The organism is Nocardiopsis nanhaiensis (assembly GCF_054778635.1).
On sequence record NZ_BAAGZJ010000023.1, the window covers coordinates 1 to 92,260 of the forward strand.

Below are 92,260 nucleotides of genomic sequence, written 5' to 3' on the forward strand. Positions count from 1 at the left end.
AGTTGGACGCGGTCGAGCGCCCGGAACGCCCCATCCCCTCGGGGGCGGTGGAACCGGGCCAGGCCCTGGGGATCGCGGCCGGGCTCACGGCGGCCGGGGTGGGCGCGGCCGCGCTTGCCGGCGGGCGCCGCTCAGCGCTGGTCGCCTCCGCCCTCGCCGCCTCCGTGTGGACCTACGACCTGGTCCTCAAACCCACCCCGCTGTCCCCGCTGGGCATGGCGGCCAACCGGGGCCTGGACGTGCTGCTCGGCGCGGGTGAGCGCCCGCGCGAGGCCGCACGACCCGCCCTGGCCATGGCCGTGCACACCTTGGGGGTCACCGCGCTGAGCCGGGGCGAGGTGCACGGAACCCGGCCCGGGACCGCCGCCGCGGCCCTCACCTGCACCCTGGCCGGGGCAGCGGTGGCCGCCTACCCGTCCCGCACAGCCCCCGGCACCGTGCGCGCCTCGGTGTCGGAGGTGGCGGCGGGCGGATTCGCGGGCGCCTTCGCCGCGACCGTCGGCCTGGCCCAGTGCCGGGCCCTGGCCGAACCGGTCGCCGAGAACGCCCGGTCCGCGACGGGCGTGGGAATCCGGGGGATGATCCCGCTCCAGGCGGCCCTGCTGTCCAGGTACGGGGCTCCGGGGACGGCCTGCGCGCTCGCGGTAGGCGCACCCGTGGCCGCGAAGGCGTCCAAGGCGGTGTCGGTGACATGAGGTTCGGTTACGGTACCAACGGCTTCTGGGACCACCGGATCGACGACGCCTTGGCGATCATCGCCGACCTCGGCTACGAGGGGGTCGGCCTGACCCTTGACCACCCGCACCTCGACCCGTTCTCACTGGACGTGAAAGCCCGGGTGAGCGCGCTCGGCCGCAGGCTGTCCGCGCTGGATCTGGCGGTGGTCGTGGAGACCGGAGCCAGGTACCTCCTGGACCCGCGCCGCAAACACGAACCCACACTCGTCTCGGAGCATGACCGCGACGTGCGGGTGGACCTGCTGCGCCGGTCGGTCCGGATCGCCGCGGAACTGGGCGCCGAAGCGGTGTCCTTCTGGTCCGGCATCCTTCCCGAGGGGACCGACTCCGAGCAGGGGTGGGACCGGCTCACCTCGGGTGTGGAGAAGGTACTGGTCACGGCGGATGAGCACGGTGTGGACCTCGCCTTCGAGCCGGAGCCCGGCATGTTCGCGGAGCGGTTGGCGGACGTGCTGGAGTTGCGGCGCAGACTCGGAGGCCCCGAGCGGCTCCGGGTGACCCTCGACGTGGGGCACGGGGTGTGCAACGAACCGGACGGCCCCGAGGGCGCGGTCGCACGCGCCGGGGCGCTCATCGCCAACGTACAACTCGACGACATGCGCCCCCGCGTGCACGAACACCTGGAGTTCGGTGAGGGCGACATCGACCTGCCCGGCGTGCTGGGGGCCTTGGACCGGGCCGGGTACACGGGCCTGGCCGCGGTCGAACTGCCACGGCACGGACACGCTGCGCCCCTCGTCGCCGAGCGCTCCAAGCGGGCGCTCGACGCGGCCTGGGAACTGGTCAGGGAGAGGGCGGCCCGCGAGGGGTCCCCGACTCGGGAGGGGACGTGACCCCGATGGACGAGAGCCGGCCCCCGGATGCTCGTGACACCTTGGGCGCCTTGGACGCCCTCGCCCCCGACGCCCGTGCGGTCCTCGCCGAACTGCGCACCGAGGTGTCCGAACGGCCCCAGCGGATCGCCGTGCTCTTCCCCGCCGCCGCCCGCCGGGTCGCCCGCGGACCCGGTCCCTCCGGCGACCCCACCGGAACCGAGGGACCCGCGATCGAGGACCTGGTGCGCGTGGAGCTGCTCCGTGCGCTGTCGGAGGTCCTGCCACCGGGCGACCTGGCCTTGGAAGTGCACGACCTCTACGAGTACGGCGACGCCGACGAACGGCGCGCGGTCCTGTACGGACTGGACTCGCTGGACGCCGGGGTACTGGAGGTGCCCGAGGCGGCCGACACCGTCCGCACACTGCTGGCGGACGCGATGCGGACCAACGACACCCGGCTGGTCGCGGCGGCGGCAGCCAGCGGGACCCAGGTCCTGCTCGACGACCACTCCTGGCGCCAGACCGTACTCAAGTGCCTGTTCGTCGGAGTCCCGCTGCGCCTGGTGGCGGGTTTGGCCGGCCGTGCCGACGCCGAGCTGGCCCGCATGTGCGCGGACTTCGCCCGCGAACGCGAACGGGCGGGCCGGGCCGTACCGGCCGATGCCCTCGCCGTCCTGGACCGCTTCCCCGAGCACCACAAGGAGGCCTCATGCGTATCTTCGACCCGCACATCCACATGACCTCGCGGACCACCGCGGACTACCAGGCGATGTACGAGGCCGGTGTACGCGCCCTGGTCGAACCGGCTTTCTGGCTGGGCCAGCCGCGCACCAGCACGGGTTCCTTCCGCGACTACTTCGACGGCCTCGTCGGATGGGAGCGCTTCCGATCCGCGCAGTTCGGTATCCGGCACCACTGCACGATCGCGCTCAACCCCAAGGAGGCCAACGACCCCCGGTTGTCCGGGGTACTCGACATCCTGCCCCGCTACCTGGCCAAGGACGGGGTGGTGGCGGTCGGCGAGGTCGGCTTCGATTCCCGGACGTCGGAAGAGGAGAAGGCCTTCCGCCACCAGCTGGAACTGGCGAAGGAGTTCGAACTCCCGGTGCTCGTGCACACACCGCACCGGGACAAGGTCGAGGGCACTCGGCACACCCTCCGCCTGGTCGAGGAGTCCGGGATCGCCCCGGAGCGGGTGCTCGTGGACCACCTCAACGAGACCACCGTGGCGATGGTGCGCGACTCGGGCTGTGCACTGGGCTTCTCCATCTATCCCGACACCAAGATGGACCCCGAGCGGATGGTACGGATCCTCTCCGAGTTCGGGCTCGACCGGACTGTCGTCAACTCCGCGGCGGACTGGGGCCACAGCGACCCGCTGACCACCCTCTACACCGGGCAGGCGATGCTCGCGGCGGGCTTCACCGAAGACCAGGTGGACCGCGTGCTCTGGCGCAACCCGGTGGAGTTCTTCGCCCAGAGCGGTCGGCTGCTTTTGGAGGGCGGTGACGGAGCCGCAGCTGGGGCCACCTTCTCCGGGAACTCGATCCTGCGCGGCGAACGGCCGGACAGCGGCGAGCGCCCGGACGGGGGTGGTGGCACGTGAGGTTCCTGCACCCCGACGGCACCGTCGTCCACCTGGCGTACTGCACCAACGTCCACCCCGCCGAGGACCTCGACGGCGTCCTCCGGCAGATCCGGACGTTCGGCGGGGGTGTGCGGGCAGCCCTGGGAACCGACCGCCTCGGCCTCGGCCTGTGGCTGCCCGCCCCCTTGGCCCGCGAACTCGCCGCAGACCCCGCCAAGACCGACCGGCTGCGGAAAGGGCTGGAACAGGCCGGTTTGGAGACCGTCACCCTCAACGCCTTCCCCTACTCCGGCTTCCACGCACCCGTGGTCAAGCACTCCGTGTACCGCCCGGACTGGACCGAACGGGCCCGGCTCGACTACACCGTGGACTGCGCCCGGGTCCTGGCCCGCCTCATGCCCGACGACGCAGCGCGGGGCAGCGTCTCCACCCTGCCGCTGGCGTGGCGCGAGCCCTGGGACCCGGAACGGTGGGAACGGGCCCGGCGCCACCTGGGCGAGCTGTCCGACGTGCTGTCCGGCCTGGCCGCCCAGGGCCGTCCGGTGCGGGTGGGGCTCGAACCGGAACCCGGGTGCGTCATCGAGACAACCCGGGACGCCGCCCGCCAGCTGGCCGCACGCCCCCCGCACATCGGCGTGTGCGTGGACACCTGCCACACCGCGACGGAGTTCGAGGATCCGAAGGCGTCCTTGGACCTGCTCTCCGACACGGGGCTCCCGGTGGTCAAGGTCCAGGCCTCGGCCGCCGTCGAAGTGACCGAACCCGCGGACTCCGACGCCCGTGCGGCGCTGGGCGCCTTCGCGGAGGACCGCTTCCTGCACCAGACGCGCGAACTCGTCGGCAGGCGCAAGGAGAGCCGCGACGACCTGCCAGAAGCGCTGTCCGGGATGAACCCTTTGGCGGGAGACGGCCCTTGGCGCACCCACTTCCACGTGCCCCTGCACACCCCCGTCGGCGCCCCGCTGCGCGGCACCACCAACCACCTCACCGAGAGCCTTGCCCAGCTGCTCGGCCCCGATGGCGCGCGCACCGACCACGTCGAGGTGGAGACCTACACCTGGTCGGTGCTGCCGGAGGACCGCAGGCCGGTGGGTGAGGAGGGTCTGATCGCCGGCATCGCCGCCGAAGTCGGCTGGGCCCGCGACCGGTTGCTCGGCCTCGGGCTGACGCCGATGTGACCGCTGACGCCCAACGTGCTGTAGACGACCGTACCGACTACGACCCTGCCGCTTACGACCGTGCTGTTCACGACCGTGTTATTCACGAAAGGGACCGCTTCCCATGGCCAAGGACCGACGCCTCCTCGTCGTCAACGCGGTCGGGCTGACCCCGCGCCTCCTCGAACACGCCCCCCGCCTGCGCGCACTCGCCGAGCGCGGCTGCCAGGCACCCCTGGACACCGTCCTGCCCGCAGTCACCTGCACCGTCCAGTCCACCTTCCTCACCGGTACCGCGCCGTCCGAGCACGGCGCCGTCGCCAACGGCTGGTTCTTCCGGGACATGGGCGAGGTCCACCTGTGGCGCCAGCACAACCGCCTGGTTCAAGGGGAGAAGGTGTGGGAGACCGCGCGCCGGCACCGGCCCGGCTTCCGCACCGCCAACATCTGCTGGTGGTACGCCATGGGCGCCACCACCGACTGGACCGTCACGCCACGGCCCGTCTACCACGCGGACGGCCGCAAATCCCCGGACTGCTACGCCCGCCCGGTCGAGCTGCACGGCGAACTCACCTCGGAGCTCGGCCCGTTCCCCCTGTTCAACTACTGGGGGCCGACCGCCTCCATCCGCTCCACCGAATGGATCGTCGCCGCCACCCGCAAGCTCCTGCCCCGGGCCGACCTCACGCTCTGCTACATCCCGCACCTGGACTACGACCTGCAGCGTTTCGGCCCCGGGTCCGAACAGGCCCGGCAGGCGGTCCGCGACATGGACACCGCGCTCACTCCGCTCCTGGACGACGCCGAGGCCGCGGGGACCCCGGTCATGGTGCTCAGCGAGTACGGCATCACCCCCGCCGAGAAACCGGTACACGTCAACCGAGCGCTGCGGAGCGCGGGCCTCCTGGAGGTCTACACCCAGGAGGGGATGGAGTACCTGGACCCGTGGACCTCCCGGGCCTTCGCCGTCGCCGACCACCAGAGCGCGCACGTCTACGTCCGGGACCCCTCCGACACACCCAAAGTCGCCGAACTCCTCTCCGGGCTGGACGGGGTCGACCTCGTCCTCGACCGGGAAGCCCAGGCCGGGTACGGGCTCGACCACGAACGCTCCGGGGAGCTCGTCCTGTTCGCCGATCCCGGCGCCTGGTTCACGTACTACTACTGGCTGCGCGACGAATCCGCCCCCGACTTCGCGCGCGGCGTCGACATCCACCGAAAGCCCGGATTCGACCCGGCCGAACTCTTCCTGAACCCGGCGGACCCGTTGGTCAAGGCGCGGGCCGTGGCCAACCTGGTCCGGAAGAAGGTCGGGCTGCGCTACACGATGAACGTCGTTCCCCTGGACCCGGGCTGTGTCCGGGGCACGCACGGGCGCCCGCACGACGACCCCGAGGACGGGCCCCTCCTGCTGTGCACCGAACCCATCGCCCGGGGCCGTGTCGCGGCCACCGAGGTCCGCGACCTCATGCTCGGCCTCGTCGGTGTGCCGGCACCGGCGGGGCCGACTCCGCACTGACGCCCTGCGCGCCAACAAACCCGATCACCATCACGGTCCCGCTCCCCAGCCACCCCGAACACCATGGAGGTAGCCCGATGACCAGACCGGTCACCCTCTTCACCGGCCAGTGGGCCGATCTGCCCTTCGAAGAAGTGTGCTCCCTCGCCTCGTCATGGGGCTACGACGGACTGGAGATCGCCTGCTGGGGCGACCACCTCGACGTCACCCGCGCCGCCGTGGACGACGACTACGTCCGGGGCCGTTTGGACATCCTCAAGCGCCACGGACTCAGTGTCTGGGCGATCTCGAACCACCTCCTCGGACAGGCGGTGTGCGACGACCCCATCGACCACCGGCACCGGGACATCCTGCCGTCCCGCATCTGGGAAGCCGGGGACGGGAAGGCCGATGGGAGCAGTGACCCGGAAGGCGTCCGCCAGCGCGCCGCCGAGGAGATGAAGACGACCGCCAAGGCCGCCGCCAAACTGGGAGTGTCCACGGTCGTGGGCTTCACGGGTTCGGCGAACTGGAAGTACGTGGCGATGTTCCCGCCCGTGGGCGACGACGTCATCCAGGCGGGCTACCAGGACTTCGCCGACCGGTGGAACCCGATCCTGGACGTGTTCGACGAGGTGGGGGTGCGGTTCGCGCACGAGGTGCACCCGTCGGAGATCGCCTACGACTACTGGTCGACCCAGGCGGCGCTCGAGGCAGTGGGGCACCGAGAGGCCTTCGGCCTGAACTGGGACCCCAGCCACATGGTGTGGCAGGACATCGACCCGGTCGGTTTCCTGTGGGACTTCCGGGACCGCATCTACCACGTGGACTGCAAGGACGCCCGAAAGCAGGTGGGAAACGGACGCAACGGACGGCTCGGCTCCCATCTGCCGTGGGGCGACCCACGACGGGGCTGGGACTTCGTGTCGACCGGACGCGGGGACGTGCCGTGGGAGGCCAGTTTCCGCGTACTCAACTCGATCGGCTACGAGGGACCGGTCTCCGTCGAGTGGGAGGACGCGGGCATGGACCGGCGCGTCGGCGCGGCCGAAGCAGTGCAGTTCGTGCGCGCCAACCTCTTCGATCCGCCCTCGGAGTCCTTCGACTCGGCCTTCGGTTCCGATTAGGGGAGAACAGGGAGGGCAGGCGATATGGGCTGGGCCGGAGCCTGGGCGGTGGAGACAAGGGCCGTTCCGGAGCCCGGGCGGGTCACATCATCGGGGCGATAACCACGCGGTAGCGGCCGCCGTCGTCGGTGTCCACGTCGTGGCGGAAGTCGTTCACCCGGTTCACCGAGCGCTGGACCGCGTCGCTGCCGAAGGCGCTCGTGTCCACGGTGGGCAGATGCTCCCGGAGGGCGAGGACCGCCTCGTCCACGGACATGGCGGTACCCCGGTGTTCCGGAGTGATGCGCCGGCCTTCGTCGGTGAGCCGACTGATCGCGATCCGGAACATTCCGGGCTCCCTGCGCGGTTGGGGGGGGTGGGCACCGGCATTCTCCCCCATCGGACTCGGGTGTGGGAAGACCGCGCCCGAGGCGGATACTAGGGCATGTTCAGCGGACACATGCCCTGCTGCGCGTCGCCCCAGCGGCACTGTCACTGCGCATCTCTCAGTCGACAGCCGAACCCGGGCGGGCCCCGCTGTGCGATGCTGCCGAGCTTGCGAGGCAGTGCACAGCAGGGGAACTCCTTCTTCGGCCTTGTGCCAGCACCACTGGACACGCCCGCCCGTCACCCGCCACCAACCCTCAACGGACGCCTACGGCGCAGCACCCCCGCCCGTCGCCCGCCACCAACCCTCAACGGACGCCTACGGCGCAGCACCTTCTCGACGGGCAGCATCCACCGAACACGCCCTACCCCCCAACCTCTCTCAGGTTTCGAGGGTCTCCTCGCTACTCATACTTCGAGGGTCTCCTCGATGCCCTTCAGCCGGTGCCGGGCCAAGGCCAGGTTGCCCCGCCCCTTGTCCAGGGCCAAGTAGAGGAAGAGCCCCTGCCCCTTGCGGCTGGTGAGCGGGCGGATCACGTGATACTGGCCGGAGAGCGTGATGAGGATGTCCTCGATCGCGTCGTTCAGGCCCAGCTGGTCCATGGTCCGCATCTTCGCCCGGACCACCTCGGTATTGCCCGCCGCGGCGACGGTGAGGTCGAGGCTGTTGGTCGAGGAGAGCGTGCCCAGCGCCATCCCGCTGCTGTAGTCGACCACGGCGGCGCCGATAGCCCCGTCCGTCTCCATCATGTCCTTGAGCCCGGCTTCGATGTTCGGCATGTCTTTCTCTCTCCTTTGGTTGAGTCGCCGCAGCGCTCTGCGGGCTCTCCGGTCGGCGAACCAGCGGCGGAGCCCCGCAGCCCAGTGGTGGGATTTCGGTAGCCGGGGGTGGTCGGAGTTCTCGGGGCGCTGGGGAGGACCAGCGGTCACACGACCACCGGTCCGGTTCTGACCCGCCCCACGCCCAGGGAGCGGAGCGCCGTCAGAACCCGTTCCAACACCGGACGGTCCACCGTCACCCGGGGGCGGGATCGGGGATGCGTCCGAGATCCGCTGTTCCGGCGAGGCGGCGCCTCGTCCTGGCTGTCCCGGCTCGGCGGATCTCCGCCCGAGGCGGGGTGCCCATCGACCCGGCGAGGCGGAAATTCGACGTCGTCGGCGAGGTCGCGGAGTTTCCGCAAAGCGAACCCGAGACTGCCCATATCCCGCCTCAGCCGCACCTGGACACAGAATTCGGAGCCCCGTAGAACGGCGAAGAGAAGGTGGTCGTGCTCCTCAGTGACAACCACGTCCTCGATCGCCTGCGCAGTTGTTCGCGAGGTGGTCGGCAGGGTGGCTTCCGCGGCTTCTTGCGCGGCGCAGAGCGGCCCACCGTTGATGGCCTGGAGAATCGCCGCCGTAGCCGGGGCCTCGTCGGTCTCGTCGATTCCTACGCAGCTGAGAGCCCGACCGCTGCACCAGTCCACGAGGCAGACACTGCGTATCCCGGGCGCCTGGAGCATCTCCCGCATCCGCTGTTCGATGGCGAGCACGGCACTCCTTCCGAGGGCGAATCATCAGGGACAGCACGAGAATAGAACCCTGAAGTCCGCCTCGCAGGCTTTTCCAGCATTTATCGCATATTGCCTGGCTAGGGCGGCGCTGGGACGGAGAAACCAGGGGAATATTTTCTACATGATGTGAACTTTTCTGCGCTCCGGAGATGAAAGTGGGCCAATGGGATGAGTGGAATCGGTATGCGGTTCTGGGTCCTTTGGTCCAGTTCGGGACCCTGGCCAAGGCCGTTCCCGTGGGTTGGAGCGCACAGCCCTCGCCGACCGGGTGGCCGGTGGTCCCTGTTCCGGTCCTCAGCACAAGGTAGATTTGGCAACCGTGTCCCGAACTTTCCCAGCCCAGGGCAGGCGACGTTCCGGTCGGCCCGGGCACGACGCCGAGTCCGTGTTGCGTGTTGCCGCTCGTGTTTTCAACGAGCGCGGGTACGACGGCACGAGCATGGAGGACCTGGCACGTGCCCTTGGCGTGACCAAGTCCGCGATCTACCACCACGTCACCGGCAAGTCGGAGCTGCTGCGGCAGTCCCTTGATCTGGCCATGGACGCCCTGTTCGAGGTCACCCGCGAGGAGGGTGCGACCGCGGGGCCCGCCATCGACCGGCTCGAACACGTGATGCGCGGCAGCGTCCGGGTGCTGGTGGAGGAATTGCCCCACGTCACGCTGCTGCTCAGGGTGCGCGGCAATACCGAGGTGGAGAAGCGCGCGCTGGAGCGGCGGCGCCAGTTCGACCACCTGATCGCGGACCTGGTGCGCGAGGGCGTTGTCGACGGGGACATCCGCAGCGATGTCGACCCCGCGGTTGCTTCGCGGCTGCTCTTCGGCATGGTCAACTCGATTGTGGAGTGGTACAAGCCGGACCGCGGCCTGGCGTGCGAGGAGATCGCCGATGCTTTGAGCCGGATCGCCTTCGAAGGGCTCCGTACCGCTCAGTCCCCCCGTACCGACACAAGGCCTGACTCGTAGGCCAGCACCACGAGCTGGGCCCGGTCCCGGGCGCCGGTCTTGACCATTGTGCGGCTCACGTGGGTCTTGGCGGTGGACGGGCTGATCACCATGTGCACGGCGATCTCGTCGTTGGTCATCCCCTTCGCCACCAAAGACAGGACCTCGCGCTCCCTGTGGGTGAGCTCAGCCAGCACGTCCGGGCTCGGCAGCCGTACAGGGCGAGCGACGAACTCCTGGATGAGTCTCCGGGTGATCGCGGGGGCGAGCAGGGCGTCGCCGCGAGCGGCGGTGCGCACGCCGTGCAGCAGGTCAGCCGGGTCGATGTCCTTGACCAGGAAACCAGCGGCCCCGGCGCGCAGGGAATCGTAGACGTGCTCGTCGAACCCGTAGTTGGTCAGCATCACCACGCGTGTGCCGTCCAAGCGGGGGTCGGCGGCGATCCTGCGGGTGGCCTCGATCCCGTCGGTGCCCGGCATCTGGATGTCGAGCAGGGCCACATCCGGTAGTTGCCGGGTCGCCGCGTCCACGGCTTCCTCCCCGCCCGCCGCCTCCGCGACGACCTCGAGGTCGTCCTCGGCGTCCAGCAGCGCACGGAACCCGGCTCTGATCAGCGGTTGGTCGTCTACCAGCAGTACTCGGATCACACCGTTCCCCCGTCCAGCGGCAGCTCCGCCCGCACCTCGAACCCGCCGCTCTCCTGGGGTCCGGCGGTGAACCATCCGCCCAAGGCAGTGACCCGTTCGCGCATCCCCAGTGTCCCGGTACCGGGTTCGGGCAGCTTGCCCGGGTGGGCTTGGCCGTCGTCGGTGATGGTCACCGCGACCGTGTCCGTTCCGTACCGCACCCGGACCCTCGCCTGGGCACCCGACCCGGCGTGCCGGGCGACGTTGGTCAGCGCCTCCTGGACGATCCGGTAGGCGGCCCGGTCGACGACCTCGGGCAGTTCCAACCGTCGGCCCACGAATTCCACGTCGACTTCCGGACCCGCCGCACCCGCGGAGCCGGCCAGTTCGTCCAGACGCGCCAAAGTCACGTGGGCACCGCCGTCCCCGGGGTCCTGGTCTCGGAGTACCTCCAGGGTGGCCCGCAGTTCCCGGGTGGCCGCCCCACTGGCCTCCTCGATGATCGTGAGCGCCTCGGGCACCTCCTCTCCGCGTTTGCGGGCCAGGTGCACCGCGACGCCTGCCTGCACTCTGATCACGGAGATCGCGTGGGTGAGGGAGTCGTGGAGTTCCCGGGCGATCCGCAGCCGCTCCTCTCCCGCGCGACGCCGAGCCGTCTCCTCCCGGGTGCGCTCGGCCTCGGCAGCCCGCGCCTCGACCTCCAGGGTGCGGGCCCGCCACTCTCGGAACACCGCGCCCATGACACCCGCGGCGACGAACCATCCGATCTGCAGGAAAGCCGTCTCCGCCGCTTCCGGGGAGCCCTCACCCTCGATCAGGACCCCCACCGTGACCAGGCCCAGAACCGGCCCCATCACCGCCACGGCGAACCTCCAGTACCCGGTCCGGACCGTGGTGAACAGGGCGATGAGCGCAGGCAGGGTCATCGCCGGCCCGAGGTTGTCGAGTCCGAGGTAGACGAAGAGCAGGACCAGCGAAGCGACCAGCACGGCCCTGGGTGTGCGGTTCCGCAGGGCCAGGACGAGGACCCCCGACGCCGGGACGAGGTCGACGGGGGTGATCCCGCCTTGGTTGAGCAGGGTGTTGACGAGTACCAGGACGAGGACTCCGCCCGCGACCAAGATGTCGAACGCGGCACCTCGGTCCGGGATACCGACTGTCATTCCGCCACCTTAGGTCCGCCCCGCTGAACCCGCATCCCGCGTGAGGCGGGCTTTCGGCTACTCCCCTCGCGGTACTCCCAGGTGCGGGTCACCCGGAGGGCCGACGACGAAGTGTCACCCCCGGCATGACGCGCCGGAGGGCCCGCCGGAAGCAGGATCGCGGTCAGAATCCTCGAACAAGGAGCACCATGCGCAAGATCCTCGCAGCCTTCGCCGCCGTACTGGCGGGCTGGCATGTCGTCCAGCTCTTTCTCGCTGGTTCGGGTGCGGTCGCCCCAGGGCCGGTCTCAGAGTCCTTCGCCGACCACCAGGTGTCCGGGCACATGATGATCGCCCTCGCCATCGTGGTCGTCGCGGTTTCCGCACTGGCCCGTGTACCGGGCCGGGTGACCGGGCTCGCCGCCTTGATCCTCCTGCTGCTCCTGACCCAGCTGCTGCTCAGCACCGTCAGTGACGCGGTCGGCGGCGGTACGGAGAGTCCGCTGGTGTTCGGCGTCCACGCGATCGTCGGGGTCGTGTCGGCCGGTCTTTCCACGCTGTTCCTCGTGCTCTCGGTGCGCCACGCCCGGACACCGGTCGAAGCCCAGGAGACGATCTCCCCATGAGCACCCTCGCCGTGCTCACCGCCGGCCTGGCCACCGGTGTCCTGGCCGCGGCCGGTTGGCTGGCTACGGGCCTGACGGGGCGCTGGCTGAAGGCGGGGATCTCCCTGGCGCTGACGGCGACGGTCGGCCACGTTGTCGCGGTGGCGGTGCTCAGTACCCGCGGCTGGTGGTTCGTCCAGGGCTGGCACCTGGTCGTCCTGCCCCTGCTGGGTGTGGCCGTCGCCGCCGCGACCGTGCTGGCCGGTCCCGCACTGGTCCGGGCGGCTCGGGACCCCGAGGCGGATCTTCCCCCGGCGGCGTCCGCGTGGCTCTGCGCGGTCGGGTACGCGGTCGCGGCCGGACCGGTTCTGTACCTGGTCGGCGGGTATCCGCTGACTTGGGGCCCGGCGCTGATCACCGTGGCTCTGGCAGCGGGCGCGGCCACGGTGACAGCGGTGGGCCTGATCCGCGCCGAGCGGTCCGGGCCGAGCGGTCCGGGCAAGGACGGCGGCCGAGATCCGGCACGGCGGTGGTTCCTCGGCGCGGCTGGCCTCTCCGTGGCGGCGGGGGCGAGCGGGGTCGGGCTGTCGTTCGTCTCCCGGGACCGACCGGACCTCGGCGGCGGACCGGCCGGGGAACACCTCCCACCGGACGGTCTGGACGTCACCACCCTGCGCGGGCCTGAGCGGCCCCGGTCCGGTGGAACGGTCCGCCGACACGTGCTGACCGCGCATGTCCGGACCGCGACCCTGCCCTCGGGCCACCGGTTCGAGACCTGGTCCTTCGGGGACGAGCTGGGCGGCCCCCTCATCACCGCGGAGGAGGGCGACCTTGTCGAGACGACCCTGCGCAACGAGGACGTGGAAGAGGGTGTCACTCTGCACTGGCACGGCTACGACGTCGCCTGCGGGGAGGACGGCGCACCGGGCGTGACTCAGGAGGCCGTGGTGCCCGGCGGAGAGTTCACCCAGCGGTTCCTCGCCGACCAGGTGGGCACGTACTGGTACCACACGCACCAGACCTCGCACGTGGGCGTGCGCCGTGGACTGTACGGCTGCTTGGTCGTGTACCCGCCCGACGGCGACCGCGCCGATCTGGACCTGGTCCTGCCGGTGCACACCTTCGACGGGGTACTGGTGGTCGGCGAGAGCGACGAGCCGGTCGAGCACCCGGTCCAACCAGGACAGAGTGTCCGTCTGAGGCTGGCCAACACCGACGACTCCCCCCACTGGCTGTCACCGGTCGGAGCGCCGTTCACCCTCGTGTCCGTGGACGGGCGAGACCTCCACGAACCCGCACCCGTCACCGACCACTCGCTGCGCATCCCCGCCGGATCCCGGTACGACCTCCTCTTGGAGGCCCCGGGCACCCCCGTGGCCCTGCTGGTGGACCACTCCGAGGTCGGCCCCCGGCTGGCCCCCGAGGGAGCGACGGGCGATCCCGAAGGCATGGACCGCACCGCGGACTGGCCCGAACTCGACCCCCTCTCCCAGGGCGCCCCCGACCCGGACCGCCCACTACCGGACGGCCCCTTCGACCGTTCCTTCGACCTGGTCCTGGACCGCAACGCCGCCCTCCTCGACGGCGTGCCCTCCTACGCCCAGACCGTCAACGGCCTCGCCCACCCACGGGTCCCGGAGCAGCTGGTGGAAGAGGGCGACCTCGTGCAGTTCACCGTGGCCAATCGGAGCTTCGAGACCCACCCCTGGCACCTGCACGGGCACACGGTCCGCGTCCTCTCCCGGGACGGCCGCCCGCCCTCGGGCGGGCCGCTCCTCCTCGACACCTTCGACGTCCGGCCGGGCGAAGTATGGCGGGTCGCCTTCCTCGCCGACAACCCCGGCCTGTGGATGAACCACTGCCACAACCTGCCGCACGCGGACGAGGGAATGATGACCCGGTTGGACTACGGCGGAATCACGACGCCGTTCGGCGACGGCCACGGGGGCGGGCACTGAACGCCCGACAAAGCCGGGACGGCTGTGCCCAACCTCACCGCGCAGCTGGAGCGGATTCGCTTACCGGACGTCACGTTCCTTCAGTTCGGGGTCTCCTGAACAGAAAAATGATCCTATGGTCGGATTGCCGCACTATTCCTTCAGGAGACCCGATGATCGACCACTTCGCCCATGGTTGGTGGACACCCGCCCTTGCCTACGCCCTGTCTGTCGTGGGCTCGTTCATCGGCCTGCGGTTCGCCCGCTTGGCCAGGGACTCGCCCGCCCGCTGGCGGTGGCTGGCCATGAGCTCGGTCTGTCTCGGCGGCACGGCGATCTGGTCAATGCACTTCGTGGCCATGCTCGGATTCCAGGTCGAGGGCTCACCGATTCGCTACGACACCGGCCTCACTGTGGCCAGCGGGATCGTCGCGATCGCCGTGATGGGCGTCGCTCTCACACTTGCTACCGTTCGCGGGACGACGCCGTGGCTGCTGGCGAGCGGGGCGATCGCCGGCGCCGGGGTGGTGGGCATGCACTACATGGGCATGGCCTCGATGAACGTCCACGGCCACCTGCACCATGACCCCGTGTACGTGGGGATCGCTTCCGTGATCGCGGTGACCGCCGCTACGGCAGCTCTCTGGTTCGCGCTCAACCTGCGACGGACCTCCGCTTCCCTGCTCGCCGCCCTCCTGATGGGTGTCGCGGTATCGGCCATGCACTACACGGGGATGTTCGGCATGAGCTTCACCGCCGCCGACGGGGATCTGACGGCCCCTCTTCCCGGCGCCGACTCCTCGGAACTGGTCCTTCCCCTGGTCACCGGGATGTTCGTCTTCCTCATGGTGTGCAGCCTCTTCCTGCTGCTGAACGTGGGCGACGAGAAGCGGCCCGCGGCTGAGCCGCAGCCCGAGGCGCCCGAAGCACCCGAGCCGGGCAACTTCACCCCGCGCCGACGTTAGGGCGTGTTCGGCGGAAACGCCCTAACCCGAATCCTGCGACCACAAACCCAAAGAGGACACTTGGCCACATCAGGCCAAGGGAGCCCTCTGGTGATTGATAAAGGGCGCCCCTACGATTCATAAACGGAAGCCACATATGTGACTTGCGTCATGGAAAGTAGAGACTTGGGACAGTGGCCGACCTCTTCTCACAGGACTGGATAACCCCCGCGATCGCCTACGTGGTGTCGGTGATCGGATCCTTCCTCGGACTCACCTTCGCCGCCCGGGCCCGTCAGGCTACGGGGTTCTTCCGATGGCAGTGGCTGAGTCTGGCAGCGCTCTCCCTCGGCGGCATGGCCGTGTGGTCGATGCACTTCATCGCCATGCTCGGGTACAGCGTCAGCGGCATCGCGATCCGGTACGACACTCTTCTTACCGTGGTCAGCGGTATCGTGCCGATCCTGGTCATGGGCGTCGCCCTCCATTTCGCTGTGCGGACCTCCACGCTCGGTTGGCTCCTGTTCAGCGGCTTCCTCCTCGGGGTGGGCGTGATCGCCATGCACTACATGGGCATGGCCTCCATGAACCTGCACGGCGACATGCACCACGCACCCGGGTACGTCGTCCTTGCCTGTGTGATCGCCGTGGTCGCCGCCACCGTGGCGCTGTGGTTCGCCCGGTACCTGCGCGGCATGGGCAGCATCGCGCTGGCCTCCCTGGTCATGGCGATCGCGGTCACCTCCATGCACTACACGGGCATGGCCGGGGTCCACGTCACCCCGCCCGACTCCGTCCGGCACGGACCGCCCGAGGGAACACCTGCGCCCGACCTGCTGCTGCCGCTGATCATGAGCCTGTTCGTCTTCCTGCTGATCTGCAGCCTCTTCCTGCTGCTGGGCGGCGAGGACTACGAGTACCGGGACTACTCCCGTCCGTCCCACCGGTCAGAGGAACACACGACCCAGAGCACGGACGCCTTCTACGTGCCCAAGCACGGCGTCCCGGAGAGCACTCCTCCGGCGGCCCGGCGGCCCGGCGGCGACATCTGGACGCGGCCCCCGCGTTGAGGACCCCGGAAAACCACTGGCACCGCACTGAAGGGCTGTCCTAGGCTCGGTCCGTATCGATCGCTGACGAGAGAGGGGTGCGCCATGCCTGCCGCCGTTTCCGACCTTCCTGTCGTCAGCGAGCCCTGAGCGGCCCCACAGGCCCGGCTCGCGCCCTCGTAGAGAGATCACCGTGAGTCACCACAGCAAGCCCCTCGACGGACTGGGCTGGAACGCCCGCGTCGAGGCAGCGTTCGACACCGTCGCCAACGACAACGACCACCTCCTGCTGCTGCCCGCGCGGGTCAGCGACGCCCGCCGCGGCTCCGTCGGTATCCGCATACCGCGGGAGGAGACCGCCGCACTCGCCCCAGCGGTCCGCAGGGCCGCGGAGAGCGACCCCGCCGCCGCACCGACGAGCGGCGACTGGGTCGCCGTCCGCCGTTCCGGGGACGCCTGGCTCGTCGAAGCCGTCCTGGAACGGGCCGGAACCCTCGTCCGCCAAGGCGTGGCCAAGGACTCGCACGACCAGATCCTGGCCGCCAACATCGACGCGGTCCTCGTCTGCGAGGCCGCCGACCAAGGGCCCAACGTGGGCCGTTTGGAGCGTTTCCTCAGCCTCGCCTGGGCCAGCGGCGCCGTCCCGGTCGTCGCCGTCACCAAGGCCGAACTCGCCGGAGACCGCCTGCCCGAGGTGACCGAACTGGTCGAGTCCGTCACTACGGGGACCGAGGTACACACCGTCAGCGCGCACACCGGCCTCGGGCTCGAAGGCCTGGCCGAACGGCTGCGCCCCGGCGCCACCTGGGTCCTGCTCGGAACCTCCGGCGCGGGCAAGTCCAGCCTGCTCAACGCCCTCGCCGGAGACACGGTGATGGACACCGGGGAAATCCGCGACGACCGGCGCGGCCGCCACACCACCACCCACCGCCAGCTGATCGCCATGCCCGGGGGCGCGCTCTTCCTGGACATCCCCGGTGTGCGCCGCATCGACGTGCCAGGGGACGAGAACGGTGTCGACCGCACCTTCGCCGACATCAAGGAGCTCGCCGAACAGTGCCGCTTCCGGGACTGCGCGCACGGCAACGAGCCCGGGTGCGCGGTCAACGCCGCCGTGGACGAGGGCGAGCTGGACACGAAACGCCTCGAACGCTGGTACAAGCTGCGCCGCGAGGCCGAGTGGAACCGGAGCCGAGGCGACGCCCGCATGCGTGCGGAACGCCGCAAGGAGTGGAAGCGCAAGGACCGGCAGGGCCGTGAGGCCGCACGCCTCAAGCGCGGCTACTGACGGGACAGCAGCCGGGCCTGCTCGCGGAGGCGCTTCATCCGGCGGGAGAGTGCGGGGTGGGTGGAGAACCACCCGCCGCCGTCCTTGCCGTCCACCGGGAAGATCGCCAACGCCGAAACGTTGGCCGCGCGCAGGTCCCGTGCGGGCCTGCGTTCACGGTGGACCCGCAGCAGGTCCAGGGCCGAAGCCAGCGTGGACGGCGCCCCGGTCAGCTCAGCGGCGGCCCGGTCCGCCGCCAGCTCCCGCTGCCGGTTCAGCACGAAGGCCGCGGGCAGCCCGGGCAGCGCGATCAGCGCCCCGAGGACAAGGAACGCGAGCTTGAACAGCGCCCCGTACAGGAAGGCCACCAGGCGGAGAAGCTGGACGGCCCACAGCACGGGACGAGCCAGCCGTCGCAGCACCGGGTTGCTGATCTCCCCGATCGGTTGGTCCTGTTCCGCCGAGGCCTCATCGATGCCCAGCGGCTCCCAGTCCATACCGCAGCGGCGGCCGAACGCGACCACCTTTCCGTCCACCCACTGCAAGAACGGCAAAACCAGCAACGGCAGGTGCAGCGGCCACCGGGTCATCGCGGTGGCGAACTGCAGCAGCCGCTGGTCCCGGTGGGCGATGTGCGCCATCTCGTGCGCCAATACGGCCTGCAGCTCGGGCAGCTCCAGCTCGGTGATCAGCCGAGGGCTCACGTAGATCACGGAACCGCCGTTCCCGTCGTCCAGGGTGAGCGCGTTGGCGTGCCTGAGGTTGATGAGCCGCAGCTCCGGCCTGGACCTCCCGCTGAGTGCGCACAACCGGTCGAGTGCCTCGTGCGCACGCGGATCCAGTTCCCGGGTCAACAGGCGGTACTCGCGCCCGCCCAGCGGGTCTCCCCTGGTCATGAGGAACACGGCCTCACCGAACACCAGCATGGCCCCTGTGGGGAGCAGGCCCCACCACCAGGCCAGTCCGAACTCGAGGGCGAACCAGCAGCCTACGAGCGCGTAAAGGACGAGCACGGCGAGGATCACCGCCCAGGCCCGGATCATGGCCGCGTGTACGGACAGGCGGAAACGCATGGCCAGCATCCTAGGTCTAGACCATGGACGCGCGCGTGGCCGTATCCGGCCAGCTCCTGCCCACTTCCCGGTCAGTAGCCGAAGGCCCGCCGGGCGTTGTCCGCGACGATCCCGGCCAGCTCGTCCTCGTCCATGCCCTTGGTCTCGGCGAGCGCGCGCAGGGTGAGCGGAACGAGGTACGGGGCGTTGGGGCGCCCCCGGTACGGCTTGGGGGTGAGGAAGGGCGCGTCGGTCTCCACCAGGACCAGGTCGGCCGGGGCCACCCGGGCGGCTTCCCGCAGTGACTCGGCGGTGGCGAAGGTGACGTTGCCCGCGAAACTCATGAAGTAGCCGTTCTCAGCGCACACCTTGGCCATGGCGGCGTCGCCTGAGAAGCAGTGGAAGACCACGCGCTCCGGCGCCCCCTCCTCGTCGAGGACCCGCAGAACGTCGTCATGGGCCTCGCGGTCGTGGATCATGAGCGCCTTGCCATGGCGCTTGGCCATGGCGATGTGGCGGCGGAAGGACTCCTCCTGGGCGAGGGCGCCCTCGGGGCCGGTGCGGAAGGTGTCCATGCCGGTCTCCCCCACCGCGACGACTTCCGGCAGACCCGCCAGCCCGTCGATCTCGGCGAGTTCGGCCTCCAAGGCCTCGATTCCGCCAGCGGGGCGGGCCTTCTCGGTCCAGTCGGTGTCGTCGGCCTCCACGCCCTCAGCACCGTCGCCGTGGACGATGCGCGGGGCCTCGTTGGGGTGCAGGGCCACCGCGGCCCACACCTTCCCGGGGTACTCGCGTGCGGTCTCGACCGCCCAGCGCGACGAGGGGAGGTCCACGCCCACCTGCACCAGCGGGGTCACACCGACCGACTCCGCCGCCGCGACGATCTCCGCCACCTCGGGTGTCTGCATGTCCATGTGGGTGTGGCTGTCCGCCACCGGCACACGCAGACCCTCGGGTACCGGAGGCGGCGTCTGCGCGTTGCGCTCCTTGACCGCCTTACCGCTGCGCTTGCCCATGGTGACTCTTCCTCCGTGCGGAAACCGCCGACGGGCAGGTGAGCCCGTCGGCGGGACGATTCGTGTTCTGCGGTGCTATTCGGCGTCGCCCGCCAGGCGGGCCAGCTCCTCGTCGACCACCGACGGGTCGAGCTTGGTGAACAACGGCTGCGGACGGCTCAGCGGCGTGCCCGGGACGATCGGCGCCGACTCCCAGCGGGCCGCGTTGCCGGCGTAGTCACCGGTGATGACCGGGTAGTCCACCGGCTCACCGGAACCGCCGATGGTGTCGTGGCCGGACTCGATGCGGGGCATGCCCGTCCAGGTCCCGGTGCCGCCGAGCATCGCGTGAACCTTGTTGGCCGACTCCGGAAGGAACGGCGTCAGGAGGCAGTTGGCGTCGCTGACCAGCTGCAGGGACACGTGCAGGACGGTCGCCATCCGCTCGGGGTCGGTCTTCTTGAGCGCCCACGGTTCCTGGTCGGAGATGTACTTGTTGGCCTCGGCGACCGTGCGCATGGCCTCCTGGAGCGCCGCCTTGAACTGCGACCTCTCCAGCCGGGCGCCGACGGTGCCGAAGGCCTCCCGCGACGCCTCCAGGACCGCGCGGTCCACCTCGGTCAGGTCGCCGGCGGCGGGGATCTCGCCGAGGTTCTTGGCCGCCATGGAGATGGAGCGGTTGACCAGGTTGCCCCAGGCCGCCACCAGCTCGTCGTTGTTGCGGCGTACGAACTCGGACCAGGTGAAGTCGGTGTCCTGGTTCTCCGGCCCCGCGGCCATAATGTAGTACCGCAGCGCGTCCGCCGAGTAGCGCTCCAGGAAGTCGCGCACGTAGATCACTACGCGGCGCGAGGAGGAGAACTTCTGCCCCTCCATGGTGAGGAACTCGCTGGAGACGACCTCGGTGGGCACCTCGAGCTCGCCGAGCGGGCCGGGGTCGCCGCCCCGGTCGCCCCTACCGCTCGCACCCAGCAGGATCGAGGGCCAGATGACCGAGTGGAAGACGATGTTGTCCTTGCCCATGAAGTAGAAGGACTCGGTCTCGTCCCCCTGCCACCAGCGCCGCCACGCCTCGGGCTCGCCGATCCGCTTGGCCCATTCGATGGACGCGGACAGGTAACCGATCACCGCGTCGAACCACACGTAGATGCGCTTGGCGTCGTTGTCGTTCCACCCGTCCAGCGGGATCGGGACACCCCAGTTGAGGTCGCGGGTGACCGCGCGCGGCTGCAAGTCCTCCACGAGGTTCAGCGAGAACTTGAGGACGTTCGGGCGCCACGCCCCCTCTTTGCCCTTGAGCCACTCGGTGAGGACGTCGGCGAAGGCGGGCAGGTCGAGCATGAAGTGCTCGGTGTCCACGAACTCCGGTGCCTCGCCGTTGATCCGGGAGCGGGGCGCGAGCAGGTCGACCGGGTCGAGCTGGTTGCCGCAGTTGTCGCACTGGTCGCCGCGCGCGCCGTCGTATCCGCAGATGGGGCAGGTGCCCTCGATGTAGCGGTCCGGGAGGGTGCGGCCGGTGGAGGGCGAGCGCGCGCCCTTGGTGGTGCGGGTGAAGACGTAGCCGTTGTCGTAGAGCGTCGTGAAGAGCTGCTGGACGACGGAGTAGTGGTTGCCGGTGGTGGTCCGGGTGAACAGGTCGTAGGAGAGGCCGAGGGCGACCAGGTCCTCGGCGATGATCCGGTTGTAGCGGTCGGCCAGCTCGCGGGCGGTGACGCCCTCTTGGTCGGCCAGCACCTGGATCGGGGTGCCGTGTTCGTCGGTGCCGCTGACCATCAGCACGTTGTTCCCCGACATTCGCTGGAAGCGCGAGAAGACGTCGGAGGGGACCCCGAAGCCGGAGACGTGTCCGATGTGGCGCGGGCCGTTGGTGTAGGGCCAAGCGACCGCGGTCAGGATGTGGCGATTCGACGACATGACTCAAGACTAAAGGTGGCCGGGGGGCGCCGAGCACCCGCTTTCCCGTGCCCGATCCCCGAGCACCGCGGAAACCGCCCTGAACGGGCCCGTTCCCACCCCGCAGGCGCCGGTCGCGGAACCGTTATCCACGGGCGTAGTCGGCGTGATTCCCTGAGGCCGCCGTGTGCCCTTATGCTCGGCTGGAGCAACGCCGTGTGTCACCGGGGCACCGGCCGAAGCGAGCACGACCTTCGAACCCGGTCCTGAGGCGGTGGTCACCACGGTTACCCGTGCCGCACCCCGTCCTGCCCTGCGGACCAGCTCGTTGATCACCAGCGTGGTCCTGCTGGTCATCCTGTCCTTGCCCGTGGCCCCGAACCTGGCCGGGGAGCGGGAGACCGCACCCCTGCCTTCTGAGGGTGTGGTCAACGGCCCTGAGGACAGCGCCGACGGTGAACGCGAGGACTCCGAAGCCCACGAGGCCACGGAGGAAGTGCGTCCCTACCTCGGCTCCCAGACGGTCGCCCTCGGGCCGCCCGCCTCCACCTGCGACCAGCGATCGGTGTTGCGGGACCTGCCCGACGCCGTCCCCTCCTGCGCACTGCGCCTGGCGGTGTGGGACCAACCCTGGTGGCCGCTGCCCCTCCCGCACCACGAACCCGCCGTCGAGCAGGCCGACGCGGAAGGGCTGCCACCCACCCGGGGGCCGCCTCTCACCGCGCTCACCATCGTCTGACCGCACCGGTCGGGCCGCGCCCCGTGCCGCCTTCGGCGCAGGGGCCCGTCCTTCACGCAACCCGCCCGCGACAGCCGGGCGCGCGACCGGCACCCACTATCCGCAGTGAGAGGTTCACCCCTTGTCCAGTCAAACGGGAGCTGGGGCGCGCTGGACACGCGCGCTCATCTCCCTTCTCGTTATCCTCGTCGCGTTCGGCGCGGCGTGGTTTATCCCACCGCGGCTGGGGCTCGACCTCAGCGGCGGTACGCAGATCGTCCTGGAGACACAGGACGGTACCGACGGCACCGAGGCCAACGCGGAGAACACCGACATGGTCGTCGAGGTGCTGCGCCAGCGCATCGACCGCCTGGGTGTCGCCGAAGCCAACATGTCGCGCTCCGGTGAGAACCGGATCGTCGTCGAGCTCCCCGGTGTGCAGGACCCGGCCGAGGCCGCCGAGATCGTCGGCCAGACCGCCCAGTTGTCCTTCCACCCCGTGCTCGGTGTGGGGGATGCGGGCGGTCAGGGCGTCGAAGCGCCCCCCGCCGATTTCGCGGAAGCCCCGCAGGAGGCCGACGAGGCCCGTGCCCCCGCCGACGGCGAGGGCGAGCCGGAACTCCCCGAGGACATGGAGCTCCCCGAAGACGGGGAAGCGCCCGAGATGTCCGAGGAGGAGCTCCAGGAGCTCATGGAGGGCCTTGAGGGCGGCGAACCGGGGATGCCCGGCGAGGAACCGGGGATGCCGGGCGGCGAACCGGGCATGCCGGGCGAGGCTCCGGCCGGGCCTCCGGCGGAGAACCCCGAAGACGTCGCGCTGACGCTGCCCGACGAGGACGGCACGCCCCTCCAGCTGGGAGAGAGCGAGATCCAGGGGGACCGCGTCTCCAGCGCTGAATCCGCGCTGGACAGCGCCACCGGCGCCGGGTGGGTCGTCAACGTCAGTTTCCAGGGCGAAGGCAGTGACCAGTGGCAGGAGCTGACCGGTCAGGCCGCCTGTTACGAGGAGAACGACCCGCGCCGCCGCGTGGCGATCGTCCTGGACGAGCAGATCATCTCCGCTCCTCAGGTGACACCGGAGACCGCGTGCGAGGTCGGTATGGCCGGTGGCCAGACGACCATCAGCGGCCAGGACTTCACCGCGGAGAGCTCCGAGGAACTGGCCGTGCTGATCGAGGGCGGTTCGCTGCCGCTTCCGGTAACCGAGGTGCAGCGCCAGACGGTCGGACCGACCCTCGGTGCCGCCGCCATCCAGGCCAGCGCCATCGCGGCTATCCTGGGTATCGCGTTCACCGCGCTCTACATCACGCTGGTCTACCGCCTCGTCGGTTTCCTGGCCTCGCTCGCGCTGGGCTTCTACACGCTGATCGCCTACGGGGCGCTGGTCGCCTTGGGGGCCACACTCACCCTGCCAGGCCTGGCAGGTTTCGTACTGGCGATCGGTATGGCCATCGATGCCAACGTGCTGATCTTCGAACGAGCGCGTGAGGAATACCAACGACAACAACAGGCCTACGAGGCCAACAAGTCCGCCGGGTTGAAGGACGCGGCCGACGGCGCCGAAGGCGTGTCCGAAACCGGGGCTCTGGCCCGCCGCCGACGGCGGGCGGTGCCACCGAACCTGGAGAAGGGCTTCGTCCAGGGAACCCAGAAGGCCTGGAGCGCGGTTCTCGACACCAACGTCACCACGTTCCTCGCCGCCGGTCTGCTGTTCTTCTTCGCCTCCGGGCAGGTTCAGGGCTTCGGTGTCACGCTGAGCATCGGCACCATCGCCTCGATGCTCTCCGCGCTCATCATCGCCCGCGTGTTCGTCGAGTGGTCCGTGCGCCGCGCGATCATCAAGAAGCACCCCTCTGTCACGGGTATCGACAGGATCGGCCGGGTCCGCGCCTGGCTGGTGAAGAAGGACCCGGACGTCATGCAGTACCGCCGCGTCGGCCTGATGGTCGCCGCCCTGGTGGTGCTCACCGCCATCGCCGCGCCGTTCATCCGGGACACCAACCTGGGCGTCGAGTTCACGGGCGGTCGGGTGATCGAGTACGAGATCACCGGCGAGCAGGACCTGTCGGTGGACGAGGCACGCGACGTCATCTCACAGCTGGACTTCGCGGGGGCGGACACCGCCGTGGTCCAGGAAGCCGGTGACGCCGACATCGCCGTGCGCACCGGTGAGCTCTCGGACCCCGAGGCCGCTACCATCACCGAGGCCCTCGCCGAGGAGACCGGCGGCGTCGAGATGATCAGCGACGAGCTGATCGGGCCGAGCATGGGCGACGAGTTGCGCGACCGGGCACTGATCGCCCTAGGCGCCGCCCTCGCCCTGCAGATGGCGTATCTGGCCTGGCGTTTCCGATGGTCCTTCGGTGTCTCCACCATGCTGTCGCTGGCCTTCAACATGGTGCTCGTCATCGGACTGTTCATCTGGTTGGGCAAGCCCATCGACGGGGTCTTCCTCGCCGCCATCCTGAGTGTCATCGGCTTCACGGTGAACGACACGGTGGTGGTATTCGACAGGGTCCGGGACGAGTGGGCGAGGGATGAGAAATCCTCGTTCACCAAGATCGCCAACCGCGCAGTGATCAACACGCTCCCGCGTACGGTCAACACGACCGTCGGCGCGTGGATCATCCTGGGCTTCCTCACCTTCTTCGGTGGGTCCTCGCTCCAGGACTTCTCGATCGCGATGCTGGTCGGTCTGACCACGGGTGTGGTCTCCACCGTCTTCGTGGCGGTACCGCTCGCCATCTGGTTGCAGAGGTGGGACAAGACGCCCGCCCCGCACGTGATCAGGGAGCGCAAGGCGAAGCAGAAGGTGGCCGCGAAGGCCGCCCGCGACAACGACGACGGGGCCGTGGTCTAAGGACCGTTCCCGCCAGAGCAGGAAAAGGGGCCCCGGTCCGCGCCGCATGCGCGGACCGGGGCCCTCTCCTTCTCACCGGTGGCTCACCGGTGTCAGCCGTACTGGCCCATCGCCGAGGCGCCCTCGGAAGGCTGGACGAGCACGAACCCCTGGCCTTCCAAGGCCAGCTGGAAGGCCTCTCCGCTGCCGCGCCCGATGATGGCCCCGGCCTTGAACGTGCTGCGGATACCCGCGCTCAGGGAGCTGCTCCAGGCGACGGCCGCCTTGGTGTCGACGAAGGTGGGCTGGTCCACCCGGAGGAGAGCGGGCGCACCGTGGCACACGATGGCCACCCGCCCCTGACCGCTGAACACGGTGTTGAACAGCCCGCCCGACACCATCCCACCGATTCCCTGCACCCGTCGGATGTCCCAGTCCAGCGTCGACTCGAAGGCAAGGATGTTTTCACCGTTGACGGTCAGGGAGTCCTCCTCCAGGTCGATCAGGTGCACGTCCCAGGCATTGTGCGCTAGGTAGACGTCACCCTGACCGGAAACCCGCATCAGCGGCAGGCCCTCACCGGTGAAGGACTTCTTGAGGAACCGGCCCACGCTCCCAGAGCCTTGGAAGGAGAAGTCGACATCGCCCTGGTAGGCGGCCATCGAGCCCCGGCGGGCGAAGAACTCCCCGTCCAGGCCCACCCGCAGCATCTTCCGGTTCTGCTGGTGCATCCCCGGTTCCCGGGTCTCCTGCGCCTCCTCGAAAAGCTCACTGCGCATGGTTCGTGTCCTCTCGGTGTGGGGGCAGTGCGGCACCGGGTGTGACCGCTCCGCTGCCGCTTCGGTTCTATGCTTCGGGGGTCACGATCCCGTGAACCAGGTCGTAGACGCGGCGCTTGGGCACACCTGTCTCCTTGGCCACCCGGGTGATCGCCTCCTTGCGGCGCGCGCCCTCGGCCTCGAGCTCGGCCACCGCGGCGACGAGGTCGCTGTCCGTGGTGCGCTCCGCCTTGGGGCCCGCGCCCTCCACGACCACGGAGATCTCACCGCGTACCCCGTCCGCTGCCCACTCGGCGAGCTCGCCGAGACCGCCCCGGCGCACTTCCTCGTAGGTCTTGGTGAGCTCACGGCACACCGCCGCGCGCCGCTCGGCACCGAAGGCCGCGGCCATCGCGTCCAGGGTCGCCGCAATCCGGTGCGGACTCTCGAAGAAGACCATTGTGCGGCGCTCGTCGGCCAGTGCCGCCAGATACCCCTTGAGCCCCTTGCGCGGAGGGAACCCCTCGAAGCAGAATCGGTCGGTGGGTAGTCCGGACACGACCAAGGCGGTGGTCACCGCCGACGGCCCCGGGATCGCCGTCACCGGGATTCCCTCGTCGGCGCAGGCCGCCGCAAGGCGGTAGCCGGGGTCGGAGACCCCGGGCATCCCCGCGTCGGTGACGACCAGGACCTCGTCGCCTAGCCTGAGGTCGGTGAGGAGTTCGTCGCGCCGACGGGTCTCGTTCGCGTCGTAGTAGGAGACGACACGGGCACCGGATTCCCCGCCCAGCCGGATCCCCGCGCGGGAGGCGAACTGCCTCACCCTGCGGGTGTCCTCCGCAGCGATCACGCGCGCGCCCTCCAAAGCGTGCAGCAACCGGGGCGGAGCGTCCTCCAGGTTCCCGATGGGCAACCCGGCCAGGACGAGCTTCCCGACTCGCCGTGTCCCGCCAGCACCCTCAACCACTGTGACCCCCGCCCTGTCGCGCTACGGTTGGCAGTATTACGCCATCCGAAACCTTCGCGGCCCGTCCGATACGGACCTCCATCTCTGACCCCAACCTACGAGCCGAGATGACCAGCACCGCACTTCGCAGCGAGGCAGAGCCCTCGAACCCCCCGGGCACGGCCCAGCCGCCCACCCTCAGAGAACGCTTCGCCCCCCGTCTGCCCAGCCCCTGGTGGCTGGGTTGGCTGGGGGCGTCCGTCGTCGCGCTGTTCGCCGGCGCCCTGAGGTTCTTCAACCTCGGTGAGCCCGCGCGCATCTACTTCGACGAGACCTACTACGCCACGGACGCGCACGCGCTCTGGAACTTCGGGTACGAGCACGAGACGTTGGAGGACTCCGACGACCTGCTGGCCCAGGGCGACCCGAACATCTTCACCGGCGCGGGCGACTTCATCGTGCACCCGCCGGTCGGCAAGTGGATGATCGCGCTCGGCGACTGGCTCTACACGGTCATGCCGTTCGGGTCGGCTATTACCCCGGAGGGCTGGCGGGTGGCCTCCGCCCTGGCCGGTGTGGTCTCGGTCTTCATCCTGGTACGCCTGGCGACACGGATGACCCGGTCGCTCCTGCTCGGCTGCACCGCGGGGCTCCTCCTGGCGCTGGACGGCCTGCACTTCACACTGAGCCGCATCGCCATGGTGGACATCTTCCTCACCTTGTGGCTCCTCGCCGGGTTCGCGTGCCTGGTGGTCGACCGCGACAAGACACGGGAACGGCTGGTCCGGCTCGGGGAGGCCGGGGCCGACCTCACCGCCGTGGGCTGGCTCGGGATGCGCTGGTGGCGCCTGGCCGCGGGGCTGTGCTTCGGGCTGGCGATCGGCACCAAGTGGTCGGCCCTGTTCTTCGTGGCCGCCTTCGGACTGCTCACCGTCGCCTGGGACTACGGAGCCCGGCGCAGCGTCGGGCAGCAGCGCACCTTCGGCCGCTGGCTGGGGTTCGACGCCATCCCGGCCTTCGTGCAGACCGTGGTGGTGGCAGGGGCCGTATACGCGGTCTCGTGGGCGGGCTGGCTCTTCACCCGGGGTGGCTACAACCGGGATTACGCGGACGGTCTGGCGCCCGACTGGCTGCCGAACTTCCTCGCGGCGCCGGTGGAGGCCGTCTGGAGCCTGGTCGACTACCACAGCCGGATGATGACCTTCCACAGCGACCTGACCAGCGACCACTCCTATATCTCAGCCCCCTGGGAGTGGCTGGTCATGCGCACGCCGGTGATGTTCCACTACGACGGCCAGGCCGTCGGGTGCGACACCGGCAACTGCGTCACCTCGGTGGTGTCCATCGGCACCCCGATCGTGTGGTGGGTCAGCATCCTCGCCATCATCGTGATGTTCGGCTGGTGGATCACCTTCCGTGACTGGCGCGCGGGCGCGGTCCTGCTCGCGGTGGCGGCGGGGTGGCTGCCCTGGTTCGCCTACCCCGAGCGCCCGATGTTCCTGTTCTACGCGCTGCCGTTCCTTCCCTTCCTGATCCTGGCGATCGTGCTCATGCTGGGCCTCCTGATGGGCGCGGGCGAGGACAGTCCGCGCTTCGCCCCCTATACGCGAGCGCTGGGCGGCGTTGTCTTCGGCGTGGTGGTCCTGCTGACCATCGCCCACTTCGCCTACCTCTACCCGGTGCTGTCGGCCTATCCGCTGCCGGAGGACATCTGGGGCGACCGGCTCTGGTTCGAGGTGTGGATCTACGGCCGCGACGCCTCCTGAGGTGTTCCGGGGAACGGGCGAAAACCGTTCCCCGGAACTGCTCTCCATTAGTGGGAAAACGGCGGGAACGCAATACTTTGGAGTAGCCGAAACAGGACACTTACGATACACGGATTCCTCGCGGAAAAGCCTCGGCAGGGCAGCACCCTCCCTGGTACTGTCAGCAACTGGTTGCTGTTGTTGTTTCCATGGATGCCCGAGGCGCCCCGCGGAACTTCACGTGGGCGCTCGTCGATTCGGGATTACCCTTCGTCGGTCTGGCGCCCGGCGACCCGGGACCAGCAGGGTGCGGTCCCGCCGTAGTCCCCAAGGGAGAGCACATGGCTCAGGGCACCGTGAAGTGGTTCAACTCTGAGAAGGGTTTCGGGTTCATCGCCGTCGAGGGTGGTCAGCCCGACGTGTTCGTGCACTACTCGGCGATCGCGGGTACCGGCTTCCGGAACCTGGAAGAGGACCAGAAGGTCGAGTTCGACATCATCCAGGGCCCGAAGGGCCCGCAGGCGGCGGACGTTCGCACGGTCTGACCGTCACACGTGCGTTTCCCCAGCCCTCCACTCCCTCCGAGTGGAGGGCTGGTTCTCGTTCGGCGTCGATTCGGCAGCGGACAGGGACACGGTTACCCAACCCGGGCGATACCGGTTAACCTGCTTGAAGCTGGTCAGCACACCAAGAGCGAGGATGGCACATGTTCGGCGTCAGTGGAGCAGAGTTCGTTCTCCTTCTGCTGCTCGCGTTGCTGATCTTCGGCCCCGACCAGCTCCCCAAGGCCGTCCAGCAGGTCGGACGGGTCGTGCGCCAGCTCCGCACCATGGCCAACTCCGCCTCCAACGACATCAAGGAGGGGCTCGGTCCGGAGTACAAGGACTTCGACGTACAAGACCTCAACCCGAAGCGCTTCATCCAGAAGCACTTCTGGGAGGAAGAGGAGACGGAGAAGAAGCCTGCGTCCCGGCTGAACGGCAAGCGCCCTCCCTTCGACGACGAGGCCACCTGAACCGGTCGGGCCGCACCGGACCCGCGGATTCCGGCCCTTCGCGGCGCGGTCAGCCGACGAGCATGAGGAAGAACACCCCCAGGACCAGCAGGATGACCGACCCGATGATGATCGCGGGTGATCCCACGGCCAGGATGAGCAGTTCTACCGACACCGCTCCGCCGAGCGCCGCGGCCAGCCAGGGCCATCGTTGTCTCGGAGCCCAGTCATGGCGGCGCTCGCGCGCCACCGCGATCACGAAGCCCGCCCCGATCAGCACCCAGAACCCCAGGTGGGCGAGGACGCGGACGCCGGGATCGACGTAGTCGGCCATGCCGCCGACGATCATGACATAGAAGACCGTCGCCGTGGCCAGGCGCCAGAACCCCCTGCCCCGCTCGACCCGGATCGCCTTACTCCTGGCCCTGGTCGTACGGCGGAAGCGTTCCGCGGCGAGCGGTGTGGGATCGTCCTCCCCCGGACCGGTACGGCCTTCGGTCGGCCGCTCGTCCAGTTCGGGTGGCGGGGCCGGTGGTTTCGGCAGCGGCGGGCGGGTGTAGCCGCCCTCCGGTTCTGGCTCCTCCGAGTGCTGGTAACCGCCTGGGTACTGAGCGGAGTCGGACACGGATGTTCTGCCCCTTCGCGGGTCGGTCCGGACCCGGAGCGGGCCGGATTCGTACCCGGCCCATACCCGGTGGGGTGATCGGTCAAATCCCGATCCCCCGCGCTGTGCGCCTTTCCGAACGGACCCGTGGATCCCTCCGGCCCCACGGGAAAGGGGTCCGCCCGACGGTGTCGGACGGACCCCATGGACGCCTGAGTTCCCGGAGGAAGCGTCAGGGCTCGCTTGTTACAGCCAGCTCCAGCCGCTGCGCTTTCGCGTGGCCTGCTTGTGCATGGTCATGGCATCTACCCTTCTTTCTGCTTCCAGCCCATCCCGGAACCAAGATGGCCTATCCCAGCGGACTCCACAAGACCCTTCACTGAACATTCGTCATTGCCGGCCCGACGAACATCCAAAGATTGCAGACACGCCACCCGAATAGCCACCGAACTCACTGTCTTCGCAGTTCAGGCAAGCTTCTATTGCTTGACCCAGAACTCACCCTCCCCGATGACCTGCAACAACAAGACCCCCTGAGAGTAAAACCCAAGACTGCCCACATTACCCAGGGTGATAGTTCAGCTATTCTGCACTCACCCTTCGATAACCCCACCGGCGCCGGAGCCCCCGTCGAACTCGGAACGTGTTCCGACGTCACTGACGAGCTACACATAGCCGACACACCGTGAACAACCACCACAGAGGCGACCTTTCATGACCTACCGCCATGAGCGTCGCATTACCCTGCGTAGCTTCACGGAGACTCGGTTTCGCTTGGAAGTCAGCACCAGCGTCCACAGACGAACCAGTTTCGGGCACACACTAAAAGGAGTATGCACCGCGGCCATTCACCTGGGTGCCCCATCCGCGGAACACGCCCCGGGGCCGGGCGGCTTCGGGCCTGAGATCAGGCCGGCTTCGGAGCGGCTATCGGCGGGGCCGAAGAGGAGCCCCGCGCTCCGCCGGGTGATGGTCAGCAGATCGTCGTCCCCGAGCAGGGACCTGACCCCGGAGCTGTCCAGGTTTCCGGTGAGCGCCAGAGTGGCGATGCCGTGCACGATCGACCACCCTGCCACCGTCGCGGCGCCCACGTCGTCCACAGGGCGCCCCTCCACGGCGGCGGACGACGCCCCGGACCGCAGTTCGGCGAAGGCTGCCGCGCGCGCCTCCGAGAGTTCTGTGTCTTCCTCGTCGAGCAGGGTGGGCGCGAACATCACTTGAAAGTGCGCCGGGTAATCAGTGGCGAATCGCACGTACTCGACACCGGACTCCAGGAAGCTGCCGTGCGCCTCCCGGTTGGCCCGCAGACGGTCGGCGAGCTCCCTGAAGCCCTCCGTCGCCAGTGCGTTGAGCACGCCCTCCCGGCCCCCGAAGTGATACCTAGGGGCCGCATGGCTCACGCCGAGGTCCGCCGCGAGCGACCTCAGACTGAAGGCGTAGGGACCTTCACTCTCGATGACCTCCGCGGCTCGCACCAGAACGGCGGCCCGCAGGTTCCCGTGGTGGTATCCGTCTGCCATGACCAGGACTGTACATCGGAGGGTTCCCCGGGCGGCCTCTACCGGTCGCACCAAGAGAAGCCCCGCGGGACCGGACTTCCGCGGCTTTCGACGGTAGGCTGTAGTCCGTGCCGGCCCACCCCGACACAGGGGATAGACGCTTCGCCGGTGACACTCGAGGCTCCGGTCCGGACGACCGCCCGCACCAGGGAACAGCGTCACCCGTCCGACCCGACCAGAGCACACCGAAGGGCCCGCTCGACCGGGCCCTTCGTCTTGCCCCTGGAGACTGTGCTCCTGAAGACAGAAAGCGGCCCGTGCTGATCGGTGAACACGGTTCACCGACCGACACGGGCCGCCGACTTCGGTGGAGCTATGGGGATTTGAACCCCAGACCCCCTCGATGCGAACGAGGTGCGCTACCGGACTGCGCCATAGCCCCGAAGACGAGATAAAGACTAGCAGGAAAGTTGGTGTGGGCCGAACTCGTTTCCCTCGTCCGGCCCCGGTCAGTCTCCCGCTGCCCGCAGGCGGGCGTCGGCGTACTGGTCGTAGACCTGGCTGCGACGCTCGATGAAGGCGATGACCTGAGCTTCGCGCTCCGCCTCCCGCTCGGCTTCCCGGGCTTCCTCCTCTTCCGCCCTGCGGGCACGCAGGGCCGCCTGGCGGCGTGCTCGGAAGTAGGCCTCCCGGCGCTCAGCATCGGCCTTGGCGGCCTCACGGAGCAGGGCCAGATGCCCGGCGAGCAGGAGAACCGGCGGGGCGATCACCCACCAAGGGCCGAGACCGATGGAGACCGCCGCGATCGTGGCGATGTTCAACAGGGTGAGCGCACTGGTGCGGCGGCGCCTACGGGCGATGACCCGGGCCCTGGGCTCGCGGGCCGGAGGGCCTCGTCGCTCAGCGGGGCGGCCGACCTGAACTGGCGCCTCGTCGACGTCCGGGTCGTCGCCCCTGCCGCCAGGGCGGGTGATGACCTGGGTCTCGTTGAGGCCAGGGTCCTCCTCGCCGCCTGACAGGCCCTCCGCGCCGTGCTCGGCCTCCTCCTCGGCCTCCGGGGCGCCCGCGTCCTCGTCCTCACGGCGGGTGTCCTCGTGGACGGTGTCCACGGAGTCCTTCCGCAACAGCATCGGGACGAGGACGATGAGCCAGACCACAACGATGGCCAGGTACAGAGGAGAGCTGCTCATCACCCCTCCTCACGATGACGGCCACTGAACGTTGATCGACACTTCGTCGACACCGCTCCGCGTGTGGCTGGACCTGCTTCTGGGAGTAGAGACGTCTCCCGGCGGGACATCGTTCCTGGCCCGGGTTGGGCTGGGATCGGTTCCCGACCGCCATATCCACGCGTTGCCCGCATCGTCAATGCGTCTATGTTCCGCACGGTACGACCCCGTGTCCATAAATGCGCCACATTCCGACCGGAGTGTCGCAAGATTGTGGACTATCAGTTTCGGACGTCACGCCCCTGCCGACGTAAGACCAGGTCAGACGCTGACTGCGGATGGTAGCGCCAATTCAACGCAAAGTAATGAATGGTTGTGCTTAAAGGGAGGTTTAGGCTCCGGACACATCCGTGATGTTGCCATGTTCAGTTCGACCCCGGGTACGGACTCGCCGGATCTCGCGGATCACCGCCACCGTTCGGGCCCTGTGGCCCCAATACGGAACCCGGGCCGGAACCCCCCTCTTCGGACGGGCCGGAAGACGCACCGTCGTACCAGCGCCGCAGAACGCCGTGGGGTACCTCCTCGGAGGTGAGCGCATAACAGATGTGGTCCCGCCAGGCCCCATCGATGTGGAGCTGGCGTCTGCGCACTCCCTCGTCGCGGAATCCCAGTTTGGCCACCACCCGTCGGCTGGCACGGTTCTCGGGTCGGATATTGGCCTCGATCCGGTGGAGTCCGACACGGAAGAATGAGTGGTCGACCGCCATAGCCACCGCAGTCGGGGTGATGCCGCGCCCCGCGTACGCGCTGTCGACCCAGTATCCGACCTGCGCTGACCTGGCTGATCCCCACACGATGGCCCCTACCGTGAGCTGCCCCACGAAGCGGTCCTCGTAGAGGATCGCCCACGGCATCGCGAGCCCCTGTCTGGCCTCTCGGCGGATCGACTGCACCATCGCGACATAGGACCCGAGGCCGGTGGTGCGCAGCGGCATCTCCGGATACGTGGGCTCCCAAGGCCGCAGCCACTGGGCGTTCCGGGCCCTCGTGTCACGCAGTGCCGGGGCGTCGCGAAGGCGAAGCGGACGCAGCCCGATCGGTCCCTCCTCAAGGGTGACGGGCCACCTCTGTCTGCGATTCACTTCCGTCCCTCCGAGGCACTCGGCACCGTCTTGCTCGGATGCGGCACCGGCCTTGTGGACGCGTGGAGCGCCCGTTGTCAGTGCCGCCTCCCAGTATTCCACTCCGCGGGTGTGGGGTGGCGGGCGTCACCCTCACCTCACCAGAATCGGATGACTCGAAACTCCATTCGAACTTGCACCGAAAGTCGACACAAGGTCAAGGAATTCCCAGGCACCGGAATGCCTGAGATGTGATTCCGGTCATTGTTCGGTGTCATTCGGGTCGTGGGTGGTCTCCCCCGCGGAGCTGATCTATCGCGTGCCCAAGAACCGGCTCCAACACCTGCATCCCGTCGCGTACACCGCCTCTGGACCCGGGCAGGTTGACCACGAGCACACGGTGACCGGCCCGCTCGACGACCCCGGCCAGCCCGCGGGAGAGGATCGCCGTCGGCACACCCTTCTCCCTGCCCGCCGCGCGCAGCGCCTCCGCGATCCCGGGGACCTCGAAGCTGAGCAGCGCGCGTGTTGCCTCCGGGGTGTGGTCCTGAGGGGTGAGGCCCGTGCCGCCGGTCGTCAGCACGGCGTCCACCCGCTCCTGCACGGCCTGCTCGATGGCCTCGGTGACCGGTGCTCCGTCGGGCACCACCCGAGGGCCGACGACAGTGCACCCCATGGCCCGGAGCCGCTCCGCGACCACCGGACCGGAGTGGTCCGGGTAGACACCCGCGGACGCCCTGTTGGACGCCGTCACCACCGCGACGCGGTGGACGGAGTCACTCACCGCGCCTCCAGTGGCCCTTCTTACCGCCGGTCTTCTCCTCCACGCGCACCCGGGTGACCTCGGCTTCGGGGTCGAGTGCCTTGACCATGTCGACCAGGCCGAGAGCGGCCGTCATGACACAGGTGAGCGCCTCCATCTCGACCCCGGTGCGGTCCGCGGTGCGGACCGTGGCGCTGATGTCCACCCCGTCGTCCGCGACGGCCAGGTCCACGTCGACACCGTGCACCGCAATCGGATGGCACAGCGGAACGAGGTCGGGGGTGCGCTTCGCACCCTGGATCCCGGCGATCCTGGCGACCGCGAGGGCATCGCCTTTGGGTACTTCCCCGTCGCGCAGGGCGGCAACGGTCCCCGGGGCCAGCAAGACCCGGCCGGTAGCCGTCGCCGTGCGGGCGCTGACGTCCTTGCGGGAGACGTCGACCATGCGCGCGGAGCCGGACTCGTCGAGGTGCGTGAGGCCGGAGGAGTGCGCCTCCGGCTGTGGGGTGTCGGTCATCGCTGTGGAGCCACCCGTTGTCTTGGCGTTGAACACACGGCCCACCGGTGTGGCCGACCGCGGGGACGCACGGTGACGCGTCCCACGAAGACGGTACTCCTCCGCGACGACAAGAGGTCCCTGGGTCAGCGGTCGGGCAGGACCAGGACCTCCGCCACCGCACCCGCCTCGAGTTCGGAGACGTCCTCGGGGACGATCAGGAGTCCGTTCGCGTCGGCCAGAGCGGAGAGCTGGTGCGAACCCTGCCGAACCGCCGGGGAGACCGTGTGTTCCGCTTCCGTGGGTTCCGCGTCGGCGCCCGCCAACACGGCGCGCAGGTACGAACGGCGCCCCTTCGGTGAGCTGACCGGAGACGTCAACCGAGCGCGCACGGACGGGAGGGGGTCCGTGGAAAGGCCGCGCAGCTTGCGCAGGAGCGGCCGTGCGAACAGCTGGAACGACACGAACGCGCTCACCGGGTTTCCCGGAAGTGTGAGGATGGGCGTCTCGTCCGGGCCGATGGTCCCGAACCCCTGGGGCTTGCCGGGCTGCATGGCCACCTGCGGGAACTCCACGGTGCCCTGCCGGGTCAGTACTTCCTTGACCACGTCGTAGGCGCCCATGCTGACCCCGCCGGTGGTGATGACCACGTCCGCGCGGATCAGGAGGTCTTCGAGGGTATTCCGAACAGTGGTCGGGTCGTCGCCGACGGAACCGTGCCGGTGGACCTCGCAGCCGGCGTCCTTGGCCGCCGCGGCGATCATGTAGCTGTTGGACTCGTAGATCTGCCCCGGGGCGAGCGGGCGTCCCGGTTCGACCAGCTCCTCGCCGGTGGACAGCACCACCACACGGGGCCGGGGGTAGACCGGAACCGTACGGCGCCCCACCGCGGCCAGGACCCCCATCTCGCCAGCCCCGACCAAGGCGCCCGAACGCAGTACCGTCGCGCCCTCCTCGACGTCCTCTCCCCTGCGCCGGATGAAGCTGCCCGACCTGGTCGGGCGGTCGATCAGGACCTCGACCGTCCCGCCGTCGGTCCACTCCACCGGGACGACCGCGTCAGCGCCGGTCGGCATGGGTGCCCCGGTCATGATGCGGGCGCACAGGCCGGGGCGGATCGTGTTCGGGTTCGGGTCGCCCGCCGGTATGTCGGCCACCACTCGCAGGCGCGCCGGGTCCTGGGCCGTGGCGCCCTCCAGGTCCGCCGCGTGGACGGCGTAACCGTCCATCGAGGAGTTGTCGAAGCCCGGCAGGGACACCGGAGAGGTCACGGGCTCCGCGAGAACGGTCCCGTGTGCCTTCAGCAGGTCCAGCTCCGTAGCTTCTGGGTCCGCGACCAACCCGAGCAGGTCGGAGATGTGCTGTTCGACGCTCTTCAACGGTTTCCTCCGGGCAGAAGCTGCTCCTGGCGGTCCAGGAACTCGCGCAGCCAGGGTAGGAGTTCCTCGGCCAGCTCGGGGCGGCGACAGGCGAAGTCGACCACGGTGCGGATGTAGTCGGCCTTGTTCCCGGTGTCGTAGCGGCGCCCGCGCAGCAGGACCCCGCGCACCCCTCCGCCGTCTTCGGGCGCCATACGGGCCAAGTCCTTCAGGGCGTCGGTCAGCTGGATCTCCCCGCCGCGGCCGGGAGGGGTGTCGTGCAGGACCGGGAACACCGCCGGGTCGCACACGTAACGGCCGATGATCGCCCAGCGGCTGGGGGCCTGCTCAGGCGCGGGCTTCTCGACGAGGTCGGTGACGGTGACGACGTCGTCCTCACCGGTGGGCTCTACGGCCGCACACCCGTAGAGGGAGACCTGCTCGGGCTCCACCTCCATGAGCGCCACGACACTGCCGCCGTGGGCCTGGCGGACCTCGATCATTCTCCGGAGCAGGTCCGCCGACTCGATGAGGTCGTCTCCGAGGAGCACCGCGAAAGGGTTGTCGCCCACGTGCGGCTCAGCGCACAGGACCGCGTGTCCCAGGCCCCGGGGCTCTCCCTGGCGGACGTAGTGGACCTGGGCGAGTTCGCTGGACTCGCGGACCGACCGGAGCTTGCCGTCCTCGCCTTTCGCGGCCAGGGCCCCCTCGAGCTCGTACGCCCGGTCGAAGTGGTCCTCGATGGAGCGCTTGTTGCGGCCCGTGATCATCAGTACGTCGTGGAGCCGGGCCGCCGCGGCCTCCTCCACGACGTACTGGATCGCGGGCTTGTCCACGATCGGCAGCATCTCCTTGGGCGTGGCCTTGGTCGCGGGCAGAAAACGGGTGCCCAAACCCGCCGCGGGCAGGACAGCCTTGGTGACGCGGGCTGCCTCGGGACGTGGGCGTGTCTGGTCGCTGTCGGCGTTCATGCAGGGCACTTTAGGACAGGAACCAGGCGTTCTGTCGCCCGGTGGCGGATCGGTGGCCGAGAAGTGCCCCCTGTTTCGGATGACGGCACCGAAATGGCAACCGGCCGTTCACTCCGCTGGGAAGCCGCTCCGGGCCGGGTGCCACACTGGGCCCATGGACGACCCGAACGACCCGAGCCGGTTCGACAAGCGGAAGCTACGCGCCCACATCCTGGCCGAGCGTCGGGCCCGAGGGTCCGAAGAGCGCGCCCGGGTGGGTTCAGTGGTCCGGGACACCCTGATGGAGATCCCCTGGCTGGCCATGGGCGGCACGGTGGCCTGCTACTACTCCGTGGGGGACGAACCCGACACCCGCAAGCTGGTGAACGCGCTGTGGAAGCGGGGCGCCTACGTCCTCCTCCCGGTCTTCCTCCCGGACGGCACCCTCGACTGGGCGTCCTTCGACGGGCCGGACAGCGTGGAACCCGCCGGACACGGACTGGTCGAACCCACCGGGCATCGCTACGGCCCTGGGGTCCTGGGCCGCGCCGACGCGGTGGTCTGCCCCGCGCTGGCCGTGGACCGGCAGGGCAACCGGATGGGGCGCGGCGCGGGCTGTTACGACCGGGCGCTGGCCCACAAGGGGCCGCACGCGCCCGCGATCGCCTTGGTCCACGACGAGGAGTTCGTCGACGGCCTTCCGGTGGAACCGCACGACCGCGGGGTCGAAGCTGTGGTGACCCCGGGCGGGGGCCTCCACGTGTTCGACCCCGCCGGGGTGGCCTGGCCGGGCGGGTGACGCGGGCCGATCCGGGTGGTGCGGGCAGGCCCGGGGATTAAGGCATCCGTATCGGGCGTTGTTGGTGGCGGTCGCGTCCCGAAAGGGTCGGTTGCCGCGCGGGCCCTCCCCTGGCGCCAGCTACGGGTGAGGTGCTGTCGCGGCTGTGGTCGGCGAACGCGTACTATTTAGCAGTCAACGGGTGTGAGTGCCAGCAAGGAGGACCCGGAACAGTGCCTACGTACCAGTACGCGTGCACCGCGTGTGACGCCCAGATGGAGGTCGTGCAGAGCTTCAGCGACGATTCGCTGACCGTCTGCCCCGAGTGCGAGGGGCGCCTCCGCAAGGTGTACTCCGCCGTCGGCATCGTCTTCAAGGGATCGGGCTTCTACCGCACCGACAGCGGCACGAGCACCACGAACAGCTCCGCGATGACCGGCTCCAACGAGAACACCGCCGAGAGCAAGGACAGCGGCTCCACCGACTCTGCTAAGTCCACCGGCGACTCCGGCGCTGCCCCCGCCACGAGTGGCGGCGGTGACAGTTCGAGCAGCAGCAAGAGCTCCAGCGCCAGCACGCCCGCAAGCAGCAGCTGAGCCACCGTTCCGTTGACCGTGGCCGCGCCGTCGAGACCTCTCGGCGGCGCTTTCCCCTTGTCCGGCCCATATCCGCGATTCCCGGAGAACAGGGCTGTGGACAACCCGTTGGGGCGGGTCGGCCCGGCCTAACGTTGGAAGCATGACCAACGCCCCTCCCCCCTACCGGCACCGGCGCGCGGTCATCCGCCTGCTCGACCGGTACCGGCGCGTCCTCGCGGCGGCGCTGACCGCGCTGGCCGCGATCAGCGCCGTCCTCGTCGTCCGTCCGCCCCCGGAACCCAGCACAGAGGTCCTCGTCGCCGCACAGGACCTCGACGCGACCGCGCCCCTGGACGGGGACGACCTCACCACCCGCACCCTGCCGGAGCACGCCGTGCCCGGCGGGGCCCTTGCACCGGAGGACCAGGCCTCCGGGCTCCCGTTGAACGCACCGGTCCGCAAAGGCGAGGTGCTCACCGACGCACGCCTGAGCGAGTCACCGGCCGCTCCCTACGGACCAGACCTGGTGGCGGTACCGGTACGGGTGGCCGACCCTGGCGCGGTCGACCTGCTCTCTCCCGGGAGCCGGGTGGACGTGCTGGCCGCCGCCGGGCAGGACGAACTCACCGGACCGCCCTCCCGCGCGGGCCCGGCGCTGGAGGTGGTCGAGGACCGGCCCGTGCTCGCCCTGCCAGAGGAAGGCGAACGCGGCGGAGAGGGCGGAGCGCTCCTCCTCATCGCCGCCACCGCCGATGAGGCAAGGGCTCTCGCGGGGCACGCGGCAGCTTCACGACTGTCCGTGACTATTCGCGGTTGACCCATGACCAGTGGTGGTGAAAGCTATCCGGGCGCCCATTCGGGCACGTCAGTCACTCACGAACACGTAGGGCAGTTCCATGGAAGGCTTCAAGAAGTTCCTGCTTCAGGGAAACCTGGTGCAGCTGGCCGTCGCGGTTGTCATCGGCTCCGTCTTCGCCTCACTCATCACCGCCTTCACCGAGGGGTTCATCACCCCACTGCTCGGTATCTTCGGCGGCGTCCCCACCTTCGGGGACCTGTACTTCGAGATCAACGACAGCCAGTTCATGTACGGCGCCTTCGTGGACTCCCTGATCTCCTTCCTGCTCACCGCCGCGATCCTCTACTTCTTCGTGGTGATGCCCCTCGGCAAGCTGATGGAGAAGTTCATCAAGGCGGAGGAAGCCACCACGCGCGAGTGCCCCTACTGCTTCAGCGACATCAGCAAGCAGGCCAGCAAGTGCCCCAACTGCACCAGTGAGGTCACGCCCGAGGTCGCGAGCACGGAAGGAGCCGAGAGCTCCGAAAGCTCCGAGAACAAGGCATAGCGAAACCGGTCTCGGAGAACAGGGCACCAGAGGGACAGCCGGACCGAGGGGCCCGGACACGCCGGAGGGCGGCCCACCGGGCCGCCCTCCGGCGTTCACGCACGAGGTTCGGTTTACGGCTCGTACTCCCAGTGCCAGGGCTCGAACGGGCTGGACTTGGCCCAGGCCGGGTGAATCCAGTCGTACCTCGCGCCGTTCTCCTCCATCCAGTTCCACCGCTCCGAGCGGAAGTTCTGAATGCCGCAGCCAAGGTCGATCGCCTGGCCCAGACCGTGGTTACTGGTGCCCGGGACCGCAGCGAATCCCGGCGCGACCTCGCCGTACACGCGGTGCTGGTTCGGCAGGTCACGGTAGGCGCTGGTGATGCACATGTTCTCGCCGAACTCCTCGACGTACTCCACGTTGAGTTCGAGGAAGGCCACCGCCGCGTCGGCGCGGAGGAAGTGGTCGTCGTACAGCTCGCAGAGCGCTTCCTCCGGCAGCAGGCCGTTCGGGTAGCCGTCCGATGCGTTGGCCGCGCTGTCATCGCAGTCGGCCGCGGCCATGTAGGTGTCGGGGTCTAGGCCCTGAGCCTCCAGCTCCTCGGTGAGCTGGTTCGTGCTCTCCTCGGACTGCTCGTGCAGCGAGTCCACCTCCGCGGCCAGTTCGGCCTGCTCCAGCTGGGTGAAGGTCTGCAGTTCCTGCGCCTCACCGGCCAGATCCACCTGCTCCGCGCGCAGGTCGGTGGCGTCCTGGAGGAGTGCCTGGTTGTCCTCGGACAGTTTGGCCGCGTAGGCCTGCGTCTGCAGGTCGTCGTCGAGGTCACCCGTCGCCAGGGTGCCGATCTCGCCAGCCTCTGGCTGTTGGTACATGGTGCTGGCCAACTGCGCGAGCGGTTCGCGCATGTCACTAAGGTCACCCTCGATCTGTTGGAGCTCGTGGAGGGTATCGACCAGGTCTTCCTGGGCCTCCTCAAGGGCGTCCTGGCGCTCCACGTACTCGTCGGTCGCCTCTTCCAGGGCTTCCGCTGAGCTCTCAGCGTTGTTGCGCAGGTCTTCCAGGCTCGCTTCGGCCGAGGCGGGGGTCACCGCCGCTTCGGTCACGGGCATGACCAACAGGCCTGTGGCCAGCACGAGCGTCAGCGCCTGCGCCATCCGGACCCGAGGGAGCCCACCCAGGGCGGTCAGCACCCCGCTACCCGGTACGCGGGACCTCCGCCGCGCCGACTCAGAAGTGAACGGCACGAATGATCCTCCGGCTGCATTTTCCTCGAACACCTACTCGTGGCCGCAAGGCAAACTACTACATGTCCACATGCGGACACACTGGACTCTACGGCCCGGCGGCCGAGCCTCGGGGCGGCTGAACGCCGCCCCCATGATCGTCTCGTCGGCCCTTCGATGGAACGCCTGGTCAACGGGGCACCGCTATCTGTCGTACCCATGCACCAACAGTGACCGAAGTGCGTATGTGGCCATAATCGCGACACGCGACATGAACAACATCACACCACAACCAAGACAACCAATCGTAGGCCAGCGTACTGCGCCACGCACGCAGAGTGTCTCGCGCATGGCCCGCCAACACCAATTCGCACCCCATGCACACCCATCCTGGGTTAGGCTGGACCCCGCAACCGGGTAACAATCGGTTCAGCACCGCACATGGCTCCGTAGCTCAGGGGATAGAGCACTGCTCTCCTAAAGCAGGTGTCGCAGGTTCGAATCCTGCCGGGGCCGCGCCTGTACGGAAGGGTGCCCCTCTCGGTCGAGAGGGGCACCCTTCCGTGTTTACTTCCCCAAAAATCCCCGCAACCCGGTCAAGTCGCCGTAAACGACCGGCGAGGCCGCCCCTGCCTCCCCGCGATGCCGACACCTACCGGGTGGCGCCGACGCACCGGGCAAGGCGTCCTCTCCGCACACGGGGAACCGCACGCGGGTTCGGGCGACCCGAAGCGCGGATTCTCGGGTGAGTTGGCCCCCGGGATCGTGTCGGTCTGGGTTTCGGACACCCTCCACCCCGATCATGGGGACCAGGCTGACCAGGGGGGAGACCACATGTCGGGAGGAAAGCGCGGTCCCGAGCAAGAAGGGGACCGCAGGATGGGGCAGCAGCGCGGCGGTTCGCCGTCAGCGATCTCCGGGGCGCTCAAACGGGATCCGCACCCGGGCCCCCAGCACTGGGGCGGGCCCCGGCCACGCAGAGTCGACCGGGACCCGTTCCTCTCCAGCGCACTCCGCCCTCCGCCCGGAAGACGGAAGGCCTGATCTCACTCGGGGGACACTCCGGTGAACCCGCGCTCCAGGTAGACGGCGGGCCTTCCCCTGCCCTCCGTCGAAACCCTCTCCACACGACCGACGAGGATCATGTGATCCCCCGCCTCGTGCCTGCTGTCGACCACGCACTCGACTGAGGCGAGCGCGTCAGCCACGACCAGGGAATCCAGGGGGGTCAGGGTGAACCCTCCTCCAACGAACTTGTCCGCCCGCTTGCTGGCGAACTTCAGCGCCAGGTCGACACGGGACTCGGGCAGAATGCTGACGGCTATTCTCGAACTGGTCGCGAACACCGGGTAACAGCTGGCGTTCCTGGCCAAGCAGACCAGGACCAGCGCGGGGTCGCGGGAGACGGAGCAGAAGGAACTCGCGGTGAATCCGTACGCCTCTCCCCCAGCGTCACGTGTAGTCACGATGGTGACCCCGGAAGGGAAGCGGGACATCGCTTCAAGGAACGCTTCCGGGTCCAGATCCGGAGCGGTCCTTCTCCACGCAGACACGATCCAGCCTCCTCAGGCCAGGCAGGACGGCAGTCGACCGCCGTTGAACGACACCATCTCCTCGAAAACGTGCGCCACGTCGAGGGCGGCCCCGGGCGCCGTCCCGCCGAGTTCGGTGTAGGCGCGATGCAGGTTGCCCACCAGCCGTTCGGGTTCGGTCAGGTGGCCGTACCGGTCCATGTCGGCCCGGCCCGCCATCTCCAACGGGCTCAGGCCCCTGGCCCGGCCCTCCAGTGCCATCCACTCCACCCACTGCAGGTAGGACACCGTCTCGTCGATCAGCGCGGGACCGGCGACCTCCCCGTGCCCGCAGACGATCAAGCTCGGACCGAGCCTGCCGATCGTCTCCAGCGCGCTGAACGAGCCCGACAGCGACCCCATGAGGACGAAAGGGGCGGCCCCCGAGAAGAGGACGTCCCCGGCGAAGAGGACGCGCTCCTCCGGCAGCCACACCACGACGTCACAGGTCGTGTGAGCCGGCCCGACATGGATCAGCTCGACCCTGCGGGATCCCAGGTCGAGGGCCATCCTGTCCGTGAAGGTGATGTCCGGGAGAGTGACCCGCACGTCCCCCCAGGGAACGTCGGGCCACATCCCGGTGAGGACCAGTCCGGCCTCCGCCATCTCCCGGCGGGCCTCTTCGTGGGCGACAACCGTCGTGTCCGGACCGAACAGATGGTTTCCGAAGACATGGTCCCCGTGATGGTGGGTGTTGACCACGATGCGGCGGCCCCCGCTGGCGAGCGCGTCGACCTCCTCACGCAGACGCAGGGTCCTCTGTTCGGTGGCCAGGGAATCGACGACCACGGTCAGGTCATCGCCGACGATGACCCCGGAGTTGCTGACACACCAGCCGCCGGGAGGTTGGAGGTAAGCGTGCACCCCCGGGGCCAACTCCTCCAGGTGGGCGGCGGACCTGCTGTGCTCCGCCACGACGTGGGCGGTCATGTCGGCCCCCGATCCGTCCCGGTCAGCTCCTGTCCCTCCGCCGCGGCCACAGCGTGGGAGAGGGTGACCCGGCTGTTGGCTCCCAGGGCCTCACGCAGGTAGCTCCTGGCGTCGTGGACCCCCGCCTCCGGCCCGAGCACCTGGCTGACGGCATCGGGGTTGATCGCGACGGTGTGCCGGGCCGTGATCAGGCCGCCCGCACCGAACCCCCACGCCCCGCCGTGCCCGAACACCAGCCGGGGCGGGCGCGTCTGCTTGTAGACGATCTCCTGTTCGCCCAGACACAGGCGGATGGAGCGGGTGGTGTGGATGTCCCCGTCCCGGGTCACGGTGTCCATCTCCAGGTCCTGGACCCCGGGCTTCGGTTCGACCAGCGCGACCCTGCCCACATGCGGCAACAGGTCAGGCCAGGCGTCCGCCCGTTCGACGAACCGGTACGCCGCACGGGGGTCTCCGGCGATCCGCGCGGTGTCCTCGAAGCTGAGGACGAGGTCGTCCAGGGAGTGGGGCAGTTCGGCGATCCTCGCCAGGGCGTCCAGCTCACGTTCACTGTTGCCGTCCAGGGCCCGGTTGATCCACTCCACCGCCTCGTCGCCGTCCGCGGAGAACACGTGAACCAGGGAGACCTCTGTGCGACCGCCAGGCAGCGGAACGAAGCGCCACTCACCCCGCATCGAGGTCAGCGGCGGTCTGCTGTGCTCCTGTTGGAAGGTGATGACGCCGGTGCGCGGGTCGAGGCGCCTACGGGAGGTCCAGTCCGCGACCTCTCCGTTGACCGTCGCCCAGATCCGAAACCGTTCGGACCCCGACCCGCGCTCGAGAAGGTGCACGTGGATCGTCGGTTCGAAGACCACCGGCCAGTTCTCCACCCGCTCCACCAGCTGGTAGAGAGTCTCGGGCCGGGCCGCGAACACTCTGCTGTGCAGTGCCCGATGCTCGCGCGCGCCGCTCATACACCCTCGCTGACGCCGTTGTTGACCGTGTCCACGAAGGACCGCGGGGTGCGGAGCTCCGCGACGACGTCGTCCGAGATGTCCACGCCGTACTCGTCCTTGATCCGGGCGGCGGTCTCCATGAGGGCGAGGGAGTCGTAACCGAGCGCCTCAAACTCGATGTCGCCGATGTCCGAGCCGGGGTCAATGCCCTCGGTCTCGCCCGCGCACTCGACCAGGATGCGGGTCAGGTCCGCAACGGTGATCTGCTTGCTCATATTCACTCCTCGTGGGTTATTGGTGGTCAGGGTGGAGTTTTCGATGGTCGATGCCGTGCCTGCGATGGTCAGGCCGACGTGACCACGACGGCCGAGTTGAAGCCCCAGCGGCCGCGGGCCAGGATGAGAGCGGTGCCGACTCCGGCCTCGCGCGGCACACCCCTGACCAGGTCGACCCCGTACTCGTCGGGAACCTCCCGGACGTTGTGGGTCGCGGGGATCACGCCGTCGCGGATGGCGAAGAGCGCTGTGGCGACGTCGAGGGGGCCGCCGCCCGACAGGAGCCGCCCGTGGAGGGTCTTGGGAACCGTCACGGGGACCCCCAGGGGACCGAAGACGTCCTGCAGGGCGTCGGCCTCGGCCCGGTCCCGCTCCGGTACGCCGGAGCCGTCCGCGAACACCACGTCCACGTCGTCTGGAGACAGCCGGGCGTCCCGGAGCGCCAGGTCGATCGCCCGCCGCAACCCGAGGGGGCGCCCGGAGCCCGGCGGCGGGTCGAAAGTGGAGGCGTATCCCGCGACCACACCGTGGGAGCGGTCCCCGACCCCCTCGTCCCCGTCCTGTTCCAGGACGAGGAGCGCTCCGCCCTCTCCCGGGACGTATCCGCTGGCGTGGGCGTCGAAGGGCAGGTAGGCCCGGTTCGGGTCAGCGGCCTCGCTGACCTGACCGCTGGACAGGTGCGACACCCACCCCCAGGGGTCGAAAGCCGAGTCGACCCCTCCGGTGACGACCAGGGGTGTGCCCCGGGCGATGGTTCTGCGGGCGTGGCCGATCGCGTCCAGCCCTCCGGCCTGGTCCGCGACCAGGGCGCTGCTGGGACCGCGCATGGCGTGGCGGATCGAGATCTGGCCGGTGTTGACCGCGTAGAACCAGGCGAAGGACTCATAGACGCTGACCGACGTGGACCCCTGCGTCCACAGTTTGTGAAACTCGCGGTGGGTGAACTCGAAACCGCCGGAGGCGTTGGCGGTGACCACGCCCATGTCGTAGTCGGCACGTTCGGCGGTGGCGCCCTTGGCGTCGGCCAGCGCCTCCTCGGCCGCGATAAGCGCCATCCGGGTCGAGACGTCGGTCTGGGGCAGGAGCCGGCTGGGCAGGTGGTCCTCGGCGGTGAACACCACCTGTCCGGCGAGCCCGGAACTGTAGTCGGAGGTGTCGAACCGGTCGAGGGGCCGGATGCCCCCTCGGCCCTCGAGCGTGGCAGACCAGTACTCCTCCAGGCCAAAGCCGTTGGGCGCCACCACGCCGATTCCCGTCACGTGTGCCCGCTTCACGCCGCCACCCCCGTCACTCGTCGCAGGGTCATCGCACTCTGGAATCCACCGAATCCGCTGCCCACCGTCAGGACCGTGTCAACGAGGTGCTCGCGCGCGGTCACTGGGACGTAGTCGAGGTCGCACTCGGGGTCGGGCTGACCCAGGTTGGCGGTGGGCGGGACCACGTTGTGCTCGATCGCCAGCAGGGAGGCGGCGATCTCCACCGACCCGATAGCACCGAGCGAGTGGCCGACCATGGACTTGATGGAACTGACCGGCACGGCCCGGGCGTGCTCGCCCAGGCTGCGCTTGAACGCGGCCGTCTCGTGCCGGTCGTTCTGCTTGGTGCCCGAGCCGTGGGCGTTCACGTAATCCACCGTGCTCGGGTCGATCCGGGACTCGTCGAGGGCGCTGCGGATCGCCTCGGCCATCTCCCGCCCGTCCTTCTTCAGACCGGTCATGTGGTACGCGTTGCACCGCGTCGCGTAGCCGGAGACCTCGGCGTACATGTGTGCCCCCCGCTTCAGGGCGCTCTCGTAGTCCTCGAGGACGAACATGGCGGCGCCCTCGGCGAGGACGAACCCGTTGCGTGAGCCGTCGAAGGGTCGGGAGGCCCGCTCGGGGTCGTCGTTGCGGTTGGTCGTGGCTTTGATGGCGTCGAAGCACGCGACGACGATCGGGGTGATCGGTGTGTCGGAGGCACCCGTGACCATCACGTCGGCGCTGCCCTCGCGGATCAGCTGGACGGCGTGGCCCACCGAGTCGAGCCCGGACGTGCAGCCGTTGGACACCATGGCGACGGGCCCCTCCGCGCCAACCGTCCACGCGACCTCGGCAGGCATGACGCTGGGCACGAGGTAGTCGTACATGTACGGCGACAGCCACTCCTGGTCGACGAGCCACCGGCGGCCGCTGTCCGACAGCACCAGGTACTCGCGTTCCAGGCTGGTGGCGGCCGCGACGGCGCTGCCCAGGCTGACCCCGACCCGGGTGGGTTCGAAGGAGCCGAAGTCCAGTCCGCTGTCGGAGACCGCCTCGCGGGTGCACACGACGGCGAACTGGGAAGCGCGGTCCATGCGGCGGACCTCGCGCTGGGTCAGGCCCTCATGGACCGGATGGAAGTCGGCCTCCGCGGCCACCTGCGACCGGTAGTCGGACGGGTCGAAGAAGGAGATCCGCCTCGTCGCGGTCCGGCCGGAGGACAGCAGGTCCCAGAACTCCTTGGTCCCCTGGCCGCCCGGTGCTCGCACCCCGATGCCGGTGACCACCACACGGCGGTTCATCGCGCTCCTCCCGGGGCCGAGAGAACTCTCTTAAGGGTCATGGTTCGCACCTCTCGCCGAACACGGTCACTACGGACGAACTTCTCGACGACAGGTTCGAAGCGGCGGCTCGAACGCCGGTCGAACCGCGGTGGTGGCTGAGTCGGCCGACGCGGGGAGAGACACGGGTTCGAGCCCGGTTCAAGCCCCGCTGCACATGCTGGCCGGGTCGGTGGGCGCCGCGACCGGAAGGCGGGGCGCCCGTCGAGACCCGCCGGATCCTGAGGAGGCGCGTATGACGCTGAACCCGCAGACCCCACCGATCGACGCCGACGACAAGAGCCTGAGGAGGCACCTGAGCGACGCGGAGGTACCCGCCCTCCTTATGACCATCGCCCACCTGACCGGGGACACCTCCTTCCTGCGCGAGGACGCACGGAGCAACGGTTGGCTGCTGCGTCCCCAGGGCGGGATGAGCCCCGAAGCCCAAGAAGAGGCACGTGCCACGGCGCTGGCCGCCCTGGCCCGCTTCAGGGACGACGGTTCCCCGGTTCCCCCGCCGCCCAGCCGCGACCTGCTGCGCCGAATCAGCGCGTGGGTCCTGGGCCGCGACGTCGAGGAGCTGCTCCCCCTGATCGCCGAGGAGATCGTCCCGTCGGGCGCCGATCCCAAGGCCCCGGACTGGCGGCTGGACACCGCCGCCCCGGACCGGGAGGTCGGTGTCGCCGTCATCGGGGCGGGGATGAGCGGGCTACTGGCGGCTCACCGGCTCTCCCAGGCCGGGGTGCCGGTGACCGTGTACGAGAAGAACACCGACGTCGGGGGCACCTGGTTCGAGAACACCTATCCGGGTTGCCGGGTGGACGTCGCCAGCCACCTGTACAACTACTCCTTCGCCCGCACGCACGACTGGCCGGACCACTTCTGCGTCCAGGAGGAGGTGTTGGAGTACTTTCGTGAGGTCGCCCGCGAGTACGGCCTGTACGAGAGCATCCGGTTCGGCACCGAGGTTGCGGCGGCCGACTGGGACGAGGCGGCGAGCGTGTGGCGACTCACCCTGCGCACCCCCGAAGGGGAGGAGACCGCGGAGTACCGGACCCTGGTGAGCGCGGTGGGGCAGCTCAACCGCCCAAGCCTGCCTGACGTCCCCGGGCTCAACAGCTTCGCCGGGGACTCCTTCCACTCGGCGACGTGGGACCACGGGGTGAAGCTGGCGGGCAAGCGGGTGGCGGTCATCGGCACCGGCGCCAGCGCCTTCCAGATCGTACCCGAGATCGCCGAGACCACCGGTGAGCTGCTGGTGTTCCAGCGCACGGCGCCATGGCTCCGCCCCACCCCGCACTACCACGACGCCGTCCCCGACGGCCTGGCGTGGTTGCTGCGGCACGTTCCCTACTACGCGCAGTGGTACCGGCTCTGGCTCTTCGCGCCGGGGTTACTGGAGGAGGGCGGCATCCTGCAGGGGTGGATCGTGGACGAGGCGTACCCGCCGACCGAACGCGCGGTGTCCGCGCTCAACGACGGGCTGCGCGCGGCGCTGACGGAGGCCATGACGGCCCAGGTCTCCGACTCCCCCGAGCTGTTGCGGCACGTGATACCGGACTACCCGGTGGGTGCCAAGCGGGTCTTCCGCGACGACGGGCGCTGGTTCGCCACGCTCAAGCGCGACGACGTCTCCCTTGTGACAGAGACGATCACCGAGATCACCCCGCGCGGGATCGTGACCGCCGACGGCACGGAGCACGACGTGGACGCCGTGGTCTACGCCACCGGGTTCGAGGCCTCCCGTTTCCTGGCACCCATGCGCGTGACCGGGCGCGGCGGACTCGACCTGCACGAGCACTGGAACGGGGAGCCCCGCGCCTACCTCGGTCTGACAATCCCGGGGTTCCCCAACCTGTTCTGCCTGTACGGACCGAACACCAACCTGGTGGGGCAGGGAGGGAGCATCTTCTACTTCTCCGAGTGCGGGGTGACCTACCTGCTCGACGCGGTCCGTCTGCTCCTCGAGGGCGGGCACCGCGCCGTCGAGGTCCGCAAGGACGTCCACGATTCCTACAACGCGTGGGTGGACGAGGCGAACGAACTGCGCTCCTGGGGTTGGACCAAGGCCAGCACCTGGTACCGGAGCGGAAACCGGTCCGCGCCGAACTGGCCCTTCTCCGCTCTGGAGTACTGGCACCGGACCCGGCGGGTCGTTCGCGAGGAGTACACGCTCGACTGAACCCTGGGCCTTCCCGAACCGGGAACCTCACACCGCTTGTGCGGAGCACGCGGAACACGAAGGGGGCCGGTGCGTCGCACCGGCCCCCGAACTTTCGTGCTCGGTTTCCGCCCGTCCGCCGTCCGACCTGTCAGCCGCCCAAGCCCCTGAGCAGCTGATCCACCTGTTCGTCCAGCATCCTCCGAGAGACGTCCGAGTCGACACCGATGGACGCATGGAAGGTGCCCGGGTAGTGGCTCACCTCGGTGCGCACCCCGGCCTGGATGAGACGGCAGGCGTAGGCCAGGCCCTCGTCCCGCAGGGGGTCGAACTCGCAGACCCCGACGAAGGCCGGGGGCAGGTCCGCCAGGACCGAGGCCCGGGCGGGGGCTGCGTAGGCGGGTACCCGGGCGCTCCCGCGTTCCAGGTCTCCCAAGTAGCAGTCCCAGCTGACCAGCAGGTTCGGCCGGTCGAGCATCGGGGTGTCGGAGAAGGAACGCGCCGAGACCGTGTCGACCCGATCATCCAGTTCGGGGAAGAGCAGGTACTGGAAACGGATCGGAGGTCCGCCCCGGTCGCGGGCCGCCAAGGTCAGCGCCGCCGCCAGGCCACCGCCCGCGCTGAGCCCGCCCACACCCAGCCGTTGAGGGTCCACCCCCAGGTCGTCAGCCTTGTTTGCGACCCACTCCAGGACGCTGTAGCAGTCGTTCAGCGGGGCGGGGTAGGGATGCTCGGGGGCCAGCCGGTAGTCGACGGAGACTACGACCGCGCCCACCAGGTCGGCGATCCTGGTCGAGGAGGAGTGGGCGGTGTCCAGGTCACCAGTGACGAACCCACCCCAGTGCGGGTAGACGAGCGCGGGGAGGGGGCCTTCAGCCTCCGAGGGACGGTAGAGGCGCACCCGGACCGGTGGATCCCCCGCGGCGCCCGGTACGAGTTCCTCCGTAGTCTCCACCGGCCGGACTGGCTGGTACATCCGCTGGCGCTCCATCACCTCGCGCAGGCGGGGGCGCGCGGTCTCCAGGTCGGAGTAGTCGAGGGGGTTCAGCCGTGGCGCCCAAGGCGCCAGTTCAGCATCGTAGGCATAGGTCACCGGAGCTCTCCTTCGCATCCGTTGTCGTTCACTCAACGTCCCGTTCGCGCTCCCAGACCAGGACGCGCCGCTGTCGGCGCTGCCCGCTGACCACGGTGCCCTGTTGGGTGAGGCGGTGCCCGTCCAGGACCGCGGTGCCCCGGAGGGTGAGGCGGTGCCCGTCCAGGACGGCGTCGCGCACCTGGTCGGTTCCGACCAGGTGACTGTGGGATGCGACCCGGACCTCGTGGACCACCCTCGTCCCGTCCAACCGCCAGGTACCCGCGTACCCCATGTAGGAGGGGTCACCGGAGCCCCGCATCATGCCCACCGAGACGTGGCCGGAGTCGGCGTATATCAGCAGCCCACGGGGATCAGGGCCGAGCGGCCCCTCACTGAGGTCGCCGTTTGCCTCGTCGACATCGTGGTAGGTGAGGAGCCGCCAGGCCCCGATCAGCTCTTCGACGGACATCCGGTCCTCTCCTTTCAGTGCGGGGCCGACCGCTCCGGTGCGGCCCCGCCGTGGTCGTGTGGGGTCATCGGCGAATAGGGGTGCTGCTGATCACCAGGGGGGTCATGCCGAAGGTGGCGCCCTGGCCCCAGACCCGGTTGCCCTCGAGGCTCTCCTCGTCGAGGAAGTTCTGCTGGTAGGGCTCACCCAGTACCGGGTCGAAGTAGTGGTCCTCGGCGGTGGACAGCTTCACGAGACCGTCTCCGTCGTGGCCGGGCTGGGCGACCGCGCCGTCGACGATGGTGAAGGAGCCCATGCCGCAGGCCAGCTGGCGGGGCTCGACCTCCTCCTCAACGCCGCCGTGGTCGAGCATCAGGTAGTCGCCGTAGTCGATGTCGTCGGTGGGATCGAGGCTCTCGCCGATGCGGTCGACCTCGAAGACCCTGCGTCCGTCGAGGTACCAGAAAACCTTCCCGTTCTCCCTGTCGTAGGAGATGCGGAAGCGGTGGCTGTCCTCGGGCTCCCGGTCCGCGACCGGGATCGTGTAAAGGAACGACCAGTAGTTGTTGTCCTCGGTCCGGTTGGCGGCCAGGCGCTCGTAGAAGACGTAGATCTGCGTGTTGGTGAAGAGGAACTCGAACAGGGTGTCGGTCTCCACGTCGTGGACGGTCAGGCCGACGGAGGCCAGGCGCAGGTCGTCCTGGGGGTCGACCACCGCGTCACCGAAGGGGTGCTCCTCGGTACCCGTGGTGTGTCCCCACATGGTGGTCTCACAGGACAGTTCCCGGCCGGGGACCGCGTCGAAGCCCATCTGGCCGGTGGAGGCCTCGTGGTTGGCGTAGCTGAGCCACTTGACGTGGTCGAGGTCGCCCCGGATACCCCCGTTCTCCTCTTCCTGCGCCAAGGTGTTGGTGAATGCGGGCTCACCGGTCTCGGGATGGGTACCGGAGGCGGCGATCTCGACCTGCCCCCTGGACGTGGTGACGATGCCGTCGTCGGCGACGTAGTCACCGTCGGCCAGGAGCCACCAATCGGCGTCCGGGCCCTCGGTGTCGAGCCCGTTGCTGTAGTCGTCCCAGACCAGCCGGTAGGGCCGTTCGGGGCCGAAGGAGGACTCGTTCTCGCTCTCGGCCGCCGCGGGGATCACCCACGGGGTAAGGAGCAGCGCGGCGGCGGAGGCTGCTACGACCGTGAGCGCCCTGCCGGGTTCTCGTCTCATCGGGATACCTCTTTTCGAAGAAGGGGTGGGGCCCGGGGCAAGCGAAACCGTCCGCGCCCCAGCGGAGCTGTCCGCGTCCCACCGGACAGCAGCAGACTCCCGGCGCCCGGTTGAAGATCCCTCGATCCGCGGTCGACACAGAAGCAGCCCTGAGACACCCCGGAGCCTTCTGCACCCCCGAGGCATTCCCTAGTCCGGTTGGACGCCCAGCACCATGACGGCCTCGTATCCCTCGTCCGGTGAACCCGTCGCCTGAATCGTCGACTCCCTGCCGCTGGACGGGTAGAACATGTCGTTGTCGTTGGTGGTCTCCCGGCCACCGCGCCCTACGTACGGGTCGACTTGGGATACCTGTTCGTTGATCTCGTCGTCGAAGTAGAGCTGCCCCGTGTGCACCACGTCCCCCTCGACATGGACCTTGACGTGGAAGTGCACGGTGCGCCGGTCGTACCAACCCGGGTAGAGCGTGGCGAACTCGACCGTGCCCTCCTCATCGGTGACCTGGATGCCCCGGAGGAAGCTCTCCCCATCGGTGCCCTCCGAGGTGATCCCGGAGTAGACACCCGTCGCGTCCGCGTGCCAGACGTCCACCTCGGCGTCACTGAGGGGTTCGCACGACACGGCGTCCACCACCGTCAGCCGCAGGGTGACCGGTACTCCTGGCCTTCCCTCGGCGATGTCCCGGCGCACCAGGTCCACGTCCACGTAGAAGGGGCCTTCGGTTCCCTCCGGTGTCAGCACACAGGTCGGTGTGGCCCCCGGGGAGGGTGCTGTCCCGGAAGTCCCGTCGGGGCTCGCCGCCGAGTCGGGGAGGTCGTCGGACGACAACGCGCCGCACGCACCCAAGCCTGTGACCGCGGCGCCCGCACTCAGCGCTGTCAGGGCGGCGCGCCGGGTGGCTACGCGATGGGACAGGACGTTCTCCGACATGGTTCCCCCGTTCGGACGGTGTTCTCGGCGGCCCGGGACGGGCCCCGGCTTCAGCTTCGCGTGCGCGCGACCCAACGTGGCCCAGCCGTTCGGCCGGGTTCACCCGCTCAGAAGGAGGGGTCGTCGGCACTAGCACCGATCGAGTCATCTTCGACCGCCGGTGCGCATCGTCGGGACGACCGTGTCTACACACAGGAGGGCACAATGTCGGACCAAGCACTGGCCTCGGCGGCCGAGAACGTCTCGACCCTGGCCGCACGGCACGCCGAAGAGATGGAAAGCGCACGCAACCTGGAACCGGACGTGGCCAAGGCGATCCTCGACGCGGGGTTCGCACGGCACTTCGTCCCCGTCCGCCACGGAGGCGCGGAGGGATCCTTCGAGGGCCTGACCCGTGCGGTGGCGACCGTCGGTGAGGGGTGCACGTCCACCGCCTGGTGTGCCTCGCTCACCGCCCACGTCGGCCGTATGGCCGCGCACCTCCCCGAGGAGGGGTGCGCGGAGCTGTGGGCGGAGGGCCCCGACCCGTTGATTGTCGCGTCCCTGACGCCCCTTGGAACGGCGGAGCGGGTGTCCGGCGGCTGGCGGCTCTCCGGGACCTGGCCGTTCATCAGCGCGGTGGACCACTGCGACTGGGCGCTTCTGGGCGCCAAGGGGATCGATGACGGTCAGGTTCGCCCGCTGATGCTGGCCGTGCCCCGGTCCTCGCTCCGGAGCGAGGACACCTGGTCCAACATGGGGATGGCCGCCACCGGGAGCAACACCGTCCACGTGGAGGACGTCCAGGTGCCCGACTCCCGGACGATGAACCGCCAGGACCTGTTCGAAGGCAAGGCGCCCGCCTCGGACTCCGACCGCCACGCCGTGCCGATGCAGGCCACGGTGACGATGTTCGCCGCGCCCGTGCTGGGTGCCGCGCGCGGCGCCATCGAGGGCTGGACCGGCCACGCCGAACGCAAGATCCGAGCGGCGGTGAACGCGCCGCCGGCGCTCCCCGGCATGCCCATCTTCAACCGCCCCAGCTACGACATGGTCCTGGCCCGCTCCTCGGGTGAGATCGACACGGCGGAGTACCTCCTCCTCAACTCGTCCCGACTCGCCGACCTGGGGCCACGGATCACCGTGGAGCAGACCATGCGCAGTTGGCGGGACGCCGCGCTGGCCACCGAGACGCTGGTGGACGTCGCCAACCGCCTCCTGCGGTCGGTGGGGACCACCGGCCAGACGACCAGCGACCCGGTCCAGCGGTTCTGGCGCGACGTGAACTCCGCCGCGGGGCACATGGCGCTCCAGTTCCAATCGGCGGCGACCGCGTGGTCCGCGCAGATCATCCAGGTGTGACTGGCGCGCACCGGCGCTCATGACCACAGCAAGGAGAAGCACGATGACCCAGACCGCCGAACAGACCACGTCCCCCGCGCACTGGGTGCTGTGCGCGGGATGCCAGCGCCCCGTCTTCGGACCGCGCCTCGACCGGGCCCTCGGTGTCTGCCCCGAATGCGAGCACCACCACCCGCTCACCGCGGATGAACGGCTGAGCTTGCTGGCCGACCCGGGAACCCTGGAGCCCCTGCACTTCCGTGTGGTCTCCGGGGACCCGCTGTCCTTCACCGACACCACGCCCTATCCGAAGCGGCTGGAGAGGGCACGGACCAGCACCGGCATGGACGAGGCGGTCCTGTGCGCCCGCGCCGAGATCGGGGGCGTCCCCGCAGTCCTGGCTGTCATGGACTTCCGGTTCCTGGGCGGGAGTCTGGGGACCGCGGTGGGTGAACTGATCACCCAGGCCGCCGAGACCTCGCTCGCCGAACGCGCGCCGCTGATCATCGTGGCCTCCTCGGGCGGGGCGCGGATGCAGGAGGGCGCGCTGTCCCTGATGCAGATGGCCAAGACAAGCGCGGCCCTGGGCCGGTTGGACGAGGAGGGAGTCCTCACCGTCTCGCTGGTCTGCGACCCGACCTACGGAGGGGTGGCAGCGTCCTTCGCGACCCTGACTGACGTCATCATGGCCGAGCCGGGCGCACGCCTGGGGTTCGCGGGACGGCGGGTGATCGAACAGACCATCCGCCAGGAGCTTCCCCCCGAGTTCCAGACGGCGGAGTTCCTGCTGGAGCGCGGTTTCATCGACATAGTCACACCCCGGCCCAGACTCCGCCGCGAGCTGGGCCGTCTGCTGCGCGCGGCCTCCTCGGGCGCGCACGGTGACCGACGACCCGTGTCGGACCCCGCCGTGCGCAACGCCGGTTCCCTACCCGAACCCCACCCGTGGGACCAGGTCGTCCGGGCTCGCTCGGTGGATCGCCCGACCCTGCTGGACTACCTCGGCATGGCCTTCGAGGACTTCCAGGAGCTGCGCGGAGACCGCGTCTCCGGGGACTGCCCGGCGATGGTCGGGGGGACGGCGTGGCTCGACGGCCGACCGGTGGTCGTGGTCGGCCAGCAGAAGGGGCACGACCTGGCGGAGCTTACCCGGCACAACTTCGGTATGGCCGCGCCCGCGGGGTACCGGAAGGCGGGCAGACTCATGCGGATGGCCGACAAGCTGGGTCTACCGGTGGTCACCCTCGTGGACACACCGGGCGCCTACCCCGGTGCGGACGCCGAGGAGCAGGGCCAGGCCGTCGCCATCGCCGAGAACCTGAAGCTGATGAGCGCCCTGCGAGTGCCCGTGATCTGCGCCATCCTCGGGGAGGGGGGCAGCGGCGGGGCGCTGGGGATCGCGGTAGCCAACCAGGTACTGGTGTTCTCCAACAGCGTCTACTCGGTCATCACACCCGAGGGCTGCGCGGCGATCGTGTGGAAGGACCCCACAGCCGCGCCGCGAGCCGCGGCGGCCCTGCGGCTGAACTCGCGTGATCTCCTGCGGTTCGGTGTGGTGGACGGGGTGATTCCCGAGCCGCCGGGCGGGACGGGCGCCGACCCGATCGCCTCCGGCGACCTCCTGCGCGACGCACTGAGCCACGAGTTGGACCGGTTGACCCGGATGGGCGGGGAGGCCCTGCGGTCCGACCGCCGGGCCCGGTTCCGCCAGTTCGGTTCGGCCGTCACCCTGGACGCGGAGATCAGCGCCTTCTCCGAGGGGGTGCGCTGATGGGCGCCCCGGCGAACGGCAGGGGACGGAGCGGGCCCCCGTTCGACAAGGTCCTCATCGCCAACCGGGGCGAGATCGCCGTACGCGTGGCCCGATCCTGCCGTGAACTGGGGATTCGGACCGCGGCCGTGCACTCCACCGCCGATCGGGACTCAATGGTGTGCCGGATCGCCGACGAGTCGGTGCAGATCGGACCGGCCGCGGCGACCCGGCCGCGGTCCTCCAAGCAGCCGCCCACACCGGGGCGGCTGCGATCCACCCCGGTTACGGCTTCCTGTCAGAGTCACCGCACTTCGCGGAGGCGTGTGAGGCGGAGGGTGTCACCCTCATCGGACCGCCCTACGAGGTCATGGAGGTTCTGGGCGACAAGACGTCGGCCCGCGCCCTTATGGACAAGGCCGGTCTGCCCCTGCTCCCGGGGAGTATCGATCCCCTGGGCGTGGACGAGGCGGCAGCGCTGGCGGACCGGATCGGCTACCCGGTCATCGTGAAGGCCTCCGCCGGGGGCGGTGGCCGGGGCATGACGGTGGTCCGCGACCCGGACCGCTTCACGGAGGAGTTCCGCCGGACACAGGCCACCGCGCAGATCCTGTTCGGCGACGCGACGGTCTACGTGGAGCGGTACCTAGACGAGGCACGGCACGTCGAGGTGCAGGTGCTCTGCGACGGGCGGGGCAACGCCGTCCACCTGGGTGAGCGCGACTGCAGTGTGCAGCGCAGACACCAGAAGCTGGTGGAGGAGACGCCCGCCCCCGCCCTGTCCGAGGGGCTGGCTGAGCGGATCTGCCGGTCCGCGGTCGAGGGGGCCCTGGCCTCCGGGTACGTGGGCGCGGGGACCTTCGAGTTCCTGGTCTCCCCCGAGGGCGAGTACTACTTCATGGAGGTCAACTGCCGTATCCAGGTCGAACACCCGGTGACCGAGATCGCCACCGGGGTCGACCTGGTGCGGGAGCAGATCCGAATCGCGGCGGGCCTGCCCATGGAGCTCACCCAGGACGACGTGACCCTTCGGGGGGCCGCGATCGAGTGCCGTGTCAACGCCGAGGACCCCACCCGGGAGTTCGTGCCCGCCCCGGGCAGGATCGAGGAGTTCCTTCCTCCCGGAGGCCCGTTCGTCCGGGTGGACACCCACGCGCACGCCGGCTACACGGTGCCGCCGTACTACGACTCGCTGTTGGCGAAGGTGGTCGTCTGGGCTCCGGACCGGGAACAGGCGGTCGGCCGGATGCGCGGGGCGCTGGGCGAGTTCGTCGTCTCGGGCCCCGGGGTCCGCACCACCGCGGAGTTCCTCGACCGGGTCCTGTCCGACGCACGCTTCCGCGGAGCCGAGCACTCCACAGCCCTCGTCGACCGCCTGCTCGACGGCGACTGAGACCACTCCCCTAGCACAGCGGCGGCCCGGACCACACGGTCCGGGCCGCCGTGCCGCCTACGGGTCGACACCTCGTTCCCCGGTTTCGGGGAACCGTTCAGTCGTGCTCGACGTGACGGGACCGGTTGAGCAGGTTCCCGTCCCCACCGCGCACCAGTACGTCGTGGACGACGCAGGTGCGCACGACCTCGGGGTGGCGTCCGGGGCGCGTGGTGGTGATGAGGGCGTAGCAGGTCGACCCGGTGGATCCGTCGTCACGCGGGTCGATGTCGATCATCGTGAAGATGTGGCGGCGCTGCTGGGGGTCGTCCTCGAACTTGCGGTGGACCGCGACGAGGTCGCGGACGATCCCCGCGCGGGTCCGCGCGGGCTCCCGGCCCGGTGTGTGGCCGAACTCGGCGTCCTCCGTGAAGGTGCCCGCGTAGTCCTCGAGTTTCCGGTCGTCCAACAGCCGCATCTGGCGCGCGTAGAACAGCTGGACCTCCGCGTAGAGGGAGGCGTGCGGATAGGTCATGTCATTCCTCCTGACGGTCGGTGGGCCCACAGTGGCCGACCCCGCTCGAACCCTGCTTGAGCGCGCGGGCGCCCTGCTTGGGCACGGACGCTCCGGGTTCCAGAGGTGTTCGACCGGTACTCAAGGCGGCGTCCGCACTCTGGTGGCACCACCTTCCACTGAGAGACCGAGGAGTGACCATGCCCGAAGCCAACCAACAGGTGGCCCTCGTTACCGGGGCGACCAGCGGTATCGGACTGGAGACCGCCGCCTTCCTGGCCCAGCGCGGCCTGAGCGTGTACATGTGCTCCAGAAACGGGGACGCGGTGGCCGAGATCGTCCGGGATCTGCGGGACAAGGGGCTGGAGGCCGACGGGCGCGCCTGCGACGTGACCTCCCCCGAGGACGGCTCGGCCCTGGTGAACGCCTGTATGGAGCGCTACGGCCAGATCGATGTCCTGGTCAACAACGCGGGCCGCCCCGGCGGCGGCGCCACGGCAGACCTCACCGACGAGCTCTGGTACGACGTCATCAACACCAATCTGAACAGCGTCTTCCTCGTGACCAAGGCGGTCCTGAACTCCTCGGGGATGCTGGACCGCGGACACGGCCGGATCATCAACATCGCTTCGACCGGCGGCAAGCAGGGGGTGGTGCACGCGGCGCCCTATTCCGCCTCCAAGCACGGTGTCGTGGGCTTCAGCAAGGCGCTGGGCCTGGAACTGGCCCGCACGGGTGTCACGGTGAACGCGGTGTGCCCCGGTTTCGTGGAGACCCCGATGGCGGAGCGGGTTCGCGAGCACTACTCCGGCATCTGGGAGGTGGACGAGGAAGAGGTCCACTCCCGGATCACCTCGCGCGTGCCCATGGGCCGCTACGTGGAGCCGTACGAGGTCGCCGAGATGGTCGGCTACCTCATCGGCGACGGGGCCGCTGCAGTCACGGCCCAGGCACTGAACGTCTGCGGCGGTCTGGGCAACTACTGAGCCGCGCACCGGCGTACCACCGGTTCCACGAGTCTGAGGAGCACCCATGACACTGGGCACGCCAGAGCGTGATCGGGCCGACGAGGCCGAGGACACCCACCCGCCGGACGGGGTCGAGGAGACCCTGGACCTGGTCCGCGGCAACGTGCTGCGGCTGTTGGAGAGCTTCCCGAAACCACCGAGCACGCTGCGGGTCCGGGCGGGCGGTGTCACGGTGGAAGCTGAGTGGTCCGTGGCCGAGCCGTTCCCGTCCGGGACGGACGCGGTCGAGAGAGTCACCGACTCGGACTGGTCCGTCGGGTCCGGGCCCCATTCGGAGGCCCCCGGTCAGCCCGTGCCCGGGCCGGACGGGTTCCCCGACGGGCGCCGGATCACCTCACCCGCCGTGGGCGTGCTGTACCGGTCGCCCGAACCGGGGGCGCCCCCCTTCGTGGAGGAGGGCGAGACCGTGGAGGAGGGCCAGCAGATAGCGATCGTGGAGGTCATGAAGCTGATGCTTCCCGTGCACTCCGACGTCGCGGGACGTGTGGTGGCGGTCCTCGTGGCGAACGCGGCGAACGTGGAGTTCGGCGAGCCGCTGCTCATCGTCGAACCGCACTGAGCCACCGAACTAGCACCGGGCCGAAGCGGAAGGGGCGGGACGGGGTTCTCCTCGTCCCGCCCCTCGTGCTGTTCGTCCTGTGCCACCGGCGGTCTCAGCACCCGTTGGCGCGGTCGGTTCTTCCGGCGGCTCAGGCGGGCGCGTGCTGAGCTCGGCGCCCGCCTTCCTTCCCTCTGGAGAAACGCTTGGCGATGAGGTGGTCCCCGCCGAACCGGCCGGAACCTGTCGCCGCGAGCAGCAGGCAGCACACCGCGACGGCCATGACGTAGCCGTACCCATCGTCCGCCATATAGATGGTGCTGCTGTTCTGCGCGAAAACGAAGGCACCGGCCATTACGAAGACCATGCCCAGGCTCGCCAAGCGTGTGGCGACCCCGGCGATGAGGAGCAGACCACCGCCGAGCTCGACGGCCCCGGCGAAGGGCGCGCTGATCATCGGCAGCGGTACGCCACCCGCTCCCATGAAGGCTGCGGTGCCTTCGACGCCCCATTCGAAGAATTTCTGCCATCCGTGGGCGACCATGGTCCACCCCATGCCGAGGCGGGCGACGAGGATGCCCAGGTCCAGGATCATCTGACGGTTCAGGTTCATGGATCTTCCCGTTTGTGGGTGGTGACCGGTGGGGTTCACCGGCACGCGGTCTTGGGTATTGAGGGGCCGGCCCGGGGTCAGGCGGCGACCCGGGCCCGGGCGAGCAGATGCGCGTGTTCGGCGACTCTGCGGCCCAGGTGGGCACCGGTGTCCAGGTCTGCCTTGTTCATGTCCTCCGCGCCCTGGTCCTTGTTGGACTGGGCGGCGGCTCCGAGCCAGACCCCGAGGCGGTTCAGGTCGTCCTCGGAGGCCGTGCTCTCGTTCCAACCGGGCATGAGGCCGAGGCTCACCCAGTGCATTCCGTGCTGGGCCGCCAGGAGGGTGAAATAGTGCAGTGTGTGCAGCTTGTCCCCGCTCTTCGACGAGGAGTTGGTGAAGCCGGCCGCGATCTTCCCCGCCCAGGCCTGCCGCGCCCAGCGGGTGCCCGACTCGTAGGCGAAGCGGTGGAAGTCCGGGCTCGCGCTTCCCATGTAGGTCGGCGAACCGAAGATGACGGCGTCGGCGGTGTCCAGGGTGTACCAACCCGCCTCGTCGATCGTGTCGACGGAAATCAGGGCGGTGTCGGTACCGGGAACCTCCGTGGTACCCTCTCGCACCTCCTGGGCGAGCCGGGCCGTGTGCCCGAAACCGCTGTGGTGGGCGACGGCGATCGATATCGAAGAAGTGGCCATGGATTCCGCCCCTTTGTATGCGCCTCGCTGGGTCTATTGGCGTTCCTGTCAGTTCGGGCACCTGACGGAGCGTGCCTCTCATCCAGCATCGCGAGCGAAACTCGCGCGGGGGAGCCGGTACTTCGGCTAGTTGGACCTAGCCGAAAGGTCAGAGGTACTCCTCAGGTGCTCCACGTACAGTGAGGTCCATGGCACTGGATGAATGGTCGAGCCCCGAGCGTTCCCTCGCGGCCGTCGTCACCCTGCTCAGGGCCCCTCTCGCGAGGAGCCTCCCGACACTTTCCGAGGTCATGGCCGACGTCCTGCCTCACCGCGCGCTGCTCGTGCTTACCGGGGACTGTTCCGAATCCGCCCTCAGGACGTACGGCAGCCCCGAGCTGACCCGGCGGACGGAGATCTCGGAACTCGTTCCCTTCGCCGAAGCGGTCGAGGCGGGCGTCCCGTGGACCGGCCACGCCAAAGTGGCCGGGGACGAGTATCCGGTGCTGGTCGTGGCCTCTTCGCCCGACGGGTCGGCGGGCACCCTGCTGACGGCGGTCCTCGAGGACGGCCAGGTCCCCTCCCCTGCCCAGTGCGAGGTCGTACAGCACCTGTGGGACCTGACGACCATCCACGTCAAGTCGCTCAACTCGTCCGCGGAGCCGGCGAAGCTTTCGCAGTCCCGGCTGGTCGCAGGTGAACGCAACCGTGCCGTCACCGAACTCACCGACACGCACGCGGCCACTCTCACGGGCATCCTGGGTGCGCTCCGCTCCAGGAACCTGGATGACCTGACGGCCCGCCGCACGGCGACGGATCTGGCCGCGTCGGCCCTAGTGAACCTGCGCACCTCCGACGACTACAAGCGCAGCCAGGGCGAGGAAAGTCTCGAAGAGGCCTTCTCCAACATGGCGAACAAGCTCCTGATCCTCATGCGCCACCGGGAAACGGCCCTGGAGCTGGGCCGTCCGAGCCGGGGCGAACACCCGCTGCCCACAGAGATGGCCACCGCGGCGCGGGCCATGGTGCGCAGTTCGGTACTCACCATGCTGGAGCAGGTCGGCGTGACCCGGATCAGAGTGGCTTGGGACATCGAGGGCGCCACGCTGGTGGTGTCAGTGCGCGACGACGGACCCGGCGGACTCACCGAGACGGACTTCGGCGTACGACGGCTCAGGACCCATTTGAACGGGCTGGACGCCGAGTTGCGCGTGGACGCGGTCTCCGGATGGGGCACCACGATCAGCGCCCGACTCCCCCTGGACCTGCCGGGAACCACGCAGGAGCGGGCGGTGGCGCACCTCAACCCGCGAGAGGTCGACGTGCTGCAGCAGTTGGTCCTGGGAAGGCGCAACCGGCACATCGCGCAGCAGCTGCACATCAGCGAGCACACGGTGAAGTACCACGTCGCCAACATCCTGGACAAGCTGAGCGTCAGCTCGCGCGGCGAGGCCGCCGCGACCGCCCGGGACCTGGGACTCATCCCGTCACACCGGGGCACGGCCTCCTAACAGCTCGGGACAGTATCGGAAAATGGCCGATTCAGGCCATTTTTTAATTTCCCTCGATCATTTTCCTGAATTCCCCGCGCCCACCTCCGGAAACACTGCGGAAAGCATGGAACCAAAGGCATGACTGCCGTTAGATACGTCACAGGACATGGTTAGAGATTCTTTAGAGTTCTCTTGAAACTCTTACCCGAATCCGCCTAGACTACCGAACAGCGGGTGGAATAAGCCGAAGATCCAGCACACATACGACCGGCGCGAGTGGATCACCCTTCATCCAACTCGACACCCTCAAGCCTGAGCCCAGCGAGTCAGCATCAACCGTTTCAGTGAACCCGGAAACGGAACGCGACACCCATGCCGAAGTGAGAATCGATCGCTTTCAGTGATCATATCATCACTTATTTTCTGGCGCTAGCGAACCCACGGGGGATACGTTGAGATTCAATGTCCTTGGCCCAATGGAAATAACCACTGACGACGGCAGATCCCTAACCCTGAACACGTCGAAAAGCGGGCAGGTGATAGCGCTGCTCCTGGCCAGACGCCACGAAATCGTGAGCGCCACCACCCTCATCGAGGAACTGTGGGGGGAGAACCCGCCACGCAGCGCGATGACCACACTGCAGACGTACGTCTACCACGCCCGGCAGCTGTTCAGCCGGGAGCGCCTCACCCCCGACGGGCGAGAACTCCTGAGTACCCGTCCCCCCGGTTACCTGATCCAGCTGCAGAGCGACCAGGTGGATGCCTGGGAGTTCGAACGCCTCGTGGAACAGGCGAAGTCCGCGACCCTCAGCGGGAAGCCGGAGATCGCGACCGCGCTCCTGTCCGAAGCACTCACTCTGTGGCGCGGCCCGGCGTTCGCCAATATCAACGTGGGTGAGGTTCTCAATGCCCACGCCACCTACCTGGCCGAACTCCGACTGCGGGCCACACACCTGCGCATCGAGGCGGAGCGGTCCATGGGACGCCACGAGGACATCATCCCCGAGCTGCGTTCCCTGGTCATCTCGCATCCGCTCAACGAGTCGTTCCACGCACAACTGATCGAGTCCCTGCACAGGTCGGGCCGCCGGGCTGACGCCCTGCACGCCTACCAGAAGCTGCGTTCGGTCCTGGACCGCGAACTGGGCATTGCCCCCTCCCCCAGGCTCCAGCTCCTCCAGCACGAGGCCCTCGAGCAGGGCCAGAACACCGCACCTGGCCCCGGCGCGGACTCTTTGATGACCGTCTCCGGCCGCTAGGAAACCCCGGCGAGTTCCGGAGTCTCCCAGCTGGGATCTCCCGAGCTCGCGCGGGGTCTGCGGTCGCCCGCGAAGACGACCGCCGGGTCAGAGGAAGCCGCGCCAGGGCGCCAGGACCATCTCGCTGAACTTCGCCATGAATGGGCGGCCGCGCCACTCCTCCTCGGTGAGTTCACGGGCGTTGGTGAGGTCGGTGTCGAAGACCCGCTCCAAGTGCTTGGCCACACCCTCGTCGAAGATCTCCACGTTGATCTCGTAGTTGCCGGTCAGGCTCAACCGATCCACGTTGGCCGTGCCGATCGTGCTCCAGCGGCCGTCCACCGTGGCGGTCTTGGCGTGCACCATCGCGTCCTTGTACAACCACAGGCGAACCCCGCCTCGGAGTAGTTCCGAGTAGCGCCCGCGCGCCATCCAGTCGGCGACGATGTGGTTCGAGTTCTCCGGGACGAGCACGTTGACGTCCACGCCGCGGCGGGCCGCCTCGATCAGGACGTTGGCGAGTTCGCGGTCGGGGATGAAGTAGGCCTGGGTGAAGATCACGTGGTCCCTGGCCCGGTCCACGGCCTCCAGGAACATCGCCCGAATCGGGTAGATGAGCAGTTCGGGGACGTTTCGGTGGACCCGGATCCGCGAGTCCCACTCGGCTTCGCCCAAGCCCTCCAGGTCGGGCTGGTCGGAGCTCCGGTTGGTGTTCCAGAAGTCGACGAAGGCGTTCTCCAGCTCCCACACCGACGGGCCCACCACCCGCAGGTGCGTGTCGCGCCACTCGATGGCGTAGGTGGAGCCCACGTTGAACCCGCCGACGAAACCGACCTGGCCGTCCACCGTGAGGATCTTGCGGTGGTCGCGCCCGGACTTGCGGACGTTCATCAGCAGCACACCTGGGCGGAACGCCGGGTAGCGCAGCACCTGTACCTCAGGAGGGAAACGGAAGAAAGAGCGGGGGACGACGAGGTTGGCGAAGCCGTCGTAGATGACGTACACCTCGACACCGCGTCTGGATGCTTCGATGAGCGCGGACTTGAACTCCTGGCCCACCGCGTCGGCCTTGAAGATGTAGGACTCGAACAGGATCCGGTGGCGAGCACCCCGGATCGCTTCGAGCATGTCCTCGAAGAGGTTCTCGCCGTAGGTGTAGACCGTGGCGGTGGTGCTCCCGACCGGCATCGAAGCCGGTTCGGTGCGGGGGAAGTTGACCCGGTGCGGGCGCACCTTCTTACGCCAGTGGTCGATACCGACGAGGGTCGCGACCACCGCGACCTGTGTCGCCAGCAGCCCGAGCAGTCCTCGCTTGACCCAGGTCATGATGGTCGAGCGTCGCAGCATACGGTCGCCTCCCGAACAGGCCGTCCGCCGCGGACCCGTGCACGACGGCGACCCCGGCGCAAGGTGGAAGCCAACCGTATCCCGGCACACACCGCGACACTCGGCACGAACCGCCTCAGGACCGAACTCGGCTCCGGCCCGACCACGGCTCCGGAATCGGGGGTGTGAGTTCCCCCTCGTATCGACGGCAGCCATAATTCGTCCCATGGCCCTTCCCCGTGTGATCGCCACAGACCTCGACGGAACCCTCCTCGACGGGGGCGGCGTGGTCCCCGACCGCGCACGCCGAGCCCTCAACGCCGCCTCCGAAGCCGGAGTGCGGGTGGTCATCGTGACCGCCCGTCCTGCCCGCGCCACCGACGCCATCGCCGCCATGTTCGACTGCGCCGCTGTGGTCTGTGCCAACGGCGCCCACACCCAGCTGCCCAGAGAGCCGGTACTGACGCGTGCCCTGGACCGCGACACCTCCGGCCTGGTCGTGGAGAAGCTACGGAGCGGCCTGCCCGACCTGGGATTCGGGGTGGAGACCGGCACGGACTTCTACCACGACCTCGCCTACGACGAGCACCTGGCCTCATGGGTGCCGCGCTTCGGGGTGAGCGGTGTCCTCGACGACACTGACGCGCTGCTCGAGGCAGCCTCGCCGGTCGCCAAGCTCATCGCCCGTTCCAACACGTACGCGGTGCAGTTCATGCTCGAATCCGCCCGGGAGTCCGTGGGGTCGCTCGCCGACGTCACCTACTCGGGCGGGCACGGTCTGCTGGAGGTCAGCGCCGCCGGGGTGAACAAGGGCAGCACACTCGCCATGCTGTGTGAACGGTGGGACGTGGGCCGGGAGGAGGTGGTGGCCTTCGGTGACATGCCGAACGACCGGTCCGCCCTGACCTGGGCCGGGTCCGGTTACGCGATGGCCAACGGCCACCCCGAACTGCTCGACCCCGGGCTGGGGCTGAGGGTGGCCCCGCCCAACGGCGAAGACGGTGTCGCCCAAGTGGTCGAGGAGCTGCTCGCTGCGGGATAACGCGGCAGGCTAAAACCGCTGGCTGAGGTGGTGGGGTGCCTTCTATCGTGGCGAGTCCCTTGCTATCACTGGAGAGTTCCCTTAGTGCCGCACCCCACCCAGCTCGTGTCGTCCCTCGCTGACCCCGAACGGCTCTTCCTGTACGCCCGAGTGGTCGCCGCCGGCCCCGAAGGCCTGGACCGGCCAGAAATCCAGGGATCCAAGCTGGTCAGGCGCCTGAACCGCCTGATCCGGGACGGTCTGCTCCGGGAGGAGGGATCGCGCGTGGTCCCGGTGGCCGACGTGTTCGCCGAGGCCATGCGGGCGCACAAGGACGAGACCAAGGTGACCGACCCTGTGGACGCTCTCTTCCATGACGGCCGCCTCACATCGATGCCCGCCAAGCGGGAGTTGCGCCTGGCCGTTTTCGAACGGATCGCCGATCGCCTGTTCGCCCCCGGGCTCGAGTACACGGAGAAGCAGGTCAACATCGCTATCCGTACCTGCTTTGATGACCCCTCCGCCATGCGCCGCTACCTGGTGGAAGAGGGCTTCCTGGAACGCGAGGACAACGGAAGCCTGTACCGCCTCACAAACCGCTGACACTGGCCCGGAGTCGGGTGGGGACGGAGACGGGGGCGACACAGGGACGGGTGGGGACGGGGCGACACAGGGACGGGTGGGGACGGGGCGGGGTTTGCCCTGGGGGGTGGGGGTTGTCTTCTGCGCTGGGGTGTCCTCCTTTCCCGCCGCGTGATTGTGGCCGTCTCCGCTGCGCGCCTCAAGGTCGTCGCCATCGAGCGCTTCGCGCGTCAACGGCGCTCCACCTTGACCCGCTCCGCTCCGACGGCGGGTTGGCGGCTATCGGGAAAGGGGGACGCGTGGTCGAGGCCTGAGCGGGACCAACACGGCCTTCGGCCGGGTAACCCCCTCGGCCTGGCGGCCGATGCCTGCCACTCCACCGGAGCGTTGACGCCTGGCGGTGTCGCGGCCGGTCACTCGCCCCTGCGAAAACCGAACCCCGAACCCCGAACCCCGAACAGCACGGCCTGGCGGCCGATGCCTGCCCCTGCGCCGGAGCGTTGACGGGTCGGGTGTCGCGGCCGGTCACGGTGGGCAGCGCGAAACACCGGGGCGGTCTCGAGTGGTACCGGTGTGTGGTGAACCCCCTAGTTGGAGTCAAAAACGAGGGTGACCGTGACTCCAGGAAGGGGGTTGGGCTGGCTCCGGGTCCCCGTCCGGGTCCTCCCCCTTGTTGTTGCGGTTGCGGTGGGAGGGGCGGCCCTGCCAGATGGAGGCCTCGGGGTTGGTCTCCCTGCGGTACTTGAGCCGGTTGTGGTCCGAGCAGAGTGGCTGAATGTTGTCCGCGCTGGTGGACCCACCGGCCGAGAAGCTCTGCTTGTGGTCGGCCTCCGACCCACTGGCCGGGAAGTTGCACCCCTGGGGCCAAGCGCAGGTGGTGTGACCGAACAGCCCCGCGTCCCGCAGAGCACCCGTAGCGTCGCGCTGGGTACGGCCCACGTCCAACACCCGGTCACCCTTGGGGGAGGTGATCATCCGACGCAGCACACAGTTGGGGGCCAGGGCACGGACCGCGGCCATGGAGACCACCTGCCCATCCTGCGTCACCGCCGGCCCCGCACCCTCGGTCTGGTTCTGGAGGCCGAGGAAGGTGGGCAGGGGCACCATGATGTTGATCATCGCCACCGCAGCACGCTTGCGACCCTGACCGCCCTTGCTGCCCTTGCCGTCTTCGGCCTGCCCCTCGGCACCCCCGGCGCTCTCGGTGGGGTTGGTCGCGGACCGGACCAGGTTCATGAACGCGTCATACATCCGCTCCGAAGCCGACACGTGCAACTTCTCGGGGGCATAGGCCACCTCGTGGGCCCTGAGCACGCACTGGAGCTCCTCGGCATGCTCACTCGGACCCCAGAGCTCGAACAAGAAGGACGCATCAAAGGTGCGCACCAAACGTGCACCACGGGCGTCGAAGGCGGCCTGGTACTGCTCCTCCACCACGGCCGGGTTGTACTGGGCCAGGAGTTCCCTACCCAGCCGGGCGATGTCGGAGGTCGACATCGACGGCTCCCTGGCCTTGGAAGCCAAGATCCCGGCCTCCACCATCCGCCGGAAGATGCCAGCGTCCGGGTAGCGGCCGGTGTTGCGCACCTGTACCGCCTTGTCAGCGGTCCGGCACACCGCCACCGCCTCACCGATGGACAACAACCCAGAGTCCAGGCCTTCGCGGGTGGCGGGCAGCTCCTGAGCGAACAAGCGCCTCGCCAGCTCGGCGCGCCCGTTGGCCTCCCCCGGAGCCATCCCCACCGAGTGGATCAGCCAGTTCTGCACCGACCTCTGCCCACCGGCCTCCAGCAGGGTCCCGGCCGCCTCCAGCTGCGCCAACCGGAGCAGCATCGAAAGCTGGGCCCGGTCGAAGTCCTCGAACACCTGCGAGATCACATCCAGGACCTGGCCAGCTGCTCCGGTCGGGGGCACCTCCGCCATCTCCGAAGCGATCTTCTCCCGGGCAGCACCCATGGCGGACACGGCGGGGGTGTTTCCCGCCGTGTTCCCGCGCTGCCCGAAAGAAGAAGTCATACCACTAAGGATATCAAGAAAGGCACAGAAAGGACCTATCCTGGGGGTGATAAGACACTTACCCGGCCACCCTGCATCGCCCTTTCTAGTCCCAAAGGAAAGCCTTCCAGGAAAGGAGCGCGCATCCCCTGTGCGCATTCTTGGGCAAAGCGGGCAAATTCAGGCCTTCGTGGGAATGATCTTGCTACCAGTAGCAATCTCGGCGCCGAAATTGACTCTGGTAGCAAGATCATCGGGAAAAGGCCCACCGGGAGGGGCTCGCCTCCCACATTGACCAGCCGCGACACCCTCAACCGGTGTGCTCCGGCGCAGGGGCAGGCATCGGCCGCCAGGCCGACAGAATCCGTTTTCGGGCGAAGCCCGAATTCGCCACAGGCCTCAACCACCCGTCCCCCTTTCCCGATAGCCGCCAACCCGCCGTCGCAGCGGAGCGCGTCAAGGTGGAGCGCCGTTGACGCGCGAAGCGCCCGACGGCGACGACCTTGACGCGCGCAGCGGAGACGGCCACAATCGGGCGGCGGGAAAGGAGGACACCCCCAAGCCGAAAAGGAACCCCGGCCAACATAGGAATTCCGACCACCCCAGCCACCCCGACTCAAGCAGGCCACCCCGGCGAGAACAGGGCTCCCTCTGTGAATTATCGGCTTGGTGCCACAAAGCAGAATTCGTTGCCTTCCGGGTCCTGGAGGACCTGGAACGACCCTTGCTCGTCGGTAACGACCGCGCCAACCGTCGTCGCACCTCGTTCCACCACCGCGTGGGTGGCCTCGGCGATGTCTGCGACTTGCACGTCCAGGTGGATGCGGTTGGCGGCCCGCTTGTGTTCAGGGGTCGGTTGGAAGGACAGTCTGGGCATCCCGGAGGCTCCGTGCAGGACGGCCCAGCCGTCCACTCGCTCCTCGACTTCCCCGCCGACCAGCAGGGCCCAGAAGCGGGCCAGGTCGGACGGTTGGACGGCGTTGACGACCCACTGGTCGACGGATCCCAGGCTCATGTGAGGACTCTAGGGGAGATAGCGTGATCGGATCCGTTCATGAAGGTGAGCGGCATGAACACGGGGTGGTGGAACCTTGGGTCGGGTCACGGTGCGCGAGCGGGTGCTGCGGATCAGGGACGGCGCTGTGAGTGAGCGGGTCGACACCTTGGCGGCGGAGGAGCCTCTGGAGGTGCGGCTGAACGGTCGGGCACTGACCGTCACGATGCGCACGCCCGGGCACGACTTCGACATGGCGTCGGGTTTCCTGGTCGGGGAGGGCGTGCTCGCCCAGGCGCGGGACGTGGTCGCCACCCGGTACTGCGCCGGGGCGACCGAAGACGGCTCCAACACGTTCAACGTCGTGGACGTGACGCTGGCCGCGGACGTACCGGAACCGGACACCGCGTTGGAGCGCAACTTCTACACGACGTCCGCCTGCGGGCTGTGCGGTAAGGCCAGCCTGGACGCGGTGCGGACCAAGGCCCTCTGGTCGGTGGCTGAGGACCCGGTGCGCATCTCGACGGAGACACTGTCGGTGCTGCCGACGCGGCTGCGTGAGGCTCAGCGGGTGTTCGACCGGACCGGCGGCCTGCACGCGGCGGGGCTGTTCGACGCCGACGGGAACCCGTTGGTGGTATGTGAGGACGTGGGCCGCCACAACGCGGTCGACAAGGTGATCGGCTGGGCCCTGCGCGAGAACATGCTGCCGCTGCGGGGCAAGGTCCTGGCGCTGTCCGGGCGCGCCTCGTTCGAGCTGGTACAGAAGGCGTGGATGGCGGGGATCCCGGTGGTCACGGCGGTCTCCGCGCCTTCGTCCTTGGCCGTCGACCTGGCCGCCGAAGCCGGGACCACCCTGGTGGGCTTCCTCCGCGGCGCGTCGATGAACGTCTACGCGGGCACCCACCGGGTGATCCTGCCGGAATGACCCTCAGCTCAGGACCTTGAGGCCGACCACCCCGGCCACGATCATGATCAGGCACAGCGCCTTGGGCACGCTGAAACCCTCACCGAGGAAGAACATGCCGATCAGGGCGGTACCGACGACGCCGATCGACACCCAGACCGCGTAACCGGTGCCCAGCGGGATGGTGCGCAGCGCGTAGGCGAGCCCGCCCATGCTCAGCGCCAGGGTGACCACGAAGGCCACCGACGGCCAGAAGCGGCTGAAGCCCTGCGACGCGTTGAGCGCGGCCGCCCACGCGGTCTCCAGAAGACCCGAGATCACCAGAACGAGCCAGGCCATGACCTGTACCTCCAAGACGTGCGAACAATGTCCGCGCCGTCTTGTCATGACCGGGTACGGCGCACCTCGTCCGGGGTTCACAGGTTCTCGAACGGTACAACGCCCCCTCGCGGCGGGGGCTTCCGGGGCCTTTGGAGGGGTCCGTCACCGGGAACGGTGCGTGCCCGTACAGCCCTTTGGCCCCGTACCGCCCGCCGACCGCTCAGCGCACTGGGCGACCGCTCGTCGCACGCTTGACGACCGCTTGACGCTCCCACCCCGCGTTCGGCGCGCGCCCCCGCACGCCCCCTGCTCAGGCGAAGTGTCCCTCCTTACAGTGCCGAGTAATGCAGGTCACATCTCCGAAATGTGGCCTTAACCAACCCCACACCGTCCCCGTCCATCCCCCCGGAGGTACCGAAACCATGGCAACAGACAGGCCTACCAAGGATCCGACACCACCCGACGGGAACGGCGACGGCGACGAACCCATCAAGGACGAGGCCTACGTCGCCATGCACGGAGACCCGCGGTTCATCGAGCTCAAGCGCCGTCTGTACCGCTTCATCTTCCCCATGAGCATCGCCTTCATGGCCTGGTACCTGCTCTACGTGCTGATGTCCGCCTTCGGACGCGACGTCATGGGCACGGAACTCGTCGGCGGCTTCAACGTGGCGTTGCTGTTCGGTCTCCTGCAGTTCCTGTCCACGTTCGGGATCGCCGTCCTGTACACGACGTACGCGAACCGGAACTTCGACACCCCCGCCGCAGAGCTGCGTGACGAGCTCCAGAACGGCGGATCGGCCAAGTCGAAGGAGGAGAGCCGATGATGCTCGCGCAGGAAGCGGTGAGCGAGAGCAGCCGCTTCGTCACACTCGCCCTCTTCGCCCTCATGATCGCGGCCACCCTGGGCATCACGGTCTGGGCCAGCCGCAACACCCGCTCGGCCACCGACTTCCACTCCGGCGGTCGGGGTTTCTCCCCGTTGCAGAACGGTCTGGCCATCGGCAGCGACTACATGTCCGCCGCGTCCTTCCTGGGCATCGCGGGCATGATCGCGCTCTTCGGATACGACGGCTTCCTCTACTCCATCGGTTTCCTCGTGGCCTGGCTGGTTGCGCTGCTGCTCGTCGCGGAGCTGCTGCGCAACTCCGGCCGCTACACCATGGGCGACGTACTCTCCTACCGGATGCAGCAGCGCCCGGTGCGTACGGCCGCGGCGGTCTCCACCGTCGTGGTGTCGATCTTCTACCTCCTCGCGCAGATGGTCGGCGCGGGCGCGCTCATCGCCCTCCTCCTCGGCATCCAGGAGGGCCAGACCTTCCTCGGCATGGACGCCGATACCGCGAAGATCGCCGGCATCGTCGTCGTCGGCCTGTTGATGACCGTCTACGTGGCCTTCGGCGGCATGAAGGGCACCACCTGGGTGCAGATCACCAAGGCCGTCATCCTGATGGCCGGCGCCGCGCTGCTGACCCTGCTGACGCTCTCGCTGTACGGCTTCAACCTGGGCGCCCTGATGGGTGACGCGGCCAACGCCAGCCAGGCGGCGGCCGACGGCAACGCGGCCGGGTTCCTGGAGCCGGGCCTGCGCTACGGCGTCGAGGTGGCGGGCGACCCGATGCAGACCTTGTGGAACAAGTTGGACCTGATCAGCCTCGGGCTGGCCCTGGTCCTGGGTACCGCCGGCCTGCCGCACATCCTCATCCGCTTCTACACGGTGCCCGACTCCGGGAGCGCGCGGAAGTCCGTCAACTGGGGCATCGGCCTCATCGGCGCCTTCTACCTGATGACCCTGGTGCTGGGCTTCGGTGCTGCGGCACTGGTCGGGCACGAAGCCATCACAGCCCAGGACGCAGCGGGCAACACGGCGGCACCGCAGCTGGCATCCGTGGTCGGCACCACTGTGGGCGGCGACATGGCTGGCGCCGTCCTGCTGGCCGTCATCGCCTCGGCGGCCTTCGCGGCGATCCTGTCGACAGTGGCCGGCCTGGTGATCGCCTCGTCTTCGTCGCTGGCTCACGACTTCTACAACTCCGTCATCCGCAAGGGCAAGGCCAGCGGCGCCGAGGAGGTCAAGGTCGCCCGGTTCGCGGCCCTTGCCGTTGGTGCCGTGGCGATCGTGCTGGCGATCTTCGCGCAGAACCTCAACGTGGCCTTCCTGGTCTCGCTGGCGTTCGCGATGGCCGCCTCGGCGAACCTTCCTACCCTGCTTCTCAGCCTGTTCTGGAAGCGTTTCAACACCGCTGGCGCCCTCGCGGGTATCTACGGTGGTCTGATCAGCGCGGTGGGCCTTGTGTTCTTCTCCCCGGTCGTCTCCGGCGCCGAGGATGCGCTCATGCCCAACGTGGACTTCGCCTGGTTCCCACTGCCCAACCCGGCCCTGGTGTCGGTACCGATCAGCCTCCTGTGCGCGGTCGTCGGAACCTACATGTCCAAGGAGCGCGACTTCGAGAAGTTCGCGATGCTCCAGGTCCGTGCCCTCACCGGGGCCGGCGCGGAGAAGGCCAACAGCCACTAGTAACCATGCAGGGCACGGGAACCCGGCCACCGGCGGTCACTCCCATCGGGCGCGCACCCTCGTCCGGTGTCGCCGCCGCCCCGTCGCCCGCCCTCAGGGCCCGCCGTCTCCTCGCGGAGGCGGCGGGCCCGACCCATGCGATACCGGAGAGGCGTCCTTGGCACGTGAGGATCGACACACTTTGCGGGGATAAGATCAACCTGTGTCTTACAGGTGGCTGTCGTGGCTTTCCCCCTCCCGGCGCCCCACGCCGTCGGATCGCCGAGCGAGTGTCGAGTTGATGCGCCAGGTCCACGCCCTGGGTGTCGACCTCCAGGACGGCTTGCACGGGCGCGGGGTGAACGCCGCCGCCCGGCGCCTTCGCCAGGTGCTCGCGGTGGAAGGTGTGCTCTTGGCCGACCTCGACGGCCAGGTCGCCTCCCACGGGAAGCGGCCGGGCCCGGAGGAGGTCGAAGGGTTGCTCTCCCAGGTGTTCGAGTTCGGTGGCGGTGCCCGTTCCCGTCTGCCCGACGGGTCCTCGGTGTGCGCTGTCCCGCTCAAGGTCGACGACGAACTCTCCGGTGCCCTGCTGGCTACCGGAAACCCGGTCGAGGCCGATGTCGAGGCGGCCGCGGCCCTGGTCTCGGACTGCCTCGACCACGCGGCGCTACGGCGGGCGCGCGACCGGATCGCCGCGGCCGACCTGCGCACCCTGCGCGCCCAGATCTCGCCCCACTTCGTGCACAACGCGCTCGCGGTGATCGCCGCCCTCGTGCGCACCGACCCCGATCGGGCGCGCCACCTGTTGTCGGACTTCGCCGACTATCTGCGGTACGGGTTCTCGGAGAAGGGCGACTACGCGACGGTCGCGGACGAGTTGGAGGCCACCCAGACCTACCTGGAACTCCAGCGGGCCCGTTTCCACGACCGCCTGGACATCACCGTGCGGATGGCACCCGAGGTGCTGCCCGTCGCCATCCCCTTCCTGGTCGTGCAGCCGATCGTGGAGAACGCGATCCGGCACGGCCTGGAGCGCAAGGAGGGGCCGGGACACATCAGCGTGTCGGGGTTCGGTGAAGGTCCTCTGTGCGTGATCGAGGTCGAGGACGACGGTGTGGGTATGCATCCGGAACTGGCACGCGCCCTGTTGGCGGGCACCGGGCCGGAGTCGCGCAGCGTGGGTCTGGCCAACGTCGACCAGCGGCTGCGTGCCGTCTACGGACCGGAGTACGGTCTGATGATCGAGACCGCGCTGGGAGAAGGGACGAAGGTGACCGTGCGCGTACCGAGGTTCGCACGTGGGGTGGTGGTTCGGTGAAGTCCGAACTCCGTGTCCTGGTAGTGGAGGACGAGGCGTCCACCCGCCAGGAGATGGCCGCGCTGCTCGAAGACATGCCCGAGGTGTCGGAGGTCCTGGTCGCCGACAACGGGGCGACCGCTGTACGCCTGTTGGGCACCACCGCCATCGACGCGGCCTTCCTCGACATCCTCATGCCCGGGCTCGACGGTATGGACGTGGCCCGGGTACTGAGCGTGATGTCGGAGCCCCCGGCGATCGTCTTCGTGACCGCCTCCGAGGCGCACGCCGTGGAGGCGTTCGGCATCGGGGCCGTGGACTACCTGCTCAAACCGATCCGCCCGGAGCGCCTGGCCGAGGCCGTGGGGCGCATCGCGCAGCTGAGCCAGACGAGCGGTTCGACGTCCCCGGCTGAGGACCTGCACGTGGTGCAGATCGACACCGGGCGCCGCACCGTGTTCGTCAAACGCGACGACGTGCAGTTCGTGGAGGCCCAAGGCGACTACGTGCGGCTGCACACCGCCGACGACACCCACCTGATCCGGCTCTCGCTCTCCTACCTGGAGGAGGTGTGGGCCGGTGCCGGATTCATCCGGGTGCACCGCGGCTTCCTCATCGCCATCCCCTGGGTACGGGACCTGCGGGTGACGTCCTCCTCCGGGTTGGTCGCCGGAACGCCCGCAGGCGATGTCCCGGTGAGCCGCAGGCACGGACGGCACCTGCGCGAACAGCTCCTTGAAGCGGCCAAGCACGACCAGCTCGGCCGTTCGGCAGCTCGGCCGCCGGGGACGTCCAAGGACCAGCAGTGAGCCCTCGCCGCGAGAAACTCACCAGCCCGCAGACCCGCATCGCGCTGGCGCGGGGCAACCGGCCGGTGCAACACCTGCTCCCCGTGCCCGAGCCCGTGGACACGGAGGCGGCGCGGCGGCTCTTCCGCGCGCAGCGGCGCACGGCCGGGCGCACGGTGCTGCTGCTGTCACTGCTGCTGTTCGGGATGAGCGGTGCCTTCGCCTTGTTCCCGGTGCTGGGCGAGGTCCGGCTGGTCGGCGTACCTGTCTCGTGGCTGATTCTGACCGTGGCGATCTACCCCATGCTGTTCGGGCTGGCCGTGTGGCACGTGCGCGCGGCCGAACGCCTGGAGGACCGGGCCGAGAGCGAAGACCGGCCGGCACGCGCGGAGGGTGACGGACCCTCATGAGCGTGGCGGTACTGTCGATCGGCCTGGTGCTCGCCACGAGCCTGGTCATCGGGATCTACGGGGTGCGGGCCGCCCGCTCCACCTCCGACTTCCTGGTGGCCTCCCGTCGGGTCTCACCGAACTGGAACGCCTTGGCGATCGCCGGTGAGTACCTTTCGGCCGCCTCCGTGCTGGGGCTGGCCGGGCTGCTGCTCAAGAACGGCCTCGGCACCATGTGGTACGCCGTGGGGTTCACCGCGGGCTATGTCGCGGTGGTCGCCTTGGTCGCTGGGCCGATGCGCCGGTCGGGCGCCTACACAGTGCCGGACTTCGCCGAGTACCGCCTGGGCGCGCCCCGGCTGCGCAAACTGTGCGGCTGCATCGTGCTGGTGATCATGCTGCTGTACCTGGTTCCGCAGTTCAAGGGGGCCGGGGTGGTGTTGAGCCTGGTCAGCGGGACCCCCTACTGGGTGGGGGTGCTCCTGGCCGGGTTGGTGGTGAGTGGTTCGATCGCGGCGGGCGGAATGCGCTCGGCCACGTACGTGCAGGCCTTCCACTACGTGGTCAAACTGGCCTTCCTCGCGGTGCCCGCCATCTACCTGGTGGTGCACGCGGGCGCGGACACCCGGGCGGAGGCGCTGCACCCGGAGTGGGGCACCCAGTTCCCCGAGACAACCCCGGTCGAGTTCGCCGTCGCCACGGACTTCAGCCTGGACAAGCCGGTCACCGTGCTCACCACCGACGGCGAGGACCTTGACCTGGCCGCTGGAGAGCACTCGGTCGCGGAGGGCACGGAGTACGTGTTCCCCGAGGGGGCACCCATCCCGCACCCGGAAGGGCTGCCTGAACTGGGCAGCGAACAGTGGAGCATGCCCCTGCTGAACGTGGGCGGCTACCCGGTGTTCGAGACCTGGTCGACCCTGCTCGCGATCACGCTCGGCTGCATGGGGCTGCCGCACGTCATCATGCGCTTCCACACGAGCCCGACCGCGCGGATCGCTCGCCGGGTCGCCGTTGGCGTGATCGCGCTGCTGGGGCTGTTCTACCTGTTCCCCACGGTCTACGGCCTGCTGGGACGAGTGCTCACGCCTCAGCTCGTGATGCTCCAGGGAACGGACACGGTGGCGGTGGTCCTGCCCGCGCAGGCGGTACCGGGGTCGGCGGGCACGATCCTCACTGCGCTGGTCGCGGCGGGGGCTTTCGGCGCCTTCCTGTCGACCTCCTCGGGCCTCCTGCTGGCCCTGGCCGGCGGGCTCTCGCACGACCTGTTCCAGGGCAGTGTGCCCCGGCTGCGGCTGGCCGTCGCGGTGGGTGCCTGCGTGGCCGTCCTGCTGGCGCTGCCCGCGCAGATGATCGACATCAACGTGCTGGTGGTGTGGGCGTTCACGGTGGCCGCGTCGACCTTCTGCCCCCTGTTGGTACTGGGGATCTGGTGGCGGCGCCTTACCTTGCCGGGCGCGGCCGCGGGCCTGACCATCGGCGCTGTGACCGCCACCGGGGCGGTCGGCTGGTCGATCCTGTTGGCCACCCCCGTGGGCTGGGCGACCGTGCTGCTCGCCCAGCCGGCGGCCTGGACCATCCCGTTGTCCTTCCTCACGATGATGGTCGTCTCCCGCTTTACCAAGCCGCCTGAGTGGGCCGAGCACGCGGTGCTGCGCCTGCACTCCCCCTGAGGGACCAAAGGCCTTGGTGCGCCGCCATACCCGTTGGTAGGTTCGCAGCGCCCCTGACGGAACCCCGCCCCCGGAGGACCCCGTGTCCCGCTTCCCCAGGCGTGCGCCGAGCACGTCCAGCCTGTCAGCAACGATCGCTTTGGCGGCCTCGGTTGTGCTCCTCGTGCCCGGCACCGCCGCCGCGGAGACGAGCCGGGTGCACAGCACGAGCCAGGAAGTCATCATCACCGACGACGGGTTCTACGAGGTCGGCGAGGACGTCGAGAGCCTCGACGCCTTCCTGGAGGAGAACCCCGAGTACGTCCCCTCCGTGGAGGATCCGGACGGTCTCGGGACGCTGGACAGCGACTCGGTCTCACTGACCCACGGCACGCTCACCACGCGGACCACGGGTTGCAGCAGCGCGACGGTCACCTACAGCAAGACCAGCGGGGCCAACCTGGACATCAGCTTCACCGTCGCCCAGCTGGGAAGCCTCAACCGCAACAGCCCCGGCATGTCGATCGTCGCGGGCCAGTCCCGCAGTTTCACGGCCAACCTGACCCCCATCGGCAGTGTCCAGGGGCGCCTGCACGTGGAGCAGCAGGACGAAACCTTCGTCACCAGCTACATCAGCTGCAGCTAGGTCCCAGAGCCAGCCTTCTGGGGCCCGAGAAGAAGAGCAGCAGCCGACCAGGGGTCGGCTGCTGCTCACTCTGTGGGCCGCTAGGGCTGTCTTCGGCTACTTGTCGAGCCGGTCCAGCAGAGCCTTGTACTCGTCCCAGAGCTCATCGGGCAGGTTGTCGCCGAAAGTCTTGAAGAACTCGGGGACCAGGGCGGCCTCCTGCTTCCAGACATCGGTGTCGACGTCGAGGACGAACTCCATGTCCTCGGCCGTGAAGTCCAGGCCCTCGGTGTCGATGCCGTCGGCGGTCGGCACATTGCCGATCGGGGTCTCGACCGCGGCGGCCTCGCCCTCGAGCCGCTCGACGATCCACTTGATGACGCGGCTGTTCTCGCCGAATCCGGGCCAGACGATCTTGCCGTCGGCGTTCTTCTTGAACCAGTTGACGTAGAAGATCTTCGGCAGCTTGGCCTGGTCGGCCTGCTTGCCGAGCTTCACCCAGTGGGCGAGGTAGTCGCCCATGTTGTAGCCGCAGAAGGGCAGCATCGCGAACGGGTCGCGGCGCAGCTCGCCGACCGAGCCCTCTTGGGCCGCGGTCTTCTCGGAGGAGACGTTGGCACCCAGGTAGACGCCGTGCTGCCAGTTGAACGACTCGGCGACCAGCGGTACGGCGGAGGCGCGGCGGCCGCCGAAGAGGATCGCGGAGACCGGGACGCCGGCCGGGTCCTCCCACTCGTCGGCGATGGTGGGCGCCTGACCGGCCGGGGTGGTGAAGCGGGAGTTCGGGTGGGCCGCGGGCTCGGCGGAGTCCGGGGTCCAGGGGCGGCCCTTCCAGTCGGTGAGGTTCGCGGGCGGCTCCTCGGTGAGGCCCTCCCACCACACGTCACCGTCGTCGGTCAGGGCGACGTTCGTGAAGATGCTGTTGCCCCAGAGGGTCTCTACAGCGTTGGCGTTGGTCTTCGCGCCGGTGCCGGGGGCGACGCCGAAGAAACCGGCCTCGGGGTTGATGGCGCGCAGTTGGCCGTCGGCGTCGAAGCGCATCCAGGCGATGTCGTCGCCGACGGTCTCGACCTTCCAGCCGGGGATGGTCGGCTGGAGCATGGCCAGGTTGGTCTTGCCGCAGGCGCTCGGGAAGGCCGCGGCGACGTAGTGCGACTTGCCCTCGGGCGAGGTCACCTTGAGGATCAGCATGTGCTCGGCGAGCCAGCCCTCGTCGCGGGCCATGACCGAGGCGATGCGGAGCGCGTAGCACTTCTTGCCCAGCAGGGCGTTGCCGCCGTAGCCGGAGCCGAAGGACCAGATCTCGCGGGTCTCGGGGAAGTGCGAGATGTACTTGGTGGAGTTGCAGGGCCAGGCGACGTCCTGCTGGCCGGGCTCCAGGGGTGCGCCGACGGAGTGGACGGCCTTGACGAACTCGCCGCGCTCCTCGATCAGGCGCAGGGCGGCCGTGCCCATACGGGCCATGATCCGCATGGAGACGACGACGTACGGGGAGTCGGTGATCTCGACGCCGAGCTGGGAGATGTCGCCGCCGAGCGGGCCCATGCAGAAGGGGACGACGTACATGGTGCGGCCGCGCATGGCGCCCTTGAAGACCTCGCCGAAGGTGGCGCGCATCTCGTCGGGGGCGACCCAGTTGTTGGTGGGGCCCGCGTCCTCTTCCCGCTCGGAGCAGATGAAGGTGCGGTCCTCGACCCGGGCGACGTCCGTCGGGTCGGAAGTGCAGTAGAAGCTGTTCGGGCGTTTCTCGGGGTTGAGGCGGGTGAAGGTGCCCTGCGCGACCAGCTGGTCGGTCAGGCGCGTCCACTCCTCCTCGGAACCGTCACACCAGACGACCTCGTCCGGCTGGGTGAGCTCCGCGACCTCACGAACCCAGGTGATGAGTTCCTCGTTCTTGGTCGGGGCGGCGCCCACATCAGTACCCACGTCAGCAGTCACAACGGCTCCTCATCGAATTACGAGATCCCTCGAATCATGAACGACGGGTGCCAGCACTGACCAATTGGTCTAGGCCAGTGGTCTATACGCGTTGGTTCCGGAGGGCGGATTCCGCTGCACAGCAAGGGATTCGAGAGGTGCAGGAAGGCGCCGCAAGGGGCGCGCCTGGGCGGCGCTCCACCACTGTTCGCAGCCGCTTTTTCCTGCACTGCGGGCAAGTGCCCCACCAGCACCAGCGGCCAGTGCTGTTCGTCACACAACAGGCACCGGCCGCTGGAGGGGCGAGATTAGACCTGTACAGCGCCGACCCGCCGACGCCCTGCGGCTATGCGCGATCGGCCGCGCACAGGGGTTCCCGCTCTGGTGGCGGGCACCGGGTCAGCAGTCCCGGCCCCCGTTGATGCACTCGACCGTCTGGTCCATCAGCTCGGGCGGCATCACGTTGATGTGGTCGGAGTGGTCCGTGATGGGCGCCCGCCCCTGTTCGGGGAAGCTGTCCAGGGCGAAGTTGGGCCCTTCCGGGACGTCGTACACCAGGGTGTGGCGCAGCTGCGGCACCGCGGTGAACCCGTCCGGGCAGGTTCCGTCCTCTTCGGCGAACGCCGTGTGGGACCGGTTGTCCTCGCTCTCGATGTCCCGGCCGTTCCAGCATCCGGGGAAGTCGAGGATCCGGACGACGTCACTGCCCTCGGGGCAGAGCGGGTAGCGGTCGGGGAAGGCCTGGTCCTCGAAGCCGGTGCAACTCCACTGCGCGTTGGCGTTCACCCCTTCCGAGGTGGCGGCTTGGGCGTTGCCGGTGAAGATCTGCAGGAAGTCCGGCATCGCGGAGACCGGACCCTCGGGGTTGCCGAAGAACTCGATCCGGGCCTCGGCCGGGGTCAGGATGCTGCCGAGGTTGCCGTCGAGGCCGCCACCCGGCAGTTCGGCGTCATCGCTCTCTCCGGTGACGTCTCGCAGCACCGGCCAGAAGTGCATGGAGCGGTCTTCGCCGGGGCACGTGGTGTCCCCTTCGGCGAGGATCGCGTTGTTGGTGTCGACGTCCTCGGTGAAGCGCTGGACGTCCTGGTTTCCGACGTAGTCGTGGGTGTGCTGGGCGCCGTGCTCCACGCCGGGGGCGACGATCACGTTCTCGGAGTTGAACACGCCGTTCTCGTTGGTACCGCAGTCGATGCTGACGGTGCCCGTGGAGGCATCCGGTCCGGGAGCGGGGTCCGCCCGGCGCTCCGGGGCTTCGTCGATGGGTGCGAAGTCCTCCGGGTCGGGGCCGGTAATCGGCTCGTCGCCGTGGTCGCCGTGGTCGCCGTCGCCGTGATCCCCGCCGTGGTCGCCGTGGTCTCCTTCCTGGCCGTCCTCCTGGCCGCCTTCCCGGTCTTCTCCGTCTCCCTCCTCGGGTGCCTCGTCGCCCGGGTCCTTGGGCCCCGAGTGCCCGACGAGGAGGCCCGGTCCGGGCTCGCCACCGCTCGCGGTGGCCAGGGCCAGTCCGCCCATGAGCAGGGTGAGGACGGCCAGGGCCGCGGGGACCGCCAGGGTGCGGCCCCGGCCCCTGTGGGGGCGATCCGGTCGTGGTCGTTCTGGTCGGGGCCGATCTGATCGTTCACGCATGGTTCTGTGCGACTTTCTGTGCGGTGGCCGCGCGAGCGCCACCGGGCGCCACGGGCCATGGGGGAGGGTGGGTGCACAACCTTCCGGGGGATGTGAACGGATGCGTTCTGGGATGCGCCCTGTTCAGACCGGGGGACGCCGCTCTGGCGGGCGCGGCTCGGGCAGCGATTCGTACTCGACCAGCCCCGTGCTCTCCAGCAGGTTGATGTGGCGCATCACCATGAGGATCGAGTGCTGGGCGAAGGACCGGACCAGTTCGTTGCGCGTTCCGGCACGGACCTCGGCGAGGATCTCCAGGACGTTGCCGTGCGCCTCACGCAACCGGTTGGCGAAGACCCGGTCCCACGCGGCCCCCGTCAGCCCAGACAGCTCATCCATCCACCGCTGCTGCTCCCGGCTGGGAGAGCTCGGCAGGCGCACTTCGAGCTGTTCGGCGACTTCCCGGACCTGTGCGTCCATGAGGAGGTGGTCCTCGGCCAGCGTGGCGCCGACGTCCCGGACGACCTCGCTCTGTGCATGGTCCGCGGCCTGCTGACCGACGGGGATCTCCCACAGGCCGGCTTGGCGGACCTTGACCAGTGCGTCGACGTCGGCCGGCCCCAGGGGCCCGTATTCGGTCTGGGCCCAGTCAGTCCAGAAGATTCCGGACGTGCTTGTGGTGCCACTGGGCACGATCATGAACAGGGTCAGGGTGCTGACCAGCGCGAATCCGACCACTCCCAGGAGTTCGATCGAGCGGGGAGACCGCCAGCGCAGGCGCTGTGGCCCGGTGGTGGTCGGCCGGTGTCCGTGGACCGGTCCGTAGAGTTCACGAGTCAGCCTCCGAACGGGTGTTGGCGGTAGTCGCCGCCGTAGCCTCCGTCGTCCTGCTCGCCGTCCTCCTCGCGGTTCTCGTCGGTGTTGTCGCCGTTTCCGTTGCCGTCTCCGGAACCTTCGGGCTCCGCTGCGGTGGTGGTGACCATCCGCCCGTCAGCGGCCAGGACGAACCAGGCACTGCCCACGCCCTGCCCGTTGACGTCGCCGGGTGCGGCGTCGCCGGCGTACGTGTACAAGGGCCAGTCGCCGTAGGTGACCTGCGGATCCCCGTCGTCGCGGGAGATGGACCCGAGCAGGTCGCCGGAGAGTGTGCCGGCAAGCTCCGCAGGGATGTCCGCGTCGGCCGCGGTGCGCACCGGAGGCCAGTTGTCGGCGCAGTCGTCGAAGCATGTGGATTCATTGGGCCCGTCGTCCGTGAACAGGTAGAGAACGTTTCCTCCCCCGTCTGTGAGCACCTCTCCGAGAGAGGTGTTATCGACGGTGTCCAGCTCCGCCCGGCCTCCTGCTGAGTCGTCGTGATCGTCATGGGATTCGCCCGAAGTCGCTTCTCCGTAGCCGCCCGTTTCCGATCCGTCATCGTATTGTCCGCCCTCTCCAGGCGGCGGGTCGGGGTCGCTTGAACAGGCCGTGGCCAGCAAAGACGCGGCCATAGCCATCCCCACGACACCCTTCACTCGGCGGTCCATGGGCCTATCCAATCAATGCTCAGTTACCGGACCTTTCTCCGCACGAGACCGTTCGGAGATAGGGGAGAGTATGCACACCGAAAATGTCTTTCGCAGGAAAACCTCGACATTACCCGTTGGTACTAACAGGGTGAACTGGGATAACCCGAGTGAAAAAAATTTCTTACAGGGGCCACCGGGGACGCGAAAGCAAAGAAACTCCGAAAGGGGCTCCCATGAGCCTTGCGGCGCTGCTATCTTCATCCGCCAGACGCCCAACCGCGCCAGACGCCAGGTGCGTCTGAACACTCCCCCACGCCCCGCTGTGCCCCCATGCCCGAAGGGCGGTACCGACCCGTGTTCCGATCCACCCGCCGGCCCAGACCCCTCCGGCCCAGGCGCCGCAGCAACCGTCCGCCACTCGGCGAGCAGGCCACCCGCCGCACCCGTCCGTGGATGTGGGTCTCCCTGTTGGGCGGGATCCTCCTCGCCAACACCCTCCTGGCCATGTCCGCACCGGGTCACATGCGGGTGATCCGGCTGATCCAGGACGTGTTGTGGTCGATGTCCGGAGTGTTCGCGCTCGTCGGGCTCACCGCCGCGACCGTCTTGGGCCTCGTCGCCGCCGACCGGCTCTTCACCACCCCGCGCCGACGGGTCCTGTTCCAGGCGGTGCACCGGTCCACGGCCCTGGTGGCCTGCGGTTTCCTGCTGGCCCACATCGTCTTGCAGATCGCGTTCACCCGCATCAACCCGGCCAACCTGCTGTTCCCCTTCAACGTGGACGCCTCGGTCGCCGCGGGGATCATCGCCACCGACCTGCTACTGATCATCGTGGTCACCGGGGTGTACCGGGGCCGTTTCGCCGGAACCCGCTTCGCCTGGACCTGGCGGATCGTCCATCTGAGCGCCTACCTGTGCTGGCCGCTCGCGTTGGTGCACGGGCTCACCGCGGGCCGGAACCCGCCCGGCTGGGTCATCGTGTGCTACCTGCTGTGCCTGTTCGCCGTCGCGGCCGCGCTGGTCCTGCGCCTGTTCGTGACCGTCCGGACCGAGCCCGAGCCGGAGCATCCCCGGGCCACCTCCGAACGCCTCTCGACCGTCTCAGCGGGAGGGTCCGGCAACACCGACGACGAGTTGGACTTCTGGTCATCGATGAGGACGGGGGGTTGACCCGTGCGCACCATGACGATCGGAGCACCCCGGCTGACGGCCGGCCTCGACGAACACCAGCGGATCGACCACGACACCCACCTCGCCCTGCACGGAACCCTGCCCCGCATGGCCGCTGACGACCTCATCACCCTGGCCGGATTGGGCAGCCTCCGCGGACGCGGCGGGGCGGGGTTCCCCTTCGCCCGCAAGGTCCGCGCCGTGCAGAACTCCGTCGAGCGCCACCGCTCCGTGGCACGCGTGGTGGTCAACGGCACCGAAGGCGAGCCCGGCAGCGCCAAGGACCAGATGCTGCTCTCAAGGGCGCCACATTTGGTCCTGGACGGCGCCGAACTCGCGGCCCGTGCCTTGGGCGCACCCGAGGTGGTGATCGGCATCGCCGACCGGGGCGGGGACGACCCGGTGCCCGAATCCCTGCGTTCGGCCGTTCAGGAACGGCGGTCCGACACCGGTATCCGTGTGGTGCGCATGCCGCACCGCTTCGTGTCCGGCCAGGCGGGCGCACTGGTCGAGGGGATCAACGGGCGTGTGCCGCTGCCGCCGGGAACGCCCCGGCGCACCAGTGAACGCGGGGTCGCCGGACTGCCGACCCTGCTCTCGAACGCCGAGACCTTCGCCCAGATGGCCGTCCTCGCTATCGGCGGGGCCGACCGGTACGAGGCGGAGGGCTGCGCCAACCAGCCGGGGACGCTGCTGTTGACCCTCGGTGGAGACACCGTCGTCGAGACGCCGGCGGGCACCCGGTTAGCCCGGCTACTGGACACGTGCGGAATGTCCTCCGCCCGCGCGGTCCTGGTGGGCGGCTACCACGGTTCGTGGCTCTCACCGGAGACGATCCACCGCGTCCGCCTCTCGCGCGCCGGACTGTCGGAGGTGGGCGGGACCTTGGGGGCCGGGATCATCCTTCCCCTCACCGGGGACACCTGCCCGTTGGGCGAGGTGGCCCGGGTCCTGCGCTACTTGTCCCGGGAGAGCGCGGGCCAGTGCGGCCCGTGCGTGCGGGGGATGCCCGCGCTGACGGACTCCTTCCTACAGCTGATCAACGGCGATGGGAACCCCGAGGACGTGCTGGTGGCGGCGGGTGTCGGCGAGGGCAAGGGTGCGTGTGCCCACCCCGACGGCAGCGCGGTGTTCGCCAGGAGCGCGCTGCAGGTGTTCTCCGAGGACCTGGGCACCCACTCCCTCACCGGAGGCTGTACCCGGCCCGTGCGGGGCGAACTGCCGTTGCCGCAGGAGCCGGGCGAGGCACACAGCAGACTGGTTCTGGACTGGTCCCGCTGCGACGGGCACGGGCTGTGTGCCGAGCTCCTGCCCGGTGTCGTGCAGCTCGACCGCAACGGCTTCCCCGAGGACCCGGACCTGCCCGTTCCCGGCCCATTGGAGGGCGACGCCGAACTGTCGGTGCGCATGTGCCCGGCCCTGGCTCTGCGGCTCCATACCCCGGACTCCGGGGACGCCCGGTGAAGGTCCGCGGGCCTCAGCGCAGTATGGCGACCGGACCCTGTGCGCCGTGCAGGACCGAGTGGCTCACCGATCCCAGGAGCAGGCCGCGGAAGCCTCCCCGGCCCCGAGAACCCACCACTATGAGGTCTGCCGGTGTGGCCTCCTCCAAGAGCGCGACCACCGGGTGCGCGCGCACCACCCGGGTGTGGACCCGGACGTTGGGGCGGATCAGACGCAAGTCGGTGAGTTCCTCGTCCAGGGCCTGCCGGGCGGCCTCGGCGGCCGTGGCGTCGTCGAAGAGTTCCGGCGGGATGGGACCGGTCGCTGCTGCGAAGGCCACCAGGGGCTGCCAAGCACTGACCGCGACCAGCTCGGTGTCGGCGAACTCCGCCTGGGTGAAGGCGAACTCCAAGGCGCGGCGGCTGGGTTCGGAGCCGTCCACGCCTACGATCACCCTGCTTCGGACCCCGTGCGCGGCAGCGTGGTCCTTCGGCAGCACGATCACCGGAACCGGGGCGCGCGCGGCCAGTTCGATGCCCACCGAACCGACGAAGGCTGCCGCGATGCCGCTCAGCCCGCGCGAACCCACCACGGCCGCAACCACACCGGGCGCGGCCGCTTCGGCGAGCAGTGCCTCGGCCGGGCGCGCGAAGGACAGGCGGGTCTGCACCGTGAGTTCGGGGAACAGCCGCGAGACCCAGTCGTCGGCGTGGTCAAGCAGCCGTCGCGCACCGGCGCCCTTCCGGTCGTCGGAGCGCTCCTCGGCGCCTCCCCAGACCCCGAAACCCTCCATGGCCAGTGGGCTGGCCGCGGCGACGATCCGTACCCCGAGTCCGCGGAGCGCGGCCTGGTGCGCGGACCACTCCAGAGCGTGCCTGCTGGAGTCGGTACCGTCCACTCCCACGATCACCCATCGCGTCGTGGATGCGCCGTTCATCGCGTGCGCCCTTCCGTAGGTCGTCGATACCCCGTGAGGCCACCGGACCTACCGGCCGGTTGTCCCCGTGGTGTTCCACGATGATGCCGCGAGAACACACACCCGTGGATAACAGTGCTGCCGCGAGTTGGCCGCCACGGGGCATCGGAAAGGTCGGGGCCCGGCCCGCCACTGAACCTGGGGACCCGCCGGTGCGTCTTAAAGACATAGGGGGCCCGTCGGCGGAGACTGGGAGCGCAATGCCGAACACGAACGCCTCGACCCTGCACTGGGACTACCGGGACGGCCGGGTGGCCGCGGTGGTCGCCGCCCTTGTGTACAGCCTGTGGACGCTCGAGGTCATACTGCCAGGAGCCTGGTCCACGACCACCAGCGCCCTCGTCGAGGCCGACTCCACCTTCGGCCGATTCATGGAGAGCGCGCACCGGACCGCGGCGATCCTGGTGATGCTCGCGGCCGGCCTGGGCCTGGCGCTGGGTGCCAAACGCCCCCGCCGCTGGCTGACCGTTTCCTGGTGGTCGATGGCCGTGTTCGGCGGCGCGTCGCTCTCGGCTTCCCTCCTGCCCGGCCAGTGCGTCATCTCCACGGACGCCGCGTGCGCGGTGGAGTCCTTGGTGGAGGGGGTCCAGGGCGCGACGGCCGCGCAGCCCGTCATCGCCGTGGTCGCGGCCCTGTCCGCGGTCCTGGCCGCGGCAGCTCTGGCCTGGGACCAACGGCTCGCGGACGAACGTGCCTGGCCGGTCCTTGCCCTGATCACGGTGGCGCAGGCGGTCGCGGCGGTGATCGTCCTGGTGTTGGCGGCCCTGCTGTACAGCGCTTCGGGGGACGGCTCCCCCGGTGTCGCCCTCGGCCTCGCCGAGCGCGCCCACCTGGTCACTGTCGCACTGTGGTTGCTGGCCGTCGGGATCGTGCCCGGCCAGTGGAAGGGCGACAGTTCCCACGGCCGTACTCGCCACACCTCGGGCTGACCGGAGCGCGGGCGGGGACCGAACCGCTTTCACGCGGACGGGCGCGCTTCGTCGCCCAGGACGAACTCCCGCCACTCGGAGTAGGCCTCCAGGGCGGCCAGGGTGCCGAGGGCGTCCGGGCCCAAGGTCTGCACACACCTGCGGTACAACTCGCCCAGGTCGGCAAGGATCTCGGACCGGTCCTCGCCCAAGGTGATCAGCAGGGCCCGGAACATCACGGTCAGCCCGTGGGTGGGCCCCAGGGCCCAGCGGAACTCCTCGAAGAGTTCGGCGAGTCGGCTCCGCCCCTCCTCGCTGTCGAGGTCGCCCTCGGTGGCCAGGCGGAGGCGGACCAGCAGGATATTGGGGTGGGTGGGCCCGAGCAGTCGCTCCCACTCTTCCCACAGCTGCCGGTAGACGTCCAGCGACGCGGCGTCGCCCCGGGCCTCCAGTACGTGCGCCCGGGCGAAAAGGGTCGTGTGGTGGTCGTCCCCGTAGACGCGGAGCAGCTTCGGCAGCAGAACCTCGGCCTCAGCGACCGCCCTGTCCAGGTCCCCGACGGTGACGCGGGCGGCGGCGAGCAGGAACCGCGCCTCCACCGCGGTTTCGTGTTCCGCGCCGAGCACCCGTTCCAAGGCCTCGGAATTGGCTTCGATCTCCTCCTGGGTCGCGGCGGTCTCGCCCAGGAGGAAGAGCAGGCGGGCGCGGCCGACCCGGGCGAGGAGGGTGAGGCGGTGGTCCGCGCGCAGATTGCGCTCCAGGTCGGGGAGCAGCTCCTCGTAGTCGCGTTCGGCGGTGAGCAGGTCACCGGCCTCGGTGCGGTGGTGTGCGAGCAGGCGACGGGTGTTGAGGACCTCGCGATGGTGCGGGGCCTGGACCCGTTTCCGAGCCGCCAGCAGGTCGGCGCAGGCACGGGCGGCCCCGGAACGGTCCCCAGCATCCGAACGATGGCGCACCAGCTGGACGCGGGCGGCCAGGGTGTCCGGGTGCGCGGGCCCCCGCACACGCGCGCTCGCGGCCACCAAGTCCGTGCAGGCCCGCGCCGCCCCGGCCGGATCCTCCGCCGCCGCGTACCAGCGCACCAGTTCGGTACGAGTGTCCAGGACGTCCTCGTGGTTGGGTCCCAGTGCTCGGCGCTGTCGGGTGAGGAGGTCGGTGTAGGCGTCGACCGTCTCCACCGGTTGATCGGTCTTGCCCATCCACCAGGCGTACCGCTCGTAGGCGGCGAGGACCGTCGGGTCATCGGCCCCCCGGGCCTGTTCCAGCATTTCGGCCAGGCGCCCGTAGTGGTCGGCGGCCAGGTCGGTGAGGTCGGCTTCGCCCCACAGCCGGGCGATCTCCGCTTGAAGGGCGAGCATGTGCGAATGCAGGGGGCCGACGCTCACCGAGAGCTCGCCCACCACGCCGCTGAGCGCGATGGCCGCCCCGGCCGGGTCGTTCTTCCGTTCCTGGCACAGCGCCATGTGGACGCGGACCGTGAGGGCGTCGGGGTGGTCTGCGCCGACGCGCTCGACGGTCTCCTCGTGCAGGGCCGACAACTCGCCGGTGGCACCCTCCGGGTCACCGTTCTCACCGCGCTCCACGGCACGGTGCAGACGCTGTTCGAACTCCAACTCACCGGTGCCCGTCGGCGCCCTGAGGTCGTCGAGGACCACTCCCCTGATCACCACCGTCTCCCTCCGTGTCCGCGTGGATGTCGACACATGGGGTCCGACGTGGGAAATCACTGGCGGGTTGCATCCGAGTTGGCCGTATCCGGCCCGAACCGCGCAGGAGGGACCGACCGGACCGGCGCTTCCCGGAGCCTCAGGTGAGTTCGGCGGGCAGGGGACGGGTGTGCACCACGTGCAGGGAGCTGACTGCCCGGGTGAGCACCACGTACAGCCGGTTGGCCCCGCGTTCCTCGGACTCGACGATGGCGGCGGGCTCGGCCACCACGACGGCGTCGAACTCCAGACCCTTGGCCAGGCTGGCCGGGACCGCCACCAGGCGGGCGCCGTCCAGGCCGGTCTCACCGAGCGGCGGGGCGTCCACGCCCTCCGCGGCGAGGGCCTCGCGCAGGGCGGGCAGCTGGTGGTCGGCGGCGATCAGGCCGACCGAACCCTCGCCCTTGAGCGCGGACCGGCACGCCTCCGCGAGCGCCGGGGCGATCTCCGCTGCGGTCGGGGTCAGCCGCAGCGCCCCTGCGGAGCGCCGTACCGCCACCGGCGCGCCCAGCCCGGGCGCGATGGTGGGCAGGAGGCGGGCGGCGAAGTCGATGATCTGCGCGGGAACGCGGTAACCCCGGTCCAGGACGTGCAGGTGCCCGGTGGGTTTTCCCAGGTGTTCCAGCAGCGTCGACCAGTTCCGCGCCGCCGACGGGCTCGTGCCCTGGGCGATGTCTCCGAGCACGGTGAACGAACCCGTTCCGCCGCGCCGTCCGATCGCGCGGCACTGCATAGGGCTCAGGTCCTGGGCCTCGTCGACGACCACGTGCCCGAGCCCGGAGGTGCGTTCGATGAGCGCGGCCGCCTCGTCCACCAGGGCCAGGTCCTCCTCAGACCACTTGGCGGACTTGGGTCCGCGCGGTTTTCCGGGCAGGAGCAGGGCGGCCTGTTCTTCGGGGCTGACCAGCCCTTCGGCGGCCCGGGCCAGCCGGTCGGGGTCGGTGAGCAGCCCCAGCACCAGTTTGAGCGGGTCGGCCTTGGGCCACAGCGCAGTGACCGCCGCGCGCACCGCCGGGTCGCGGCGGACCTGCGTGTGAGTGCGGTCGTCGCAGACCTCTCCCTCGGACTCCATCAGTGTCAGGATCGTGTGCGCCATCCGGTGCGCCAGGAGGTCGCGGCCGGACCCGTAGGCGACGCCGCGTTCGGTGAGCTCGTCGATGAGGGGGCGGATGTCCTCCGGGTACAGGCGCCAGCGGCGCGCGCCCCTGCGCACCATCACCGTCTCCTCGGGGTAGCGCACGTGGGACCAGAGGTCGCGGCGCAGGACCTCGGCCATCACCGCCCGGCCCTTGATCCGTGCCGCATCCGGCTTCTCCGACCTGCGGATCCACCCCGGGGAGGGCCGGAGGCGCTCGGGCAGGTCCCGGGTGAGCATCTCCACGACGGTGGTCTGGTGAACGTCCACCTCCCCGAGCGCGGGGAGCACGTCCTGGATGTAGGACAGGAAGGACCGGTTGGGCCCGACGATGGCCACGCCGTAGCGGGAGAGCCGTTCGCGTTCGGTGTAGAGCAGGTAGGCGATGCGGTGCAGGCCCACAGCAGTCTTCCCGGTGCCGGGCGCACCCTGGATGCACAGGGTGTTGTCGAGCGGGGCGCGGACCAGTTCGTCCTGCTCGGGCTGGATGGTGGCGACGATGTCGCGCATCGGACCGGTGCGCGGGCGTTCGATCTCTGAGCTGAGGAGTTCACTGCCGAGAGTGGCCTCCGGCGGTGCCTCAGCGGTCAGGTCCTCGTCCTCGAAAGCGGTGAGGACGGATTCCTGGGTGCCGTCCGGGCCGGTGGCGGTGCCGAAACCGTAGCGCCGCCGGACCCGCACCTTCATCCGGTTGGTGGGCGAGGCCTGGTAGTAGGCGATGCTGATGGGGGCCCGCCAGTCGAGGACCATGGGGCGGCCGCTGCCGTCGTGGACGTGACGGCGGCCGATGTTGATGCGGTCAGGCTCGTCGGAGGACTGATCGGCCGGTACTTCCCCGCCTTCTGGCGCCCGGTGCTCGGGGGCTCCGTCTTCCGGTTCGTCGTCCAGGAAGACGGTGCCCGGTTCGAAGTCCAGGCGCCCGAAGTACAGGGGCGCGTCGGGGATGTCGGCCAGGGCTTCGAGTCGGCGTTCCCTGCCCCGGCGCAGGGCGGCGTCGGTGACCTTGTCCTTGGCCGCGTCACCGAAGAGCAGTTCGGTGGCGTCGACATCCTCGCGCATGCGGCGCAGTGCGGCACGGGCGGCGTCGAGGCGTTCGCGCTCGGCCTGGAGCTCAGGGCTCACGGGCACAGCTGTGGGATCGGTCGTGGTCATGGGCGGACCTCGGGATTCGGCGGGAACAGGACGCGGCTTCGCGCGTGCGCGCGGTCCCGCCCCGGTCACCAGCGAAGTTCCGGTTCGTTCCGATCCATGAGCGCGCACCACGACCCCTGGGGGCAGCGAGGCCGAACCAGCGAGCTTACCCGAAGGGCGGCCCAGCCCGGCCCGCAGCGAGAAGTGAAAACCGAAAGCAAAAGACTGGAAGCGGAACTGGAAGCGGAACAAGGAAGGGGACCGCAAGGAAGGGGACCGCAAGGAAGAGGCGGAAAGCGAGATTCTCAGGCACTGAGACTCTCATCCGGAGACCCTCCTTTCCCGCCGCGTGATTGTGGCCGTCTCCGCTGCGCGCGTCAAGGTCGTCGCCGTCGGGCGCTTCGCGCGTCAACGGCGCTCCACCTTGACCCGCTCCGCTACGACGGCGGGTTGGCGGCTATTGGGAAAGGGTGCCTCTATGTTTTTCGTCAAGCCCTTCACGCGGCCAGATCGACCGCTGGCGTGCGTGATTGGTAGAAGGTCCCGTCCCGCAGCATCGCGAACAGCACATTGATGCGTTGGCGGGCCA

General features: G+C 69.2%; 87 protein-coding genes, 2 tRNA genes, 1 pseudogene and 1 riboswitch. Of the genes and pseudogenes, 46 read left to right on the plus strand and 44 right to left on the minus strand.

Going from position 1 to position 92,260, the window contains the following annotated elements; all coding sequences use genetic code 11:
- The 7 genes from ACYVD1_RS13180 to ACYVD1_RS13210 all read left to right on the plus strand — a co-directional run.
- Positions 1 to 695, plus strand: a 695-nt coding sequence (locus tag ACYVD1_RS13180; protein ID WP_460771883.1) for a UbiA family prenyltransferase, incomplete at its 5' end; no start/stop codon positions are given.
- Positions 692 to 1,570, plus strand: a complete 879-nt coding sequence (locus tag ACYVD1_RS13185) for a sugar phosphate isomerase/epimerase family protein (protein ID WP_460771884.1) — start codon at positions 692 to 694, stop codon at positions 1,568 to 1,570. The genes ACYVD1_RS13180 and ACYVD1_RS13185, both read left to right, overlap by 4 nt.
- A 5-nt stretch (positions 1,571 to 1,575) precedes the next feature.
- Complete coding sequence (locus ACYVD1_RS13190) at positions 1,576 to 2,292, plus strand: EboA domain-containing protein (protein ID WP_460771966.1); 717 nt, start codon at positions 1,576 to 1,578, stop codon at positions 2,290 to 2,292.
- On the plus strand, positions 2,262 to 3,158 hold the full coding sequence (locus ACYVD1_RS13195; protein ID WP_460771885.1) for a TatD family hydrolase: 897 nt from the start codon (positions 2,262 to 2,264) through the stop codon (positions 3,156 to 3,158). Before ACYVD1_RS13190 ends, ACYVD1_RS13195 begins: the two co-directional genes overlap by 31 nt.
- Positions 3,155 to 4,318 (plus strand): metabolite traffic protein EboE, encoded by a 1,164-nt coding sequence (eboE, locus tag ACYVD1_RS13200; RefSeq protein ID WP_460771886.1) that lies wholly within the window; start codon positions 3,155 to 3,157, stop codon positions 4,316 to 4,318. Before ACYVD1_RS13195 ends, eboE begins: the two co-directional genes overlap by 4 nt.
- 103 nt (positions 4,319 to 4,421) lie before the next feature.
- Positions 4,422 to 5,816 (plus strand): alkaline phosphatase family protein, encoded by a 1,395-nt coding sequence (locus ACYVD1_RS13205; RefSeq protein ID WP_460771887.1) that lies wholly within the window; start codon positions 4,422 to 4,424, stop codon positions 5,814 to 5,816.
- 77 nt (positions 5,817 to 5,893) lie between these two features.
- Complete coding sequence (locus tag ACYVD1_RS13210; protein WP_460771888.1) at positions 5,894 to 6,922, plus strand: sugar phosphate isomerase/epimerase family protein; 1,029 nt, start codon at positions 5,894 to 5,896, stop codon at positions 6,920 to 6,922.
- 82 nt (positions 6,923 to 7,004) lie between these two features.
- On the opposite strand, the gene ACYVD1_RS13215 is transcribed toward ACYVD1_RS13210, so the two are convergent.
- From ACYVD1_RS13215 to ACYVD1_RS13225, 3 genes are all read right to left on the minus strand, one after another.
- Complete coding sequence (locus ACYVD1_RS13215) at positions 7,005 to 7,250, minus strand: hypothetical protein (RefSeq protein WP_460771889.1); 246 nt, start codon at positions 7,248 to 7,250, stop codon at positions 7,005 to 7,007.
- 446 nt (positions 7,251 to 7,696) lie between these two features.
- Complete coding sequence (locus ACYVD1_RS13220; protein WP_460751508.1) at positions 7,697 to 8,068, minus strand: hypothetical protein; 372 nt, start codon at positions 8,066 to 8,068, stop codon at positions 7,697 to 7,699.
- Between the two features lie 146 nt (positions 8,069 to 8,214).
- On the minus strand, positions 8,215 to 8,820 hold the full coding sequence (locus ACYVD1_RS13225) for a hypothetical protein (RefSeq protein ID WP_460771890.1): 606 nt from the start codon (positions 8,818 to 8,820) through the stop codon (positions 8,215 to 8,217).
- Between the two features lie 406 nt (positions 8,821 to 9,226).
- On the opposite strand from ACYVD1_RS13225, the gene ACYVD1_RS13230 reads away from it, so the two are divergent.
- Positions 9,227 to 9,805 (plus strand): TetR/AcrR family transcriptional regulator, encoded by a 579-nt coding sequence (locus ACYVD1_RS13230; protein ID WP_460771967.1) that lies wholly within the window; start codon positions 9,227 to 9,229, stop codon positions 9,803 to 9,805.
- Here ACYVD1_RS13230 and ACYVD1_RS13235 read toward each other — a convergent pair.
- Together ACYVD1_RS13235 and ACYVD1_RS13240 are read right to left on the minus strand one after the other, a co-directional pair.
- On the minus strand, positions 9,769 to 10,431 hold the full coding sequence (locus ACYVD1_RS13235; protein ID WP_460771891.1) for a response regulator: 663 nt from the start codon (positions 10,429 to 10,431) through the stop codon (positions 9,769 to 9,771). The genes ACYVD1_RS13230 and ACYVD1_RS13235 overlap by 37 nt on opposite strands.
- A complete protein-coding gene (locus tag ACYVD1_RS13240) occupies positions 10,428 to 11,573 on the minus strand; it encodes a sensor histidine kinase (protein ID WP_460771892.1) in 1,146 nt (381 codons plus the stop codon). The genes ACYVD1_RS13235 and ACYVD1_RS13240 overlap by 4 nt, the downstream gene beginning before the upstream one ends.
- Before the next feature lie 188 nt (positions 11,574 to 11,761).
- On the opposite strand from ACYVD1_RS13240, the gene ACYVD1_RS13245 reads away from it, so the two are divergent.
- The 5 genes from ACYVD1_RS13245 (at position 11,762) to rsgA (ending at position 17,375) form a co-directional block, all read left to right on the plus strand.
- The gene (locus ACYVD1_RS13245; protein WP_460771893.1) at positions 11,762 to 12,178 is read left to right on the plus strand and encodes a DUF6220 domain-containing protein; all 417 of its coding nucleotides are present in this window, start codon (positions 11,762 to 11,764) and stop codon (positions 12,176 to 12,178) included.
- Positions 12,175 to 14,115, plus strand: coding sequence for a multicopper oxidase family protein (locus ACYVD1_RS13250; RefSeq protein ID WP_460771894.1), 1,941 nt, complete (start codon positions 12,175 to 12,177; stop codon positions 14,113 to 14,115). Before ACYVD1_RS13245 ends, ACYVD1_RS13250 begins: the two co-directional genes overlap by 4 nt.
- Before the next feature lie 152 nt (positions 14,116 to 14,267).
- Complete coding sequence (locus tag ACYVD1_RS13255) at positions 14,268 to 15,059, plus strand: MHYT domain-containing protein (protein WP_460771895.1); 792 nt, start codon at positions 14,268 to 14,270, stop codon at positions 15,057 to 15,059.
- 173 nt (positions 15,060 to 15,232) lie between these two features.
- On the plus strand, positions 15,233 to 16,108 hold the full coding sequence (locus ACYVD1_RS13260) for an MHYT domain-containing protein (protein ID WP_460771896.1): 876 nt from the start codon (positions 15,233 to 15,235) through the stop codon (positions 16,106 to 16,108).
- 172 nt (positions 16,109 to 16,280) lie between these two features.
- A complete protein-coding gene (gene rsgA / locus ACYVD1_RS13265) occupies positions 16,281 to 17,375 on the plus strand; it encodes a ribosome small subunit-dependent GTPase A (protein ID WP_460771897.1) in 1,095 nt (364 codons plus the stop codon).
- On the opposite strand, the gene ACYVD1_RS13270 is transcribed toward rsgA, so the two are convergent.
- The 3 genes from ACYVD1_RS13270 to metG form a co-directional block, all read right to left on the minus strand.
- A complete protein-coding gene (locus tag ACYVD1_RS13270; protein ID WP_460771898.1) occupies positions 17,369 to 18,427 on the minus strand; it encodes a M48 family metallopeptidase in 1,059 nt (352 codons plus the stop codon). The two genes, rsgA and ACYVD1_RS13270, sit on opposite strands and share 7 nt — an antisense overlap.
- 71 nt (positions 18,428 to 18,498) lie before the next feature.
- Entirely contained in the window at positions 18,499 to 19,422 is a 924-nt protein-coding gene (locus ACYVD1_RS13275; RefSeq protein ID WP_460771899.1) for a TatD family hydrolase, read from the minus strand.
- A 75-nt stretch (positions 19,423 to 19,497) separates the two neighbouring features.
- Complete coding sequence (gene metG / locus ACYVD1_RS13280; RefSeq protein WP_460771901.1) at positions 19,498 to 21,315, minus strand: methionine--tRNA ligase; 1,818 nt, start codon at positions 21,313 to 21,315, stop codon at positions 19,498 to 19,500.
- Positions 21,316 to 21,568: 253 nt separating this feature from the next.
- Between metG and ACYVD1_RS13285 the strand changes: the two genes are divergently transcribed.
- Positions 21,569 to 22,033: a hypothetical protein gene (locus ACYVD1_RS13285; RefSeq protein WP_460771903.1), complete on the plus strand. Its 465-nt coding sequence runs from the start codon at positions 21,569 to 21,571 to the stop codon at positions 22,031 to 22,033.
- A gap of 121 nt (positions 22,034 to 22,154) precedes the next feature.
- Positions 22,155 to 24,872, plus strand: a complete 2,718-nt coding sequence (secD, locus tag ACYVD1_RS13290) for a protein translocase subunit SecD (protein ID WP_460771904.1) — start codon at positions 22,155 to 22,157, stop codon at positions 24,870 to 24,872.
- A gap of 92 nt (positions 24,873 to 24,964) precedes the next feature.
- On the opposite strand, the gene ACYVD1_RS13295 is transcribed toward secD, so the two are convergent.
- Together ACYVD1_RS13295 and rsmI are read right to left on the minus strand one after the other, a co-directional pair.
- Positions 24,965 to 25,630 carry an AIM24 family protein gene (locus tag ACYVD1_RS13295; RefSeq protein ID WP_460771905.1) on the minus strand — a complete coding sequence of 222 codons (666 nt, stop codon included), beginning with the start codon at positions 25,628 to 25,630 and terminating at the stop codon, positions 24,965 to 24,967.
- Positions 25,631 to 25,697: 67 nt separating this feature from the next.
- A complete protein-coding gene (gene rsmI, locus ACYVD1_RS13300; RefSeq protein ID WP_460771906.1) occupies positions 25,698 to 26,576 on the minus strand; it encodes a 16S rRNA (cytidine(1402)-2'-O)-methyltransferase in 879 nt (292 codons plus the stop codon).
- Between the two features lie 107 nt (positions 26,577 to 26,683).
- Here rsmI and ACYVD1_RS13305 point away from each other — a divergent pair, with 107 nt between their 5' ends.
- The 3 genes from ACYVD1_RS13305 to ACYVD1_RS13315 all read left to right on the plus strand — a co-directional run bounded on the left by ACYVD1_RS13305 (position 26,684) and on the right by ACYVD1_RS13315 (position 29,315).
- Entirely contained in the window at positions 26,684 to 28,321 is a 1,638-nt protein-coding gene (locus ACYVD1_RS13305) for a dolichyl-phosphate-mannose--protein mannosyltransferase (protein WP_460771907.1), read from the plus strand.
- A gap of 320 nt (positions 28,322 to 28,641) precedes the next feature.
- A complete protein-coding gene (locus ACYVD1_RS13310; protein ID WP_017603347.1) occupies positions 28,642 to 28,845 on the plus strand; it encodes a cold-shock protein in 204 nt (67 codons plus the stop codon).
- A gap of 161 nt (positions 28,846 to 29,006) precedes the next feature.
- Entirely contained in the window at positions 29,007 to 29,315 is a 309-nt protein-coding gene (locus ACYVD1_RS13315; protein WP_460771908.1) for a sec-independent translocase, read from the plus strand.
- Positions 29,316 to 29,364: 49 nt separating this feature from the next.
- Here the strand turns inward: ACYVD1_RS13315 and ACYVD1_RS13320 are convergent, their stop codons facing one another.
- From ACYVD1_RS13320 to ACYVD1_RS13360, 9 genes are all read right to left on the minus strand, one after another.
- Positions 29,365 to 29,919 carry a hypothetical protein gene (locus tag ACYVD1_RS13320; RefSeq protein ID WP_460771909.1) on the minus strand — a complete coding sequence of 185 codons (555 nt, stop codon included), beginning with the start codon at positions 29,917 to 29,919 and terminating at the stop codon, positions 29,365 to 29,367.
- Between the two features lie 827 nt (positions 29,920 to 30,746).
- Positions 30,747 to 31,418 (minus strand): TetR/AcrR family transcriptional regulator, encoded by a 672-nt coding sequence (locus ACYVD1_RS13325; protein WP_460771910.1) that lies wholly within the window; start codon positions 31,416 to 31,418, stop codon positions 30,747 to 30,749.
- A gap of 347 nt (positions 31,419 to 31,765) precedes the next feature.
- Positions 31,766 to 31,839, minus strand: a tRNA-Ala gene (locus ACYVD1_RS13330).
- A gap of 67 nt (positions 31,840 to 31,906) precedes the next feature.
- Positions 31,907 to 32,587 carry a divisome protein SepX/GlpR gene (gene sepX, locus ACYVD1_RS13335; protein ID WP_460771911.1) on the minus strand — a complete coding sequence of 227 codons (681 nt, stop codon included), beginning with the start codon at positions 32,585 to 32,587 and terminating at the stop codon, positions 31,907 to 31,909.
- Positions 32,588 to 32,991: 404 nt separating this feature from the next.
- Positions 32,992 to 33,711 carry a GNAT family N-acetyltransferase gene (locus tag ACYVD1_RS13340; protein WP_460771912.1) on the minus strand — a complete coding sequence of 240 codons (720 nt, stop codon included), beginning with the start codon at positions 33,709 to 33,711 and terminating at the stop codon, positions 32,992 to 32,994.
- Positions 33,712 to 33,964: 253 nt separating this feature from the next.
- Complete coding sequence (locus ACYVD1_RS13345; protein WP_460771913.1) at positions 33,965 to 34,474, minus strand: MogA/MoaB family molybdenum cofactor biosynthesis protein; 510 nt, start codon at positions 34,472 to 34,474, stop codon at positions 33,965 to 33,967.
- Positions 34,467 to 34,970 carry a cyclic pyranopterin monophosphate synthase MoaC gene (gene moaC, locus ACYVD1_RS13350; protein WP_460771915.1) on the minus strand — a complete coding sequence of 168 codons (504 nt, stop codon included), beginning with the start codon at positions 34,968 to 34,970 and terminating at the stop codon, positions 34,467 to 34,469. Before moaC ends, ACYVD1_RS13345 begins: the two co-directional genes overlap by 8 nt.
- A 125-nt stretch (positions 34,971 to 35,095) precedes the next feature.
- Positions 35,096 to 36,328: a molybdotransferase-like divisome protein Glp gene (gene glp, locus ACYVD1_RS13355; protein WP_460771916.1), complete on the minus strand. Its 1,233-nt coding sequence runs from the start codon at positions 36,326 to 36,328 to the stop codon at positions 35,096 to 35,098.
- Positions 36,325 to 37,278 carry a UTP--glucose-1-phosphate uridylyltransferase gene (locus ACYVD1_RS13360; protein ID WP_460771917.1) on the minus strand — a complete coding sequence of 318 codons (954 nt, stop codon included), beginning with the start codon at positions 37,276 to 37,278 and terminating at the stop codon, positions 36,325 to 36,327. Before ACYVD1_RS13360 ends, glp begins: the two co-directional genes overlap by 4 nt.
- Before the next feature lie 154 nt (positions 37,279 to 37,432).
- Between ACYVD1_RS13360 and ACYVD1_RS13365 the strand changes: the two genes are divergently transcribed.
- The 4 genes from ACYVD1_RS13365 (at position 37,433) to mscL (ending at position 39,959) form a co-directional block, all read left to right on the plus strand.
- Complete coding sequence (locus tag ACYVD1_RS13365; protein ID WP_460771918.1) at positions 37,433 to 38,056, plus strand: 5-formyltetrahydrofolate cyclo-ligase; 624 nt, start codon at positions 37,433 to 37,435, stop codon at positions 38,054 to 38,056.
- A 212-nt stretch (positions 38,057 to 38,268) separates the two neighbouring features.
- Entirely contained in the window at positions 38,269 to 38,631 is a 363-nt protein-coding gene (locus ACYVD1_RS13370) for an FmdB family zinc ribbon protein (protein ID WP_460771919.1), read from the plus strand.
- A gap of 142 nt (positions 38,632 to 38,773) precedes the next feature.
- Positions 38,774 to 39,430 (plus strand): SAF domain-containing protein, encoded by a 657-nt coding sequence (locus tag ACYVD1_RS13375; protein WP_460771920.1) that lies wholly within the window; start codon positions 38,774 to 38,776, stop codon positions 39,428 to 39,430.
- 79 nt (positions 39,431 to 39,509) lie between these two features.
- Complete coding sequence (mscL, locus tag ACYVD1_RS13380; protein ID WP_460771921.1) at positions 39,510 to 39,959, plus strand: large conductance mechanosensitive channel protein MscL; 450 nt, start codon at positions 39,510 to 39,512, stop codon at positions 39,957 to 39,959.
- A gap of 113 nt (positions 39,960 to 40,072) precedes the next feature.
- Here mscL and ACYVD1_RS13385 read toward each other — a convergent pair whose 3' ends face one another.
- Entirely contained in the window at positions 40,073 to 41,182 is a 1,110-nt protein-coding gene (locus ACYVD1_RS13385; protein ID WP_460771922.1) for a D-alanyl-D-alanine carboxypeptidase family protein, read from the minus strand.
- A 422-nt stretch (positions 41,183 to 41,604) separates the two neighbouring features.
- On the opposite strand from ACYVD1_RS13385, the gene ACYVD1_RS13390 reads away from it, so the two are divergent.
- Positions 41,605 to 41,677 (plus strand) — tRNA-Arg (locus tag ACYVD1_RS13390).
- A 318-nt stretch (positions 41,678 to 41,995) separates the two neighbouring features.
- A complete protein-coding gene (locus ACYVD1_RS13395; protein WP_460771968.1) occupies positions 41,996 to 42,205 on the plus strand; it encodes a calcium-binding protein in 210 nt (69 codons plus the stop codon).
- A 2-nt stretch (positions 42,206 to 42,207) separates the two neighbouring features.
- Here ACYVD1_RS13395 and ACYVD1_RS13400 read toward each other — a convergent pair whose 3' ends face one another.
- From ACYVD1_RS13400 to ACYVD1_RS13425, 6 genes are all read right to left on the minus strand, one after another.
- Positions 42,208 to 42,657, minus strand: a complete 450-nt coding sequence (locus tag ACYVD1_RS13400; protein WP_460771969.1) for a flavin reductase family protein — start codon at positions 42,655 to 42,657, stop codon at positions 42,208 to 42,210.
- A 69-nt stretch (positions 42,658 to 42,726) separates the two neighbouring features.
- Positions 42,727 to 43,662 (minus strand): MBL fold metallo-hydrolase, encoded by a 936-nt coding sequence (locus tag ACYVD1_RS13405; protein ID WP_460771923.1) that lies wholly within the window; start codon positions 43,660 to 43,662, stop codon positions 42,727 to 42,729.
- On the minus strand, positions 43,659 to 44,615 hold the full coding sequence (locus ACYVD1_RS13410) for an aromatase/cyclase (protein WP_460771924.1): 957 nt from the start codon (positions 44,613 to 44,615) through the stop codon (positions 43,659 to 43,661). The genes ACYVD1_RS13405 and ACYVD1_RS13410 overlap by 4 nt, the downstream gene beginning before the upstream one ends.
- Positions 44,612 to 44,872 (minus strand): acyl carrier protein, encoded by a 261-nt coding sequence (locus ACYVD1_RS13415; protein ID WP_460771925.1) that lies wholly within the window; start codon positions 44,870 to 44,872, stop codon positions 44,612 to 44,614. The genes ACYVD1_RS13410 and ACYVD1_RS13415 overlap by 4 nt, the downstream gene beginning before the upstream one ends.
- A 68-nt stretch (positions 44,873 to 44,940) precedes the next feature.
- On the minus strand, positions 44,941 to 46,146 hold the full coding sequence (locus ACYVD1_RS13420; RefSeq protein WP_460771926.1) for a ketosynthase chain-length factor: 1,206 nt from the start codon (positions 46,144 to 46,146) through the stop codon (positions 44,941 to 44,943).
- The gene (locus ACYVD1_RS13425; protein ID WP_460771927.1) at positions 46,143 to 47,411 is read right to left on the minus strand and encodes a beta-ketoacyl-[acyl-carrier-protein] synthase family protein; all 1,269 of its coding nucleotides are present in this window, start codon (positions 47,409 to 47,411) and stop codon (positions 46,143 to 46,145) included. The genes ACYVD1_RS13420 and ACYVD1_RS13425 overlap by 4 nt, the downstream gene beginning before the upstream one ends.
- 274 nt (positions 47,412 to 47,685) lie before the next feature.
- On the opposite strand from ACYVD1_RS13425, the gene ACYVD1_RS13430 reads away from it, so the two are divergent.
- Entirely contained in the window at positions 47,686 to 49,614 is a 1,929-nt protein-coding gene (locus tag ACYVD1_RS13430; RefSeq protein WP_460771928.1) for a flavin-containing monooxygenase, read from the plus strand.
- 130 nt (positions 49,615 to 49,744) lie between these two features.
- Here the strand turns inward: ACYVD1_RS13430 and ACYVD1_RS13435 are convergent, their stop codons facing one another.
- The 4 genes from ACYVD1_RS13435 to ACYVD1_RS13450 all read right to left on the minus strand — a co-directional run bounded on the left by ACYVD1_RS13435 (position 49,745) and on the right by ACYVD1_RS13450 (position 53,265).
- On the minus strand, positions 49,745 to 50,686 hold the full coding sequence (locus ACYVD1_RS13435; RefSeq protein ID WP_460771929.1) for an alpha/beta hydrolase: 942 nt from the start codon (positions 50,684 to 50,686) through the stop codon (positions 49,745 to 49,747).
- A 28-nt stretch (positions 50,687 to 50,714) separates the two neighbouring features.
- Positions 50,715 to 51,137, minus strand: a complete 423-nt coding sequence (locus tag ACYVD1_RS13440) for a lipocalin-like domain-containing protein (RefSeq protein WP_460771930.1) — start codon at positions 51,135 to 51,137, stop codon at positions 50,715 to 50,717.
- Positions 51,138 to 51,201: 64 nt separating this feature from the next.
- Positions 51,202 to 52,335 carry a DUF6081 family protein gene (locus tag ACYVD1_RS13445; RefSeq protein WP_460771931.1) on the minus strand — a complete coding sequence of 378 codons (1,134 nt, stop codon included), beginning with the start codon at positions 52,333 to 52,335 and terminating at the stop codon, positions 51,202 to 51,204.
- A 189-nt stretch (positions 52,336 to 52,524) separates the two neighbouring features.
- On the minus strand, positions 52,525 to 53,265 hold the full coding sequence (locus tag ACYVD1_RS13450) for an intradiol ring-cleavage dioxygenase (RefSeq protein WP_460771932.1): 741 nt from the start codon (positions 53,263 to 53,265) through the stop codon (positions 52,525 to 52,527).
- Positions 53,266 to 53,469: 204 nt separating this feature from the next.
- Here ACYVD1_RS13450 and ACYVD1_RS13455 point away from each other — a divergent pair, with 204 nt between their 5' ends.
- The 4 genes and pseudogenes from ACYVD1_RS13455 to ACYVD1_RS13470 all read left to right on the plus strand — a co-directional run bounded on the left by ACYVD1_RS13455 (position 53,470) and on the right by ACYVD1_RS13470 (position 57,728).
- Positions 53,470 to 54,606, plus strand: a complete 1,137-nt coding sequence (locus tag ACYVD1_RS13455; RefSeq protein WP_460771933.1) for an acyl-CoA dehydrogenase family protein — start codon at positions 53,470 to 53,472, stop codon at positions 54,604 to 54,606.
- A 43-nt stretch (positions 54,607 to 54,649) separates the two neighbouring features.
- Entirely contained in the window at positions 54,650 to 56,356 is a 1,707-nt protein-coding gene (accD, locus tag ACYVD1_RS13460; RefSeq protein ID WP_460771934.1) for an acetyl-CoA carboxylase, carboxyltransferase subunit beta, read from the plus strand.
- A pseudogene (locus ACYVD1_RS13465) lies at positions 56,356 to 57,281 on the plus strand (ATP-binding protein); the annotation flags it as partial. The gene accD and the pseudogene ACYVD1_RS13465, both read left to right, overlap by 1 nt.
- A 54-nt stretch (positions 57,282 to 57,335) precedes the next feature.
- A complete protein-coding gene (locus ACYVD1_RS13470) occupies positions 57,336 to 57,728 on the plus strand; it encodes a hypothetical protein (protein ID WP_460771970.1) in 393 nt (130 codons plus the stop codon).
- A gap of 97 nt (positions 57,729 to 57,825) precedes the next feature.
- Here the strand turns inward: ACYVD1_RS13470 and ACYVD1_RS13475 are convergent, their stop codons facing one another.
- Entirely contained in the window at positions 57,826 to 58,242 is a 417-nt protein-coding gene (locus ACYVD1_RS13475) for a nuclear transport factor 2 family protein (RefSeq protein WP_460771935.1), read from the minus strand.
- A 179-nt stretch (positions 58,243 to 58,421) separates the two neighbouring features.
- Here ACYVD1_RS13475 and ACYVD1_RS13480 point away from each other — a divergent pair, with 179 nt between their 5' ends.
- Together ACYVD1_RS13480 and ACYVD1_RS13485 are read left to right on the plus strand one after the other, a co-directional pair.
- Positions 58,422 to 59,207: an SDR family NAD(P)-dependent oxidoreductase gene (locus ACYVD1_RS13480; RefSeq protein ID WP_460771936.1), complete on the plus strand. Its 786-nt coding sequence runs from the start codon at positions 58,422 to 58,424 to the stop codon at positions 59,205 to 59,207.
- Between the two features lie 46 nt (positions 59,208 to 59,253).
- Positions 59,254 to 59,808 (plus strand): acetyl-CoA carboxylase biotin carboxyl carrier protein, encoded by a 555-nt coding sequence (locus tag ACYVD1_RS13485; RefSeq protein WP_460771937.1) that lies wholly within the window; start codon positions 59,254 to 59,256, stop codon positions 59,806 to 59,808.
- A 130-nt stretch (positions 59,809 to 59,938) separates the two neighbouring features.
- On the opposite strand, the gene ACYVD1_RS13490 is transcribed toward ACYVD1_RS13485, so the two are convergent.
- Positions 59,939 to 60,400, minus strand: coding sequence for a DoxX family protein (locus tag ACYVD1_RS13490; RefSeq protein WP_460771938.1), 462 nt, complete (start codon positions 60,398 to 60,400; stop codon positions 59,939 to 59,941).
- A gap of 77 nt (positions 60,401 to 60,477) precedes the next feature.
- Positions 60,478 to 61,071 (minus strand): flavodoxin family protein, encoded by a 594-nt coding sequence (locus tag ACYVD1_RS13495; protein ID WP_460771939.1) that lies wholly within the window; start codon positions 61,069 to 61,071, stop codon positions 60,478 to 60,480.
- 188 nt (positions 61,072 to 61,259) lie between these two features.
- Here ACYVD1_RS13495 and ACYVD1_RS13500 point away from each other — a divergent pair, with 188 nt between their 5' ends.
- Positions 61,260 to 62,561, plus strand: a complete 1,302-nt coding sequence (locus ACYVD1_RS13500; RefSeq protein WP_460771940.1) for a helix-turn-helix transcriptional regulator — start codon at positions 61,260 to 61,262, stop codon at positions 62,559 to 62,561.
- A gap of 458 nt (positions 62,562 to 63,019) precedes the next feature.
- Positions 63,020 to 63,805: an AfsR/SARP family transcriptional regulator gene (locus tag ACYVD1_RS13505; RefSeq protein ID WP_460771941.1), complete on the plus strand. Its 786-nt coding sequence runs from the start codon at positions 63,020 to 63,022 to the stop codon at positions 63,803 to 63,805.
- Positions 63,806 to 63,892: 87 nt separating this feature from the next.
- On the opposite strand, the gene ACYVD1_RS13510 is transcribed toward ACYVD1_RS13505, so the two are convergent.
- Positions 63,893 to 65,131 (minus strand): phospholipase D-like domain-containing protein, encoded by a 1,239-nt coding sequence (locus tag ACYVD1_RS13510; RefSeq protein WP_460771942.1) that lies wholly within the window; start codon positions 65,129 to 65,131, stop codon positions 63,893 to 63,895.
- A 205-nt stretch (positions 65,132 to 65,336) separates the two neighbouring features.
- On the opposite strand from ACYVD1_RS13510, the gene ACYVD1_RS13515 reads away from it, so the two are divergent.
- Together ACYVD1_RS13515 and ACYVD1_RS13520 are read left to right on the plus strand one after the other, a co-directional pair.
- Positions 65,337 to 66,152 carry an HAD family hydrolase gene (locus ACYVD1_RS13515; RefSeq protein WP_460771943.1) on the plus strand — a complete coding sequence of 272 codons (816 nt, stop codon included), beginning with the start codon at positions 65,337 to 65,339 and terminating at the stop codon, positions 66,150 to 66,152.
- Between the two features lie 84 nt (positions 66,153 to 66,236).
- On the plus strand, positions 66,237 to 66,734 hold the full coding sequence (locus tag ACYVD1_RS13520; protein WP_460771944.1) for a DUF2087 domain-containing protein: 498 nt from the start codon (positions 66,237 to 66,239) through the stop codon (positions 66,732 to 66,734).
- A 576-nt stretch (positions 66,735 to 67,310) separates the two neighbouring features.
- On the opposite strand, the gene ACYVD1_RS13525 is transcribed toward ACYVD1_RS13520, so the two are convergent.
- Both ACYVD1_RS13525 and ACYVD1_RS13530 read right to left on the minus strand, forming a co-directional pair.
- On the minus strand, positions 67,311 to 68,729 hold the full coding sequence (locus tag ACYVD1_RS13525) for an HNH endonuclease signature motif containing protein (RefSeq protein ID WP_460771945.1): 1,419 nt from the start codon (positions 68,727 to 68,729) through the stop codon (positions 67,311 to 67,313).
- A gap of 637 nt (positions 68,730 to 69,366) precedes the next feature.
- Positions 69,367 to 69,723 (minus strand): VOC family protein, encoded by a 357-nt coding sequence (locus ACYVD1_RS13530; protein ID WP_460771946.1) that lies wholly within the window; start codon positions 69,721 to 69,723, stop codon positions 69,367 to 69,369.
- 76 nt (positions 69,724 to 69,799) lie between these two features.
- Between ACYVD1_RS13530 and fdhD the strand changes: the two genes are divergently transcribed.
- Entirely contained in the window at positions 69,800 to 70,630 is an 831-nt protein-coding gene (gene fdhD / locus ACYVD1_RS13535; RefSeq protein ID WP_460771947.1) for a formate dehydrogenase accessory sulfurtransferase FdhD, read from the plus strand.
- A gap of 3 nt (positions 70,631 to 70,633) precedes the next feature.
- Here the strand turns inward: fdhD and ACYVD1_RS13540 are convergent, their stop codons facing one another.
- Complete coding sequence (locus ACYVD1_RS13540; protein ID WP_460771948.1) at positions 70,634 to 70,948, minus strand: DMT family transporter; 315 nt, start codon at positions 70,946 to 70,948, stop codon at positions 70,634 to 70,636.
- A 30-nt stretch (positions 70,949 to 70,978) separates the two neighbouring features.
- Positions 70,979 to 71,046, minus strand: a riboswitch (guanidine-III (ykkC-III) riboswitch).
- Between the two features lie 306 nt (positions 71,047 to 71,352).
- Between ACYVD1_RS13540 and ACYVD1_RS13545 the strand changes: the two genes are divergently transcribed.
- The 7 genes from ACYVD1_RS13545 (at position 71,353) to ACYVD1_RS13575 (ending at position 78,199) form a co-directional block, all read left to right on the plus strand.
- Positions 71,353 to 71,757 (plus strand): DUF485 domain-containing protein, encoded by a 405-nt coding sequence (locus tag ACYVD1_RS13545; RefSeq protein WP_460771950.1) that lies wholly within the window; start codon positions 71,353 to 71,355, stop codon positions 71,755 to 71,757.
- A complete protein-coding gene (locus tag ACYVD1_RS13550; RefSeq protein WP_460771951.1) occupies positions 71,754 to 73,448 on the plus strand; it encodes a solute symporter family protein in 1,695 nt (564 codons plus the stop codon). Before ACYVD1_RS13545 ends, ACYVD1_RS13550 begins: the two co-directional genes overlap by 4 nt.
- Positions 73,449 to 73,728: 280 nt before the next feature.
- Positions 73,729 to 74,745 (plus strand): sensor histidine kinase, encoded by a 1,017-nt coding sequence (locus tag ACYVD1_RS13555; protein ID WP_460771952.1) that lies wholly within the window; start codon positions 73,729 to 73,731, stop codon positions 74,743 to 74,745.
- Complete coding sequence (locus ACYVD1_RS13560) at positions 74,742 to 75,533, plus strand: LytR/AlgR family response regulator transcription factor (RefSeq protein ID WP_460771953.1); 792 nt, start codon at positions 74,742 to 74,744, stop codon at positions 75,531 to 75,533. Before ACYVD1_RS13555 ends, ACYVD1_RS13560 begins: the two co-directional genes overlap by 4 nt.
- Positions 75,530 to 75,922 (plus strand): hypothetical protein, encoded by a 393-nt coding sequence (locus tag ACYVD1_RS13565; protein WP_460771954.1) that lies wholly within the window; start codon positions 75,530 to 75,532, stop codon positions 75,920 to 75,922. Before ACYVD1_RS13560 ends, ACYVD1_RS13565 begins: the two co-directional genes overlap by 4 nt.
- Positions 75,919 to 77,574 (plus strand): sodium/solute symporter, encoded by a 1,656-nt coding sequence (locus ACYVD1_RS13570; protein ID WP_460771955.1) that lies wholly within the window; start codon positions 75,919 to 75,921, stop codon positions 77,572 to 77,574. The genes ACYVD1_RS13565 and ACYVD1_RS13570 overlap by 4 nt, the downstream gene beginning before the upstream one ends.
- An 82-nt stretch (positions 77,575 to 77,656) precedes the next feature.
- Positions 77,657 to 78,199, plus strand: a complete 543-nt coding sequence (locus ACYVD1_RS13575) for a hypothetical protein (RefSeq protein ID WP_460771956.1) — start codon at positions 77,657 to 77,659, stop codon at positions 78,197 to 78,199.
- Between the two features lie 96 nt (positions 78,200 to 78,295).
- Here ACYVD1_RS13575 and ACYVD1_RS13580 read toward each other — a convergent pair whose 3' ends face one another.
- The 4 genes from ACYVD1_RS13580 to ACYVD1_RS13595 all read right to left on the minus strand — a co-directional run bounded on the left by ACYVD1_RS13580 (position 78,296) and on the right by ACYVD1_RS13595 (position 83,184).
- Positions 78,296 to 80,104, minus strand: coding sequence for a phosphoenolpyruvate carboxykinase (GTP) (locus ACYVD1_RS13580; RefSeq protein ID WP_460771971.1), 1,809 nt, complete (start codon positions 80,102 to 80,104; stop codon positions 78,296 to 78,298).
- Positions 80,105 to 80,494: 390 nt separating this feature from the next.
- Positions 80,495 to 81,718, minus strand: coding sequence for a DUF1996 domain-containing protein (locus tag ACYVD1_RS13585; RefSeq protein ID WP_460771957.1), 1,224 nt, complete (start codon positions 81,716 to 81,718; stop codon positions 80,495 to 80,497).
- 123 nt (positions 81,719 to 81,841) lie between these two features.
- Positions 81,842 to 82,435: a DUF4142 domain-containing protein gene (locus ACYVD1_RS13590; RefSeq protein ID WP_460771958.1), complete on the minus strand. Its 594-nt coding sequence runs from the start codon at positions 82,433 to 82,435 to the stop codon at positions 81,842 to 81,844.
- Between the two features lie 98 nt (positions 82,436 to 82,533).
- Positions 82,534 to 83,184, minus strand: a complete 651-nt coding sequence (locus ACYVD1_RS13595) for a COG4315 family predicted lipoprotein (protein ID WP_460771959.1) — start codon at positions 83,182 to 83,184, stop codon at positions 82,534 to 82,536.
- Positions 83,185 to 83,655: 471 nt separating this feature from the next.
- On the opposite strand from ACYVD1_RS13595, the gene ACYVD1_RS13600 reads away from it, so the two are divergent.
- Positions 83,656 to 84,372, plus strand: coding sequence for a hypothetical protein (locus ACYVD1_RS13600; protein WP_460771960.1), 717 nt, complete (start codon positions 83,656 to 83,658; stop codon positions 84,370 to 84,372).
- Positions 84,373 to 84,384: 12 nt separating this feature from the next.
- Positions 84,385 to 85,836: a ferredoxin gene (locus ACYVD1_RS13605; protein WP_460771961.1), complete on the plus strand. Its 1,452-nt coding sequence runs from the start codon at positions 84,385 to 84,387 to the stop codon at positions 85,834 to 85,836.
- Between the two features lie 13 nt (positions 85,837 to 85,849).
- On the opposite strand, the gene ACYVD1_RS13610 is transcribed toward ACYVD1_RS13605, so the two are convergent.
- The gene (locus ACYVD1_RS13610) at positions 85,850 to 86,752 is read right to left on the minus strand and encodes a universal stress protein (RefSeq protein ID WP_460771962.1); all 903 of its coding nucleotides are present in this window, start codon (positions 86,750 to 86,752) and stop codon (positions 85,850 to 85,852) included.
- A gap of 239 nt (positions 86,753 to 86,991) precedes the next feature.
- Between ACYVD1_RS13610 and ACYVD1_RS13615 the strand changes: the two genes are divergently transcribed.
- Complete coding sequence (locus ACYVD1_RS13615) at positions 86,992 to 87,720, plus strand: DUF998 domain-containing protein (protein ID WP_460771963.1); 729 nt, start codon at positions 86,992 to 86,994, stop codon at positions 87,718 to 87,720.
- A gap of 29 nt (positions 87,721 to 87,749) precedes the next feature.
- Here ACYVD1_RS13615 and ACYVD1_RS13620 read toward each other — a convergent pair whose 3' ends face one another.
- On the minus strand, positions 87,750 to 89,369 hold the full coding sequence (locus tag ACYVD1_RS13620) for a hypothetical protein (protein WP_460771964.1): 1,620 nt from the start codon (positions 89,367 to 89,369) through the stop codon (positions 87,750 to 87,752).
- Between the two features lie 136 nt (positions 89,370 to 89,505).
- A complete protein-coding gene (locus tag ACYVD1_RS13625) occupies positions 89,506 to 91,692 on the minus strand; it encodes a HelD family protein (RefSeq protein ID WP_460771965.1) in 2,187 nt (728 codons plus the stop codon).
- Between the last annotated feature and the right edge of the window lie 568 nt (positions 91,693 to 92,260).

Bases quoted from the DNA above. Each gene is read 5' to 3' on its own strand.
- ACYVD1_RS13185 (WP_460771884.1), top strand. From the start codon at position 692: ATGAGGTTCGGTTACGGTACCAACGGCTTCTGGGACCACCGGATCGAC.
- ACYVD1_RS13190 (WP_460771966.1), top strand. From the start codon at position 1,576: ATGGACGAGAGCCGGCCCCCGGATGCTCGTGACACCTTGGGCGCCTTG.
- ACYVD1_RS13195 (WP_460771885.1), top strand. From the start codon at position 2,262: ATGCGTATCTTCGACCCGCACATCCACATGACCTCGCGGACCACCGCG.
- ACYVD1_RS13205 (WP_460771887.1), top strand. From the start codon at position 4,422: ATGGCCAAGGACCGACGCCTCCTCGTCGTCAACGCGGTCGGGCTGACC.
- ACYVD1_RS13210 (WP_460771888.1), top strand. From the start codon at position 5,894: ATGACCAGACCGGTCACCCTCTTCACCGGCCAGTGGGCCGATCTGCCC.
- ACYVD1_RS13215 (WP_460771889.1), bottom strand. From the start codon at position 7,250: ATGTTCCGGATCGCGATCAGTCGGCTCACCGACGAAGGCCGGCGCATC.
- ACYVD1_RS13220 (WP_460751508.1), bottom strand. From the start codon at position 8,068: ATGCCGAACATCGAAGCCGGGCTCAAGGACATGATGGAGACGGACGGG.
- ACYVD1_RS13240 (WP_460771892.1), bottom strand. From the start codon at position 11,573: ATGACAGTCGGTATCCCGGACCGAGGTGCCGCGTTCGACATCTTGGTC.
- ACYVD1_RS13245 (WP_460771893.1), top strand. From the start codon at position 11,762: ATGCGCAAGATCCTCGCAGCCTTCGCCGCCGTACTGGCGGGCTGGCAT.
- ACYVD1_RS13250 (WP_460771894.1), top strand. From the start codon at position 12,175: ATGAGCACCCTCGCCGTGCTCACCGCCGGCCTGGCCACCGGTGTCCTG.
- ACYVD1_RS13255 (WP_460771895.1), top strand. From the start codon at position 14,268: ATGATCGACCACTTCGCCCATGGTTGGTGGACACCCGCCCTTGCCTAC.
- ACYVD1_RS13270 (WP_460771898.1), bottom strand. From the start codon at position 18,427: ATGCGTTTCCGCCTGTCCGTACACGCGGCCATGATCCGGGCCTGGGCG.
- ACYVD1_RS13275 (WP_460771899.1), bottom strand. From the start codon at position 19,422: ATGGGCAAGCGCAGCGGTAAGGCGGTCAAGGAGCGCAACGCGCAGACG.
- metG (WP_460771901.1), bottom strand. From the start codon at position 21,315: ATGTCGTCGAATCGCCACATCCTGACCGCGGTCGCTTGGCCCTACACC.
- ACYVD1_RS13295 (WP_460771905.1), bottom strand. From the start codon at position 25,630: ATGCGCAGTGAGCTTTTCGAGGAGGCGCAGGAGACCCGGGAACCGGGG.
- ACYVD1_RS13305 (WP_460771907.1), top strand. From the start codon at position 26,684: ATGACCAGCACCGCACTTCGCAGCGAGGCAGAGCCCTCGAACCCCCCG.
- ACYVD1_RS13310 (WP_017603347.1), top strand. From the start codon at position 28,642: ATGGCTCAGGGCACCGTGAAGTGGTTCAACTCTGAGAAGGGTTTCGGG.
- ACYVD1_RS13315 (WP_460771908.1), top strand. From the start codon at position 29,007: ATGTTCGGCGTCAGTGGAGCAGAGTTCGTTCTCCTTCTGCTGCTCGCG.
- ACYVD1_RS13325 (WP_460771910.1), bottom strand. From the start codon at position 31,418: ATGGCAGACGGATACCACCACGGGAACCTGCGGGCCGCCGTTCTGGTG.
- sepX (WP_460771911.1), bottom strand. From the start codon at position 32,587: ATGAGCAGCTCTCCTCTGTACCTGGCCATCGTTGTGGTCTGGCTCATC.
- moaC (WP_460771915.1), bottom strand. From the start codon at position 34,970: ATGACCGACACCCCACAGCCGGAGGCGCACTCCTCCGGCCTCACGCAC.
- ACYVD1_RS13360 (WP_460771917.1), bottom strand. From the start codon at position 37,278: ATGAACGCCGACAGCGACCAGACACGCCCACGTCCCGAGGCAGCCCGC.
- ACYVD1_RS13365 (WP_460771918.1), top strand. From the start codon at position 37,433: ATGGACGACCCGAACGACCCGAGCCGGTTCGACAAGCGGAAGCTACGC.
- ACYVD1_RS13375 (WP_460771920.1), top strand. From the start codon at position 38,774: ATGACCAACGCCCCTCCCCCCTACCGGCACCGGCGCGCGGTCATCCGC.
- mscL (WP_460771921.1), top strand. From the start codon at position 39,510: ATGGAAGGCTTCAAGAAGTTCCTGCTTCAGGGAAACCTGGTGCAGCTG.
- ACYVD1_RS13395 (WP_460771968.1), top strand. From the start codon at position 41,996: ATGTCGGGAGGAAAGCGCGGTCCCGAGCAAGAAGGGGACCGCAGGATG.
- ACYVD1_RS13400 (WP_460771969.1), bottom strand. From the start codon at position 42,657: ATGTCCCGCTTCCCTTCCGGGGTCACCATCGTGACTACACGTGACGCT.
- ACYVD1_RS13405 (WP_460771923.1), bottom strand. From the start codon at position 43,662: ATGACCGCCCACGTCGTGGCGGAGCACAGCAGGTCCGCCGCCCACCTG.
- ACYVD1_RS13410 (WP_460771924.1), bottom strand. From the start codon at position 44,615: ATGAGCGGCGCGCGCGAGCATCGGGCACTGCACAGCAGAGTGTTCGCG.
- ACYVD1_RS13415 (WP_460771925.1), bottom strand. From the start codon at position 44,872: ATGAGCAAGCAGATCACCGTTGCGGACCTGACCCGCATCCTGGTCGAG.
- ACYVD1_RS13425 (WP_460771927.1), bottom strand. From the start codon at position 47,411: ATGAACCGCCGTGTGGTGGTCACCGGCATCGGGGTGCGAGCACCGGGC.
- ACYVD1_RS13430 (WP_460771928.1), top strand. From the start codon at position 47,686: ATGACGCTGAACCCGCAGACCCCACCGATCGACGCCGACGACAAGAGC.
- ACYVD1_RS13440 (WP_460771930.1), bottom strand. From the start codon at position 51,137: ATGTCCGTCGAAGAGCTGATCGGGGCCTGGCGGCTCCTCACCTACCAC.
- ACYVD1_RS13445 (WP_460771931.1), bottom strand. From the start codon at position 52,335: ATGAGACGAGAACCCGGCAGGGCGCTCACGGTCGTAGCAGCCTCCGCC.
- ACYVD1_RS13450 (WP_460771932.1), bottom strand. From the start codon at position 53,265: ATGTCGGAGAACGTCCTGTCCCATCGCGTAGCCACCCGGCGCGCCGCC.
- ACYVD1_RS13455 (WP_460771933.1), top strand. From the start codon at position 53,470: ATGTCGGACCAAGCACTGGCCTCGGCGGCCGAGAACGTCTCGACCCTG.
- accD (WP_460771934.1), top strand. From the start codon at position 54,650: ATGACCCAGACCGCCGAACAGACCACGTCCCCCGCGCACTGGGTGCTG.
- ACYVD1_RS13470 (WP_460771970.1), top strand. From the start codon at position 57,336: ATGGAGCTCACCCAGGACGACGTGACCCTTCGGGGGGCCGCGATCGAG.
- ACYVD1_RS13475 (WP_460771935.1), bottom strand. From the start codon at position 58,242: ATGACCTATCCGCACGCCTCCCTCTACGCGGAGGTCCAGCTGTTCTAC.
- ACYVD1_RS13480 (WP_460771936.1), top strand. From the start codon at position 58,422: ATGCCCGAAGCCAACCAACAGGTGGCCCTCGTTACCGGGGCGACCAGC.
- ACYVD1_RS13485 (WP_460771937.1), top strand. From the start codon at position 59,254: ATGACACTGGGCACGCCAGAGCGTGATCGGGCCGACGAGGCCGAGGAC.
- ACYVD1_RS13490 (WP_460771938.1), bottom strand. From the start codon at position 60,400: ATGAACCTGAACCGTCAGATGATCCTGGACCTGGGCATCCTCGTCGCC.
- ACYVD1_RS13495 (WP_460771939.1), bottom strand. From the start codon at position 61,071: ATGGCCACTTCTTCGATATCGATCGCCGTCGCCCACCACAGCGGTTTC.
- ACYVD1_RS13500 (WP_460771940.1), top strand. From the start codon at position 61,260: ATGGCACTGGATGAATGGTCGAGCCCCGAGCGTTCCCTCGCGGCCGTC.
- ACYVD1_RS13505 (WP_460771941.1), top strand. From the start codon at position 63,020: ATGGAAATAACCACTGACGACGGCAGATCCCTAACCCTGAACACGTCG.
- ACYVD1_RS13510 (WP_460771942.1), bottom strand. From the start codon at position 65,131: ATGCTGCGACGCTCGACCATCATGACCTGGGTCAAGCGAGGACTGCTC.
- ACYVD1_RS13515 (WP_460771943.1), top strand. From the start codon at position 65,337: ATGGCCCTTCCCCGTGTGATCGCCACAGACCTCGACGGAACCCTCCTC.
- ACYVD1_RS13525 (WP_460771945.1), bottom strand. From the start codon at position 68,729: ATGACTTCTTCTTTCGGGCAGCGCGGGAACACGGCGGGAAACACCCCC.
- ACYVD1_RS13530 (WP_460771946.1), bottom strand. From the start codon at position 69,723: ATGAGCCTGGGATCCGTCGACCAGTGGGTCGTCAACGCCGTCCAACCG.
- ACYVD1_RS13540 (WP_460771948.1), bottom strand. From the start codon at position 70,948: ATGGCCTGGCTCGTTCTGGTGATCTCGGGTCTTCTGGAGACCGCGTGG.
- ACYVD1_RS13545 (WP_460771950.1), top strand. From the start codon at position 71,353: ATGGCAACAGACAGGCCTACCAAGGATCCGACACCACCCGACGGGAAC.
- ACYVD1_RS13550 (WP_460771951.1), top strand. From the start codon at position 71,754: ATGATGCTCGCGCAGGAAGCGGTGAGCGAGAGCAGCCGCTTCGTCACA.
- ACYVD1_RS13555 (WP_460771952.1), top strand. From the start codon at position 73,729: ATGCGCCAGGTCCACGCCCTGGGTGTCGACCTCCAGGACGGCTTGCAC.
- ACYVD1_RS13570 (WP_460771955.1), top strand. From the start codon at position 75,919: ATGAGCGTGGCGGTACTGTCGATCGGCCTGGTGCTCGCCACGAGCCTG.
- ACYVD1_RS13585 (WP_460771957.1), bottom strand. From the start codon at position 81,718: ATGCGTGAACGATCAGATCGGCCCCGACCAGAACGACCACGACCGGAT.
- ACYVD1_RS13595 (WP_460771959.1), bottom strand. From the start codon at position 83,184: ATGGCCGCGTCTTTGCTGGCCACGGCCTGTTCAAGCGACCCCGACCCG.
- ACYVD1_RS13600 (WP_460771960.1), top strand. From the start codon at position 83,656: ATGTGGGTCTCCCTGTTGGGCGGGATCCTCCTCGCCAACACCCTCCTG.
- ACYVD1_RS13605 (WP_460771961.1), top strand. From the start codon at position 84,385: ATGACGATCGGAGCACCCCGGCTGACGGCCGGCCTCGACGAACACCAG.
- ACYVD1_RS13610 (WP_460771962.1), bottom strand. From the start codon at position 86,752: ATGAACGGCGCATCCACGACGCGATGGGTGATCGTGGGAGTGGACGGT.
- ACYVD1_RS13615 (WP_460771963.1), top strand. From the start codon at position 86,992: ATGCCGAACACGAACGCCTCGACCCTGCACTGGGACTACCGGGACGGC.
- ACYVD1_RS13625 (WP_460771965.1), bottom strand. From the start codon at position 91,692: ATGACCACGACCGATCCCACAGCTGTGCCCGTGAGCCCTGAGCTCCAG.